This is a genomic window from Mycobacterium sp. (assembly GCF_035314905.1).
Taxonomy (GTDB): Bacteria; Actinomycetota; Actinomycetes; order Mycobacteriales; family Mycobacteriaceae; genus Mycobacterium.
In genome coordinates this window covers 1-105,182 of sequence record NZ_DATFYW010000205.1, presented here as the reverse complement: position 1 = coordinate 105,182, position 105,182 = coordinate 1, and the positions used below count along the sequence as shown (strand labels likewise).

At 68.5% G+C, this 105,182-nt stretch carries 94 protein-coding genes and 1 pseudogene; 28 read left to right on the top strand and 67 right to left on the bottom strand.

What is annotated here, in order from left to right; genetic code table 11:
- Nucleotides 1-14: 14 nt before the first annotated feature.
- The 6 genes from lgt to VKG81_RS18465 form a co-directional block, all read right to left on the bottom strand.
- Nucleotides 15-2,372, bottom strand: a complete 2,358-nt coding sequence (lgt, locus tag VKG81_RS21590) for a prolipoprotein diacylglyceryl transferase (RefSeq protein ID WP_414685320.1) — start codon at nt 2,370-2,372, stop codon at nt 15-17.
- Nucleotides 2,369-3,169, bottom strand: coding sequence for a tryptophan synthase subunit alpha (trpA, locus tag VKG81_RS18485; protein ID WP_414685319.1), 801 nt, complete (start codon nt 3,167-3,169; stop codon nt 2,369-2,371). Before trpA ends, lgt begins: the two co-directional genes overlap by 4 nt.
- Nucleotides 3,162-4,433 (bottom strand): tryptophan synthase subunit beta, encoded by a 1,272-nt coding sequence (trpB, locus tag VKG81_RS18480; RefSeq protein WP_324398024.1) that lies wholly within the window; start codon nt 4,431-4,433, stop codon nt 3,162-3,164. Before trpB ends, trpA begins: the two co-directional genes overlap by 8 nt.
- Nucleotide 4,434: 1 nt before the next feature.
- Complete coding sequence (gene trpC / locus VKG81_RS18475; protein WP_324398023.1) at nt 4,435-5,256, bottom strand: indole-3-glycerol phosphate synthase TrpC; 822 nt, start codon at nt 5,254-5,256, stop codon at nt 4,435-4,437.
- A gap of 85 nt (nt 5,257-5,341) precedes the next feature.
- The gene (locus tag VKG81_RS18470) at nt 5,342-5,938 is read right to left on the bottom strand and encodes a TIGR02234 family membrane protein (RefSeq protein ID WP_324398022.1); all 597 of its coding nucleotides are present in this window, start codon (nt 5,936-5,938) and stop codon (nt 5,342-5,344) included.
- On the bottom strand, nt 5,935-7,467 hold the full coding sequence (locus VKG81_RS18465) for an anthranilate synthase component I (RefSeq protein WP_324398020.1): 1,533 nt from the start codon (nt 7,465-7,467) through the stop codon (nt 5,935-5,937). Before VKG81_RS18465 ends, VKG81_RS18470 begins: the two co-directional genes overlap by 4 nt.
- A 57-nt stretch (nt 7,468-7,524) precedes the next feature.
- Here VKG81_RS18465 and VKG81_RS18460 point away from each other — a divergent pair, with 57 nt between their 5' ends.
- A complete protein-coding gene (locus VKG81_RS18460; RefSeq protein WP_324398019.1) occupies nt 7,525-7,989 on the top strand; it encodes a peroxiredoxin in 465 nt (154 codons plus the stop codon).
- Here the strand turns inward: VKG81_RS18460 and hisI are convergent.
- The 8 genes from hisI to hisD are packed head-to-tail and all read right to left on the bottom strand — an operon-like array spanning nt 7,986 to nt 14,405.
- On the bottom strand, nt 7,986-8,330 hold the full coding sequence (hisI, locus tag VKG81_RS18455; RefSeq protein WP_324398018.1) for a phosphoribosyl-AMP cyclohydrolase: 345 nt from the start codon (nt 8,328-8,330) through the stop codon (nt 7,986-7,988). The two genes, VKG81_RS18460 and hisI, sit on opposite strands and share 4 nt — an antisense overlap.
- Nucleotides 8,327-9,115: an imidazole glycerol phosphate synthase subunit HisF gene (hisF, locus tag VKG81_RS18450; protein ID WP_324398017.1), complete on the bottom strand. Its 789-nt coding sequence runs from the start codon at nt 9,113-9,115 to the stop codon at nt 8,327-8,329. Before hisF ends, hisI begins: the two co-directional genes overlap by 4 nt.
- Nucleotides 9,115-9,930, bottom strand: coding sequence for an inositol monophosphatase (locus VKG81_RS18445; RefSeq protein ID WP_324398016.1), 816 nt, complete (start codon nt 9,928-9,930; stop codon nt 9,115-9,117). Before VKG81_RS18445 ends, hisF begins: the two co-directional genes overlap by 1 nt.
- Nucleotides 9,920-10,669, bottom strand: coding sequence for a bifunctional 1-(5-phosphoribosyl)-5-((5-phosphoribosylamino)methylideneamino)imidazole-4-carboxamide isomerase/phosphoribosylanthranilate isomerase PriA (gene priA, locus VKG81_RS18440; protein ID WP_324398014.1), 750 nt, complete (start codon nt 10,667-10,669; stop codon nt 9,920-9,922). Before priA ends, VKG81_RS18445 begins: the two co-directional genes overlap by 11 nt.
- A gap of 10 nt (nt 10,670-10,679) precedes the next feature.
- Nucleotides 10,680-11,303, bottom strand: a complete 624-nt coding sequence (gene hisH, locus VKG81_RS18435; protein WP_324398012.1) for an imidazole glycerol phosphate synthase subunit HisH — start codon at nt 11,301-11,303, stop codon at nt 10,680-10,682.
- Nucleotides 11,300-11,917, bottom strand: a complete 618-nt coding sequence (hisB, locus tag VKG81_RS18430) for an imidazoleglycerol-phosphate dehydratase HisB (protein WP_324398033.1) — start codon at nt 11,915-11,917, stop codon at nt 11,300-11,302. Before hisB ends, hisH begins: the two co-directional genes overlap by 4 nt.
- Nucleotides 11,911-13,062, bottom strand: coding sequence for a histidinol-phosphate transaminase (locus VKG81_RS18425; RefSeq protein ID WP_324398011.1), 1,152 nt, complete (start codon nt 13,060-13,062; stop codon nt 11,911-11,913). Before VKG81_RS18425 ends, hisB begins: the two co-directional genes overlap by 7 nt.
- Nucleotides 13,059-14,405 (bottom strand): histidinol dehydrogenase, encoded by a 1,347-nt coding sequence (hisD, locus tag VKG81_RS18420; RefSeq protein ID WP_414685318.1) that lies wholly within the window; start codon nt 14,403-14,405, stop codon nt 13,059-13,061. The genes VKG81_RS18425 and hisD overlap by 4 nt, the downstream gene beginning before the upstream one ends.
- Before the next feature lie 77 nt (nt 14,406-14,482).
- Between hisD and VKG81_RS18415 the strand changes: the two genes are divergently transcribed.
- Nucleotides 14,483-14,893 (top strand): nitroreductase family deazaflavin-dependent oxidoreductase, encoded by a 411-nt coding sequence (locus tag VKG81_RS18415; RefSeq protein ID WP_324398010.1) that lies wholly within the window; start codon nt 14,483-14,485, stop codon nt 14,891-14,893.
- A 2-nt stretch (nt 14,894-14,895) separates the two neighbouring features.
- On the opposite strand, the gene VKG81_RS18410 is transcribed toward VKG81_RS18415, so the two are convergent.
- The gene (locus VKG81_RS18410; RefSeq protein ID WP_324398009.1) at nt 14,896-15,924 is read right to left on the bottom strand and encodes an alcohol dehydrogenase catalytic domain-containing protein; all 1,029 of its coding nucleotides are present in this window, start codon (nt 15,922-15,924) and stop codon (nt 14,896-14,898) included.
- 40 nt (nt 15,925-15,964) lie between these two features.
- Between VKG81_RS18410 and VKG81_RS18405 the strand changes: the two genes are divergently transcribed.
- A complete protein-coding gene (locus VKG81_RS18405; RefSeq protein WP_324398008.1) occupies nt 15,965-16,531 on the top strand; it encodes a TetR/AcrR family transcriptional regulator in 567 nt (188 codons plus the stop codon).
- 89 nt (nt 16,532-16,620) lie between these two features.
- Here VKG81_RS18405 and nadC read toward each other — a convergent pair whose 3' ends face one another.
- The 3 genes from nadC to nadA are packed head-to-tail and all read right to left on the bottom strand — an operon-like array spanning nt 16,621 to nt 20,020.
- Nucleotides 16,621-17,490, bottom strand: coding sequence for a carboxylating nicotinate-nucleotide diphosphorylase (gene nadC, locus VKG81_RS18400; protein ID WP_324398031.1), 870 nt, complete (start codon nt 17,488-17,490; stop codon nt 16,621-16,623).
- The gene (locus tag VKG81_RS18395) at nt 17,490-19,022 is read right to left on the bottom strand and encodes an L-aspartate oxidase (protein ID WP_324398007.1); all 1,533 of its coding nucleotides are present in this window, start codon (nt 19,020-19,022) and stop codon (nt 17,490-17,492) included. Before VKG81_RS18395 ends, nadC begins: the two co-directional genes overlap by 1 nt.
- Nucleotides 19,019-20,020, bottom strand: a complete 1,002-nt coding sequence (gene nadA / locus VKG81_RS18390) for a quinolinate synthase NadA (protein WP_324398006.1) — start codon at nt 20,018-20,020, stop codon at nt 19,019-19,021. Before nadA ends, VKG81_RS18395 begins: the two co-directional genes overlap by 4 nt.
- Nucleotides 20,021-20,065: 45 nt before the next feature.
- Here nadA and VKG81_RS18385 point away from each other — a divergent pair, with 45 nt between their 5' ends.
- The 3 genes from VKG81_RS18385 (at nt 20,066) to VKG81_RS18375 (ending at nt 23,314) form a co-directional block, all read left to right on the top strand.
- Complete coding sequence (locus VKG81_RS18385; protein ID WP_324398005.1) at nt 20,066-20,758, top strand: NUDIX hydrolase; 693 nt, start codon at nt 20,066-20,068, stop codon at nt 20,756-20,758.
- Nucleotides 20,759-20,819: 61 nt separating this feature from the next.
- The gene (locus VKG81_RS18380) at nt 20,820-22,172 is read left to right on the top strand and encodes a lipase family protein (RefSeq protein WP_324398004.1); all 1,353 of its coding nucleotides are present in this window, start codon (nt 20,820-20,822) and stop codon (nt 22,170-22,172) included.
- Between the two features lie 20 nt (nt 22,173-22,192).
- Complete coding sequence (locus tag VKG81_RS18375) at nt 22,193-23,314, top strand: nitronate monooxygenase (protein ID WP_324398003.1); 1,122 nt, start codon at nt 22,193-22,195, stop codon at nt 23,312-23,314.
- Here the strand turns inward: VKG81_RS18375 and VKG81_RS18370 are convergent.
- The 3 genes from VKG81_RS18370 to bioB are packed head-to-tail and all read right to left on the bottom strand — an operon-like array spanning nt 23,291 to nt 25,060.
- Nucleotides 23,291-23,863 (bottom strand): DUF2567 domain-containing protein, encoded by a 573-nt coding sequence (locus VKG81_RS18370; RefSeq protein ID WP_324398001.1) that lies wholly within the window; start codon nt 23,861-23,863, stop codon nt 23,291-23,293. The two genes, VKG81_RS18375 and VKG81_RS18370, sit on opposite strands and share 24 nt — an antisense overlap.
- Nucleotides 23,860-24,051 (bottom strand): hypothetical protein, encoded by a 192-nt coding sequence (locus VKG81_RS18365; RefSeq protein ID WP_324398000.1) that lies wholly within the window; start codon nt 24,049-24,051, stop codon nt 23,860-23,862. Before VKG81_RS18365 ends, VKG81_RS18370 begins: the two co-directional genes overlap by 4 nt.
- Before the next feature lie 10 nt (nt 24,052-24,061).
- The gene (gene bioB, locus VKG81_RS18360) at nt 24,062-25,060 is read right to left on the bottom strand and encodes a biotin synthase BioB (RefSeq protein ID WP_324397999.1); all 999 of its coding nucleotides are present in this window, start codon (nt 25,058-25,060) and stop codon (nt 24,062-24,064) included.
- Nucleotides 25,061-25,111: 51 nt separating this feature from the next.
- Between bioB and VKG81_RS18355 the strand changes: the two genes are divergently transcribed.
- Nucleotides 25,112-25,696 carry a TetR family transcriptional regulator gene (locus VKG81_RS18355; RefSeq protein ID WP_324397998.1) on the top strand — a complete coding sequence of 195 codons (585 nt, stop codon included), beginning with the start codon at nt 25,112-25,114 and terminating at the stop codon, nt 25,694-25,696.
- Here VKG81_RS18355 and VKG81_RS18350 read toward each other — a convergent pair.
- Genes VKG81_RS18350 through VKG81_RS18335 form a run of 4 tightly spaced genes read right to left on the bottom strand, consistent with a single transcriptional unit; the run spans nt 25,693 to nt 29,341 of the window.
- The gene (locus VKG81_RS18350; RefSeq protein WP_324397997.1) at nt 25,693-26,202 is read right to left on the bottom strand and encodes a 2'-5' RNA ligase family protein; all 510 of its coding nucleotides are present in this window, start codon (nt 26,200-26,202) and stop codon (nt 25,693-25,695) included. The genes VKG81_RS18355 and VKG81_RS18350 overlap by 4 nt on opposite strands.
- Nucleotides 26,202-26,882 carry a dethiobiotin synthase gene (gene bioD / locus VKG81_RS18345; RefSeq protein WP_324397996.1) on the bottom strand — a complete coding sequence of 227 codons (681 nt, stop codon included), beginning with the start codon at nt 26,880-26,882 and terminating at the stop codon, nt 26,202-26,204. Before bioD ends, VKG81_RS18350 begins: the two co-directional genes overlap by 1 nt.
- Nucleotides 26,879-28,030, bottom strand: a complete 1,152-nt coding sequence (locus VKG81_RS18340; RefSeq protein ID WP_324397995.1) for an 8-amino-7-oxononanoate synthase — start codon at nt 28,028-28,030, stop codon at nt 26,879-26,881. Before VKG81_RS18340 ends, bioD begins: the two co-directional genes overlap by 4 nt.
- Before the next feature lie 6 nt (nt 28,031-28,036).
- Complete coding sequence (locus VKG81_RS18335; protein ID WP_324397994.1) at nt 28,037-29,341, bottom strand: adenosylmethionine--8-amino-7-oxononanoate transaminase; 1,305 nt, start codon at nt 29,339-29,341, stop codon at nt 28,037-28,039.
- A gap of 116 nt (nt 29,342-29,457) precedes the next feature.
- Here VKG81_RS18335 and VKG81_RS18330 point away from each other — a divergent pair, with 116 nt between their 5' ends.
- The 4 genes from VKG81_RS18330 to treZ are packed head-to-tail and all read left to right on the top strand — an operon-like array spanning nt 29,458 to nt 37,850.
- Entirely contained in the window at nt 29,458-31,626 is a 2,169-nt protein-coding gene (locus VKG81_RS18330; RefSeq protein WP_324397993.1) for an acyltransferase family protein, read from the top strand.
- A 41-nt stretch (nt 31,627-31,667) separates the two neighbouring features.
- Nucleotides 31,668-33,833, top strand: a complete 2,166-nt coding sequence (gene glgX / locus VKG81_RS18325; RefSeq protein WP_324397991.1) for a glycogen debranching protein GlgX — start codon at nt 31,668-31,670, stop codon at nt 33,831-33,833.
- The gene (treY, locus tag VKG81_RS18320) at nt 33,830-36,130 is read left to right on the top strand and encodes a malto-oligosyltrehalose synthase (protein WP_324397990.1); all 2,301 of its coding nucleotides are present in this window, start codon (nt 33,830-33,832) and stop codon (nt 36,128-36,130) included. The genes glgX and treY overlap by 4 nt, the downstream gene beginning before the upstream one ends.
- Nucleotides 36,123-37,850 carry a malto-oligosyltrehalose trehalohydrolase gene (gene treZ, locus VKG81_RS18315; protein ID WP_324397988.1) on the top strand — a complete coding sequence of 576 codons (1,728 nt, stop codon included), beginning with the start codon at nt 36,123-36,125 and terminating at the stop codon, nt 37,848-37,850. Before treY ends, treZ begins: the two co-directional genes overlap by 8 nt.
- Here the strand turns inward: treZ and ilvA are convergent.
- Genes ilvA through fadD11 form a run of 3 tightly spaced genes read right to left on the bottom strand, consistent with a single transcriptional unit; the run spans nt 37,840 to nt 41,444 of the window.
- On the bottom strand, nt 37,840-39,129 hold the full coding sequence (ilvA, locus tag VKG81_RS18310; RefSeq protein ID WP_324397987.1) for a threonine ammonia-lyase IlvA: 1,290 nt from the start codon (nt 39,127-39,129) through the stop codon (nt 37,840-37,842). The two genes, treZ and ilvA, sit on opposite strands and share 11 nt — an antisense overlap.
- 29 nt (nt 39,130-39,158) lie before the next feature.
- Entirely contained in the window at nt 39,159-39,596 is a 438-nt protein-coding gene (locus tag VKG81_RS18305) for a nitroreductase family deazaflavin-dependent oxidoreductase (protein WP_324397985.1), read from the bottom strand.
- A 33-nt stretch (nt 39,597-39,629) separates the two neighbouring features.
- Nucleotides 39,630-41,444, bottom strand: coding sequence for a fatty acid--CoA ligase FadD11 (gene fadD11 / locus VKG81_RS18300; RefSeq protein WP_324397984.1), 1,815 nt, complete (start codon nt 41,442-41,444; stop codon nt 39,630-39,632).
- A 33-nt stretch (nt 41,445-41,477) separates the two neighbouring features.
- On the opposite strand from fadD11, the gene VKG81_RS18295 reads away from it, so the two are divergent.
- Complete coding sequence (locus VKG81_RS18295; protein ID WP_324397983.1) at nt 41,478-42,230, top strand: hypothetical protein; 753 nt, start codon at nt 41,478-41,480, stop codon at nt 42,228-42,230.
- A 23-nt stretch (nt 42,231-42,253) separates the two neighbouring features.
- On the opposite strand, the gene dnaE is transcribed toward VKG81_RS18295, so the two are convergent.
- From dnaE to lspA, 5 genes are all read right to left on the bottom strand, one after another.
- Nucleotides 42,254-45,784 carry a DNA polymerase III subunit alpha gene (dnaE, locus tag VKG81_RS18290; protein WP_324397982.1) on the bottom strand — a complete coding sequence of 1,177 codons (3,531 nt, stop codon included), beginning with the start codon at nt 45,782-45,784 and terminating at the stop codon, nt 42,254-42,256.
- A 12-nt stretch (nt 45,785-45,796) separates the two neighbouring features.
- Complete coding sequence (locus tag VKG81_RS18285) at nt 45,797-47,053, bottom strand: RNA polymerase sigma factor (protein WP_324397981.1); 1,257 nt, start codon at nt 47,051-47,053, stop codon at nt 45,797-45,799.
- Nucleotides 47,038-47,418 carry a YciI family protein gene (locus tag VKG81_RS18280; protein WP_324397979.1) on the bottom strand — a complete coding sequence of 127 codons (381 nt, stop codon included), beginning with the start codon at nt 47,416-47,418 and terminating at the stop codon, nt 47,038-47,040. Before VKG81_RS18280 ends, VKG81_RS18285 begins: the two co-directional genes overlap by 16 nt.
- 97 nt (nt 47,419-47,515) lie before the next feature.
- Nucleotides 47,516-48,445 (bottom strand): RluA family pseudouridine synthase, encoded by a 930-nt coding sequence (locus VKG81_RS18275; protein ID WP_324397978.1) that lies wholly within the window; start codon nt 48,443-48,445, stop codon nt 47,516-47,518.
- Nucleotides 48,445-49,083 carry a signal peptidase II gene (lspA, locus tag VKG81_RS18270; RefSeq protein ID WP_324397976.1) on the bottom strand — a complete coding sequence of 213 codons (639 nt, stop codon included), beginning with the start codon at nt 49,081-49,083 and terminating at the stop codon, nt 48,445-48,447. The genes VKG81_RS18275 and lspA overlap by 1 nt, the downstream gene beginning before the upstream one ends.
- Between lspA and VKG81_RS18265 the strand changes: the two genes are divergently transcribed.
- Nucleotides 49,082-49,969 carry an asparaginase gene (locus VKG81_RS18265; protein ID WP_324397975.1) on the top strand — a complete coding sequence of 296 codons (888 nt, stop codon included), beginning with the start codon at nt 49,082-49,084 and terminating at the stop codon, nt 49,967-49,969. The genes lspA and VKG81_RS18265 overlap by 2 nt on opposite strands.
- Here the strand turns inward: VKG81_RS18265 and VKG81_RS18260 are convergent.
- Nucleotides 49,934-51,295, bottom strand: coding sequence for a DNA polymerase IV (locus tag VKG81_RS18260; protein WP_324398030.1), 1,362 nt, complete (start codon nt 51,293-51,295; stop codon nt 49,934-49,936). The two genes, VKG81_RS18265 and VKG81_RS18260, sit on opposite strands and share 36 nt — an antisense overlap.
- Before the next feature lie 36 nt (nt 51,296-51,331).
- Between VKG81_RS18260 and VKG81_RS18255 the strand changes: the two genes are divergently transcribed.
- The gene (locus VKG81_RS18255) at nt 51,332-51,913 is read left to right on the top strand and encodes a class I SAM-dependent methyltransferase (protein WP_324397973.1); all 582 of its coding nucleotides are present in this window, start codon (nt 51,332-51,334) and stop codon (nt 51,911-51,913) included.
- Here the strand turns inward: VKG81_RS18255 and ileS are convergent.
- The 5 genes from ileS to mutA all read right to left on the bottom strand — a co-directional run bounded on the left by ileS (nt 51,888) and on the right by mutA (nt 62,050).
- Nucleotides 51,888-54,998 (bottom strand): isoleucine--tRNA ligase, encoded by a 3,111-nt coding sequence (gene ileS / locus VKG81_RS18250; RefSeq protein ID WP_324398029.1) that lies wholly within the window; start codon nt 54,996-54,998, stop codon nt 51,888-51,890. The genes VKG81_RS18255 and ileS overlap by 26 nt on opposite strands.
- A 663-nt stretch (nt 54,999-55,661) precedes the next feature.
- Nucleotides 55,662-56,924, bottom strand: a complete 1,263-nt coding sequence (locus VKG81_RS18245) for a serine hydrolase domain-containing protein (protein WP_324397971.1) — start codon at nt 56,922-56,924, stop codon at nt 55,662-55,664.
- Nucleotides 56,925-56,966: 42 nt separating this feature from the next.
- Nucleotides 56,967-57,962 carry a methylmalonyl Co-A mutase-associated GTPase MeaB gene (gene meaB / locus VKG81_RS18240; RefSeq protein WP_324397970.1) on the bottom strand — a complete coding sequence of 332 codons (996 nt, stop codon included), beginning with the start codon at nt 57,960-57,962 and terminating at the stop codon, nt 56,967-56,969.
- The gene (gene scpA, locus VKG81_RS18235; RefSeq protein WP_324397968.1) at nt 57,962-60,190 is read right to left on the bottom strand and encodes a methylmalonyl-CoA mutase; all 2,229 of its coding nucleotides are present in this window, start codon (nt 60,188-60,190) and stop codon (nt 57,962-57,964) included. The genes meaB and scpA overlap by 1 nt, the downstream gene beginning before the upstream one ends.
- Nucleotides 60,191-60,193: 3 nt before the next feature.
- A complete protein-coding gene (gene mutA / locus VKG81_RS18230) occupies nt 60,194-62,050 on the bottom strand; it encodes a methylmalonyl-CoA mutase small subunit (protein ID WP_324397966.1) in 1,857 nt (618 codons plus the stop codon).
- Nucleotides 62,051-62,066: 16 nt separating this feature from the next.
- Between mutA and VKG81_RS18225 the strand changes: the two genes are divergently transcribed.
- Entirely contained in the window at nt 62,067-62,849 is a 783-nt protein-coding gene (locus VKG81_RS18225; RefSeq protein WP_414685317.1) for a TVP38/TMEM64 family protein, read from the top strand.
- Here VKG81_RS18225 and VKG81_RS18220 read toward each other — a convergent pair.
- From VKG81_RS18220 to VKG81_RS18210, 3 genes are read right to left on the bottom strand one after another with little or no spacing between them, the layout of a single operon-like run.
- Nucleotides 62,846-63,211 carry a DoxX family protein gene (locus tag VKG81_RS18220; protein ID WP_324397963.1) on the bottom strand — a complete coding sequence of 122 codons (366 nt, stop codon included), beginning with the start codon at nt 63,209-63,211 and terminating at the stop codon, nt 62,846-62,848. The genes VKG81_RS18225 and VKG81_RS18220 overlap by 4 nt on opposite strands.
- Nucleotides 63,212-63,215: 4 nt before the next feature.
- Nucleotides 63,216-64,355 (bottom strand): SPFH domain-containing protein, encoded by a 1,140-nt coding sequence (locus tag VKG81_RS18215; protein ID WP_324397962.1) that lies wholly within the window; start codon nt 64,353-64,355, stop codon nt 63,216-63,218.
- Nucleotides 64,356-64,387: 32 nt separating this feature from the next.
- Nucleotides 64,388-64,822: an NfeD family protein gene (locus VKG81_RS18210; RefSeq protein WP_324397961.1), complete on the bottom strand. Its 435-nt coding sequence runs from the start codon at nt 64,820-64,822 to the stop codon at nt 64,388-64,390.
- Nucleotides 64,823-64,880: 58 nt separating this feature from the next.
- Here VKG81_RS18210 and VKG81_RS18205 point away from each other — a divergent pair, with 58 nt between their 5' ends.
- Nucleotides 64,881-65,735: a hypothetical protein gene (locus VKG81_RS18205; protein ID WP_324397959.1), complete on the top strand. Its 855-nt coding sequence runs from the start codon at nt 64,881-64,883 to the stop codon at nt 65,733-65,735.
- Nucleotides 65,736-65,741: 6 nt separating this feature from the next.
- Here the strand turns inward: VKG81_RS18205 and VKG81_RS18200 are convergent, their stop codons facing one another.
- The 11 genes and pseudogenes from VKG81_RS18200 to VKG81_RS18150 all read right to left on the bottom strand — a co-directional run bounded on the left by VKG81_RS18200 (nt 65,742) and on the right by VKG81_RS18150 (nt 77,062).
- Nucleotides 65,742-68,108, bottom strand: coding sequence for a glycoside hydrolase family 65 protein (locus VKG81_RS18200; RefSeq protein WP_324397958.1), 2,367 nt, complete (start codon nt 68,106-68,108; stop codon nt 65,742-65,744).
- On the bottom strand, nt 68,105-68,857 hold the full coding sequence (locus VKG81_RS18195) for a beta-phosphoglucomutase family hydrolase (protein ID WP_324397957.1): 753 nt from the start codon (nt 68,855-68,857) through the stop codon (nt 68,105-68,107). The genes VKG81_RS18200 and VKG81_RS18195 overlap by 4 nt, the downstream gene beginning before the upstream one ends.
- Nucleotides 68,858-68,913: 56 nt before the next feature.
- Complete coding sequence (locus tag VKG81_RS18190) at nt 68,914-69,948, bottom strand: ferrochelatase (RefSeq protein ID WP_324397955.1); 1,035 nt, start codon at nt 69,946-69,948, stop codon at nt 68,914-68,916.
- A 16-nt stretch (nt 69,949-69,964) separates the two neighbouring features.
- Nucleotides 69,965-70,771: an NADH-dependent enoyl-ACP reductase InhA gene (inhA, locus tag VKG81_RS18185; protein WP_324397954.1), complete on the bottom strand. Its 807-nt coding sequence runs from the start codon at nt 70,769-70,771 to the stop codon at nt 69,965-69,967.
- Nucleotides 70,772-70,797: 26 nt separating this feature from the next.
- Nucleotides 70,798-71,571, bottom strand: a complete 774-nt coding sequence (fabG1, locus tag VKG81_RS18180; RefSeq protein WP_324397952.1) for a 3-oxoacyl-ACP reductase FabG1 — start codon at nt 71,569-71,571, stop codon at nt 70,798-70,800.
- 53 nt (nt 71,572-71,624) lie between these two features.
- Nucleotides 71,625-71,920, bottom strand: a pseudogene (locus VKG81_RS18175) (hypothetical protein); the annotation flags it as partial.
- A 95-nt stretch (nt 71,921-72,015) separates the two neighbouring features.
- Nucleotides 72,016-72,966 (bottom strand): DUF58 domain-containing protein, encoded by a 951-nt coding sequence (locus VKG81_RS18170; protein ID WP_324397951.1) that lies wholly within the window; start codon nt 72,964-72,966, stop codon nt 72,016-72,018.
- The gene (locus VKG81_RS18165) at nt 72,963-74,111 is read right to left on the bottom strand and encodes a MoxR family ATPase (protein ID WP_324397949.1); all 1,149 of its coding nucleotides are present in this window, start codon (nt 74,109-74,111) and stop codon (nt 72,963-72,965) included. The genes VKG81_RS18170 and VKG81_RS18165 overlap by 4 nt, the downstream gene beginning before the upstream one ends.
- Nucleotides 74,112-74,218: 107 nt before the next feature.
- Nucleotides 74,219-74,911 (bottom strand): NlpC/P60 family peptidoglycan endopeptidase RipB, encoded by a 693-nt coding sequence (ripB, locus tag VKG81_RS18160; RefSeq protein ID WP_414685321.1) that lies wholly within the window; start codon nt 74,909-74,911, stop codon nt 74,219-74,221.
- 17 nt (nt 74,912-74,928) lie between these two features.
- Nucleotides 74,929-76,317: an NlpC/P60 family peptidoglycan endopeptidase RipA gene (gene ripA / locus VKG81_RS18155; protein ID WP_324397945.1), complete on the bottom strand. Its 1,389-nt coding sequence runs from the start codon at nt 76,315-76,317 to the stop codon at nt 74,929-74,931.
- A 205-nt stretch (nt 76,318-76,522) separates the two neighbouring features.
- On the bottom strand, nt 76,523-77,062 hold the full coding sequence (locus VKG81_RS18150) for a DUF6676 family protein (RefSeq protein WP_324397944.1): 540 nt from the start codon (nt 77,060-77,062) through the stop codon (nt 76,523-76,525).
- Nucleotides 77,063-77,245: 183 nt separating this feature from the next.
- Between VKG81_RS18150 and acnA the strand changes: the two genes are divergently transcribed.
- Nucleotides 77,246-80,068: an aconitate hydratase AcnA gene (acnA, locus tag VKG81_RS18145; protein WP_324397942.1), complete on the top strand. Its 2,823-nt coding sequence runs from the start codon at nt 77,246-77,248 to the stop codon at nt 80,066-80,068.
- An 18-nt stretch (nt 80,069-80,086) separates the two neighbouring features.
- The gene (locus VKG81_RS18140) at nt 80,087-80,653 is read left to right on the top strand and encodes a helix-turn-helix domain-containing protein (RefSeq protein ID WP_324397941.1); all 567 of its coding nucleotides are present in this window, start codon (nt 80,087-80,089) and stop codon (nt 80,651-80,653) included.
- Here the strand turns inward: VKG81_RS18140 and VKG81_RS18135 are convergent.
- The 12 genes from VKG81_RS18135 to VKG81_RS18080 all read right to left on the bottom strand — a co-directional run bounded on the left by VKG81_RS18135 (nt 80,650) and on the right by VKG81_RS18080 (nt 91,318).
- Complete coding sequence (locus tag VKG81_RS18135) at nt 80,650-80,847, bottom strand: helix-turn-helix domain-containing protein (protein WP_324397939.1); 198 nt, start codon at nt 80,845-80,847, stop codon at nt 80,650-80,652. The two genes, VKG81_RS18140 and VKG81_RS18135, sit on opposite strands and share 4 nt — an antisense overlap.
- A 96-nt stretch (nt 80,848-80,943) precedes the next feature.
- Nucleotides 80,944-82,572: an ABC-F family ATP-binding cassette domain-containing protein gene (locus tag VKG81_RS18130; RefSeq protein WP_324397937.1), complete on the bottom strand. Its 1,629-nt coding sequence runs from the start codon at nt 82,570-82,572 to the stop codon at nt 80,944-80,946.
- 11 nt (nt 82,573-82,583) lie between these two features.
- On the bottom strand, nt 82,584-83,411 hold the full coding sequence (locus tag VKG81_RS18125; protein WP_414685316.1) for an enoyl-CoA hydratase: 828 nt from the start codon (nt 83,409-83,411) through the stop codon (nt 82,584-82,586).
- Between the two features lie 28 nt (nt 83,412-83,439).
- A complete protein-coding gene (gene trxA, locus VKG81_RS18120) occupies nt 83,440-83,805 on the bottom strand; it encodes a thioredoxin (RefSeq protein WP_324397935.1) in 366 nt (121 codons plus the stop codon).
- A gap of 91 nt (nt 83,806-83,896) precedes the next feature.
- Nucleotides 83,897-84,748 carry a CHRD domain-containing protein gene (locus VKG81_RS18115; protein ID WP_324397934.1) on the bottom strand — a complete coding sequence of 284 codons (852 nt, stop codon included), beginning with the start codon at nt 84,746-84,748 and terminating at the stop codon, nt 83,897-83,899.
- A gap of 320 nt (nt 84,749-85,068) precedes the next feature.
- On the bottom strand, nt 85,069-85,416 hold the full coding sequence (locus VKG81_RS18110; RefSeq protein WP_324397933.1) for a metal-sulfur cluster assembly factor: 348 nt from the start codon (nt 85,414-85,416) through the stop codon (nt 85,069-85,071).
- On the bottom strand, nt 85,391-85,870 hold the full coding sequence (gene sufU, locus VKG81_RS18105; RefSeq protein WP_324397932.1) for a Fe-S cluster assembly sulfur transfer protein SufU: 480 nt from the start codon (nt 85,868-85,870) through the stop codon (nt 85,391-85,393). Before sufU ends, VKG81_RS18110 begins: the two co-directional genes overlap by 26 nt.
- A 7-nt stretch (nt 85,871-85,877) precedes the next feature.
- Entirely contained in the window at nt 85,878-87,140 is a 1,263-nt protein-coding gene (locus tag VKG81_RS18100; RefSeq protein ID WP_324397931.1) for a cysteine desulfurase, read from the bottom strand.
- Between the two features lie 2 nt (nt 87,141-87,142).
- On the bottom strand, nt 87,143-87,919 hold the full coding sequence (sufC, locus tag VKG81_RS18095) for a Fe-S cluster assembly ATPase SufC (protein ID WP_324397930.1): 777 nt from the start codon (nt 87,917-87,919) through the stop codon (nt 87,143-87,145).
- The gene (gene sufD / locus VKG81_RS18090) at nt 87,919-89,091 is read right to left on the bottom strand and encodes a Fe-S cluster assembly protein SufD (RefSeq protein ID WP_324397929.1); all 1,173 of its coding nucleotides are present in this window, start codon (nt 89,089-89,091) and stop codon (nt 87,919-87,921) included. The genes sufC and sufD overlap by 1 nt, the downstream gene beginning before the upstream one ends.
- Complete coding sequence (gene sufB / locus VKG81_RS18085) at nt 89,088-90,536, bottom strand: Fe-S cluster assembly protein SufB (RefSeq protein WP_324397928.1); 1,449 nt, start codon at nt 90,534-90,536, stop codon at nt 89,088-89,090. The genes sufD and sufB overlap by 4 nt, the downstream gene beginning before the upstream one ends.
- Nucleotides 90,533-91,318 carry a metalloregulator ArsR/SmtB family transcription factor gene (locus VKG81_RS18080; RefSeq protein ID WP_324397927.1) on the bottom strand — a complete coding sequence of 262 codons (786 nt, stop codon included), beginning with the start codon at nt 91,316-91,318 and terminating at the stop codon, nt 90,533-90,535. Before VKG81_RS18080 ends, sufB begins: the two co-directional genes overlap by 4 nt.
- On the opposite strand from VKG81_RS18080, the gene mptB reads away from it, so the two are divergent.
- The 4 genes from mptB to VKG81_RS18060 all read left to right on the top strand — a co-directional run bounded on the left by mptB (nt 91,304) and on the right by VKG81_RS18060 (nt 95,748).
- Nucleotides 91,304-93,037 (top strand): polyprenol phosphomannose-dependent alpha 1,6 mannosyltransferase MptB, encoded by a 1,734-nt coding sequence (mptB, locus tag VKG81_RS18075; RefSeq protein ID WP_324397926.1) that lies wholly within the window; start codon nt 91,304-91,306, stop codon nt 93,035-93,037. The genes VKG81_RS18080 and mptB overlap by 15 nt on opposite strands.
- Nucleotides 93,034-93,966, top strand: coding sequence for an ABC transporter ATP-binding protein (locus VKG81_RS18070; RefSeq protein ID WP_324397925.1), 933 nt, complete (start codon nt 93,034-93,036; stop codon nt 93,964-93,966). The genes mptB and VKG81_RS18070 overlap by 4 nt, the downstream gene beginning before the upstream one ends.
- Nucleotides 93,963-94,736, top strand: a complete 774-nt coding sequence (locus VKG81_RS18065; protein ID WP_324397924.1) for an ABC transporter permease — start codon at nt 93,963-93,965, stop codon at nt 94,734-94,736. Before VKG81_RS18070 ends, VKG81_RS18065 begins: the two co-directional genes overlap by 4 nt.
- A gap of 85 nt (nt 94,737-94,821) precedes the next feature.
- Nucleotides 94,822-95,748, top strand: coding sequence for a heme A synthase (locus tag VKG81_RS18060; protein WP_324398027.1), 927 nt, complete (start codon nt 94,822-94,824; stop codon nt 95,746-95,748).
- On the opposite strand, the gene VKG81_RS18055 is transcribed toward VKG81_RS18060, so the two are convergent.
- The gene (locus VKG81_RS18055; protein ID WP_324397923.1) at nt 95,698-96,642 is read right to left on the bottom strand and encodes a hypothetical protein; all 945 of its coding nucleotides are present in this window, start codon (nt 96,640-96,642) and stop codon (nt 95,698-95,700) included. The genes VKG81_RS18060 and VKG81_RS18055 overlap by 51 nt on opposite strands.
- A gap of 19 nt (nt 96,643-96,661) precedes the next feature.
- On the opposite strand from VKG81_RS18055, the gene VKG81_RS18050 reads away from it, so the two are divergent.
- Entirely contained in the window at nt 96,662-97,633 is a 972-nt protein-coding gene (locus VKG81_RS18050) for a quinone oxidoreductase (protein WP_324397922.1), read from the top strand.
- Here VKG81_RS18050 and VKG81_RS18045 read toward each other — a convergent pair.
- On the bottom strand, nt 97,622-98,542 hold the full coding sequence (locus VKG81_RS18045) for a heme o synthase (RefSeq protein ID WP_324397921.1): 921 nt from the start codon (nt 98,540-98,542) through the stop codon (nt 97,622-97,624). The genes VKG81_RS18050 and VKG81_RS18045 overlap by 12 nt on opposite strands.
- 249 nt (nt 98,543-98,791) lie before the next feature.
- Here VKG81_RS18045 and tkt point away from each other — a divergent pair, with 249 nt between their 5' ends.
- The 5 genes from tkt to pgl all read left to right on the top strand — a co-directional run.
- On the top strand, nt 98,792-100,882 hold the full coding sequence (tkt, locus tag VKG81_RS18040; protein ID WP_324397920.1) for a transketolase: 2,091 nt from the start codon (nt 98,792-98,794) through the stop codon (nt 100,880-100,882).
- A 19-nt stretch (nt 100,883-100,901) separates the two neighbouring features.
- Nucleotides 100,902-102,020 (top strand): transaldolase, encoded by a 1,119-nt coding sequence (gene tal / locus VKG81_RS18035; RefSeq protein ID WP_324397919.1) that lies wholly within the window; start codon nt 100,902-100,904, stop codon nt 102,018-102,020.
- Entirely contained in the window at nt 102,017-103,567 is a 1,551-nt protein-coding gene (gene zwf, locus VKG81_RS18030; RefSeq protein ID WP_324397918.1) for a glucose-6-phosphate dehydrogenase, read from the top strand. Before tal ends, zwf begins: the two co-directional genes overlap by 4 nt.
- Nucleotides 103,567-104,478 (top strand): glucose-6-phosphate dehydrogenase assembly protein OpcA, encoded by a 912-nt coding sequence (opcA, locus tag VKG81_RS18025; RefSeq protein WP_324397917.1) that lies wholly within the window; start codon nt 103,567-103,569, stop codon nt 104,476-104,478. Before zwf ends, opcA begins: the two co-directional genes overlap by 1 nt.
- A partial coding sequence (gene pgl, locus VKG81_RS18020) for a 6-phosphogluconolactonase (protein WP_324397916.1) occupies nt 104,475-105,182 on the top strand: 708 nt, incomplete at its 3' end. The genes opcA and pgl, both read left to right, overlap by 4 nt.

The window sequence follows — 105,182 nt, the reverse complement described above, 5'->3', positions numbered from 1 at the left end:
GGGCGGCTCCTTAGCTACCCGCGGCGGCGAACGGTTCTCAAGTTTCGCAGCCAGCGCGCGGCGCGACTCCCTGACTCCTCAGGCTGTTTCGCCGCGGCTCCGTCAAACGCCTGGACGGCTATCGGTGGAAGTTCCGCGACGGCCGGTTGCGGGGCCTTTTCGCCCTCCACAGCCTCGCCAGCACCCGGCTCCTGCCCTTCGGCCGGCTCCTCACCAGCAGCCGCCTCCGCAACGTCCGGCTCTACCCGCTCAGCCCCCGCCGGCTCCCCCGGCTCGCCGCCCTCCACAGCCTCACCAGCACCCGGCTCCTGCCCTTCGGCCGACGCCTCACCAGCAGCCGCCTCCGCCACGTCCGGCGCTACCCGCTCGGCGCCCGCCGGCTCCCCAGGCTCGCCGCCCTCCACAGCCTCACCAGCACCCGGCGCCTCCCCTTCGGCCGGCTCCTCACCAGCAGCCGCCTCCGCAACGTCCGGCTCTACCGGCTCGGCGCCCGCCGGCTCCCCAGGCTCGCCGCCCTCCAGAGCCTCACCAGCACCCGGCTCCTCCGCACCACCCGACGCCTCACCAGCAGCCGCCTCCGCCACGTCCGGCTCTACCGGCTCAGCCCCCGCCGGCTCCCCGGTCTCCACCCGCTCCCCGGCTTCTGCCACGTCTGGCTCAACCGGCTCAACCTCGGCCGACTCCTCGGCGACACCAGGCCCCTCAGCTTCTCCGGCCTCCTCACCAGCAGCCGCCTCCGCAACTTCCGGCTCTACCAGCTCAGCCTCCACAGGCTCGGCGGCCTCCCCAACTTCCGCCTCTACCGACTCGGCCTCCGCCTGCTCCCCGGCCTCCGCCTGCTCCCCGGCCTCTGCCACTTCCGGCTCAACCGGCTCAACCTCGGCCGACTCCTCGACCTCACCCTCCACAGGCTCGACAGCCGCACCCTCCACAGGCTCGACAGCCGCACCCTCCACAGGCTCGACAACCGCACCCTCCACAGGCTCGACAGCCGCCTCCACGACCGCCGCGCCAACGGGTTCCTGACCTTCACCCGGCTCTTCGGCCTTGACCGCCTCCTCGCCCTCGGCGGCTTCACCCTCGGCGGCTTCGGGCTCAACGTCAACGGGCTTGGCCGCAGCCTCAGCGGACTCGACCGGCTCCTCGGCAGCCTCACGTTCGGACTTCTCCTCGCCGGCCTCCGGTTCTTCAACGGCCTTCAGCGGCTTGTCCCCGCCACCCGCGCCGTCCCCGCCACCCGCGCCGTCGCCGCCACCCGCGTCAACCCCGCCGCCCGCGCCGTCGCCGCCACCCGCGTCAACCCCGCCACCCGCGTCGACCGCGCCACCCGCGCCGTCCCCGCCACCGCCCTTTTCGCCGGCAACCTCGTTCTCGTCGGCGACGACCGTCGCGGCCGCGACTACCCCACTGGTCGCAGCAACCGCGGTGAGTTCCTTGGCGACCTCGGTGACCAGCGATTCCTCTTCTTCGGGTTCTCCGGGCTCACCTTCTTCGGGCTTACCGCGGGGCTTACCGCGCAGCGTCGCGGGATCCTCGCGTCCCTTCGGTGCCACCATGATGTACACCATTGCGCCGATGAACACGAACGTCGATGTGAACGAGTTGATGCGAATGCCCGCAATGTGGGTGGCCGCGTCGCTGCGCATCAACTCGACCCAGAACCGACCGACGCAATATCCCGCCACGTAGAGCGCGAACAGTCGGCCATGTCCGATTTTGAACCGCCGGTCGATATAGATCAGCGCCACGAAAACAAGTACGTCCCAAAGCAATTCATACAGAAAAGTCGGATGAACCACCGCGGCCACCTGGCCGGTGGAAACCCCGTCAAGTGAGTGCACGTCGATCACGCCGGACGGATCGCGCCGATAGAAGATCTCCAGGCCCCACGGAAGGGTGGTGGGCCGGCCGTAGAGCTCCTGGTTGAAGTAGTTGCCGAGCCGCCCGATCGCCTGCGCCAAGACGATCCCCGGCGCTATCGCGTCACCGAACGCCGGAAGCGGTATGCCGAGCCGTCGGCACGCGATCCAGGCACCTACCCCACCGAGCGCCACGGCACCCCAAATCCCGAGGCCACCATCCCAAATCTTCAGCGCAGCAACGAACCCCGCGCCACCTTCGCCGAAGTAGGTCCGCCAGTCGGTCATGACGTGATACAGCCGACCGCCAATCAAGCCGAACGGCACGGCCCACAAGGCGATGTCGTAGATGACGCCGGGTTCTCCGCCCCGGGCGACCCAACGCCGGTCGCCGACCATCAACGCCACGATGATGCCGGTAATGATGAACAACGCGTATGCGCGGATCGGCAACGGGCCGAGGTGCCAGACCCCCTGGGGCGGACTCGGTATGTAAGCCAGCGTCGTCGTCACGCGGGGATCCTCTGCCGCACCCCGTCCGCCAATTCCCGTGTCAGCGTGCGCACCTGCGCGACACCCCCGTCCCCCAGCGCCGACACCAGCGCCGACCCCACGATCACCCCGTCGGCGTAGGTGGCGATCTCCGCGGCCTGCTCGCCGGACCGCACCCCCAGACCCACGCCGACCGGGATGTCCGACACCTGCTTGACCCGGCTCACCAGTGCTGGAGCCGCATGCGATACGACGTTGCGCGCACCCGTGACACCCATCGTGGACGCCGCATAGACGAAGCCACGCGACGCGTTGACGGTCGCCGCCAGCCGCTGCTGCGTCGACGATGGTGCAACCAGGAAGATCCGGTCGAGGTTATGCCGGTCGGAGGCCGCCAGCCATTCGTCGGCCTCGTCGGGAATGAGGTCCGGAGTAATCATGCCCAGACCACCGGCGGCGGCCAGATCGCGGGCGAACGCGTCGACCCCGTAGCGCAGCACCGGATTCCAATATGTCATCACGACGGCACGCCCGCCGGCGTTGCTGATCGCTTCGACGGCGACCAGCGAATCGCGCACCCGCACTCCGCCATGCAACGCCGCGTCCGTCGCTCGCGCAATCGTGGGCCCGTCCATACCGGGATCTGAGTACGGCACACCCACCTCGATGACGTCGCCGCCGGATTCGACTAGAGCGGTCATCGCCTCGATCGATTTCGGCACGTCCGGATACCCGGTGGGCAGGTACCCGATCAATGCGGAACGGTCATGCTGGCGGCACGACGCGAAAAGCTCGGCCAGCCGTGCAGGTTCAGCCACGTGCATCGCCCTCGTCGTCGAGCAGACCGAACCACTGCGCGGCGGTCGCGACGTCTTTGTCGCCACGTCCGGAGAGGTTCACCACGATGATGCTGCCAGGACCCAGCTCGGGGCCGAGCTGCAACGTGCCGGCGACGGCGTGCGCTGACTCGATCGCCGGGATGATCCCTTCTGTCCGGCACAACAGCCGAAACGCGTCCATGGCCTCCGTGTCGGTGATGGGCCGGTATTCCGCCCGTCCGACATCCTTCAGCAGGGCGTGTTCAGGACCGACACCCGGATAGTCCAATCCGGCTGAGATGGAATGGGATTCGATGGTCTGACCATCCTCGTCCTGCAGCAGGTATGAATAGGAGCCCTGGAAAGCACCCGGTGACCCGCCGGTAAATGTCGCTGCGTGCCTTCCTGTTTCGACACCATCGCCGGCGGCCTCGAAGCCGACCAGCCGCACGCCCGGCTCGTCGATGAAGGCGTGGAAGATGCCGATCGCATTGGAGCCTCCGCCGACACATGCCGTTATCGCGTCGGGAAGTCGGCCGGCCTGCGCCAGAATCTGCGCGCGTGTTTCCAGTCCGATCACGCGCTGGAAGTCGCGGACCATCATCGGGAACGGATGCGGACCGGCCGCTGTGCCGAAGCAGTAATACGTGCGATCGGCGTTGGTCACCCAGTCGCGGAACGCTTCGTTGATTGCGTCCTTGAGCGTCTGCGACCCGGACTTCACGGGCACCACGTCGGCGCCCAGCAGCCGCATCCGCGCGACGTTCAGCGCCTGACGCGCGGTGTCGACCGCGCCCATGTAGATCACACACTCCAACCCGAGCAGCGCGCAGGCGGTCGCCGTGGCCACCCCGTGCTGGCCGGCTCCGGTCTCGGCGATGACCCGCGTCTTGCCCATCTGCTTGGCCAGCAGCGCCTGTCCGAGCACGTTGTTGATCTTGTGAGAACCGGTGTGGTTGAGGTCTTCTCGCTTGAGAAAGATCCGCGCGCCTCCTGCGTGCTCACTGAGCCGTATGGCCTCGTAGAGCGGCGACGGCCGACCGCTGTAGTGGGTCTGCAAGCGATCCAGGGTGTCGAGAAATTCCTGATCGCTGCGGGCCTTTTCGTAGGCCGCAGTGACTTCTTCGATGACCGCCATCAGCGCTTCGGCGACATACCGTCCGCCGTACACACCGAAATGACCCCTGCTGTCGGGATCGTGTTTCGTGGGTTCGGCGATGGCCGCGCTCGAACGCGGGAGTTCGGTGCCGGCGAGCTCAGGCACGTTACTGGCGCGTGGTTTTCGGGCAGGACGGATGCGTGCCGGCGGTGACGAGGTCGGCCACGGCGCTCCGGGGATCGCGGCTGGTGACCAGCCCCTCGCCGACCAGCACGGCGTCGGCACCCGCACCCGCGTAGGCCAGCAGATCGGCAGTGCCCCGAACGCCCGACTCCGCGATGCGGATGACGTTGGTGGGCAAGCCCGGAGCGATCCGCGCAAAGCAATCGCGGTCCACCGTCAGCGTCTTCAGGTCGCGGGCGTTGACGCCGATGACGCTGGCGCCGGCTTGCAACGCACGATCGGCCTCTTCTTCGGTGTGCACCTCGACGAGAGCCGTCATACCCAACGACTCGGTGCGGTCGAGCATCGAGACCAACGCGGACTGCTCCAGCGCGGCGACGATCAGTAGCAGCATGTCGGCGCCATGCGCACGGGCCTCGTGAATCTGATAGGGCCGAACGATAAAGTCCTTGCGCAGCACCGGCACCGACACCGCCGCGCGGACCGAGTCCAGGTCGGACAGCGAGCCGTTGAATCGGCGCTCTTCGGTGAGCACGCTAATGATGCGCGCGCCGCCATCCTCGTAGGCGCGGGCCAATTCCGTGGGATCCGAAATGGTCGCCATCTCACCGCGTGACGGGCTCGCGCGCTTCACCTCGGCGATCACGCCGATGCCCGGTGCGCGCAATGCCGCCATGACGTTTTGCGGCGGCGGAGCGTCTCTGGCGGCGGCCTTGACGTCGGCCAACGGCACGACGGCCTCGCGAGCGGCAACGTCGGCACGCACTCCTTCGATGATGGAGTCGAGCACGGTTGCCGAACTCATCGCCTTTCGGCTCCTTCCTGAAACCCCGCCGCAGGCACGCGGTCGAACGTCACCGAAAGGGTAGCCGCCGCGGGCGGGCAGCCCGTCACCGACCCTCGGTGTCCGGATCCCGAGTCGGGTCACGGCCCTCGTCGATGGCATCCCACATCATCCGTTCTGTCATCGTGCCCCTTGAATCACCACGTACCGCCGCGGCACGCCGTTCAGCAGGTGACGCATATCTCGTCGCGGCGCGTGCGCCATGGACCGCGCCGCGCATCAGCAGGACCGCCGCGACGAGCGCCGTCACCCCGGCCGCCAGTGTCACCGCCGCGCCCGCGTAATGCCGCTCGCCGCCAAGCAGCGACGCGACGGGAACCTGCGCCAGGTCGGCGCCGCGCACCGAGACGTCGCGGCCCACCCACAGGCTGATGGCCAGGTAGCCGGCGCCGGCACTGGCGGCAGCGACGAGCACCGCAAGGAGCCGCAGTAACCAGCCCCGCAATGCCAGGGCGGCGACCGCCGCAGCCAGCAGCAGCACCGCCAGCGGAATCAACGCCGTCGACCAGGACGACCCGGACAGCGTCGCCGTGCGGGGCCGGCCCAGCCCGTCGAAGGATTGCACGATGACCCACGGCAGTCGCGACGCCACCCACAGCCCCAACGCGGCGACGACCAGCAGCAGCTGGGCGAAGCGGATCATTGCGCCGGCGGGGTCAGCGTTTCGGCGGCGGCGATCGCGTTGAGCACGGCCTTCGCCTTGTTTGCCGCCTCGGTGTACTCGTAGGGGCCGTTGGAGTCGGCCACCACACCACCCCCGGCCTGCACGTATGCGGTGCCGTCGCGCATCAGCGCGGTGCGGATCGCGATCGCGAAGTCTGCGTTGCCCGCGAAGTCCAAATACCCGACCACCCCGCCGTAGAGGCCGCGCCGGGTCTTCTCGACCTCTTCGATCAGCTCCATCGCCCGCACCTTCGGCGCGCCGGACAGCGTCCCGGCCGGGAAACAGGCGGTCACAGCGTCGAGGGCGGAGCGACCCTCGGCGAGCTGGCCGGTGACCGTCGAGACCAGATGCATGACGTGGCTGTAGCGCTCGATGTGGCTGTAATCGTCGACGCGGACGGTGCCCGGCCGGCAGACCCGACCGAGGTCGTTGCGGCCCAGGTCCACCAGCATCAGGTGCTCGGCGCGCTCCTTCTCGTCGGCCAGCAGTTCCTTCTCCAGCAGCAGGTCCTCTTCGTCGGTGTCGCCCCGCCAGCGGGTGCCGGCGATCGGGTGGGTCGTCGCCCACCCGTCCTTCACGGTCACCAGCGCTTCGGGGCTCGAACCGACGATTGAAAAGTCCAGGCCCCCTTCGTTGTTCGGCACGTGTAGCAGATACATGTACGGGCTGGGGTTGGACACCCGCAACATCCGGTACACGTCGATCGGGTCGGCGTCGGTGTCCATCTCGAACCGCTGCGACGGCACGACCTGGAAGGCCTCCCCCGCCTCGATGTCGGCGACGAGGCGCTCCACGATCGCCCCGTACTCCTCTATGGTGCGCTGGGCGCGGGGCATGGGTGCGGGCCGGTCGAAGATTGCGACGGTCGACGGCAGGGGCTGGCCCAGCGCCTTGGTCATCACGTCGAGCCGGGCCACCGCGTCGTCGTAGGCCCAGTCCACACGCTCGTCGGTGCCGTTCCAGTTCACCGCGTTGGCGATCAGCGTGATGGTGCCCTCGTGGTGGTCGACGGCGGCGACGTCGGTAGCCAGCAACAGCACCATGTCGGGCAGTTTCAAGTCGTCCACCGCCAGTTCGGGCAGCCGTTCGAGGCGCCGCACCATGTCATAGGCGAAAAACCCGACCAGGCCGCCCGACAGCGGGGGCAGCCCCGGCACCTCCCCGGTGGCCAGCAGGTTCATCGTCGCCTGCAGGGCCTGCAACGGGTCGCCGCCGCGGGGCGCGTCCTGCGGCGTCACACCGAGCCACGCCGCCTCGCCGTTTCGGACGGTCAGCGCGGAGGGGGCACCCGCGCCGATGAATGACCACCGCGACCACGACCTGCCATTCTCGGCGGATTCGAGCAGGAACGTGCCCGGACGATTGGCCGCAAGCTTGCGGTACGCCGAGAGCGGGGTCTCGCTGTCGGCGAGCACCTTGCGGGTGACGGGCACGAACCGGTGCTCGGCTGCCAGCGCGTGGAACTCCTCGCGACTGGTCGTCGTGGCGAGATCGGCGGTCGACGGCACGTGTTCATCTTCCCATCCCGTGTTTCGTCGCGTGGACCGCGCGTAGCGTAGTGCTGCATGAAACGCGGTGACATCGTCGACGAATTCGTCCTCCCCGACCAGACCGGCAAGCCACGTGAGTTCAGCGAATTCCTGGCCGACGGGCCCGTGGTGCTGTTCTTCTATCCCGCCGCGGGCACACCCGGGTGCACCCGCGAGGCGTGCCACTTCCGGGATCTGGCGAAGGAATTCGCCGACGTCGGCGCGTCCCGCGTGGGGATCAGCCGCGATCCGGTGAGCAAGCAGGCCAAATTCGCGCAAGACCACGGATTCGATTTTCCGGTGCTGTCGGACGCCGACGGCAGCATCGCAGCGGAGTTCGGGGTCAAGCGCGGACTGCTCGGCATGCTCATGCCGGTGCAGCGCAAGACGTTCGTCATCGACACCGACCGCAAGATCCTCGAGGTCATCGGCAGCGAGGTGAACATGAACGTGCATGCCGACAAGGCGCTGGAGGTGCTGCGGGCGCGCCAGTCTGCCTAGTCGTCGCCCAGCAGCACGTCGGCGTCGAAGCAGCTGTGGTCGCCGGTGTGGCACGCCGCGCCGACCTGGTCGACCTCCAGCAGCACGGTGTCGCCGTCGCAGTCCAACCGCACCGAGTGGACGTGCTGGGTATGTCCCGACGTCGCACCCTTGACCCACTGCTCCCGCCGAGAGCGCGAGTAATACGTCGCCTCCCGTGTCTCCAGCGTGCGGGCCAGCGCGTCGTCGTCCATCCACGCCACCATGAGCACCTTTCCGGTGCCGCGCTCCTGGGCGATCGCCGTGATCAGCCCGCTGGCGTCGCGCTTGAGCCGCGACGCGATCGTGGCGTCCAGCGTCATCGCACGACGATCCCTTCTGCCGCCATCGCCGCCTTGACCTCCTTGATCCTGAGCTCCCGGAAATGGAACACGCTGGCGGCGAGCACGGCGTCGGCACCTGCGACAACCGCAGGGGCGAAGTGTTCCACCGTGCCTGCGCCGCCGCTGGCGATGACCGGCACGGTCACCGCCGCGCGCACCGCCCTCAGCATCGGCAGATCGAAGCCGGCCTTGGTGCCGTCGAAGTCCATCGAGTTCAGCAGGATCTCCCCGACCCCGAGTTCGGCGCCGCGCGCTGCCCACCCGACCGCGTCGATGCCGGTGCCCCGCCGGCCTCCGTGCGTGGTCACCTCCCAGCCCGACGGCGTCGGCGCCGAGCCCTCGGGGACGGTGCGGGCGTCGACTGACAGCACGATGCACTGCGACCCGAACTGGCGGGCCAGATCGGCGAGCAGCTCCGGGCGCGCGATCGCCGCGGTGTTGATCGACACCTTGTCCGCGCCCGCACGCAGCAACATGTCGACGTCTTCGACCGAGCGCACCCCGCCGCCCACCGTCAGCGGAATGAACACCTGCTCGGCGGTGCGACGCACCACGTCCAGCATCGTGGCACGCCCCGACGACGAGGCGGTGACGTCGAGGAACGTCAGCTCGTCGGCGCCCTCGGCGTCGTAGGCGGCGGCCAGCTCGACCGGGTCCCCGGCATCGCGCAGGTTCTCGAAGTTCACGCCCTTGACCACCCGGCCTGCGTCGACGTCCAGGCATGGGATTACGCGAACCGCCAGAGTGTCTTGTTTCGAACCCATCAGTACGACTCCGGCGGGCCGACTTCGTTGAGGATCTCGAGGATCTGGCCGTGGCAGTGCGGCACACCCGCGAGTGCCGAACTGGCCGACAAGCTCCAGTCGTTGCCCGCCAGGTCGGTGACGACGCCGCCCGCCGCCCGCACCAGCGCCACCCCGGCGGCATGGTCCCAGATGTGGTCGCCGAAGCTGATCGCACCACCGAGGATCCCGGCTGCGGTGTAGGCCAGGTCGACACCGGTGGCGCCGTGGATCCGCACCCGCGACGACACCCTGCTCAGGTGTTCGAGCACCGCGAGCCGGTACCGGCCCGGAAACCGGCCGCGCCAGTCGACGTTGAACGTGCCGACCCCGACGATCGCGTCGACGAGCTCGGCGGGCCGCAGTGGCTGTTGCTCGGCGCCGTTGCAGCGCAGCGGTCCGCCGAGAACGCCGGTGAAGTGTTCGTTGGTGAATGGCAGCCACGTCAGGCCCGCGACCGGCTCGCCCTCACGCATCAGGCCGAGCAGGATCCCGGCCAGCGGCAGACCCGCGGCGTAGTTGAAGGTGCCGTCGATGGGGTCGAGCACCCACACCAGCGGCGAGTCGACGTCGGCGCCGCCGAACTCCTCGCCGTGCACGTCGATTCCCGTGGCCGACACCAGCGCGTCGACCACCTGTCGTTCGATTGCCAGGTCGATCTCGGTGGCGAAGTCGTTGCCCTTCTTGCGCACCGCGGAGTCGGCGCCGCGCCCCTCGATGAACCGCACGGCGGCCTTGTCGAGGATCACGGCCGCCTCGGCGACCAGGGCATCCAGGTCCGCGACGTCAAGCGCCATTGCGGGCCCTTGCGACCGCGGCCAGCGCCTGCGGCAGCGTGAACCGGCCGGCGTAGAGGGCTTTTCCGACGATCGCGCCCTCGACGCCGATGTCGGTGAGCGTCGCGATCGCGCGCAAGTCCTCGAGGCTGGAGACACCGCCTGACGCGATCACTGGTGCGTCGGTGCACTCCGCGACGGTGGACAGCAGGTCGATGTTGGGTCCGGTCAGCGTGCCGTCTTTGGTCACGTCGGTCACCACGAACCGCGAACACCCCTGGCTGTCAAGGCGTTCCAGCACGTACCACAGATCGCCGCCATCGGTTTCCCAGCCGCGCCCGCGCAGCCGGTGGTCGCCGTCGACGATCCGCACGTCAAGGCCGACCGCGACTTTGTCGCCGTGCTCGGCGATCACCTGGGCGCACCAGTCCGGGTTCTCCAACGCGGCGGTGCCGAGATTCACGCGCGCGCAACCGGTTGCCAGCGCAGCCTTGAGCGACTCGTCGTCGCGGATGCCACCGGAAAGCTCGACGTTGACGTCCAGGCGGCCGATCACCTCGGCCAGCAGTTCACGATTCGAGCCGCGGCCGAACGCCGCGTCGAGGTCGACCAGGTGGATCCACTCGGCGCCGTCGTTCTGCCAGCCGAGCGCCGCGTCCACAGCCGACCCGTATTCGGTTTCGCTGCCGGCCTGGCCCTGCACCAGGCGCACGGCGCGGCCGTCGACCACGTCGACGGCCGGCAGCAGGATGAGAGGCACGTATGCCAACCTAGACCAGCTCCCGAACCCAGTTGCCCAGCAGCGTGGCCCCAGCGTCGCCGCTCTTCTCCGGGTGAAACTGCGTGGCCGACAGTGCCCCGTCCTCGACCGCGGCCAGAAACGGCACGTGGTGAGTGGCCCAGGTCAGCACCGCGGCGGCGTCGCCCTCCCAGCGCTGAGCGGCGTAGGAGTGCACGAAGTAGAAGCGGGCGTCGGGGTCGAGGCCGGCGAACAGCCGGCTGCCGGTGCCCGCTTCCACGACGTTCCAGCCCATGTGCGGGATGACGGGTGCATCCAGCCGTGTGACGGCGCCGGGCCACTGCCCGCAGCCGCTCGATTCGACGCCGAATTCGACGCCGCGGGCGAACAGGATCTGCATGCCCACGCAGACGCCCAGCACCGGACGGCCGCGTGACAGCCGTTCGGCGATGATCTTCTCGCCGCCGATGCCGCGCAGGCCCGACATGCACGCCTCGAACGCGCCCACCCCGGGCACCACAAGCCCGTCGGCAGCGCCGGCCACCGCCGGATCTGCGGTGACCTCGACGTCGGCTCCGACCCGCTGCAGGGCCCGTTGGGCCGAGCGCAGGTTGCCGAAACCGTAGTCCAGGACGACCACGGATTTTTTTGTCACAGAGTGCCTTTCGTGGACGGCACCCCGGACACCCGCGGATCGCGCTCGACGGCCTGGCGCAACGCGCGGGCGACGGCCTTGTACTGCGCCTCGGTGATGTGGTGTGGGTCGCGCCCGTAGAGCGTGCGCACGTGCAGCGCGATCCGGGCGTTCATCGCAAGCGTTTCGAACACGTGCCGGTTGATCACGGTGTGGTAGGGCACGCTGGATCCGGCGATCATGGTGTGGCGCAGATGATCCGGTTCGCCGGTGTGCACGCAGTACGGCCGGCCGGAAACGTCGACGGCCGCGTGCGCGAGGGTCTCGTCCATCGGGATGAACGCGTCGCCGAACCGGCGGATGCCCTTCTTGTCGCCGAGCGCCTTCGCGAGCGCCTGGCCCAGCACGATCGCGGTGTCCTCGATGGTGTGGTGTCCCTCGATCTCGACGTCGCCCTCGGCCCGGACGGTCAGGTCGAAGCTGGCGTGGCTGCCCAGTGAGGTGAGCATGTGGTCGTAGAACGGCACCCCGGTGTCGACGTCGACGACGCCGGTGCCGTCCAAGTCGAGTTCGACGACGATCTTGGACTCCTTGGTGGTGCGCTCCACGCGGGCGCGGCGGTTCTCGGTCACGATGCTCCTAACGGCGTGGTGAGTTCGGTGGCCGCGAGCCGGGCGCTGACCTCCAGCAGCGCGTCGTTCTCGTGGGCCAGACCGGTGGTGGCGCGGAGGTACCCGCGCACGCCGATGTCGCGGATCAGCACCCCGGCGTCCAGGTAGCGTTGCCAGGTCGCCTGTGCATCGGCGAACTCCCCGAACAGCAGAAAATTCGCGTCGCTGTCGATGACACGAAAACCCAGGCCGCGCAACGCTTCCGTGATACGCTCGCGTTCGGCGACCAGCGCGGCGACACTGCCGAGCGTCTCGTCGGCGTGACGCAGCGCGGCTCGGGCAGCGGCCTGCGTGATCGACGACAGGTGATACGGCAGGCGCACCAGCAGCATCGCGTCGATCACGGCCGGTGCGGCGATCAGGTAGCCGAGCCGGCCGCCGGCGAACGCGAAAGCCTTGCTCATGGTGCGGGTGACGACCAGCTTGGTCGGATAGTCCTCGATAAGAGCGATCGCGCTGGGTGCCGCGGAGAATTCGCCGTAGGCCTCGTCGAGGATCAGGATGCCGTTGTTCATCGCGTCGAGCAGTCGCCGTAGGTCGGCGAGCGAAACGCTCTGTCCGGATGGGTTGTTGGGGCTGGCGACGAACACCACGTCGGGCCCGTGCTCTTCGATCGCGGCCACGGCCGCGTCCACGTCCAGGCTGAAGTCGTCGGACCGGTGCGCCTCGAGCCACCGTGTCTGGGTGCCGTCGGAGATGATCGGGTGCATCGAATACGATGGGACGAAGCCGATCGCGCTTCGGCCCGGACCGGCGAACGCCTGCAGCAGCTGCTGCAGGATCTCGTTGGAACCGTTTGCCGCCCAGAGGTTGTCCAAACCGACCGCTACACCGGCCTGGACGGTCAGGTATGCGGCCAGGTCGCGGCGCAGCGCCGTGGCATCGCGGTCGGGATAGCGGTGCAGGTCGACGGCGGCCTCGCGGACCGCCCGGGCGACATCCTCGACCAGCGCCTGCGTCGGCGGGTGCGGATTCTCGTTGGTGTTCAGCCGCACCGGCACGTCGAGTTGCGGCGCGCCGTAGGGCGATTTGCCGCGAAGGTCGTCGCGCAGCGGCAGGTCGTCGAGCGTGACTCGCCGAGCGGTGGGTTCTTCGCGCAGGGGGCTCATCGCTGCTCGAACCTCCGGCGCACCGCCTCGCCGTGCGCGGGCAGGTTCTCGGCCTCGGCCAGCGTGATGACATGTCCCGTCACGTCTTTCAGCGCGGCCTCGGAGTAATCGACGATGTGGATGCCGCGAAGAAAGGTCTGCACCGACAGACCGCTGGAGTGCCGCGCACAACCGGCGGTCGGCAGCACGTGGTTTGAGCCGGCGCAGTAGTCGCCGAGGCTGACCGGCGACCACGGGCCGACGAAAATCGCTCCGGCGGAGCGGATCCGGGCTGCCACACCGGACGCGTCTGCGGTCTGGATCTCGAGGTGTTCCGCCGCGTAGGCGTTGACCACGGACACGCCGGCGTCGATGTCGTCGACGAGGACGATCGCGGACTGGCGCCCGGTGAGCGCCGCCGTCACCCGCTCCCGGTGCACGGTGGTCTCCAGCTGGGCCGCCAGCGCGGACAGCGTCGCGTTGGCCAGGTCCTCACTTGGTGTGACCAGCACGCTGGCGGCCATCTCGTCGTGTTCGGCCTGGCTGATCAGATCGGCGGCGACATGCGCCGGGTCGGCGGTGTGGTCGGCGAGGATCGCGATCTCGGTCGGGCCGGCCTCGGCGTCGATGCCGACCACCGAGCGGCAGATCCGCTTTGCCGCGGTGACGTAGATGTTTCCTGGCCCGGTGATCATGTCGACGGCAGCCAGCTCGGCGCCGTCGGTGTCGGTGCCGCCGTAGGCGAGCAGCGCCACGGCTTGTGCGCCGCCGACGGCCCACACCTCGTCGACCCCCAGCAGCCGTGCCGCCGCGAGGATGGTCGGGTGGGGTAGTCCGCCGAACTCGGCCTGCGGCGGGGTTGCGATGACCAGTGACTCCACCCCGGCGGTCTGGGCCGGTACGACGTTCATCACCACGCTTGACGGGTACACGGCGTTGCCGCCGGGCACATACAGGCCCACGCGCTGCACGGGCACCCAGCGCTCGGTGACGGTGGCGCCCGGGGCCACTGCCGTCGTGGTGTCCGTGCGGCGCTGGTCGTCGTGCACGGCGCGGGCGCGCTGGATCGCGAGCTCGAGCGCGGAGCGCACGCTCTCGTCGAGTTCCCCGAGCGCGTGGTCGAGATCGGCCGTCGGGACGCGGACCGCGGGCGGCCGCACGCCGTCGAACGACGTGCCGTAGTCCAGCGCGGCGTCGGCGCCCCGCTGCGCGACCGCCTCGACGATCGGTCGGACCTTCGGCAGTACCGCGTCGACGTCGACACCCCCGCGCGGCAGTGTGGCCCGCAGCGCGGCCGCGCTCAGCGTGCTGTCGCGCAGGTCGACGCGGGCCATCTGGGGCGGTGGTGCATTCACGCCCACCATTGTCCCAGAGCAGGACAAATCGATATCGCCGCGCGTCGGTACAGTGACGCCAAACCGCATTGGCGAACGGAGCCGTCATGTCCACCAAGGATCATCCCAACAATGCCCCGGGCGTGCCGATGAGGTTCCCGCCCTGGCTGGAGCGCCTGCAGATCAAGTACATCAACCCTGTCTTCCTGCGTGCCGGGCGGTATTTGCCGAGCTTCGCGATCGTCAAGCATCGCGGCCGCACGTCGGGCAAGGACTATGAAACGGTCGTGTCGGCGTACCGCAAGGGGAACCAGCTGGCGATCCTGTTGGCGCACGGCAAGACGAACTGGGTCAAGAACGTGCTCGCCGCGGGTGAGGCCGACGTCCACCTTTTCCGCCGGGATGTGCACGTCACGAATCCACGTGTCTTGCCCGCAGGCACCGGCGACCCGTCCCTGCCGTGGATCGCGCGGCGGGGGGCACGCACGGTGGGTGTGTTCGTCGCGGACATCGCCTGACGCTATGCCCGGCTGAACACGGTCTTGCCGGTCATCGTCGGCCACACCGCGGCGGCGTCGTCCCACGCGACGATGCGGTCGACGGCAGGCGCCAGGTCGCATCCGCCGGCGAGGAGTTCGAGGATCTCCGGGATGGCCGCGCGGGCGTTGACGCGCCCGGTCACGAATTGCACACCGCGCGTGTACATCTGGAGAATCGGCATCTCCACCGAGCCTTGGTAGTAGATCCCGGTGTCGGTGCAGACGCCGTCCGGCCACGTCGCCCGCAACGTGGCGCTCAGCAGCGACGGGTCGGCGGAGGTGTGCACGGTGACCGGGTAGGGGTCCCACGACTTGTCCGGCTTCGGGCGCTCGTGCGCCCGCGCGCCGAGTTTCTCGGCGGCGGCGAGCCGGTGCGTGTCGGTGTCGACATAGTCGACGTGCGCGCCGAGCGCCGCGGCGAACGCCGCCGCGTACAAGCCGATCGACAGCCGGCCGGTCACGAGCACGCGGCGGTCCGCGGGATCGAGGGCCGCCAGGTCCGACCGGAAGGGGCCGACCGCGCGCCAGCCGTCGGGAATGTTGTCCGACAGCGAGGCGATCGACACCGGGTCGACTCCCGTCGGCACCGGCAGGAGCATCGCGTCGGCGTAGGGCACCAGCACCAGGTCAGACATGAAGCCCCCGCCGTCGAGACCGGCGAGCGGACCCAGTCCGTACATCGCCATGAGCGGCACCGACGCACAGGAACCGGTCACCCCTCGCCGGCACTCACGGCAGTCACCGCAGCTGATCTGGAACGGCACGACGACCTTGTCACCGGCCTTGACGGTTGTGACGGCGTCGCCGACCTCGACGACTTCGGCCAGTCCCTCGTGCCCGACGGCGTAACCGGGCGGCAGCGGTGCCAGACCGTGCGAGACCGCGACGTCCAAGTCGCAACAGGCCACCATGAGCGGCCGCACCACCGCCTGCTCCGAGGCTGTGAGCTGCGGGTCGGGAACGTCGCGCCAGGCGCAGCGCCCCGGTTCTTCGTAGGTCAGTTGCCGCATTCCAGCATTCTTGAGTGATCTTTCTAGTATTGTCAAGAGGGTGCCCCGCCCCGATCGCAGCCGCAGCGCCTTGATTGAGACCGCGGGCACCCTGTTCCGGCGGCAGGGCTACGCCGCGACCGGTCTGAACCAGATCCTCGAGGAGGCCGGAGTCAAGGCGGGGTCGCTCTATCACCACTTCCCCGGCGGCAAGCAGGAACTGGCCGCCGCCGTCGTCGAGTCCGCCGGTGGCGACATCGAGAAGCTCCTGCGCCGCGCGCTGGCCGCCGACGTGCCCGTGGAGACGGTCGTGGGCCGGTGGGTGGACCTGCTGGCCGGAGGCCTGGCCGCGGACTGCCGCGACGGCTGCCCCGTGGAGCCGATCGCGACCGAATCGGTGCATGCCAGCGAGTTGGTTCGCCGGGCGTCGGCGCGGGCGTTCAACGGTTGGTGTGCGGCGATCGCCGACCGACTGCGCGCCGATGGATGGGGCGCGGAACAGGCCGCCGACCAAGCCCTGGCCGTCGTGTCGATCATCGAGGGCGCCCTTGTCCTCTCGCGCACGACCGGCGACGTGCGCGCGCTGCGGGCGGCCAGGGCCGCGGCGCAGTCGCTATTGCGGCGCTAGGCCGTTTTCAAAGGTGTGTTTGATGATCGCCGCGGCCTTTTCCATCGCCGCGTGCAGCGGGCCGGCGAGTTCGTCTGGCAGCACACGGGCTAGATGTCGAGGCCGACGTCGAGCACCTGGACGGAGTGGGTCAGCGCGCCGACGGCCAGGTAGTCGACGCCGGTAGCGGCGTACGCGGCAGCCGTGTCCAGCGACAGCCCGCCGGACGACTCCAGCTTCACCCACGGCGCGCGCGCGTCGCGGCGCTGCACCGCGATCTGGGTCTGCCACACGGCGAAGTTGTCCAGCAGCACCAACGCACCGTGGTCGTCGAGATCTTCGCCGAGGACGTCGTCGAGCTGCTCCAGCGAGTCGACCTCGACCTCGCACGGCAGGTCGGGCGCCATGGCGCGGACCGCGCGCAACGCCGCCAGCACCGAGCCGGCGGCGGCGACGTGGTTGTCCTTGATGAGCGCGGCATCGCCGAGCCCCATCCGGTGGTTGACCCCACCGCCGACCCGCACGGCGTACTTCTGCAGCGCCCGCATCCCGGGCAGCGTCTTGCGGGTGTCGCGGATCTGGGCCTTCGTGCCGTCCACGGCGTCCACCCATCGCGCGGTCGCGGTCGCGATCCCGGACAGGTGGCAGACCAGGTTCAACATCGTGCGTTCGGCGGTGAGCAGGCCCTGCGTGCCGGCCTGCAGCCGCACCAGCGGCTCGCCGGGCTGCAGCCGGTCCCCGTCGGACACCCGGTCCAGCACGCGATAACCGTCGGGACCGATCACTTCGTCGAGCACCAGCAGCGCCACGTCGATTCCCGCGACGACGCCGGGCTGCCGGGTGACCATCGCAGCGGCCGCGGTCTCATCGGACCGCACCGTGGCCAGCGTGGTTACGTCCGGGCCGTAACGCAGGTCCTCGTCGAGGGCGCGGCGTATCACCGCGCGGGCCTCGGTGCGCTCGTGGTCGCTGAGTTCCATCAGCAGCACGCCCCGGCCGCCACCTGCGCGTCGACGCTGCGTGCCTGTCCCGGGTCGGGATCCGGGTAGTCGGCGCGGTGGTGGGAGCCGCGGGTTTCGGTGCGCGTCAAGGCCGCTGCGGCGACCGCGCGGGCGGTGGTGGTCAGCGCGATGTCCTCCGCGTCGGCACGGCAGGCCGCGCTCCGGTGCCGGGCACTGTCGAGCTTGTCGATGAGCCGCTGCAGGCCCGCGCCGTCGCGAACCACCGACGCGTGTCGGCTCATCGCTCGCTGTAGTTTGCGACGGGGCAGCGCCGAGTGGGTGACCGGCTCGGGGACCCGGGCGATCACCGCCCCCGCGGCCGCGGCGTGCTCGGCGGCGGCCCTGCCGGCGCGCCCGCCGACGACCAAGCCCTCGAGCAGGCTGTTCGACGCGAGCCGGTTCGCGCCGTGCATGCCGGTGCGCGCCACCTCGCCGGCGGCGAACAGTCCGGCGAGCGCGGTGCGACCGATCACGTCGGTGACCACGCCACCGCAGCTGTAGTGCGCCCCGGGCACCACCGGGATCGGCCTGCGGGTCGGGTCGATGCCCGCCGCCCGGCACGCGGCGGTGACCGTCGGGAATCTGCGCTCGAACCCGGCGATGCCGCGCGCGTCGAGGTACACGCACTGCTCGCCGGTCTCGGCGAGCCGCGCCTCCACCGCGGCCGCGACCACGTCACGCGGAGCAAGGTCGCCCATCGGGTGAACGCCCGCGGTCACCGAACGACCTTGAGCGTCAACGAGTATCGCACCCTCCCCGCGCAACGCCTCGCTGATCAGGGGCCGTCGCCCGTCGCCGTGGCCGTCGAACAGCATCGTCGGGTGGAACTGGATGAACTCGATGTCGGCCACGGCGACGCCGGCCCACAACGCCAGCGCGATGCCGTCGCCCGTGGATCCTTCCGGGTTCGTGGTCGCCCGGTAGAGGTGGCCGAGCCCGCCGGTGGCCAGGATCACCGCGGGCGCGTGCACCACACCCACGCCATCGTCGTTGAGCACCAGCAGCCCGGTCACGCCGTCGGAGTCGTGAAGCACCTGCAGCGCAACGTGATTTCGGCGGATGTCGAGGATGGCGGCAGCGTGGTCCAGCGCACGCTGCACCTCCGCGCCGGTGGCGTCGCCGCCGGCGTGGATGATGCGGTGTCGCGAATGCCCTCCCTCGCGGGTGAGTGACCAGCGGCCGGGCGCCGACTCGTCGAACCGGGCGCCGTCACCGACCAGGTCGGCGATCGCCGCGTAGCCGTCGGCGACGATCGAGCGCACCGCGTCGGGGTCACATAGCCCGCCGCCCGCCGCGACCGTGTCGGCGACGTGGGCGTCCACCGAGTCGTCGGTGAACGGAAGGACCACGGCGATGCCGCCCTGCGCATAGTGGGTGGCGGTCTGCCCGGCTTTGCTCAGCACCATGACCGAGCTGCCCCGTCGATGCGCGGCAAGCGCGGCGGCCAGTCCGGCGACGCCGGTTCCGATCACGACGACGTCGGCCCTGGCATGCCACGAGGGCCTGGTCATTCGCCGCCGCCGGGCTTGCCGATCTCGATCATCCGCTGCACGCTGCGCCGGGCCAGCCGTGCGGTTTCGGGGTCGACGTCGACCTCGTCGGTGCCGTCGATGAGGGAGCGCAGCAGCGCGCCGGGCGTGATCATCTTCATGTACTTGCACGACGCGCGGGCGTTGACGGCGCGGAAGTCGACTTCGGGCGCGGCCCTTCGCAACTGGTGCAGCATGCCGATCTCGGTAGCGACCAGCACCTCGCGGGCGCGGGTGGCGCGGGCGGCGTTGAGCATGCCGCCGGTCGACAGGATCTTGACCCGGTCGGCGGGCACGGCACCTTCGCCGGCCAGGTACAGCGCCGACGTAGCACAGCCGCATTCGGGATGCACGTACAGCTCGGCGTCGGGGTGTGCGCGGGCCTGCTCGGCCAGTTCGCCGCCGTTGATGGCGGCGTGCACGTGGCACTCACCGGCCCAGACGTTGATGTTCGCCCGTCCGGTCACCCGCCGCACGTGTGCGCCGAGGAATTGGTCGGGCAGGAACAGCACCTCGCGGTCGGGATCGATCGATGCCACCACGTCGACGGCGTTGGCCGACGTGCAGCAGATGTCGGTGAGTGCCTTCACCGCGGCGGTGGTGTTGACGTAGGAGACGACCACTGCGGTGGGATGCTCGGCCTTCCACGCGCGCAGCTCGTCAGCCGTGATCGACTCGGCCAGCGAGCATCCCGCCCGCTGGTCAGGAATCAGCACCGTCTTGTTGGGGCTGAGGATCTTCGCGGTCTCGGCCATGAAGTGAACCCCGCAGAACACGATCGTGTCCTCCGGTGCTTCGGCGGCGATGCGGGACAGCGCGAGCGAATCGCCTACGTGGTCGGCGACGTCCTGGATCTCAGGCAGCTGATAGTTGTGCGCGAGCAGCGTGGCGCCGCGCAGCCCGGCCAGGCGGCGCACCTCGGCGGCCCATTCGGCGTTCGGCTCGACGCCGAGCTCGTCAACCCGGTCAACGACGGTCATGGCCGCCTCCTCACGTCGCGGGGTTTTCGACTTATAATCGAAAACATGCCATATGGTAGCACCGAGCACGAAGTGCTGGCCGTCGTGTTCCAGGTTCGTCACCTGGGCACGCCGAAGCCGCAGCTCAGCGTGCTGCTGTGGGAACGGGCGATGAACCCGCAGCGCGGCGCCTGGTCCTTGCCGGGCGGGCGGCTGCGTCATGACGAGGACATGACCAGTTCAGTGCGCCGTCAACTCGCCGAGAAGGTGGACCTGCGCGAGCTCGCCCACCTCGAGCAGCTTGCCGTGTTCTCCGACCCAGCCCGCGTCCCGGGCGCCCGCACGATCGCGTCGACGTTCCTTGGCCTGGTCCCCTCCCCCGCAATTCCGGCGCTGCCGCCCGACACCCGCTGGCATCCGGTCAGCGCGCTGCCGCCGATGGCGTTCGACCACGGGACGATGATCGCCCACGCTCGCACCCGGCTCGTCGCGAAGCTGTCGTATACCAACCTCGGATTTGCCCTGGCGCCCAAGGAATTCGCGCTGTCCACCTTGCGCGACATCTACGGCGCCGCACTGGGCTATCAAGTCGACGCCACGAACCTGCAGCGGGTGCTCGTCCGCCGTGGCGTCATCACCCCGACGGGTACCACCGCCCGCTCGGGACGCAGCGGCGGGCGGCCGGCCGCGCTGTACCGGTTCACCGATTCGCTGCTGCGCGTCACCGACGAATTCGCCGCACTGCGCCCGCCCGGGTGAGTCGATTGGGTTTTAACGTCTTCTTAAGCAAGAATGGCCGCTGGGTCACGAAGGAGTGTCAATGACGGACTCTGCCAGCCTGGCCGCGGCGACCGGGGCTGACTGGATCGGCTGCGCCCCGCACCACGATCTTGCGCGAGGACGCCCGCTGCTGCCGGTGAAAGACCCGTTCTACGAGCCGCCGTCCGGCTACCACCACGCCACGCCCGGCACGGTGTTGCGGTCCCGCGACGTCGAGCTGGCCTTTCTCGGGCTGATCCCGCAGCAGTTCACCGCCGCGCAGCTGCTGTATCGCAGCACCGACATGCACGGGCGGCCCGAGGCGGCCGTCACCACCGTGCTGGTGCCGGCTGAGCGTGGGCCCGAGAAGGTCTGCCCTGTGGTGTCTTATCAGTGCGCAATCGACGCGGTGGCGTCGCGCTGTTTTCCGTCATATGCCCTGCGGCGCGGGGCCAGGGCCGTGGGCGCTCTGGCCCAGTTCGAATTCCTGCTGATCGCCGCGGCGCTGGCGGAGGGCTGGGCCGTCTCGGTACCCGACCACGAAGGCACTCACGGCGCGTGGGGCACGCCATACGAGCCCGGCTACCGCGTGCTCGACGGCGTCCGCGCCGCTCTCAGCTGCGAACGATTGGACCTGTCGGCCGGGGCGCCGGTCGGGCTGTGGGGCTATTCCGGCGGCGGGCTGGCGTCCGCGTGGGCCGCCGAGGTGGCCGCCGACTACGCCCCCGAACTGGGCGTCGTCGGGGCAGTGCTCGGCTCGCCGGTCGGCGACCTGGGGCACGCGTTCGAGCGGCTGAACGGAACGTTCTACTCGGGCTTGCCCGCCATGGTTATCGCGGCCCTCGGCCATGTCTTCCCCGAGCTCGACCGGGTGATCCAGCGGCACGCCACCGACGAGGGCCGCGCGTTGCTTGAGTCGCTGGAGAAGATGACCACCATCCGCGCGGTCATCCGCATGGCGCGACGCAACATCGACTCCTTCGTCAACAAGCCGCTGGACGAGGTCCTCGACGAGCCCGAAGTCCGGTACATCCTCGACCGCATCAGGCTCGGCAGCGCGGCCCCCAGGCTCCCCGTGCTGATTCTGCAGGCGGTGCACGACAGGATCGTGGGCGTCGACGACATCGACGACCTGGCGGAGGCCTACCGTTTCGGCGGTGCGGCGGTCACATATCACCGCGATCTGTTCAGCGAACACATGCTGCTGCACCCGATGTCGGCGCCGATGACGTTGCGATGGCTGCGGGACCGCTTCGCGGGCCGGCCGCTCGACGAACACCTGGTGCGCACCACCTGGCCCACCCTGTTTAACCCGTCGACCTACAGGGGCATGATTCGGTTGGGGCTGATCGCCGCGAAGGTCATCACCGGCCGGCGGCTCCATCGGCGTCCGCTGTCGGAGGCCGACGAGTAACGCGAGTAAGGAGGGTTCCGGTGAAGACCGCGATCTGCGACATGCTTGGCATCGACCTTCCGCTACTGGCCTTCAGTCACTGCCGCGACGTGGTCGCCGCCGTCACCAACGCGGGCGGGTTCGGGGTCCTCGGCGCGTCGACGCATACCCCGGAGCAGCTCGAGCAGGAGCTCGCGTGGGTGGACGCCGAGGTGCGCGGCAAGCCCTACGGGGTCGACATCATCGTGCCGGAGAAGTACACGGGCAAGGGCCGGAGTTTGACGTCCGAGCAGGTCGCCGACATGATCCCGGGCGAGCACCGCGACTACGTCAGCGCGCTACTCAAAGACCACGGCATCGAGCCGATGGAGCGGTCACGGCCGCCGCGGGTGGCGATCTCCGACGACGCCGGCGACGCGCTGCTGCAGGTGGCGTTTTCCCATCCGATCAAGCTGATCGCCAACGCGCTCGGCAGGCCGCCGAAGTCGATGCTCGAGGCCGGCAGGGCGCACGGCGTGCCGGTCGCCGCGCTGGTCGGGGCGCGCGAACACGCGATCAGGCAAGTCGAGGCCGGGGTCGACATTCTCGTCGCGGCGGGCACCGAGGCGGGCGGGCACTGCGGCGAGGTGACGACGATGGTGCTGGTCCCCGAAGTGATCGAAGCGATCGAGTCCATCCGGCCGGTTCCCGTGCTGGCCGCCGGCGGCATCGTCACGGGCAGGCAGATGGCCGCCGCGGTCGCGATGGGCGCCGCGGGCGCCTGGACGGGGTCGGTGTGGCTGACCACCGAGGAGGCCGAGACGGCCCCCTACACCAAGCAGCGGATGCTGGCGGCTACCTCCCGCGACACCATCCGCTCGACTTGCCGGACCGGAAAGCCGACGCGGCAGCTGAAGTCGGACTGGACCGAGGCGTGGGAGTCAGGAAAAGGACCCGATCCGCTGCCGATGCCGCTGCAGTCGATGCTCAGCGAGCCCGTCCTGCGCCGCATCGACACCCTGGCCGGCAACGGCGACGAGGGCGCCCGCGCGCTGGCCACGTACTGGGTCGGCCAGGGCGTCGGGCTGATGAACAGCGTCAAGCCGGCGCGCCAGGTTGTCTACGAGTTCGCGCAGGACTATCTGGATGCCGCCCAACGGCTAGCCAACAGCCTGGGGGACTGACGGTTCGGCGCCGTCGCCGACGCCGAGGTCGTCGTGCGCCGATGCCGCCACCATCGTTGCGTAGGCCAGGGCCCCGGCGGCGGCGGGCAGCAGCAGTGTCGTCAGCACCTGCAACAGCGCGTGGCCGAAGAACACCGTCGGAGCCTCGGTGACGTAGTGCACGCGATGTTGCGGCGACACCGGGGCGGCGGCGACGTTGACCGCGCCGTAGCGCAGCCGGGCCAGTCCCGCGCCGACGGCGGTCGCGACGGCACCGGCGGCGGCGCCCCCGAGCACCAGCGCAACCACCATGGCGGGACCGCGGCGCTTTCGCCACTGCCACACGAGGACCGCCGCGACGACCGCGACGGCGATCAGCAGGCCGACCATCATCACGGCCGAGACGAAGAAGTGGTCGGCCTCGTTGCCGAGGTAGACGTGCAACCGCTGGCCCGACTTGTTCAGCGCGACCGCGCCGTGCACGGGCGGGGCCACCAGCACCCAGACACCGCCCACCAGCGCGCCCGCGACCGCGAACCCGGCGACCACCACCGCGACTGCCCGCGTCATCGGCGCGTCTCCAGATCCTTGGAGTCCACCCGGCCGTGCCGTGAGCACTGCGCCCACCAGCCGTCGGGTCGGACCTGAACCAACATCCGTCGGCCGCACTCGGGGCAGAACCGCGGTGGCTCGAGCCCGAGCTGCGCCGCCGCGGGCACCGCGGTGCCGTCGGGTTCGCCGGTGTAGACGTTGAACATGCCTACCTGTCTACAGCGTGGCGTTCAGCGCCTTGACGGGCATCTGCAGGTCGTCGAGTAGTTCTAGGTCGGCCTCGGCCGGGCGGCCCAGCGTGGTCAGGTAGTTGCCGACGATCACGGCGTTGATTCCGCCGAGGATGCCCCGCTTCGCGCCCAGGTCGCCGAGCGTGATTTCCCGCCCGCCGGCGAACCGGAGCATCGTTCGCGGCAGCGCGAGCCGGAATGCGGCCACCGCCTTGAGCGCCTCGGAGGCCGGCAACACGTCCAGGTCCCCGAACGGCGTGCCGGGGCGCGGGTTCAGGAAGTTCAGCGGCACCTCGTCGGGATCGAGTTCGGCGAGGTTTGCCGCGAATTCGGCTCGCTGCTCGAGGGTTTCGCCCATCCCGAGGATGCCGCCGCAGCAGACCTCCATGCCGGCGTCGCGGACCATCGACAGCGTGTCCCAGCGCTCCTCCCAGGTGTGGGTGGTGACGACGTTTCCGAAGTACGACCGCGCGGTCTCCAGGTTGTGGTTGTAGCGGTGCACGCCCATCGCGGCCAGGCGGTCGACCTGTTCTTGGGTCAGCATGCCCAGCGAGCACGCGATCTGGATGTGGACCTCGTTGCGGATGGCCTCGATGCCCGCGGCGACCTGAGCCAGCAGCCGTTCGTCGGGACCGCGCACCGCGGCGACGATGCAAAACTCCGTCGCGCCGGTCTTCGCGGTCTGCTTGGCGGCTTCGACCAGGCTGGGCACGTCGAGCCACGCGCTGCGCACCGGCGACGAGAAAAGCCCGGACTGCGAGCAGAAGTGGCAGTCCTCCGGGCAGCCGCCGGTCTTGAGGCTGATGATGCCCTCGACCTCGACTTCGGGTCCGCACCAGCGCATCCGCACCTCGTGGGCGAGCGCGAGCAGCTCCTCGAGCCGGTCGTTCGCCAGCCGCAACACCTCGAGCACCTGGTCCTGGTCCAGGCCTTCGCCCCGGTCCAGCACCTGCTCGCGGGCCAGCGCGATGATGTCGTCGGTCACGCGTGATCCTCTCGACGGCGACTTGAACGGTGTTCAGGTTAGGGTAGCGGCGTGCAGCTGCACAAACGGGACGTTGTCGACGCGGCGACGGCGCTGCTGGACGAGTACGGCATCGCGGATCTGACCATGCGCCGCCTGGCCCGCGAACTCGACGTCAGCCCCGGGGCGCTGTACTGGCATTTCGCGAACAAACAGCAGCTACTCGGCGCTGTCGCCGACCGGATTCTGCAACCCGCGTGCGCGGACGTGCCGACCGCGGCCTGGCGTCAGCGCGTCGAAGTGATCGGCGCGCGGCTGCGGGACGCCCTGCTGTCGCATACCGACGGCGCCGAGTTGGTATCGGCCAGCTTCGCGGCCGGGCAGTCGCGCGCCGCCGTTCAGATCGTGTCTCGCCTGGCGGATGCGGCCGGCGCGGCCGGCGTCGCGCCCGAACAGGCGGACCTCGCGGCCCGGACGCTCGTGTACTACGTGCTCGGGTTCACCGCCGACGAGCAGTCCCGCCTGCAGTGGGACGCCGCCGGGGCGTTGGCCGACGAGCAGTCGGTGCTGTCGGCGGACGCCGGTGGCCGGTTCGGGTTCGGGCTGCGGCTGCTGGTTCACGGCATCGCGGCCCACCGCGCCGAAATCTCCCGTTAAGGGATTTCGTATTCGATGCGGTTTGTGCCGTCCCAGCGACGGAGGCCTACGACGCTGGCGATGACGTCCCGGGCAAGCTTGCGGATCGTCACGGCACGGGCCAGCTGCGGCGGGTCAACGCGGCGTGCCATCGTCAGGTGCGGGGTCCACTGCCCCGGAAGGGTGTTCGACGCCGGGCCGGGCACGAGGTAGGGCAGGCAGATGCGGTGCACCTCGGCCTGAAGTGCCAGCAGCGCCGCGGTCGGCACGACGAGCCGCACGAGCGTGAATCGCGACTCGCCGAACACCATCGGCGCGCCGATCAGGCACCGCAACGGCAACTGCCGGGTCACCGGTGACAGCAGCTCATCGACATCGGTCGAGATCTCTTCGGCGACAACCAAAGTCACGTGGGGCCGACTCGCCTGCCCCGGGCTGCGCAGGCCCGCTTCCGATAGCGCCTCCCACACGCGGCGGGTCGTCGACTCGGTATCCGGGTCGAGGAGCAGCTCGACCGAGTGAACCACTAGGCGACCAGTCCCGTCAGCCACTCGGCGTCGACTTCGGCGGCGCTCATCCGCGCGAACTCGTCGGCGCTCAACGTGCTTGCCCCCGCCGGCAGCACCGCCCGCAGCGGCGCCAGCCGACCCAGCGCCTCGCGGTTGGATTCCTCGACGACACCGGGCTGCCCGGGCCACCGGCCGATGACCAGTCCGGCACACGAAATACCCTCCCTGGCAAGGGCTTCCAGTGTCAGCGCGGTATGGTTTAGCGTGCCCAGCTCCGGCGTCGTCACCACCAGCACCGGGGCGTGAAGATCGATGGCCAACTCACGCAGTGTCGTCCCGTCGGACCCGAGCTCCACCAGAAGCCCTCCGGCGCCCTCCACGAACGTCAACTGGCGGGAGCGGTCGACAGCCCGCACGAACACGTCCAGTTCCACGCGACTGGGCAGCGGCACCGCCGAAAGCTGTGCGGCGGCCACCGGCGCCAGCGGCTCGGGATAGCGCCACGACCCGACGACGTTGTCCGCGCCGGACAACCGGCGGACCTCGGCCAGGTCGTCGTCGCCTGCAGCGGTGCCCGTCTGCACCGGCTTGCACACCGCGACATCGATGCCTGCCTGCCGCGCCCTGCTGGCCAGTGCGGCGGTGGCGACGGTCTTGCCGACCCCGGTGCCGGTGCCGGTGATCACCAGCACGCTCACGTTCGGTTCGCGGCGAGCACTTCCGTCAGCACCCGGCGCGCGGTCTGGAGTTCGTCGTCCGTCAGCGACGCCCGCGCGGTCAGCCGCAACCGCGACGTGCCCGGCGGCACCGACGGTGGCCGGAAGCACCCCACCCGCACGCCGCGGTCGAGGCACGCGGCGGCGGCGGCGACGGTCACCTCCGGCTCGCCGAGGATCACCGAAACCACGGCCGACTCGGGGGTGTCGGCCACACCGCACGTGCGGGCCAGGTCGGCGGCGTTGCGCAGCACGGCCTGCGGCAGGTCCGGCCGGTCGATCAGAATGCGCAGCGCGGCCAGCGCGGCGCCGAGCGCCGCGGGCGCAAGGCCCGTGTCGAAGATGAACGGCCGGCCGGCGTCAATCAGGTGGTCGCGCACCGCGACGGGCCCGAGGACCGCGCCGCCCTGACTGCCCAGCGCCTTCGACAGCGTCGTCGTCATCACGATGTCCGGCGCGCCGGCCAGCCCGACCTCCTGCAGGAGGCCTCGGCCGCCGCCTCGAACGCCGAGCCCGTGCGCCTCGTCGACGACCAGCAGCGCGCCGTGCTCGCGGCACGCGTCGTAGAGCCGCGGCAGCTGGGCCAACACGCCATCGGCGCTGAACACCGAGTCGGTGACGACGACCGCGCGTTCCTCGGTCCGGTCGGCGAGTGCGGCCCGGACCGCGCCGACGTCGCGGTGCGGGCTGACCACGACCCGGGCCCGCGACAGCCGGCAGGCGTCGACGAGGGACGCGTGGCTGCGCGCGTCGGAGACCAGCAGCGCGCGCGGGCCGGTCAGCCCCACCACCGCGGCCAGGTTCGCGGTGTACCCCGACGAGAAGACCAGACCCGCCTCCGCGCCGACGAAAGCGGCCAGCGCGGACTCGAACTCCTCATGCAACTCGGTGTTGCCGGTCACCAGCCGGGAGCCCGTCGACCCCGCGCCCCACGTCCGCAACGCCTGCACGCCACCGTCGATCACGGCGGGATGCTGCGACAGCCCCAGGTAATCGTTGGAGGCGAGGTCCACCTCGGCACCGACGGGCGATCGCGTCCGCAGCGACCGGCGCAGCCCGGTCCGGCGCCGCTGCTGCTCGACGTCGTCGAGCCACGCCAGCGGTGACATGTCGGTCCCGGCCCTTGTCATCTCGCTCTACCCTAAGGCTTCGCCCACCGCGGCGGCGGCCGCGACCATCGCGGAGGTGACCCGCTCGATCTCGTCGGGCGTGCAGATGTACGGCGGCATCGCGTAGATCAGGTTGCGGAACGGCCGCAGCCAGACTCCGCGATCCAGTGCCGCCGCGGTCGCCTGCGCCAGATGTACCGGCTGGCGCATCTCGACCACCCCGACTGCCCCGCGGATCCGCACGTCGGCGACGCCGGGCAGCCCCGCCGCCGGTTTCAGGCCGGACCGCAAACCGGCTTCGATCTCGCACACCCGGGTCCGCCAGTCCTGGCCGAGCAGTAGCTCGACGGAGGCCACCGACACCGCGCACGCCAGCGCGTTGGCCATGAACGTCGGCCCGTGCATCAGCGCACCGGGCTCGTGGGAGCTGATCGTGTCGGCGATCTCGCGGGTGCACAGGGTCGCGGCCAGTGTGAGGTAGCCACCGGTCAGAGCCTTTCCGACGCACATGACGTCGGGCGCGACGCCGGCGTGGTCGGCGGCGAACAGCTCACCGGTCCGGCCGAAGCCGGTCGCGATCTCGTCGAAGATCAGCAGCACGTCGTGACGGCAGCACGCTGCGCGCAGGTCGAAGAGGTAGCGCGGATCGTGAAAGCGCATCCCGCCGGCGCCCTGCACGACAGGCTCGACGATCACCGCGGCCAGCTCGTGGGCGTGCCCGGCCAGCTGCTCCTCGAACGCGGCGCTGTAGCAGGGGTCGTAGTCGGCGGGCACCTGCGGCGCGAACACCTGCGGGGTGAGCACGTCGGTCCACAGCGAGTGCATGCCGCCGTCCGGGTCGCAGACGCTCATCGGGGTGAAGGTGTCGCCGTGGTATCCGCCGCGCCAGGTCATCAGCCGGTGTTTGGCCGGCCGTCCCAGGCTCCGCCAGTACTGCAGAGCCGTCTTGATGGCGACCTCGACTGACACCGAGCCGGAGTCGGAGAAGAACACGGTGTCGAGGCCGTCGGGGGTGACCTCGACCAGCAGTTGCGCCAGCCTCGCCGCGGGCTCGTGGGTGAGCCCGCCGAACATCACGTGGTTCATTCTCGACAGCTGTGCGGTGATCGCCGCGTCGAGCACCGGGTGGCCGTGCCCGTGGATCGCGGTCCACCACGAGCTCATCCCGTCGAGGACCTCGACGCGACGCCCGTGGCGGATGACTGTGATCCGGGCACCTCGGGCGCCGACGGCGACCAGCGGCTTCCACACTCCGGCGCCGATCGGGCTGTACGGATGCCAGATGTGCGCGGCGTCGATCGCGCTGATCTCCTCGGGTGTCAACGCGGGCACGGAGAACGAGCCTAACCGAGGCCACGGCGTCCACCCGTTTGGCTTTGCTCGCCGCCGCGCGCCCTGGGACTGTGGCATGAGCGTGGGCCCCTGCTTGGGTAGATTGATCGTCGACCATGATCACCCTGTCTCCCTCCCGGCCGGTGTCGGCAACCGTCCCGGCGGCTGTGCTCACCCCCGGGACGGGCACTCGGAGGGCGGGGTTCTACCGGCACGACCTGGACGGCCTGCGGGGTGTGGCGATCGCGCTCGTCGCGATGTTCCACGTCTGGTTTGGCCGCGTCTCGGGTGGTGTAGACGTCTTTCTGGTGCTGTCCGGCTTCTTCTTCGGCGGCTCGGTGTTGCGCACTGCGCTGACGCCGAACTCGTCGCTTTCGCCGATTCCCGAGCTCAGGCGTTTGGTCCGCCGGTTGCTTCCGGCGCTCGTCGTCGTGCTTGCCGGGTCGGCCCTGCTGACCATCCTGGTCCAGCCGCAGACGCGCTGGGAGACGTTTGCTGACCAAAGCCTGGCGAGCCTCGGCTACTACCAGAACTGGGAGTTGGCGAGCACCGCGTCGAACTATCTGCGCGCCGGTGAGGCGGTCAGCCCGCTGCAGCACATCTGGTCGATGTCGGTGCAGGGTCAGTTCTACGTCGCGTTCCTGGCGCTGGTCTTCTCGTTCACTCTGGTGTTCCGCCGCGTTCTCGGCAAATACCTTCGGGTTTCGCTCGTGATCCTGCTGACGTCGCTGACGGTCGGGTCGTTCGTGTTCGCGGTCTCTGCGCACGCGGCCAACCAGTCCACCGCCTACTACAACAGCTTCGCCCGGGCGTGGGAGCTGATGTTGGGCGCGCTCGTCGGCGCGCTGGTGCCCTACGTCCGGTGGCCGATGTGGCTGCGGACCGCCGCTGCGACCGTCGCACTGGCGGCGGTCCTGTCGTGCGGCGCGCTCATCGACGGCGTCAAGGAGTTCCCCGGCCCGTGCGCGTTGGTCCCCGTCGGTGCGACGGTCTTGATGATCCTCGCCGCAGCAAACCGGCAAGCCGATCCGGCCACCCGCGACCGGATGCCGGTTCCGAACCGTGTGCTGGCGGCGGCGCCGCTGGTCACACTCGGCGCGATGGCCTATTCGCTTTACCTGTGGCACTGGCCGCTGCTGATTTTCTGGCTTGCCTACAGCGGACACCGGAGCGCAGGTTTCGTTGACGGGGCGGGCGTGCTGCTGGTGTCCGGCGCGCTGGCATACGTGACCACCAGGTACGTCGAGAACCCGCTGCGCTATCGGGCCGCCGCGGCTGACGCGCGACCCAACCCGGTGCCGCTGCGGGTGCGGTTCCGCCGCCCGACGATCGTGCTCGGCTCCGTGGTGGCGCTGCTCGGGGTGACGTTGACGGCCACGTCGTTCACCTGGCGCGAGCATGTCACGGTGCAGCGCGCCAACGGCAGGGAACTGGCCGGGCTGTCGGCCGCCGACTATCCCGGCGCGCGCGCGTTGATCAACCACGTGAGGGTGCCCAAGCTGCCGATGCGGCCGACGGTGCTCGAGGCCAAGAAGGATCTGCCCGAGACCACGATGGACGGCTGCATCAGCGACTTCCTCAACCCGGCGCTGATCAACTGCACCTACGGGGACAGGTCCGCCGTCCGGACGATCGCACTGGCAGGCGGCTCGCACGCCGAGCACTGGATCACCGCACTGGATCTGCTCGGCAGGCTGCACCACTTCCGCGTCGTGACGTACCTGAAGATGGGTTGTCCGCTGTCCACGGAGCCGGTCCCGCTGATCGTTGGCGGCAACATTCCCTACCCGCAGTGCCGCGAGTGGGTGGACAAGGTGATGGCCAAACTCGTCGCCGACCGTCCCGACTACGTCTTCACCAACAGCACCCGCCCCCGGCGCGCCGAGCACGGTGACCTGATGCCCGCGAGCTACATCGGCATCTGGCAGATCTTGTCCGACAACAACATCGGCATACTCGGTATCAGGGACACGCCATGGATGGTCAAGGAGGGCGGACCGTTCGAGCCCGCCGACTGCCTTGCCGACGGAGGGAATCCGAGCTCGTGCGGGATGAAGCGCTCCGACGTGCTCGACGAGCGCAACCCGACCCTCGACTTCGTGGCGGAGTTTCCGCTGCTCAAGCCGCTGGATATGACGGATGCGCTGTGCCGCAAGGACGTCTGCCGCGCCGTCGAGGGAAACGTGTTGGTGTATCACGACTCTCATCACCTATCGGCCACCTATGTCCGAACCATGACCGCCGAGCTGGGACGCCAGATCGGCGGGGCCACCGGCTGGTGGTGACACGCCGCGCAGCCGATCCCTGGCGCCGATAGGGTCGAATGATGTCTTCGCTCGAACCAGCCGTCGATACCGGACCGATCCTTGCGACGGTCTGGCCGGGAACGCCGTATCCGCTCGGCGCCACCTATGACGGCGCGGGCACGAACTTCTCGCTGTTCTCGGAGGTCGCGGACAAAGTCGAACTGTGCCTGATCGACCGGGACGGTTCCGAGGACCGGATTCGCCTCGACGAGGTCGACGGCTTCGTCTGGCATGCCTACCTGCCGACCGTGACGCCCGGGCAACGTTACGGCTTCCGGGTGTACGGTGCGTGGGATCCGGCTGCGGGACATCGCTGCGATCCCAGCAAGCTGCTGCTCGACCCGTATGGCAAGGCTTACTGGGGGGATTTCGACTACGGCCCCGCGCTGTACTCCTACGACACCACCAAACACGACGAGTCCGCGTCCGGACCGCCACCGGGCATCGACTCGCTCGGGCACACGATGACCAGTGTGGTGGTGAACCCGTTCTTCGACTGGGCCTCCGACCGGTCGCCGCGGACCCCGTACCACGAGACGATCCTCTACGAGGCCCACGTCAAGGGCATGACGCAGACGCATCCGGGTATTCCGGAAGAGCTGCGAGGCACCTACGCGGGGTTGTCCCACCCGGCGATCATCGACCACCTCAGGTCGCTCAACGTCACCGCGATCGAGCTGATGCCGGTGCACCAGTTCATGCACGACCACCGCCTTCTCGAGCTGGGGTTGCGCAACTACTGGGGCTACAACACGTTCGGTTACTTCGCCCCGCACAACCAGTACGCATCTGTCCGGCACGCGGGTGGCGCGGTGGCCGAGTTCAAGACGATGGTCCGCACCTTCCACGAGGCCGGTATCGAGGTGATCCTCGACGTGGTTTACAACCACACCGCAGAGGGCAATCAGCTCGGGCCCACCATCAACTTCCGCGGCATCGACAATGCCGCCTACTACCGGCTGGTCGACGGGGATTTGCGCTACTACAAGGACTACACAGGCACCGGCAACAGCCTCAACGCCCGCCACCCGCACACGCTGCAGCTGATCATGGACTCGCTGCGTTACTGGGTGCTGGAGATGCATGTCGACGGGTTCCGGTTCGACCTGGCCGCCACGCTGGCCCGCGAACTGCATGACGTCGACCGGCTGTCGGCGTTCTTCGACCTGGTGCAGCAGGACCCGGTGGTCAGCCAGGTCAAGCTGATCGCCGAGCCGTGGGACGTCGGCGAGGGCGGCTACCAGGTCGGCAACTTCCCCGGCCTGTGGACCGAATGGAACGGCAAGTTTCGCGACACCGTCCGCGACTACTGGCGAGGCGAGCCGGCAACGCTCGGCGAGTTCGCGTCGCGGCTCACCGGCTCGTCCGACCTGTACGAGGCCACCGGCCGCCGGCCGAGCGCCAGCATCAACTTCGTCACCGCCCACGACGGCTTCACCATCAACGATCTGGTCTCCTACAACGAGAAACACAATGAGGCCAACGGCGAGGGCAACCGCGACGGCGAGAGCCACAACCGCTCCTGGAACTGCGGGGTGGAGGGTCCGACCGACGACCCGGAGGTCCTCAAGCTGCGCTACCGGCAGATGCGCAACTTCATGGCCACGCTGATGCTGTCCCAGGGCACCGCGATGATCGCGCACGGCGACGAGATGGCACGCACCCAGCTCGGCAACAACAACGTCTACTGCCAGGACTCAAAGCTGTCGTGGATGGACTGGTCGCTGGCAGAGAAGAACGCCGACCTGCTCGAGTTCACCAGAAAGGTCACCCGGCTGCGCAGGGATCACCCGGTGCTGCGGCGTCGGCGCTTCTTCGCGGGCACACCGATCCGCACCGGCGCGCAGGTGCGCGACATCGCGTGGCTCGCGCCGGCGGGCCAGGAGATGACGCCGCAGGACTGGGGCAGCGGGTTCGGCAAGAGCCTCACGGTGTTCCTCAACGGTGAGGCCATCCCCGAACCCGATGCGCGCGGCTTCCCGGTCGTCGACGACTCGTTCCTGCTGTGCTTCAACGGCCACGACGAGCAGCTGGATTTCGTGGTTCCAGAGGGCATTTACGGCAAACAGTGGTCGGCGTGCCTGGACACCGCCGACCCGGTGGGCGCCACGTCGCTGGTGGTCATGGCCGGCGAGAAGATCTCGCTCGTGGGCCGTTCGGTGATCGTGCTGCGCAGAGCAGCGTGACGCCGCAACACCCGGTGGTTTCCACCTACCGGCTGCAGCTGCGGGGGGACGCGTTTACGTTTGCCGACGCCGAGAAACTGCTGGACTATCTCGATGACCTGGGCGTCTCCCACGTCTACCTGTCGCCGATTCTCACCGCGGTCTCCGGATCGACGCACGGCTACGACGTCACCGACCCGACGACGGTGTCCGGCGAACTCGGGGGCGCCGACGGGCTGGCGCGGCTCTCCGCGGCGGCCAGGGCGCGCGGCATGGGGCTGGTCGTAGACATCGTGCCCAACCACGTCGGGGTCGACGAACCCGCGCAGAACCCGTGGTGGTGGGACGTGCTGAAGCATGGCAGCGACTCGGCGTACGCGCGGTTCTTCGACATCGACTGGTCGTCTGATAATGGCGTCGGCGGCAAGCTGGCGCTGCCCGTGCTGGGATCCGACGACGACGTCGCCGACCTCACCGTCGACGGCGACCTGCTGCGGCTCGGCGATCTTGCCTTTCCGATCGCGCCGGGAACCGGCAACGGAAGCGGTCCCGACGTGCACGACCGCCAGCACTACCGCCTGATCGGCTGGCGTCGCGGTCTGTGCGGGTATCGGCGGTTCTTTGCGATCACGTCCCTGGCAGGGCTGCGTCAGGAAGATCGCGAGGTGTTCGATGTCGGCCACGCCGAGGTGCGGCGCTGGTTCACCGAAGGGCTGGTCGACGGGGTGCGGGTCGACCACCCCGACGGCTTGTCCGACCCCGTCGGGTACTTGGCGTGGCTGCGGGAGCTCACCGGCCCGCGGGCGTGGATCGTGATCGAGAAGATACTCGCCGTCGACGAGGCACTGGACCTGACGCTGCCGGTGGCCGGCACGACAGGATACGACGCGCTGCGTGAGGCGGGTGGGGTGTTCGTCGACCCTGGGGGCGAGGCGCAACTGACCGAGCTGTTCTCGTCCACGGGCATCGACTACGCGACCATGCCGGATCTGGCGCGGGACCTCAAGGCCGCTGTCGTGACCGACACGCTCGCCAGCGAACTGCGTCGGGTGCGCAGGACGATCTCGGCCGCGACAAACGCCGGGCACGCGCAGCTGGCCGAGGCCCTGGTCGCGTTGATCAGCCACATCGGGGTGTACCGCTCCGACTACCCGACGCTGTCGGCGGTGCTGCCGAGTGCACTGGCCGACACCGTGTCCGACGCGCCGGAGCTGGCCGATCCGTTGCAGATCGTTGCCGCGGCGCTTGCGCGAACAGCAGAAAGTTCCGTGCGGTTGCAACAGCTGTGCGGCGCCGCGACCGCGAAGTCGATGGAGGACTGCCTGTTCTACCGCGATGCCCGGCTGGTGTCGCTGAACGAGGTCGGCGGCGATCCGCAGCGCTTCGGGATCAGCGCGGCCGAGTACCACCACCGCGCGGCCGCGCGCGCCCGGATGTGGCCGCGTGCGATGACCACGCTGTCCACGCACGACACCAAACGCGGGGAGGACGTCCGCGCCCGCATCGGCGTGCTCTCGCAGGTGCCCGCGCTGTGGGCTCGGCTGGTCGGCGGGTGGGAACAGCGGGCGCCCTCCCCCGACCCGGTGACCGGGCTTTTCCTGTGGCAGAACATCTTCGGAATCTGGCCCGCCGACGGCGCCGTGACGCAGGAGCTGAGGGACCGGCTGCACGGCTACGCGGAGAAGGCGATCAGGGAGGCCGGCACGCACACGTCGTGGAACGATCCCGACACGAAGTTCGAGTCGGCCGTCCACGATTGGATCGACACCGTGCTCGACGGCGACGTCGCCGGGGAGCTGACCGGCCTGGTCGCCCAGCTCGACCGGCACGGCCGCAACGACGCGCTGGGTCAGAAGCTGTTGCAGCTCACCGGCCCGGGGGTGCCGGACGTCTATCAGGGCACCGAACTGTGGGAGGACAGCCTCGTCGACCCGGACAACCGCCGACCCGTCGACTATGCGGCCCGGCGGGCCGCCCTGGCATCCCTGGAGCACCCGAAGATCCGGGTGACTGCGGCAGCGCTGCGGCTACGGCGTCACCGTCCCGACGATTTCCTGTTCGGGTCTCACACGCCGGTGCTGGCCGGCGGTTCTGCACGCGAGCATGTTGTCGCGTTCACCCGCGGTGACGACGTGCTGGTCGCGGTCAGCCGCTGGACCGTGCGACTGGCCGAAACAGGATGGGGGGACACGGTTCTTGCGCTGCCTGAAGGCGTGTGGACGGACAAGTTGACCGGGCGGCGATGGACTCACGGCGTCGAGGCGATGGACTTGTTCGCCGAGCTGCCCGTGGCGTTGTTGGAGAGACGCGATGCTTGAGTTCGCGGTATGGGCGCCCAAGCCCGACCGGGTGAGGCTGGACCTCGACGGGACTCTCCATCAGATGGCACGCGGAGACGACGGGTGGTGGCGGGCCACCGTGCCGGCTCGCCCCGACAGCCGCTACGGCTTCGTGCTCGACGACGACCCGACGGTTCTGCCCGACCCGCGCTCGCCGCGCCAGCCCGACGGTGTGCACCAGCGGTCCCAGCTGTGGCAGCCCGACCCGGCGGCATGGACCGATGACGACTGGCGCGGCCGTTCGATCGAAGGCGGCGTCATCTACGAGCTGCACATCGGGACGTTCACACCGGAAGGAATCTTGGACGTCGCGATCGGCAAACTCGACTACCTTGTCGAACTCGGTGTCGACTTCGTCGAGCTGATGCCGGTCAACGCGTTCGGGGGCACCCACGGCTGGGGCTACGACGGCGTGCTGTGGTATGCCGTGCACGAACCGTACGGCGGCCCCGACGGGCTGGTTCGCTTCGTCGACGCCTGTCACCGCCGCGGCCTGGGTGTGCTGATCGACGCGGTGTTCAATCACCTTGGACCGTCAGGCAATTACCTGCCCAGATTCGGCCCGTACTTGTCGGCGGCCGGCAATCCGTGGGGCGAGGGCATCAACTTGTCCGATGCCGGGGCCGACCAGGTGCGACGCTACATCATCGAGTGCGCGTTGCGGTGGATGCGTGACTTCCACGCCGACGGGCTCCGGCTGGACGCGGTGCATGCACTCGTCGACACGACGGCGATTCACATTCTCGAAGAGCTGTCCGCCGAAACCGACGCGCTGTCAAGGCAAGTCGGTCGGCCGCTGTCGCTGATCGCCGAGAGCGATCTCAATGATCCGCGGCTGATCACGGCCCGCGACCGCGGTGGCTACGGGATGACCGCGCAGTGGGACGACGACATCCACCATGCGATCCACGCCGCGGTGTCGGGTGAGCGGCAGGGCTACTACAGCGATTTCGGGTCTCTGGAAACGCTCGCAAAGACGTTGCAGAACGGCTACTTCCACGCCGGCACATACTCGTCGTTCCGTGGCCGCCGCCACGGCAGGCCGCTGGACAAGTCGCTGATCCCGGCCACCCGGCTGATGGCCTACACGACCACACATGACCAGGTCGGTAACCGCGCTGTGGGGGATCGCCCGTCGCAGAACCTCGACTTCGGCCGGCTCGCGATCAAGGCCGCCCTGGCACTCGGTTCGCCATACACCGCGATGCTTTTCATGGGCGAGGAATGGGGCTCCTCGCAGCCGTTCCAGTTTTTCACCTCGCATCCGGAGCCGGAGCTGGCGCGTGCGACGGCCGAGGGCCGCAAGCGCGAGTTCGCCGAACACGGCTGGGACGCAGATGACATCCCAGATCCGCAAGACCCGCAGACCTTCCTGCGGTCGAAGCTCGACTGGAGCGAGGTCCACACCCCCGAGCACGCGCGCCTTCGCCGCGTGTATCAGGGGCTGATCACGCTGCGGCACAACGAGCCTGATTTGGCCGACCCGTGGCTCGGGCATCTGCGCGTCGACTACGACGAGGACAAGCGCTGGATCGCGCTGCACCGCGGCTCGCTGAGCATCGTCTGCAACATCGGGGCGGACGAGGTGGCCGTGCCCTTTACCGGCGACACGGTGCTGGCGTGGGACGAGCCACGAGGCGAGGCGAACCGGACGGTGCTGCCCGGCTACTCGTTCGCGATCCTGCGCTCTACGGGTTGATCAGATAGCGGTAGGCCGGCGAATCCGGGCTCAGCCGTTCGACGTCCATGTCCGAGGCCTCCATCCGGGCCAGGAGGCCCTCGAGATCCTCGGCCGAACCCAGCTCGATGCCGACGAGCGCCGCCCCGGTTTCGCGGTTGTTGCGCTTGACGTATTCGAACAACGTGATGTCGTCATTGGGCCCCAGCACCTGGTCGAGGAATCGGCGCAACGCACCGGGCTCCTGCGGAAAGTCGACCAGGAAGTAGTGCTTGAGGCCCAGGTGCACCAGCGAGCGCTCCAGGATCTCCCCGTAGCGGGACACGTCGTTGTTGCCGCCGGAGATCAGGCAGACCACCGTGGACCCGGGCTCCACCTGATCGGTCTCCAGCAGCGCGGTGACCGACAGGGCCCCGGCAGGTTCGGCGATGATGCCCTCGTTCTGGTACAGATCGAGCATCGCCGTGCAGACAGCGCCTTCATCGACCGTCGTCACCGACACCATGTCGCCCGCCGCGGCCAGCGCGGCATATGTCAGCGTCCCCGCCCGGTTCACCGCCGCGCCGTCGACGAACTGGTCGACGTGCTCCAACGTGACCGGCTCACCGGCCGCCAGCGCGGCGATCATCGCGGCCGCGCCGGCAGGCTCGACGCCGAGCACCGACGTCGCGGTTGTCCGCTCGGCCAGATACGTCGTGATCCCGGCGATGCAGCCGCCACCGCCGACCGGCACCACCACCAGATCGGGCTCGTCGTCGAGCTGCTCGAGGATCTCCGCGGCGATGGTGCCCTGGCCGGCGATCGTCCGCAGGTCGTCGAACGGCGGCACGAGCGTCGCGCCGGTACGCGCGACGTCCTCGAGCGCGGCGGCGGCGGCGAGGTCGTAGGTGGAACCGACCGCGATCAGCTCAATGAAGTCGCCGCCGTGAAAGCGGATCCGGTCGCGCTTCTGCTTGGGGGTCTTGTGCGGCACATACACCCGCCCGTGGATGCCCATCGACCGGCATGCGTGCGCGAAGCCCTGCGCATGATTGCCCGCCGACGAGCACACCACGCCGGCGGCCAGTTCGTCGGCCGACAACTGCATCAGCAGGTTGTAGGCCCCGCGCAGCTTGTACGAGCGGACCGACTGCAGGTCCTCGCGCTTCAGGTAGACCGTGGCACCGGTGGCCACCGAAAGCCGTTCACTGAGCTGCAACGGGGTCGGCGCGACGACCCCGGCAATTCGCTCGGCCGCCGCGTCGATGTCGGCGGCGGTCAGCGCCCCCCCGCGATGGCTCAGGCTCAGTTCGGCAGACACCGGTCAATGGTGCCATGCAACGTCGCAGGTCAGTCAACGCGGGTGAGCACGAAGACCGGGATCTGGCGATCGGTCTTCGTTTGGTAATTCGCATAGTCAGGCCACGCCTGCACCGCGCGGTCCCACCAGGTGGCCTTCTCGTCGCCGACGACCTCCCGCGCCTCGTACTCATGCGTCGCGGTGCCGTCCTGCAGTTCGACCCGTGGGTTGGCCTTGATGTTGTGGTACCAGACCGGGTGCTTCGGCGCCCCGCCCAGCGACGCGACGACCGCGTACTGGCCGTTGTGCTCGACCCGCATCAGCGGTGTCTTGCGCAGCTTGCCGGTCTTCGCGCCGACGGTCGTCAGCAAGATCACGGGCTTGCCCTGCAGGTCGGTGCCGTCGGTGCCGCCCGACTCCATGTATTTCTCGGCCTGTTCCCGGGCCCAATCGACAGGACTTGGTGCATATTCACCTGAGAGTGGCATGCCCACCACATTAGGCGCCGAACGTGTGCAGGCCTAGGCGTGCGTCGCCGCCCTCGGCTCGTGAACCGACTCCCCTGCGGCGGGCGCGTAGAGCTCCTCGATCTCGGCGGCGTACTTCTCGCCGATCTTGCGACGGCGCAGTTTCAGCGTCAGCGTCACCTCTTCGCCGCCGGGCTCCCAGAACGTCGGCAGCACGCGGAACCGCTTGATCTGCTCGACGCGAGAGAGCTTCGCATTGCCCTCGGCCACACCCGCTGCGATCTCGGCGATCAGGTTCGGGTCGGCGGCCAGCGTCCCCGGTGCCGCGTCCGGAAGGCCCCGCCGCTCGGCCTGCGGACCGGCCGCCTCGGCGTCAAGCACGATCAGCGCGGCGTTGTAGGGGCGCGCGTCGCCGATCGTCACCATCGCACCGATCAGCGGGCACGACGCCTTGATGGTGTTCTCGATGTTGGCGGGCGACATGTTCTTGCCGCCGGCGTTGATGATCAACTCCTTCTTGCGGTCGACCACCCGTAGATACCCGTCCTCGTCCATCTCGAGGATGTCGCCGGTGTGCAGCCAGCCTTCCTCATCGATGGCCTCGGCGGTCTTTTCGGGCTCTTTCCGGTAGCCCTTCATGACCAGCGGCCCCCGCACCAGGAACTCGCCGTCGTGGGCGATCTTTCCCTCCAGGCCGGGCAGCAGCTTGCCCACGGTGCCGAGCTTGGCATCCCGCGGATGGCTCAGCGTGGCGATACAGCTCAGCTCCGACATGCCCCACAGTTCGGCGATGGGGATTCCCAGCCCGGCGAAGAACGCAAGTGTCTCCTTGGGGATTGGCGCGGCACCCGACACCGCCCACCGGACTTGATCGAAGCCGAGTTTCTCCCTCAGCTTCGACAGCACCAGCTCATCGGCCTGAGCCCATTCTTGCGCGACGTCATCGGGAACCGGCTTGCCGCTCACCAGCGCGGCGGCGCGTTTCGCGGCGACGCTCGTGCCCCACTGCAACGCCTTGCGTGCTGCCTCGTCTGGTTCGTTCGCCACCACGAATTCGATTCCGGCCTTGAGCTTTTCCCACACGCGCGGCACCGCACCCCAGATGGTCGGGCGCACGTCGGGCAGTGCCGCGGCGATGGCGCGGGTATCAGAGACGACGGTGACCTGGGTGCCGAACACCTCCTGGGTGTACAGGCCGGTCATCCGGTCGGCGATGTGCGCCGACGGGAGAAATGACGTGATGCGGTCGCCGAATTCGACCCCGAGCACCGCTTCCACGGCTAACGCCTCGAACAGCAGGTTGGCGTGGGTCATCTCCACGCCCTTGGGGTTGCCCGTGGTGCCCGAGGTGTAGATGAGCGTGGCGATGTCGTCGGGTTGGACCGCGCGCCAGGCGGATTCGAAGTCGAAGTCGTCGGCGCCCGCGGCCAGCATGTCCGCCAGTGGTGTCGTGCCCTCCGGCGAGCCGTCGATGCAGACGATGTGCTCGACCTCCGCCCCGCTGGCGCGCACCCGGTCGACGTACTGGCCCTCGCAGATCAGAACCTTCGTCCCGGCATTCTCGAACAGATGGGTCAGCTGCTCTGCGGCCAGGGTGTTGTACACCGAGAACGAGGTGGCCCCGATGTGCTGCGCGCCCACATCGAGTGGATAGAACTCGATCCGGTTCGCCATCATCAGCGAGACGGTGTCGCCCCGTCGCACCCCGAGCGCGGACAGCCCGGCCGCCACCTGACGCACCTGTGCGGCGTAGTCGCGCCAGGTCAGGGTCTGGGTGTCGCCCGGTGTCCGCAGCGCGACGGCGTCCGGATCGATGGTCGCGGTTCGCTGAAAGGCTTCACACAATGTGGCCGGTCGCGGGTCGCTCATGGCCGGTTAGCCTACGTCGCTCACACTGTGCTGATGGACAACATTCACGAACCCGGGCCGCCGCACGAGGACCTGACGCACACAGCAGGACACCTGACCGGGCAAGCCGGGGCACGGCTGCCTTCATGGCTTCGGCCGGGGGATCCGGAGAGTCGCTGGCCCGTGCTGTTGGCGCTGGTCGCGGCGATCGTCCTGCAGGCGGCGATCCCTGTGCCATACACCCTGGTCCCGCGCTGGCCGCTGATCGCGATGGAAGTCGCGCTGCTCGTTGTCCTGCTGATCATCAACCCGGTGCGGCTCAACCGCGCGACCAGGGTCGGCAAGGTCGCCACCGTGGTGCTGCTGGCCGCGATCACGGTTGATAACACCGCCTCGGCCATCATTTTGGACTACAACATCTTGACGGGACAGGTCAGCAACAACGCGGCCGTGCTCCTCGGTAGCGGCGCGGCGATTTTCGGCACCAACATCATCGTCTTCGGCATCTGGTACTGGGAGCTGGACCGCGGCGGCCCGTTCACCCGCGCCGGCGTGAAGCAGACGAAAAAGCACGTCTATCCGGATTTCATGTTCCCCCAGATGGCAAATCCGGATCTGGCACCCAAGGATTGGCAGCCCACTTTCATCGACTACCTGTACACGAGTGTGACGAACGTGATGGCGTTCTCCCCGACCGACACGATGCCGTTGTCGCCCAGGGCCAAGGCGATGATGACTCTGCAGGCCATAGTCGCGGTCTCCACGCTGGCCCTGGTGATCGCCCGCGCCGTCAATGTGCTGCGCTAGCGCCCAGGAGCCAACCTCGCGATCTAACCGCCCAGGCAGCCCGGCCCGAGTAGTGCCTTCAGATCGCCCATCAGCGCCGATGACGGTGTCACCCGCAGCGACACATCGAGTTCCAGAGTGGTGATCCGGTCACCGCTGATCAACCGCAGGTGCACCTGCGAGGTGCCGGGATGGCGCGCCAGCACCTGCTTGAGCGCCGCGACCTTGTCGACGGTGCACTGTCTGGTCGGTATGCTGACCGCCAGCGGCCGGTTGAGCTGAGCCGATGAAAAGTCAGGAACCACAAGGTCGCTGGCGATCAGGCAGACGCGGTCGTCCTGTGCCCGCACCTTGCCGTTGATCACCACCACGGCGTCGTCGGCGATGTCGGCGCCGAACGTCGAGTAGGTGTGCGGGAAGAACATCACCTCGATGCCGCCGGTAAGGTCTTCCAATTGCGATGACGCCCAGGGCATTCCGTTCTTGTTGACGCGGCGGTTAACTCCGGCGAGGATGCCGCCCACCCGAACCTGCGCCTCGTTCGGCACGTCGCCGTCCAGGATCGCCGGAATCGGGGTGTCGACCTGGTTGACCAGCAGGTGCGCCACACCGTTGAGCGGATGCCCGGACACATACAGCCCCAACATTTCCCGCTCCAGGGCCAGCTTGTGCTTGTCGTCCCACTCCTCGTCGGGGACCCTGATGGTGAACACCGGCTCGGCGCCGGCGTCCTGGCCGCCGAACAGGTCGAACTGGCCCATCGCCTCGGCCTTCTTGGTTCCCAGCACCGAGTCGACCGCGTCGGTGTGCACCAGGAACAGGCCCTTGCGCGGATGTCCCAGCGAGTCGAACGCGCCGGCCTTGATCAGAGACTCGGTGACCTTCTTGTTGCACGCCCCGACGTCGACCTTGTTGAGGTAGTCGGAGAAGTCGGTGAATTTGCCTTTCTCGCTGCGGGTTTGGATGATCGAGCCAACCACGTTGGAGCCGACGTTGCGAACCGCGCCAAGGCCGTAGCGGATGTCTGCGCCGACCGAGGCGAAGTTGAGCCCTGACTCGTTGACGTCCGGCGGCAGCACGGTGATGCCCAGCTTGCGGCAGTCGGCGAGGTAGACCGCGGCTTTGTCTTTGTCGTCGCCCACCGATGTCAAGAGCCCGGCCATGTATTCCGCGGGAAAGTTCGCCTTGAGGTAGGCCGTCCAGTACGACACCATGCCGTACCCGGCGGCATGCGATTTGTTGAACGCGTAGTCGGCGAACGGCAGCACGGTATCCCACAGCGCCTTGATCGCGCCCGGCGAAAAGCCGTTGGCGCTCATGCCTTCCGCAAAACCCTCGTATTCTTTGGCAAGCACCTCGCGCTTCTTCTTGCCCATGGCCTTGCGCAAGATATCGGCCCGTGCGAGCGAGTACCCCGCCACTTTCTGCGCGATGCGCATGATCTGCTCTTGGTAGACGATCAGGCCGTACGTCTCGGCGAGTATGTCGCGCAGCGGCTCGGCCAGCTCCGGATGGATCGGCGTGATCGGCTGGCGCCCGTTCTTGCGGTCGGCGTAGTCGTTGTGGGCGTTCATACCCATCGGGCCCGGCCGGTACAGCGCAATCACCGCGACGACGTCCTCGAACCCGGTCGGCTGCATCCGGCGCAGCAGGTCGCGCATCGGGCCGCCGTCGAGCTGGAACACGCCCAACGTGTCGCCCCGGCTCAGCAGCTCGTAGGTGGCCCGGTCGTCAAGCGGCAGCGACTCCAGGTCGAGCTCAATCCCCCTGTTGGCCTTGATGTTTTCGATCGCATCACCGATGATCGTCAGGTTGCGCAGGCCGAGGAAGTCCATCTTCAGCAGGCCGATGGCCTCACACGACGGGTAGTCCCAGCCGGTGATTATCGCACCGTCCTGAGGCCTCTTCCAGAGCGGAATCGATTCGGTGAGCGGCTCGCTGCTCATGATCACCGCGCAGGCGTGGACACCGGCGTTTCGGATCAGGCCCTCCAGCCCGAGCGCGGTTTCATAGATCGTGCGCACATCGGGGTCCGTGTCGATCAGCCCGCGCACCTCTGCGGCTTCCTTGAAGCGGTCGTGCTCGGGGTCGGTGATCCCTGACAGCGGGATGTCTTTGGCCATGATCGGCGGCGGAAGGGCCTTGGTGATCCGGTCGGCGATCGCAAAGCCGGGCTGGCCGTAATGGATACGTGCCGAATCCTTCAGCGCTGCTTTGGTTTTGATGGTGCCGAACGTAATGACCTGCGCCACGCGGTCGTGGCCCCACTTGTCGGCTGCGTAGCGGACCATCTCGCCGCGGCGGCGGTCGTCGAAGTCGATGTCGATGTCGGGCATCGAGGTGCGCTCAGGGTTCAGGAACCGCTCGAACAGCAGACCGTGCGGGAGCGGGTCGACGTCGGTGATGCCGAGCGCGTAGGCGACCAGCGACCCCGCCGCGGACCCGCGGCCGGGGCCGACGCGGATGTCGACCGAGCGAGCGTAGTTGATCAGGTCGGCCACGATCAGGAAGTAGGACGGGAAGCCCTTCGCGCAGATGACGTCGATCTCGTAGTCGGCCCGCGCGCCGTATCCATCGGGCAATCCGGACGGGAACCGCCGCGCCAGCCCCGCCGCAACCTCGTGGCGCAGCCACGACGCCTGGGTGTGCCCGTCGGGCACCGGGAACTCCGGCATCCGGTTCCGCGGCGTCCACACGTCGTCGTAGGACTGCACCCGCTCGGCGATCGACAACGTCGCGTCGCACGCACCGGGAACGACGTCATCCCAGATCCGGCGCATTTCGGCCGCGGACTTCAGGTAATAGCCGTCGCCGTCGAACTTGAATCGGTTCGGGTCCGACAGCGTCTTGCCGGTCTGGACGCAGAGAAGCGCCTCGTGGTTGTGGGCGGCGTCCCGGGTGACGTAGTGGCAGTCGTTGGTGGCCAGCGGCGAAATCCCGAGCGAGCGGCTGATGTCGAGCAACCCCTCGCGGACCCTGCGTTCGATGTCGAGGCCGTGGTCCATCAACTCGAGGAAGTAGTTCTCGGGGCCGAAGATCTCGCGCCACTTGGCCGCGGCCTCCAGCGCCTCCCGGTAGTGCCCGAGCCGCAGCCGGGTCTGCACCTCCCCCGACGGACACCCCGTGGTCGCGATGATCCCCTCGGCGTGCTCCGCGATCAGCTCGGCGTCCATTCGGGACCACTTGCCGAGTTGCCCTTCGAACGAGGCCAGCGACGACAGCTTGAACAGGTTTCGCAGCCCGGCCGCCGTCTCGGCGACCATCGTCAGGTGCGTGTAGGAGCCGCTACCCGACACGTCGTCGGCCTTCTGGCTCGGGTCGCCCCAGAGAACCCGCCGGCCGTCGAACCGCGAACCGGGAGCGATGTAGGCCTCCACCCCGATGATGGGCTTGATGCCGGCGGCCGTGGCCTCGCTGTAGAACTCGCTGGCGCCGAACATGTTGCCGTGGTCGGTCATCCCGATCGCCGGCATCTCCAGCCGCATGGCCTCGGCCAGCATCGGCGCTATCTTCGCCGCACCGTCCAGCATCGAGTATTCGGTGTGGTTGTGCAGGTGCACGAAGGAACGGTTCATAGGGACGCCAGTCTATGGCGGCCCACCGACGCTTCTCGGCGTGTCGGCGTTCGTGTCCTCGCGCCGCAGCGTGGCTGATCGGCGGCTCAGGAACTCGGCGACGCGGGCGTCGCAGGTCAGCCCCAGCGCCCGGCGATAGGCGACGGCCGCCTCGCTGCTGCGCTTCGCCTTCGCCAGCAGATCTGCGCGGGTAGCCCACCCGGGCTGGAACCGCTGCACGGCTGGGTCCTCGATGGCGTCGAGCGCCGCCAGCCCGGCCTCGGGCCCGTCGATTTCGGCCTCGACCGCCGCCAGCGCGACCGCCGCGCCCAGCGACGGCGCCACCCGCAGCAACCCGCGGTGCAGCCTGCGCAGCGCGGTCCAATCGGTGCGGACGGCTGCGGCCCGGGCGCAGTGTGCCGACTGGATCGCGGCTTCCAGCTGGTAGCGGCCCGGGCGCCCGAACGCGTGGGCCCGGTTCAGCAGGGCCTCGCCGCGCGAGATCAGTGACTCATCCCATGCCAGTGGGTCCTGCTCGTCGAGCGGCACGAACCGCCCGTCAGCGGTGCGCCGGGCCGGTCGCCGCGACTCCGCCAGGCAGACCAGTGCGGCCAGGCCGAGAACCTCCGGCTCGTCGGGCAGCAGCTCGGCGAGCAGAAGCGCCAGGTGCAGCGCCTCGGCGGTCAGCGATTCGGTCCGCGAGTCGTCGGCCTGCCAGTCGATCGCATAGGCGCCGTAGACCGCGGCGAGCACGGCGGGCAGCCGGTCGGCCAGCTCGGCGCGGCCGGGTGTCACGAATGGGATTCCCGCGGCACGGATTCGGCGCTTGGCACGCACCAGCCGCTGCGCCATCGCCGCAGCGGGGACCGCGAACGCCTTCGCGATCGCGTCGGCGTCGACGCCGAGCACCGTCTGCAGCATCAGCGGCGTGCGGATCGAGGTGGCAATCGCCGGGTGCGCGCAGACCAGCATCAGTTCCAGTCGCTTCTCGGGTATCGCGTCGGCGTCCACCGGTTCGAAAGTCAGCGCGCCGCCGTCTGCTTCGCGCAGCTCGTCCGTCATCCGGTACGCGGCCGACTTCCATCGGTCGCGCAGTCTGTTACGGGCCACGGTCAGGATCCAGGCCGGGGGGTTGGCCGGGACGCCCTCGACGGGCCAGCGGGTCAGCGCCCGCTCGAACGCGTCGGCGAGGGCGTCCTCCGCGGCGGCGATGTCCCCGGTGGGGGCCGCCAGCAGCGCGAGCAGTCGACCGTAGGAATCCCGGACCACCTGCTCTACGGCGTGAACCATTCGCCGCGCTCGCTGGTGTATGTCCTGGCGACGGGGCGGATCTCGATCGAGCCCCACTGTGCGGCCGGGTTTCGCTTCGCCCAGTCCAGGGCGCCGTCGAGGTCGGGGACGTCGATGACGAAGACGCCGCCGAGCCGTTCCTTGGTTTCGGCGAACGGGCCGTCCTGGATTTCGGGTGTGCCGTTGCGCACGGTGACTGTGGTCGTCGCGACACTCGGCTCGAGCACCTGGGTGGTGAGCAGCACACCGGCCTCGTCGAGATCTCGTGCATAGGCCTCGAACGCGGCCATCGCTGGGGCCATGTCCTCCTCGGTCAGCCCGATGTCGCCGGCCTCCTGATAGTGCATGAGCAGGCAGTACCGCATGATGTTGTCCTCCGTGGTGTCGATGGTGTCGAGCCTGTCACCGCGATGACGATTCGGACGACGTCAAATCGACATTGTCGCCGGCGTCGCGTGTCGCTCACGCGTCGACTCCGCGCAGCACGTCGAGCGCGTGCTGCAGGTCCGGCGGGTAGGGCGCGGTGATCTCCATGCGGCGGCCGTCGGCGGGGTGCGAGAAGGTCAGCGACCTGGCGTGCAGCCATTGATGTTCCAGCCCGAGTTTTTTCGCCAGAGTCGGGTCGGCGCCGTAGGTCAGGTCGCCGGCACAGGGGTGGTGCAGCGCCGCGAAGTGCACGCGGATCTGGTGCGTCCGGCCGGTTTCCAGATGGACGTCGAGCAGGCTGGCCGCGGGAAACGCCTCGATCGTGTCGTAGTGGGTGACGCTGTGCCTGCCGCGCTCGGTGACGGCGAACTTCCAGTCGTGTCCGCGGTGCCTGCCGATCGGCGCGTCGATCGTGCCGCTTGACGGGTCCGGGTGCCCCTGCACCAGCGCGTGGTAGCGCTTGTCGACGGTGCGCTGCTTGAACGCGCGCTTGAGCACCGTGTAGGCCCGCTCCGAAATCGCCACCACCATCACACCCGAGGTCCCGACGTCGAGCCGCTGCACGATGCCCTGCCGCTCGTGCACCCCCGATGTGGTGATCCGGAAGCCGGCGGCGGCCAGCCCACCGAGCACCGTCGGCCCGGTCCAACCGACCGAGGCGTGCGCGGCGACTCCTGCGGGCTTGTCGACGGCGACGATGTCGTTGTCGGCGTAGAGGATCGTCATGCCCTCGACGGTTTCGGCGCGGTTCTCCGGCGCCGGGAGTTCATCAGGTAGCTGCACCTCGAGCCACGCGCCGGACGTCAACCGGTCGGACTTGCCGGCTTGCCGGCCGTCGATCTCCACGCCGCCTTCTTCGGCGAGTGCCGCGACCGCCGAACGTGACAGGCCGAGCAGCCGCGACAGCCCGGCGTCGACGCGCATTCCGGCCAGCCCCTCGGGGACCGGCATCGCCCGCTCGGCCATCAGGGCCGATCGGCCTTGCGCTGCCCCGTGGTGTCGGATTCGTCGGCGCGCCCATGACGGCCGCCGGCGCCTGGTTCGTTGCCCGCTTTACGCCGGCCAACGGTGTCGAACTCGAAACCGAACAGCGACAACGCCACCAAGAAGACCGCGCCGCCCACCACGGATGGGTCCGCGACGTTGAACACCGGCCACCAGCCGATCGACAGGAAGTCCACGACGTGGCCGCGCAGCGGTCCGGGCGACCGGAAGAACCGGTCGACGAGGTTGCCCATCGCCCCGCCCAGGATCATGCCGAGGCCGATGGCCCACCACGGCGAAACCAACCGCCGGCCCATCCAGATGATGCCGATCACCACGCCGGTCGCGATCAGGGTCAGCACCCACGTGTATCCGGTGGCCATCGAGAACGCGGCACCGGAGTTCCGCACCAGTGTCCAGGTCACGGTGTCGCCGATGATCGACACGGGCTGCCCGGGCGTGAGCAGCCGCACGGCGAGCACCTTGGTGACGATGTCGAGCACCAGGATCACCGCCGCGACCGTCAGCAGCAGCCGCACCCGTCGGTTCGGGCGCGCGTCGGATTCGTCGGTCACGGGTCCATCATCCCCCAGGGCGGATGGGGAAGGATGGTCGGCCATGAGCGGCATTGTCGTCGTCACCACCGGCGGGACGATCGCGTCGGCCGCCGACGACAGCGGTGTGCTGCGTCCCTCGCGCACCGGCGCGGAGTTGCTGGCCGGGTCCGACGCACGCGTCGTGGACCTGATGGCCAAGGACAGCTCGCAGCTGACAACGGCGGACTGGGACCGGATCTCTGCCGCGGTGTCGGACGCGGTGGCCTCGGGCGCCGACGGCGTCGTGGTCACCCACGGCACCGACACCCTTGAGGAGACCGCGCTGTGGCTGGACCTGACCTACGGCGGTGAGGCGCCGATCGTGCTGACAGGCGCCGCCAAGAGCGCCGACGCACCCGATGCCGACGGGCCGCGGAACTTGCGTGACGCGGTGGCGTTGGCGGCCAGCCCCGCCGCACGGGGCCTGGGGGTGCAGATCAGCTTCGGCGGCGCGGTGCTCGCGCCGCTGGGCACGCACAAGGTGGCGGGTGGTTTCACCGGTCCGCGGATCACCGACGCCAAGGAGCGGCCGTTTCTCGGCGAGGCGTCCGCGGCGTCGGCGCCGCGGGTCGATGTGGTGGCGTGCTATCTGGGCGCGGATGGAGTGGCGGTGGACGCCGTGGTCGCTGCCGGGGCGCGGGGCGTCGTGCTCGAGGCGATGGGCGCCGGCAACGCCGGGCCGCAGATGGTCGAAGCGGTGCGACGGCATTGCGCCGCCGGTGTCGCGGTGGCGGTGTCGACGAGGGTGCCGAACGGTCGCGTCGCCCCGAGATACGGGCCGGGCCGCGAACTGGTCGAGGCCGGCGCGGTGGTGGTGCCGCGGCTGCGGCCGCCGCAGGCCAGGGTGCTGCTGATGGCAGCGTTGGCCACCGGTTCACCGGTCGACGACGTCGTCGCCCGCTGGGGCTGAGTCGTCGAGAAGGCCGTTGACGAACTCCGGCCAGTCCAGGCTGTCGACCGGGTTGGCCCTCGTCACGCCGGGGGTGTCCGCGGCGAAGGTCCGCGCGGGCCCCGGGCCGCTGGCCCGGGTCTCGAACCGCACGGTCATCACGCCGTGGCCCGCGCCCTGGATCCACCCGTGCCCGCGCTGATCGTGGTGCACGTCGTCGCCGACGCGCCATCCCGACGGCTGGGCCACGGCCGCAGCGGCCGGGTGCGTGTCGGTCTGCTCGTCGTTCCACTGCTCCAGGTCGGGAAACAGCGACTCCTGCCGGACTTCGCTCAGGCCCGAAAAGCCCACGCCGAGAAGGCGGATGGGCCCGATATCGACAGGGTCGAGCACCAGGCGGCGGGCCGCCGCGATCAGCGTGCCCGCATCCGCGGTCGCGTACGGCAGCGTCGCCGAGCGCGTCAGCGTGCCCATGTCCGACTTCTTCAGCTTCACCGTGACGGTGCGGGCCCCGCGGCCGTCGCGCAGCAGCCGCTCATGCGCATGTTCGCCGATGGGTCCGACAGCGTCGTGCAGCTGCTCCAATGTGGTCAGGTCTTCGGGGAACGTCGACTCGGCGCTGATCTGTTTGGCCTCGGCGCGTTCGGTGACGGGGCGGTCGTCGATGCCCCGGGCGAGGCGGTGCAGCGCGGGACCGACCGTCGCGCCGAGGATGTTGGCCGCCTCGGCGTCGGTGAGCGCGGCCAGCTGGCCGATGGTTTGAATGCCGAGTCGGTGAAGTTTGTCCTCGGCGACCGGGCCTATCCCCCACAGCCGGCGTACCGGCAGTCCGTCGAGCAGCGGTCGTTCCTCGTCGCGGCGGATCACCCGGATGCCGTCGGGCTTGGCCAGTCCCGACGCGATCTTGGCGATCTGCTTCCCGGACCCGGCGCCGACCGACGCGACGAGGCCCGTCTCGGAGCGCACCCTGGCCCGCAGCTGCTGGCAGAACCGCTCGACATCCTCGGCGGGCGCGCCGGCGAGTTCGGTTGGCTCACCGAAGGCCTCGTCGTAGGACAGCTGCTCGACGACCGGCATGACACCGCGGACGGTGTCGAGGACGCGCCGGCTGGCGACCCCGTAGACGACCCCGCGCGGCGGGAGCACGACCGCGTGGATGCCGACGAGCCGTCGAGCCTGGTGCATCGGCATCGCCGAGCGGGCACCGAAGGCGCGGGCTTCGTAGCTGGCACCGGCGACGACGCCGCGACCGCCGAGACCGCCGACGAGCACGGGGCGGCCGCGCAGTGTGGGCCTGGTCAGCTGCTCGACGGAGGCGAAGAACGCGTCCATGTCGAGGTGCAGCACCCAACGATCAGCCACGCGGTCATGCTAAGGACAACTATGGCGATGAATCTGGTCCACCGGCTGTGTTGCGGTTCGGTTTACTGGGCGACGACGGTCGAGCAGAAGCTGCTCCCCTGGGTGTTGCGCGGCGTCGATCTCGGCGAGAACACCCTGGAGATCGGTCCTGGCTACGGCGCCAACCTCAGGGCGCTCGTCGACAGGACAGCGACGCTGACGGCACTGGAGATCGACCGGGGACTGGCCGAGCGGCTCGCGCGCAAGTACGGGAGCCGCGCCCGGATCATCCACGGCGACGGCACCGACACAGGGTTGGCCGGGGCCGAGTTCAGTTCGGTGGTGTGCTTCACGATGCTGCACCATGTGCCGACGCCGCCGCTGCAGGACCAGCTGTTCGCCGAGGCGTTCCGGGTGCTGCGACCGGGCGGGGTGTTCGCGGGCAGCGACGGCGTCCCGTCGCTGTCGTTCCGGCTCGCCCACATTGCCGACACCTACAACCCGGTGCCGCCGGATGGGCTGCCCGACCGGTTGCGGCGCGCCGGCTTCACCGACGTGCGGGTCGGGGTCGCCGGAGGCGAGCAGCGCTGGAAGGCGGTCAGGCCTTCGCGATCGACACCGTGACGCCGTCGCCGATCTCGATGCCGTCGGAGGGTTCGGCGAATTCGAAGCTGGTCGCGAGGATTTCGCGGGCGATCAGGTCGCGATGGGTGCGGGCCCAGCCTTCCCGCTGCGCGGGCACGTCCATCACGACGCTGATCCGGTCGGACACGTCGAGCCCGGTGTTCTTGCGTAGTTCCTGCAGCTCGCGGATCCGGTCTTTGGCCCACCCCTCCGCCTCCAGCTCGGGTGTGAGGGTGGCGTCGAGCACCACCAGACCCGCGCCGTCGGCAAGCGCCGCGGTGACCTCCGGGTCGGCGGCCACCAGCCGTGACGTGTACTCCTCTGGCCTCAGCACCGCCGGGCCTGCGGTCAGCGTGCCGTCGGGGTTGACGACGCCCTCGCCGGTCTTCACGGCCTTGATCGCGGCCTGCACGTCCTTGCCGATTCGCGGGCCGGCAACGCGGGCGTTCACGGTCAGCTCGAAGCGGCCGTATTCGGCGATGTCGTCGGTGAGCTCGACGCTCTTGACGTTGAGCTCGTCGGCGATCAGGTGGATGAACGGGGCCAGCCGCTCGGGGTGTTCGACTGCCACCGTCAGTTTGGGCAGCGGCAGCCGCACCCGCAGCTTGTGGGCCTTGCGCAGCGATGAGGCGGCCGACGCGACCTCGCGCACGAGGTCCATGTCGGCGACCAGCTGCGGCTCGTCAGGTAGATCGCCGGGTTCCGGCCAGTCGGTCAGGTGCACCGACCGCTCCCCGGTCAGGCCGCGCCAGATCACCTCGGTGGTCAGCGGCAGCAGTGGCGCCGCAAGCCTCGTAGTGACCTCCAACACCGTGTGTAGGGTGTCGATCGCGTCGGGGTCTTCCTCCCAGAACCGCGAACGTGACCGTCTCACATACCAATTCGTCAGCGCCTCGGTGAATTGTCGCAGCTCGTCGCACGCGCCGGAGATGTCGCAGACGTCGAGGGCCGCGGTGAGGTCGTCGCGGAGCTGGGCCAGCTTGGCCAGGATGTAGCGGTCCAGCACATGCGAAGAGTTGATTCGCCAGGTGCCGACCCTCGGCGCGTACAGCGCCAGGAAGCTGTAGGCGTTCCACAATGGAAGCAGCACCTGCCGGACGCCTTCGCGGATACCCTGCTCGGTGACGATCAGGTTGCCGCCCCGCAGGATCGGTGATGCCATCAGGAACCACCGCATCGCATCGGAGCCGTCGCGGTCGAAGACCTCCCCCACATCGGGATAGTTGCGCAGCGACTTGCTCATCTTCTGCCCGTCGTTGCCGAGCACGACGCCGTGCGCGACACACGTTTTGAAGGCGGGCCGGTCGAACAACGCGGTGGCCAGGACGTGCAGCGTGTAGAACCAGCCCCGGGTCTGCGCGATGTACTCGACGATGAAATCACCCGGGAAGTGCGTTTGGTACCACTGCGTGTTCTCGAACGGGTAGTGCACCTGGGCGTAAGGCATCGAGCCGGAGTCGAACCAGACGTCGAGGATGTCGGGGATGCGCCGCATCGTCGAGCGACCGGTGGGGTCGTCCGGGTTGGGCCGGGTGAATTGGTCGATGTGAGGCCGGTGCAGGTTGGTGGGCCGGACCCCGAAGTCGCGTTCGATTTCGTCCAGACTCCCGTAGACGTCGATCCGTGGGTACGCGGGGTCGTCGGACTTCCAAACCGGAATCGGCGTGCCCCAGTACCGGTTGCGGGAGATCGACCAGTCCCGCGCCCCCTCGAGCCACTTGCCGAACTGGCCGTCCTTGACGTGCTCGGGGTGCCAGGTGATCTGCTGGTTCAGTTCGACCATCCGATCGCGAAATGCCGACACTTTGACGAACCATGACGACACCGCCCGGTAGATCAACGGATTTCGGCACCGCCAGCAGTGCGGGTAGGAGTGCTCGTAGGTTTCGTGCCGCAGCAGCACGGCGCCGTTGAGCGCCGCCGAGCCGGTGCCGTTCTTCAGGTCCCGGATGATCTGGGGGTTGGCGTCGAAGACATGCTGGCCCTCGTAGTCCGGCACGGTCGCGTCGAAGCGGCCGCTTGCGTCCACCGGCGTGACCGGAACGATGCCCGCCCTGTCCGCGGCTGCCTTGTCGTCCTCGCCGTAGGCAGGCGACATGTGCACGATGCCGGTGCCGTCCTCGGTCGTGACGAATTCGCCGGGCAACACCTGAAAGCTGTTGGGAGCGTCCATGAAATACGGGAAGGGCGGCAGATAGCGCAACCCCGGCAGATCACTTCCCCGGTAGGTGGCGATGACGTCGGGTTCCTCGCCGAGCTCACGGGCATAGGCGGCAAGCCGCGCCCGGGCGAGGAGGTATCGACGGTCGCCCGATCGCACCTGGACGTATTCGACGTCGGGGTGCACAGCGACGGCCTGGTTCGACGGTAGTGTCCACGGTGTTGTCGTCCAGATGAGCAGGAAGGCGCCGGCCAGTTTGGCGTCCTCGCCGCCGACGAGTTTGAAGCCGACGGTGATCGCCGGGTCCTGCCGGCTTTGATAGACGTCGTCGTCCATCCGTAACTCGTGGTTGGACAGCGGCGTCTCGTCGCGCCAGCAGTACGGCAGCACGCGATAGCCCTCGTAGGCCAGGCCGGCGTCCCAGAGCTGCTTGAACGCCCAGATCACCGACTCCATGTAGCCGAGGTCGAGCGTCTTGTAGTCGTTGTCGAAGTCGACCCACCGGGCCTGGCGGGTGACATAGGTGCGCCATTCGCCGGTGTAGCGCAGCACCGATTCGCGGCAGGCCTCGTTGAACTCCGCGATGCCCATCGCGTCGATCTGCGACTTGTCGGTGATGCCGAGTTGGCGCTCCACCTCGAGTTCGGCAGGCAGGCCGTGAGTGTCCCAGCCGAACCGGCGCTCCACCTTGTAGCCGCGCATCGTGCGGTAGCGCGGGACGATGTCCTTGACGTAGCCGGTCAGCAGGTGCCCGTAGTGCGGCAGCCCGTTGGCGAACGGCGGCCCGTCGTAGAACACGTACTCCGGGGCGCCGTCGCGGCGGGCGATGCTGGCGCGGAAGGTGTCGTCGGCCCGCCAGTAATCCAGCACTTGCAGTTCGAGCGCCGGAAAATTCGGCGAGCCGCCGCGCTGGTCGGCGCCCAGCTCGGTGCGCGGATAGCCGGTTTCCGTCACGCCGCGTCTCCTGTGCCCATGTGTCGGTCAAGGCACGGGGACGACGACGCGCGGTTGCGCGAGCGCCGCGGTACCACCCCGCTTGCCGCGCGCTGGCGCGCGGCCACTCATGCGCGGGCTGTGACGGGCCCACCCGTTCGGGTCTACTGGGCTGTTCGGGCTGTTCTTCCGAAGGCTCCCCGGTGATGGCCGGATCGGTGCCGTTACCTCGATTCTAACGGGCCGAAGCACCGCAAACTAAAAAGCCGGTACCTCGCAAATGAGGTACCGGCCGTTATTCGTCTTTGTCAGGGCTTGAACGGGTGCGTCCAGGCCTTCGCCACCTGCCCCCGGGAAGGCGGCGTAGTTGCCCACGCCCGCCAGAATCTCACCCGGCTGCGCGGCAAGGCCGCCGATGAACTGACTCGACGTGCTCGCGTAGTTCGCGACGACTTGCGGCAGCGTGCACGCGATGACTGGGGTATCACGGGAGTCACCTCTCCTTGGTGGGTTCGCTGAGCGGGGGCGCTCCCGGTTTTGTCGGCCATGACATTAGCTCGGACTTGTTGTTCTTGCACGAGTTCGCCGACAATCAGCTCGACGACGACATGGCCATCGCGAACGTCGCCTCGAGCATGTATTCGCGTAACGCGACTACCCCGCCGCCACCCCGGGCGGTTCCGGGTACGGGGCACCGAACTCGGGCACGGTCTGTGGGCCGCGCCTGCGCGCCGCCTGGGCCCCGCGGCGCAGCAGCGCGGCGACCCCGACGAAGCTGACCTGGTCCAGGAGCATCGGCGTGAGCAGTCGGTTGTGCACGAATCCGAACGACATACCGCTCGCCGGGTCCGCCCACCCGATCGAGCCTCCCAGGCCGGCATGCCCGAAGCCTGGCATCACACCTGGGAACGGCACCGCGTGATAGCCGAGGTGCCAGGACAGCGGCACCATGATGTTGAAGTCGGGCCTGAAGCTGGGCTTGCCCGTCATGTTGCGTACCAAGTCCGTGGACAGGAACCGCATTCCGTCGATGCGCCCGCCGTTCGCGATCGCCCCGTACATCTTCGCCAGGCCGCGCGCGGTCGCAACGCCGTTGGCTGCCGGCGCCTCGCTGTCGAGGAACGGGATCTCGCCTTGCACAACGGCCTTCATGCCGGGGAAGTACATCGCGCCGAATCCGCTGGAGAACCACAGTGCGGCGATCTTGGGCGCGACGAAGTTGAACAGCGCGTTGGCCTTTGTGCTTTGCGGCGCCAGGATCTGGGCCGCTTTGGTCGACGTATGGGCGGGCGGTCGGCCCAGATGCAGCCCATCTGTGTTGAGCGGCTGCGCCACCTCCGTGCGGATCAAGTCGCGCATGCCCCTGCCCGTCACCGCGCGTGCCAAGCCGGACATCAACCAGCCGTACGTCAGCGCGTGGTAGGCCGGAATGCCGACCAGCCGGCTTGCGGGCGCGGTCGCTATGCGTTCCTCCATCAGACGGTGGTCGAGCAGTTCTTCCTTCCTGACGCCGTTCAGATGCGACAGGCCCGCCCGGTGCCGCATCGCGTCGCGAACCGTGATGCCGGCCTTGCCGTTCACCCCGAACTCCGGCCAGTACTTTGCAACGGGCGCGTCATAATCGAGCAGCCCGCGGTCGGCCAGCCGGTGAATGACGGTGGAGGCCATCCCCTTCGTCGCGGAAAACACCATCGCCCCGGTGTCGGCGTCCCAGGGCACCTCGCCGTCGCGGTCTGACCAGCCCGTCCACACGTCGACGACCGGGCGGCCGTCGAGGTACACCGCCAGCGCCCCGCCACCGAAACGGCGGCCCGGGAACAAGTTCGCGAAGCTGCGGATCGCGCACGCGAAATGCGGATCTGCGGCTCCCCGGACTCCACGCGGAAGGCCGATCTCATGGGCAGTTGCGTGCGTCACATTGTCATGATGACCGCTTAGATCCCCCAAACAAACCAATCGTTACCGTTCTGTTAACTGATTCTCTCCGGCGGCGGATAAGAGGCGCTGCGCGGCCAGCGCCGCCGTCAATCCGCCGTCGCGGACCTGCTGCTCCACCTCGGCGCGGATCCTCTTCACCGCGGGGTTGGTCAGTACCCGGTCCAGAACCGCATCGCGCACCATCGACCAGGTCCAGTCCACCTGCTGCTGGCGGCGTTTCGCGTCGAACTCGCCCGCCTCCATGAGGACGTCGCGATGCCGTCGCACCGTCTCCCAGAGCTCCTGCAGGCCCGTGCCTTCCAGCGCGCTCATCGTCAGGACGGGTGGCCGCCACAGCGTGTCCCGGGGATAGATCAGCCGGATCACCGCCGCGAGCTCCCTGGCGGCGCCCCTCGCCTCGACCGCGTGCTCGCCGTCGGCCTTGTTCACCACGACGATGTCGGCAAGCTCGAGGACGCCTTTCTTGATGCCCTGCAGCTGGTCCCCCGTCCGGGCCAGTGTCAGGAATACGAAGGTGTCGACCATGTTGGCCACCGCGACCTCGGACTGACCGACCCCGACGGTCTCGACGAGTATCACGTCGAAGCCCGCCGCCTCCAGGAGCACGATCGTTTCCCGGGTGGCCTTGGCGACCCCGCCGAGCGTGCCCGACGTCGGCGACGGCCGCACGTAGGCCTCGGGATGCACCGCAAGCCGGGCCATCCGGGTCTTGTCGCCGAGGATCGATCCCCCGGTGCGCGTCGACGAGGGGTCCACCGCGAGCACGGCCACCCGGTGGCCATGCTCGATCAGCATCATGCCCATGGCCTCGATCGCGGTCGACTTGCCTACCCCGGGCACGCCGGTAATGCCCACGCGCAGAGCGTGTCCGGACTCGGGCAGCAGCCGCAGCAGCAGCTGCTGGGCCTGCTCGCGGCGATCGGCCCGCGTCGACTCGACCAGTGTGATCGCCTTCGACAGTTCGGTGCGGTCGCCTCCGCGCACAGCCGCGGCGAGCGCCTCGACGGAATCGGCCATCAGCTCAGGTCATAACCCAGCCGCTCGGCGAGCTTGCGCAGCAGACCGATCGCGGCGTCGGCGATCACCGTCCCGGGCGGGAAGATCGCGGTCGCGCCGGCCTCGTGCAGCGCGTCGTAGTCGTCGGGTGGGATGACCCCGCCGACGACGATCATGATGTCGGGCCGGCCGACTTCGGCGAGCGCGTCCCGCAGCGCGGGTACCAGCGTCAGATGCCCTGCGGCCAAGGAGGAGACCCCGACCACGTGCACGTCGTTGTCGGCAGCCTGGCGGGCCACCTCCTCGGGGGTCGAGAAGAGCGAACCGACGTCGACGTCAAACCCGATGTCGGCGAACGCGGTTGCGATCACCTTCTGGCCGCGGTCGTGGCCGTCCTGGCCCATCTTGGCCACCAGGATGCGGGGCCGACGCCCGTCGGCCTCGGCGAACTTCTCGACAAGCTCGGTGGCGGAAGATATGTTCGTCACCTTCCCGACTTCGTCGCGATAAACCCCGGCGATGGTGCGGATCTCGGCCTGGTGGCGCCCGTAGACCCTTTCCAGCGCGTCGGAGATCTCTCCGACCGTAGCCTTGGCCCGTGCCGCGTTGATGGCAAGTTCCAGCAGGTTACCGTCACCGCCGGCGGCTCGGGTCAACTCGGCCAGCGCGGCGTCGACGGCGGCCGGGTCCCGGTCGGCGCGCAACTGCTGCAGCTTGGCCAGCTGCTCGGCGCGCACCCGGCTGTTGTCGACTTTGAGCACCTCGATTGGGTGGTCCTCGTCGACCTGATACTTGTTCACGCCGACCACGGGTTGGCGACCGGAGTCGATGCGGGCCTGGGTGCGGGCAGCGGCCTCTTCGATCCGCAGTTTCGGGATGCCCTGGCTGATGGCCTGGGCCATGCCGCCTGCCTCGGCCACCTCGCGGATGTGGTCCCGTGCCGCGCCGGCCAGTCGGTGGGTTAGCCACTCGACGTAATACGAGCCCCCCCAGGGGTCGATCGGGCGGGTCGTGCCGGATTCCTGCTGCAGGACAAGCTGGGTGTTGCGCGCGATGCGGGCCGAGAAGTCGGAAGGCAGCGCAAGCGCCTCGTCGAGTGCGTTGGTGTGCAACGACTGGGTGTGGCCCTGCGTGGCCGCCATCGCCTCGATGCAGGTGCGGGCGACGTTGTTGAACGCGTCCTGCGCGGTCAGCGACCACCCGGATGTCTGCGAATGTGCGCGCAGCGAGAGCGATTTCGGGTCCTTCGCCCCGAAGTCCGCAACCAGCTCGCTCCATAGCAGCCGGCCGGCCCGCAGTTTGGCGACCTCCATGAAGAAGTTCATTCCGATGCCCCAGAAGAACGACAGCCTGGGCGCGAACTGGTCGATGTCGAGCCCGGCGTCCAGCCCGGCCCTGATGTACTCCACCCCGTCGGCAAGGGTGTACGCCAACTCCAAATCCGCTGTCGCACCGGCCTCCTGGATGTGGTAGCCGGAGATCGAGATCGAGTTGAACTTCGGCATCTTCGCACTGGTGTAGGCGAAGATGTCAGAGATGATCCGCATCGACGGCTTGGGCGGGTAGATGTAGGTGTTGCGGACCATGAACTCCTTGAGGATGTCGTTCTGGATGGTCCCGGCCAGCTTCTGCGGCGGCACACCCTGCTCCTCGGCCGCCACCACGTACAGCGCGAGAATGGGCAGCACCGCGCCGTTCATCGTCATCGACACCGAGACCGCCGAGAGGTCGATCCCGTCAAACAGCTGGCGCATGTCGAGGATGGAATCGATCGCGACACCGGCCATTCCGACGTCGCCCTGCACCCGTGGGTGATCTGAGTCGTAGCCGCGGTGGGTGGCGAGATCGAAGGCCACCGACAGGCCCTTCTGCCCGGCGGCGAGGTTCCGTCGGTAGAACGCGTTCGATTCCGCGGCCGTGGAGAACCCGGCGTATTGCCGGATGGTCCAGGGCTGATTCACGTACATCGTCGGGTAGGGCCCACGAAGGTAGGGCGGCGCGCCGGGGAAACTGTTGAGCGGATACCCCTCGACCGCGGCCGACGCACGATCGGCGGCGGTGTACACCGGTTTGACGACAATGCCTTCGGGCGTGTGCCAGTCGAGTTGTTCGGCGGTGTAGCCGTGCGCTGCCGCCGCGGCGGCGACGTGCGCGGTGACCTCGGCGTCCGTCGGTGGGGTCGGGACTATCTCCCCGTGAAGCGGGATCTCGGCGAAGCTGCCGACGGCGGCGACATCAGGTGCGGTCATCGGTCAGGCCCCCAATCGGGTGAGCAGGTTCGCCAAGGCCTTGACCGCGTCGATCGTGGCGGTCAGGTAGTCGTCGGGCAGGTGCGACTCGTCGAGGTCGGCAACGGCCTTCTGCGGCCCGGCCAGATAGAGCTTGGTGATGCCCGCGGCATGTGCGGCCTCGACGATCGAGGCCACTTCGGTGGAGTAGCGGGCATTTGTGCCGCAGATGACCGCGGTGTCGGGGGAACCTGCCCGGGCGGCGGCCCCGGCTACCCCGTCGGGTTGAATCGGGCCGGGGTTGACGGCCTCGATCCCACCGGTCGCCAGCAGGTTCGCCGCGAAGGTGGCGCGGACGTTGTGCTCCGCGAGCGGGCCTAGGGGCAGCAGCAGCACTTGCGGTCGGGCGCCGGTGCGTTCGAGGAACTCATCGGAGCGGTCGCGAAGTGTTTCGAAGTCGGCGGCGTAGCGGCGGACCGTTTCGTGTGCGGTGCCGGGTTGCAGCGGCGGCTCGTCGAGGTTCGGGTATTCGTTGACGCCGGTGATCTTGGTGCGGCGGTGGTCGATGTCGTCGGTGCGGTGCGCACCCACCTTGGCGAGCTGCTGCGCGACGAAGCCGCGGGCATCGGCGAATCCGCCGTTGCCCTCGATCTGCTGGAAGTTCTCCCATGCCTGCTGCGCAAGGCGTTCGGTGAGGTCGTCGACGTACCACGAACCGGCGGCCGGGTCCACCACCCGGCCGATGTTGGACTCCTCGAGGAGCAGTAGCTGGGTGTTGCGTGCGATGCGCCTCGAGAAGCCGGCGGGTACGCCGGGCGCATTGCCGGGTATCGCGACGTCGAAGGGTTCCACCAGCACCGTGTCGGCGCCACCCACCCCGGCGCTGAACGCGGCGAGCGTGGTGCGCAGCATGTTCACCCACGGATCGCGCTGCGTCATCATCGGCAGCGATGTGACCGCGTGCAGCGGTGCGGCCCCGGCACCCGGCTCACCGACGACCTCGCAGACGCGGGCCCAAAGTTGGCGTGCGGCACGGAATTTCGCGATCGTCATGAATTGATCGTCGTCAGCGGCGTAGCGGAAGCTGATCTGCCGCAGCACTTTCGGCACACCGATCTCCGAGAGGAACCGCAGGTAATCGACACCCGCGGCCACGGCTCCCGCGAGTTCCCAGGACGCGTTGGCGCCGAGGTTGTGCAGCGCCGGGCCGTCGACGGTGACCGCGCGCACCCCGCCGTTGTAATCGGTCGCGCGTGATGCCATGGCTACCACATCGTCAATGCTCGGCGCGTCGCGGCCGCTCAGTGCGGCGGTCAGCGGATCGGCACCCAGATCGATGGAAAGCATCGCGCGCTTGTCGTCGTCGAAGTCGGCCACCAGCGCCAGCACCGCCTCCGCGGCGGCCACGTACCGGGCGCCCGCGTCGAGCACGACAGGCACCAGTTCGAGGAAGACGCCTTCGAGGAGGCGGTCGAGCTGACCTGTCGCGATGCCGTTGTCGCCGGCCCGGAGAACCAACGCGTTGACCCCCTCGGTCAGCGCAAGCAGGACGGCGCCGTTGCCTTCTGCGACCGTCAGTTGGCCGGCCGGCGGGAACGCCTCGGCGACCTTCCACCCGGTGTTGACGTCGCGCAGCGCGTCGCCCCCCCGCACGAATGGCCACTGACCCGGCAACGGTTGCTCGGATTGCGCGTCCAGCGGGGTGTACAGCGGGCGGATGGGGAAGCCTTCGTATGTCGGCGAGTCGAGCAGCAGTTCGGGTTCGGTGGGCAGCTCCGCGCCGGGCTCCAGCGTCTTGGCGAGCACACCGGCGACGGCCCTGCGCCACCGTTCGCGCGCTAGCTCTACCTGTGCGGGATCGACGGAGCCTTCGAGCGACACGCCATCAGGCTAAATGATGCTGGAAAGCGTTGTTCATCCACGGCCCGTACGCTCAGTAGCCGTGAAGCCGCCTGTCCTCGCCGAATCGGGCGGCCTGCGGTCCGCCCTGGTAGCGACCGCGCGCCAGGTGCCGCGGCGACGGGTCGTGATCACCGGCGCGGTAGCCGTGATCCTTGTCTCAATTGTGCTGTTGGTGCCGCTGCCGACCGCTGTCCAGTTGCGCGACTGGGCGACGTCGGTCGGGTCCTGGTTCCCGCTGGCGTTCCTCGCCGCGTATGTGGTCGTGACGGTGTTCCCGTTCCCGCGGACGGCGTTCACGCTGGCCGCCGGACTGTTGTTCGGGCCGCTGCTGGGTGCCACCCTCGCGGTGCTGGCCAGCACGATCAGCGCGTTGATCGCACTGCTGATGGTCAGGGCGGTCGGCTGGCAACTGAGCCGGCTGGTCAGCCACCCGACCATCGACAGCCTCGACGCCCGGGTGCGGCGGCGCGGCTGGCCCGCAATCGTTTCGCTGCGGCTGATACCGGCGGTGCCGTTCTCGGTGCTCAACTACGCCGCGGGTGCATCGGCGGTGCGGGTACTGCCGTACATGGCCGCGACGTTTGTTGGGCTGCTGCCGGGAACGCTGGCCGTGGTGATCCTCGGCGATGCGCTGACCGGCAGGGTGGACCCCCTTCTGGTCTTGATCTCGTTGGTCACCGCTGGTGTCGGCGTCACGGGGCTGGTGCTCGAGGCCCGCGCCGCCCGTCGGCACCGCACCGTTGGCCAAGACGCCGAAGCGGATCCGATCCCCGCCTAGTCGTGGTCGGCCGTCGCGGGCCCCTGCGCGGTCATCACGGCGAACGTCGCCAGAAACGATGCGGCCGCAGCGGCGTTGACAGGCCGGTCGTGCGCGCGAATGTGCGCGCCCACGGCGAGCACGAAATACAGCGTGAGCATCGCGGTGGTGATCCTCGCCAGCCGGGGAAACCGGCTCACCGAGAGCAGACCCACCGCGGCGGCGGCCTTCACCACCGGAAGGACCCACCGGATGCCTTGAGGCACACCAAGATCGTCGAGGTTTTTCGCGATGGGCGGTAGCGGGATCGCGCACGCCACCGCGTCGGCGGCCTGAAACGCCGCCAGTGCGTAGTAAACCCGCGGAGATGTCAGCCGACTCATCGGATCACGTCGTCAGCGACCGTGGCCCCATCGGGCCCTCAACCGGCTTGCGCGCGTCGGCTTCGGCCTTCGCCACCGCCTGGGCGATCGCGGGATCGGTCTGGGTCGAGAACCAATCCGCGACCTCGTCGGTGTCGTCCTCCGGCTTCGGCAAGTTGTCATCTGCCGGCGTCGGCTGATACCGGAACACCCCGTCGTCCCCCGGCGCGCCGAGCAGTTTCGTGAAGCCCTGCAGCGCCGAGCCGAAGTCACTCGGCACCACCCATACCTTGTTCGCCTCGCCCTTGGCCATCTGCGGCAGCGTCTGCAGGTACTGGTACGCCAGCAGTTCTGGTGTTGGCCGGCCCGCCTTGATCGCCGCGAACGTCTTCTCGATCGCCTTGGCCTGCCCCTGCGCCTGCAGGTATTGGGCCGCCCGGTCGCCCTGCGCCCGTAAGATGCGCGACTGACGATCGGCCTCAGCCGCCAGGATCGCCGCCTGCTTGGCGCCTTCGGCGGCAAGGATCTGCGCCTGCTTCTGCCCCTCGGCCTGCTTGATCGACGCCTCACGGGTGCCCTCCGCGGTGAGGATCATCGCCCGCTTCTCCCGGTCGGCCCTCATCTGCTTTTCCATCGAGTCCTGAATCGACGGCGGCGGGTCGATGCTGCGCAGCTCGACGCGGGCCACCCGCAGCCCCCACCGGCCGGTGGCCTCGTCGAGCACTCCGCGCAGCTGCGCGTTGATCTGGTCGCGCGACGTCAGCGTTTGCTCCAGCGTCATGCCCCCGACCACGTTGCGGAGCGTGGTGGTGGTCAGCTGCTCCACGCCGACGATGTAGTTGCTGATCTGGTACACCGCCGCCTGCGGGTTGGTCACCTGGAAGTACACGACGGTGTCGATGTTGACGGTCAGGTTGTCCTCCGTGATCACCGGTTGCGGCGGGAACGACACCACTCGCTCACGCAGGTCCACCCGGGCCCGGATCCGGTCGATGAACGGCAGCAGCAACGTCAGCTGCCCTGACACGGTCTTGCTGTAACGGCCGAGGCGCTCGATCACCGCGGCCTCCGCCTGGGGGATCAACGCCACCGACTTGGCGACGACGACGATCGCGAGCACCACCAGCACGGCCAGCAGGATCAGGCTGGCGAGGGCACCGTTCATGACAAGGTTTCCTTTCATCCGCCCAGGTTTCCCTAGACGTTCTTCCAGACGACCGCGGTCGCTCCGTCGATGTGCATGACGGTTACCTGCTCGCCCGGTTCGTAGACATCGTCCTCGTTGAACGGCCGCGCCGTCCACACCTCACCGTCCAGCTTGACCTGGCCCGCGTGGCGGGCGACGCGGTCGAGAACCAATGCGCTCTTGCCCTCGAGCGCCTTGACTCCGGTGGTCTCCGGCGTGTGCGGCGTCAGCCGCCTCTTCAGCGCCGGGCGCACCAGCACCAGCAGCAGCACCGACACCACCAGGAACACCGCGCCGTCGGCCCAGAGCGGCCAGTCGAACAACCAGTGCGCCCCCCCGGCGGCCAGTGCGCCGCCGCCGAGCATCAACAGGAACATGTCGCCGGTCAATACTTCGGCGGCCGCCAGAACCAAAGCGACGATCAGCCAGATCAACGCCACGGGCATGTTGCCAGAGTATCGCGTAGCCAGCCTGCGCAGCGGTGAACTACTACACTGCGGCATCATGTGGTGCCCTAGCGTCTCGCTGTCGGTGTGGGCCAACGCCTGGCTCGCCGGAACGGCAGCTCCCGACGATGTGCTGGACGCGTTATCGGCCTGGGCGCCAAAACATTCCGTCACTGCCTATGATGCGGTCGCGGCCGGTCGCACCGGCCTGCCGTGGCCGGATGTCGACGGCGCCGGGGCGGTCACTTTGCTGCAGACCCTGCGCACCGCGGCGGGACGACGGAGTGTGCCCGAACCTGCCATCGGCATCGTCCTGCCGGTGCCCGGGGACGTAAGCGGGCTCGCCGCGGGAAGCCAGTTCGAACGTGACGCGCTGAGCGCGGGCGAGGCGCTCATCGTGTCCGGTGAGCGCGGGAGCGCGATCGGTCTGGTGCCTGAATTCCACTACGACGAAGCGGAATCGGAGGCCGACGAGACTGCTGAGCCGGGCGCGCTGGCGTGGACCGTGCACTCGCTGCCGTCGGTCCCGGTATCCGTTCACGTCGACCTGGGCGAGGCCGAGTACACGCTGCGTTCGGCCGTGCGATCGGCCGCCGACGCGCTCGGCTCGATCCGGTTCGGCTACAGCGGCGCCGACGTCGCCGACCCGCGCGGTCTCGTCGAACAGGTACTCGAGTCGACCCGCCTCCACCGGGCGCCCGACGACGCCCCGCCGCGGGCGCTGCGGGTGCTGGAGAAAGCCGCGCATGTCGACGCGATCATCGCGGTGGGCTTCGGCCTCACGCCGATCGGCACGCAGTCGGCTTCGGAGGCGCAGATCGCCAGCGAAGCGCTGCGGCCGCTCAGCGCCGTGGTGCGGTCGGCCCGAATGGCCGCGATCAGCACAATCCTGCACTCGGCCTGGCGGCGGTAAGGGTTCTCAACCCTCACGCTGCGCGGATTTGCGACGATGCGCGGGTGCCCGTCCGGGCGGCTGCGAGGGTGTCGGTGGCGCCGTGATGCCCGGTATCGGCAGTTCCACGGTTTCGCCCGGAGTGATCCGGGCCGGCTGCCCGTGGTGGATGATGTCGACCGGCGGCCCGTCGGCCACGCTGTATCGCGCACGGTCGTGGCTGACCTCGACGCACACCCGCTGCCTGCGAAGGAAAAGGTTGAACGCCAGGCGGCTGATCGCCTCGGGCAGCCGTGGCCGGAACGCAAGCCGTCCGTCGTCGTGGTGGCGCAGCCCGCCGAGGCCGGCAATCAGCGCGATCCAGGTGCCAGCCAGCGAGGCGATGTGCACACCGTCGCGGGTGTTGTGCTCGAGGTTGTCGAGGTCCATCAGCGCCGCTTCACCGAGGTAGTCGTATGCCAGGCCGAGATGGCCGACCTCGGCGGCGATCACCGACTGGGTGCACGCCGACAGCGACGAGTCGCGGACGGTAATCCGTTCGTAGTAGTCGAAGTTGCGGGCCTTCTGATCGTCGGTGAAGGCGTCGGCCCGCAGGTGCATGGCCAGCACCAGGTCGGCCTGTTTGACGACCTGGCGGCGATACAGGTTGAAGTAGGGAAAATGCAGCAGCAGCGGATATTGGTCTCCCCTGGTGTGCGCGAAGTCCCACTCCTGGTGCTTGGTGAAGTTGTCCGCCTGGGGATGCACGCCCAGCGCTTCGTCGTACGGCAGGTAAAGCGCGTCGGCCGCGTCGCGCCATGCGGCGGTTTCCTCCTCGTCGACACCGAGCGCTCGGGCCCGGTCGGGGAATCGGGTGGCCACCTGGGCGGCGGCGCTCAGGTTCTGTTGCGCCATCAGGTTGGTGTAGACGTTGTTGTCTGCCAGCGCGCTGTACTCGTCGGGACCGGTGACGCCGTCGACGCGGAACCGGCCGGCGCTGTCGTGATGTCCGAGGCTGCGCCACAGCCGGGCGGTGTGCACCAGCAGGTCCATGCCGACCGTCCGCTCGAACTGGTCGTCTCCGGTCACCCGCAGATAGCGGATGACCGCGTCGGCGATGTCGGCGTTGATGTGGACCGCCGCCGTGCTGGCCGGCCAGTACCCGGAGCATTCCTGTCCGGCGATCGTTCGCCATGGGAACGCGGCGCCCTCGAACCCGAGTTGGGCGGCCCGCTGCACAGCCGCCGGCAGCGTGGAGTGGCGCCAGCGCAGTGCGTGGGCGGCCGCTTCGGGGAGGGTGTACGTGAGCACGGGCAGCACAAAGGTTTCGGTGTCCCAGAAGGTGTGCCCGTCGTACCCGGGCCCGGTGAGGCCCTTGGCGGGTATTGCCCGGCCCTCTGCCCGGGCACCGGCCTGGAGTACCTGAAACAGGGCGAACCGTACGGCCTGCTGGATCTCGGCGTCGCCGTCGAGTTCGACGTCGGAGCGATCCCAGAACCGGTCGAGGAAGTCGGCCTGTTCCTGCAACATTCCTTTCCACCCGGTCGCTCGGGCGGCTGTCAGGGCCGCGGCCGCCTGGGCGCGCAGCCCGGGCACTGAACGCGTCCCCGACCAGCCGTAGGCGACGAACTTGACCAGCGATAGCCGCTGGCGCGGCTGCAGATCTGCGGTGAAGGTCACCCGCGCCAGGTCCGGATAGCTTTCGCAGGCGCTTTGCACCGCCGGGCCCGAAACCACATGATCCATCGCGCATGCGGTGCGCAGCCCGCTGCGCTCAGTGCGATGCAGCAACTCGGCCCACAGGTCGTGACAGGAGTTCGCCTCCGAAACCAGTGCCGCGGGAAGGAAATCAGCGTCCCGGGGATCGTTGCTGGGCGCCGGCTGAGGCTCGTTGGCGACGAGCTCGGATTGCACCACCACACTCGCCGGTCCGTCGAGCGCCTCCACGTCGTAGGCGACAGCGGCCACCGCCCGCTGGACCAGCGATACCAGCCGCACCGAAGTGACCCGGACAGTACGCCCGGTGGGCGAGGTCCACTCGACGCGGCGCCGCAGCACCCCGGCGCGTAGGTCGAGCTCCTGCTCGTGGCTGTGTAGTTCTCCGTAACGGACATCGAACGGTTCGTCGTCGACGAGCAGCCGGATCAGCTTGCCGTTGGTGACGTTGATGACCGTCTGCCCGGCTTCGGGATAGCCGTAGCCCGCCTCACCGTAGGGCAGCGGGTGCTGCTCCCACACCCCGTTGAGATAGCAACCCGGCAGCCCGGTGGGTTCGCCCTCGTCGAGGTTGGCCCGCCAACCGATGTGACCATTCGACACTGCCAACACCGATTCGATCTGAGCCAGTACATCGAGGTCGAGGCTCGTGACCCGGACAGACCAGGGTTCGACGGCGAAACAGGGGTGCAGGATCATTGCGGCTCGAGCAGTTCAGAAAGGTCGTTGACCACGACGTCGGCTCCGTGCTGGCGCAGCGCGTCGGCCTGATCGGCCCGGTTCACGCCGACGACCATGCCAAATTGTCCGGCTCGCCCTGCCTCGACGCCGGCCAGCGCGTCCTCGAACACCGCGGCTTGCGACGGCTCGACACCCAACGCGCGGGCGCCCGCCAGAAACGTGTCCGGTGCGGGCTTGCCGCGCAGATGCTCAGCCTCGGCGGTCAATCCGTCGATGCGCGCGTCGAAGAGGTCCTCGATACCCGCAGCCACCAACACATCCCGGCAGTTCGAACTCGACGAGACCACGGCGCGGGGCAGACCCGCATCGCGGACCGCGCGCACGTAGCTGACAGACCCCGGAAACGCCTGGACGCCGTCGCGATGGATCGTCCGCAACACGATGTCGTTCTTTCTCGTCCCCAGACCGTGCACGGTGTCCGCCTCGGGCGGGTCGTCCGGGGAGCCTTCGGGCAACGAGATCCCGCGGGACTCCAGAAACGATCGCGTGCCGTCGGCGCGGGGCTTGCCGTCGACATAGGTGTCGTAGTCGGTCACCGGATCGAATGGCACGAACGCCGTACCGGTCTTCTGCGCGTATCGACGGAGGAAGTCGTCGAACATCTCCTTCCACGCGGCCGCGTGGACCTTGGCCGTCTCCGTCAACACGCCGTCGAGATCGAACAAACATGCCCGCACCGAAGCGCGAAGCCCGACGCCTGTGCCCATGAATCCGAGTCTTGCAGATTCGGCGGACTCGTCGACAATCGAGCCTGCCGGACGGGTCAGCGCCCTGGGCCGACGCTGCAGTCCGGCGAGCAGGGCAGCGCGTTGACACTGCAACCGTAACCCGGAACTGATTCCTGCCCAACCACTCTCGCGGGTTCGCGGCCGTGGCGCAGCTCGTCGATCAGATCGACGACCAGTCGGGCGAACCTCGGGTCGGCATTGGGTGTCGAAGCCCGCGCGAACGCGATGCCGCCCGCCTGGGCCTGCTGGCGCAGCTCCAGGTCGAGATCCCACACCACCTCGATGTGGTCGGCGACGAAGCCGATCGGGCAGACGATGACGGCGGGAACGCCCTCCGCGTTGAGCTTCCTCAGATGATCAACGACATCGGGTTCCAGCCACGGCACCTGCGGTGGTCCCGATCGTGACTGCCACACCTGGTCGTAGTCGGCATAGCCCGCCGCGTCGGCCACCAACCGCGACGCGTACCCCACCTGGCGGCTGTACAGGTCCCGCCCGCAGCGCGACGAGGCGCCCAACGGAATCGAATGCGCGGTGAAAACCAGCCGGGCGTCCGCGCGCAATTGCTCCGGCAGCGTCGCCGCCGCGGCGCCGATCGCGTCGGCGAAGATCTCGATGAACAGCGGATGGTCGAAGAACTGCCGTAACTTCACCAGCTCCGGCGCGCCTTGGCCCGCGGCCTGCCGCGCCCGCGCGATGTCTTCGAGATACTGTGTGCAGCCCGAGTAGCCGCCCCACGCCGAGGTGGTGAACACCGCCGCCCGCCGCACCCCGTCGTCACGCATCGCCGCGACGGCGTCCTCCACGTAGGGTTCCCAGTTGCGGTTACCGAAATACACCGGCAGCTCTTCACCGCGCGCACCGAGCTCGACGCGAATCTGGTCGATCAGCGCCCGGTTGATGCCGTTGATCGGCGACACCCCGCCGAAATGCATGTAATGCCCGGCGACGTCAGCGAGCCGCTCCCGTGGTACTCCGCGGCCCCGGGTGACGTTCTCCAGGAACGGCAGCACCTGCTCCGGACCTTCGGGGCCGCCGAAGGACAACAGCAGGACCGCGTCGAATTCCATGCGAGGCTGGACGAGACTAGAGCAGCTGCGTATGCGCGCCGCCATCGGCGTAGATGATCGACCCGGTGGTGGCCGGCAGCCAGTCCGACAGCAGGGCGCACACGGTCTTGGCCACCGGCTCGGCGTCCTTCATGTCCCAGCCGATCGGCGCGCGCTGGTCCCAGCCCTGTTCGAGCAGCTGCATCTGATCGCTGATGCCGGCGATCCCGGCGCCGACGATCGCGCTCATCGCCAGCGTTCGAATCGGCCCGGCCGCAACGAGATTCGACCGAACTCCGTGTGGACCGGCCTCGCGTGCCACGAACCGGTTGACGGATTCGAGCGCGCTCTTGGCCACGGTCATCCAGTTGTAGAACGGCATCGCACGTGTGGGATCAAAGTCCATCCCGACGAACGCACCGCCACGGCTCATGATCGGCAGCAGCGCCTTGGCCAGTGACGCGTAGGAGTACGCGGAGATGTGGATGCCCCTGGCCACGTCCTCGAACGGCGCGTCGAGGAAGGGGAACTCGCCCATGCCGCTGCGCGGCATGAAACCGATTGAGTGCACGACGCCGTCGAGCTTGTTGCCCTCGCCGATCACCTCCGTCACTCGCTCCGCCAGGGTGTTCAGGTGCTCGTCGTTCTGCACGTCGAGCTCCAGCAGCGGCGCCTTGGCCGGCAGCCGGTCGACGATGCGCTGGATCAGCCGCATCCGGTCGAAACCGGTGAGCACCAGCTCGGCGCCGGCCTCGTGCGCCACCCGCGCGATGTGGAACGCGATCGACGAGTCGGTGATGATCCCGGTGACCAGGATCCGTTTGCCTTCGAGCAGTCCTGTCATGTCCGTCCTTGATCTGTCGGGGCCCGTCAGTGGCCCATGCCCAGGCCGCCGTCGACCGGGATCACCGCGCCGGAGATGTATCCGGCGTCCTCGGATGCGAGGAAGCTGACCACGCCGGCCACTTCCAGGGTGGTGCCGACCCGCTGCAGCGGGATCGCCTGCAGCGCGGTTTCCTGCTGCTTGTCGGTCAGCGCGCGGGTCATGTCGGTGTCGATGAAGCCGGGCGCGACGACGTTGGCCGTGATCGACCGCGACCCGAGCTCGCGGGTCAGCGAGCGCGCCAGGCCCACCAGCCCGGCCTTGGACGCGGAGTAGTTCGCCTGGCCGGGAATGCCCGACAGACCGGCGACGGAACCCATGAAGATGAACCGGCCGAACCGCTTCTTGATCATGTTTCGCGACGCCCGCTTGGCCACCCGGAACACACCCGTGAGGTTCGCGTCGAGGACCCGGAGGAACTGTTCCTCGCTCATCCGCATGATCAGCATGTCCGCGTTGATGCCGGCGTTGGCCACCAGCACCTCGACCGGGCCGTGGTGCTCCTCGACGGCCGTGAACGCCGCGTCGACCGCGCCGTTGTCGGTGACGTCGCACTCGACGCCGAACAGCTCGTCGGGCGCGCCGGACCCGCGGTGGGTGACCGCCACCTTGTGCCCATCGGCGGCCAGGCGGCGGGCGACCGCGAGGCCGATGCCGCGGTTACCACCGGTGACCAGGACCGATCGGGACACAAACGGCGGACGGCCCCCTTCGTTCGACGGGTCGGAAATGCCGATGGGCTCGGCAACGGTGTCGGTCATGCCCGCCAACTTAACGCCTCACCTGCACGGGGACCGAATCGGCCAGCGAACGAGGACTGCGACGCGTCGACCACCCGCATCACCACCGCGCGGGTGCGCGCGATTCGCACGTCGTGGGTGCGACCGGCCATCGCAGATCGTGAAAAGCACCAGCGACGGCGCCAACAGGATCGCCGGTGGGTGCGCCCACTTGCTGGGACGCTGCGGCGCAACGCTTTCCAGCAGCTCCATGTTGGCGAACCGCAACACTCGCCGATAGCGCCAAATGGACGACGATGTAGGAAGCGATCAGGCCGGGGATGACAAGCAAGAAGACGAAGTACCACGCCTGAGCGAACCCGACAGCGATATCGGGCCTGGCTCATGCGTCTGCGAGGCGTGTCATTTCACGCGTGTGATTCGTTGATGTCATTTCAGGCATGTCATTTCACCGATGTGGTTTGCCTATCGGCGTCCCGCCAGTGCTCCGCGGCGGCGGCTGGCGACGAAGCGGACGACGTCGGCGATCCAGTCCCGGTCCGTTCGCAGCGTCAGCACCGGCGCGTCGCACCGCCGGAGGGTGCGTGCCACCTCGGCACGGTGCGCAGCCGCGGCTTTTTCGAAGTCGTCACGCAACTGCGTGTCGATGGTGAATTCCCGCACCACACCCGATTCGGCGTCCTGCAGGATCACGTCGCCGACGTCGGGCAGCTCGACGTCGCGCGGGTCGATCACCTCGATGCCCAGCACCTCGTGGCGCCCGGCAATGGCCCGCAGTGGCCGCATCCAGTTGATCGGCCCGAGGAAGTCGCTGATGATCACCGCCATGCCGCGCCGGCGCTCCGGGCGGCGCAGCGCGTCGATCGCCGTGGCCAGGTCGCCGCGCACACCCACCGGCGCCTTCGGTGATGTCGCGATCGCACGCAGCAATGTGTTCTCGTGCATCCGGCCTGACCGCGCGGGAACGCGGATGATCTTCTCCCCGTTGGCAATCAGCGCGCCAAGGCGATTGCCGCCACCGCTGTTGAGAAATGCGATCGCCGCGGCGGCCGCCACCGCTAGGTCGCGCTTCTCGCAGCCGCTGGTGCCGAAATCCAGACTGGCGGACATGTCGACCACCAGCCAGGTCTCCAGCTCCCGGTCGGCGATCATCCGCCGCACGTGCGGGGTGGCGGTGCGCGCCGTCACCGACCAATCCATGCGCCGCACATCGTCGCCGGGCTGGTAGATCCGCGACTCGCCCGGCTCCGAACCGGGTCCCGGGATCAGACCGAGGTGGTCGCCGTGCAGGACGCCGTCCAGCTTGCGCCGAACCGTCAGCTCCAGCTTGCGCAGCGCCGCCGAGAGTTCCGGGTCGCGGATCTGACCGCGCTGCAGCGACGGAAGGTCGACCGTCCGCCCCTCGGAGCGGGTCACCGACCGCTAGCCGCGGCCGCTGCGGCGGGCACCACCGGCGCCACCGAATGTCCTTGCTGCGGAGCGGCATTGACCTGCGGCAAGGCAACCGTCTGCAGGATTCGGTTGATCACGGTCTCCGGCGAGATCTCATCGGCCAGCGCGTCGTAGGTGAGCACCAGCCGGTGGCGCAGCACGTCGGGAACGACCTCGATGACGTCCTGCGGGATCACGTAGTCGCGACCGCGGACCAGGGCCAGCGCCCGGGCGGCGGCGATGATGCCCAGCGAGGCGCGCGGCGACGCACCGTAGGCGACCCAGGCGCGGACGTCGGGCATGCCGAACTGCTCCGGGCGACGGGTGGCGGTTACGGCGCGCACCACGTAGTCGACCAGCGCGTGGTGCACGAAGTTGTTGCTGGCCACGTCCTGCAACCGGAGCAGGTCGCCCGGGTCGAGGATCTGCTTGGGCTCCGGCGGCGTGACGCCCATCCGGTAGATGATCTCGCGCTCTTCCTCGGGCGTCGGGTAGTCGATGTTGATCTTGAACAGGAAGCGGTCGCGCTGGGCCTCGGGCAGCGCGTAGACGCCCTCCTGCTCGATCGGGTTCTGTGTCGCCATGACCAGGAACGGCTTCGGCATCGGGAACGTCTTGCCGCCGATCGACACGTGGCGTTCGGCCATCACCTCGAGCAGCGCCGACTGCACCTTGGCCGGGGCGCGGTTGATCTCGTCGGCGAGGATGAAGTTGGCCACCACCGGGCCGAGCTCGATGTCGAACTGCTCCTTGCCCTGCCGGTAGATCCTGGTGCCCACGATGTCGGTGGGCACCAGGTCGGGCGTGAACTGGATGCGGGCGAACGAGCCGCCGACCACCCGCGCGAACGTCTCGACGGCCAACGTCTTGGCCACGCCGGGTACCCCTTCGAGCAGCACATGCCCCCTGGCCAGCAGGCCGACGAGCATCCGCTCGACGAGCTGGTCCTGGCCCACGATGATCCGCTTGACCTCGTAGATGGCGCGCTCGAGTGTGTGCACCTCGCCGGACAGCCCGCCGTTGTTGCCCGGGGGCTGCGGCGGCGCGGCGTGGGCACCCGGGTAACCGGGTCCCCCACCTGGCCCCGAAAAGTTTCCGGCGCCCTGCGGCGGCCCACCTGCTGACGTCATCGAGGATCCTCCCACGGAGTCGTTACGACATGTCCGTCGTCAACTATTCCAGGCACTCCGGAATCCGTCGACGTAGGTTCGCTAAGCGAGCCGCTGGGCGCGGCGCGTCAGCTTTCGATGATCCGGGTCAGGTACGGCGTCATTCCCGGGGTCCGCACCGGGCTGACGGTGACTTTGCCGACCAGCGACGACGCCTCCAGCATCTGGCCGTTGCCCAGGTACATCGTGACGTGTTGGCTGCCGCCCGGCCCGTAGAAGATCAGGTCACCCCGCTGGGCCTGCGACGGCGGGATGTGCCGCCCGGCGTTGTACTGGTCACCGGAGAACCGCGGGATCAGCACTCCGACGCCGGCGAACATGTAGCGCATCAGCCCCGAACAGTCGAAGCCCACTGTGTTCGCCCCGTCGTCGATACCCGTGCTGGGGCCGGTCAGGGTGCCGCCGCCCCAGGAATAGGGGACGCCCATCTGGGAGCCGCCCCGCCGGATCACGTATTCGATGGCCTGCCTGCCGTACACCCGGTTGATGCGCCCGGGCGCAACGCTGTTGTTTTCGTTGCCGAAGAGGCCCAGACCGCCGAGGAACTTGCGGCCGAGGTCCAGCGTGGTCTGGGTGGCGATGTTGGTGGCCTGCAGTGACGCGTTGGCGATCGCGACCGGATCACCCGGCGCGCCGGCGCTGGCTGTCTTCGGCAGCGTCGGGTCCCACTGACTGTTGTCGTCGGCCATCGCCGGTGTGGCCAGTCCGAACAGCAGTGCGACGGCTACCAGCACGGCCGTCGCAATTCTGTTATTACGCAGCACAGTTCACCACCTGCTCAGTACTCGATGTAACGGACGACGTACGGCGTCATGCCGCTGGTGCGGACCGGCGAGATCTTCACGGTCGAGCCCGTGTACGGGGCCTCCAGCATCTGGCCGTCGCCGAGGTAGAGGGTCACGTGTTGGCTGCCGCCGGGGCCGTAGAAGATGACGTCGCCGCGGCGCATCTCGGCCGCCGGGATTTTGCGGCCCATGTTGTACTGCGACCCCGAGTAGTGCGGCAGCCGGATGCCGACGCCTGCGAACGCGTAGAGGATCAGCCCGGAACAGTCGAAGCCGACGGTGCCCGCGCCGTCGTCGATTCCGCGGCTCGGGCCGGCCGCGTTCCCGCCCCCCCACGAGTACGGGACGCCGATCTGGGACATCGCCCGGCCGATGACGTATTCGGAGGCCTGCCTGCCGTAGACCCGCGGAATGGCCCCGTTGTTGGTGTAGCCGGTCGGCGTGGGCAGAATGCCGACCATGCGCAGGAAATTGCGGCCCATGTTGGCGGTTACCTGCGCCGACGTGGCCGAGACGCCCAGCACGGAGTTGATGATTGCGATGGGGTCACCGGGGACGTTCGCGCTCGGCACCGCGGGCAGCGTGGGGTCCCACGGGCTGTCCCAGGCGTTGGCCGCCGGCGGCGGTGCGGGCGCGCCCGGCGCGGCTTGCGGATTACCCCAGCGGTCCGTGCTGCCCGGGACGTGTGCGGCCGACGTGGCCCACTCCGCCTTGGCGGCGGCGAGCCGGGACTGCGCGGCGTTGCGCTCGGCGGCCAACCGGTTGATCTCCGCCTGCTGAGTGCCGAACTGCTTCTGGGCGTCGACGAGCGCGGCCACCGCGTCGTCCTGGCTGTGCTGTGCGTCTGCGACGGCCTTGTCGGCCTTCTGCTGGGCGGCCCTCGCGGCCGACTCCTTGTTCGCCTGCTCGGTGCGCGCCCGCAGGAGGTCGGTCATCACCCGCTGGGAACTGATGGCCAGGGCTTGACCGGTCGACGCGGTCGAGATCATGTCATCGGGATTCTTGGCGGTCAGATATGAGGCCGACGGGCCGTTGACGTAGGTGGCGGCGGCGAAGGTGTTGAACCGCTGTTGGGCGCCGGCGATCGCGGCGTCGGCGTCCGCGACGGCGCGCTGGCTGGAGTCGACGTCTTGCCTGGCCGCATCCGCGGCATCCCGCGCGGTCTGCACGTCGGCGATGGCCTTGTTGACGCTCTCCTGGCGCATCTGTATCGCCGCGCCGATGTCCTGCAGTTTCTGATTCGCGTCGGCGACCTGTGCGATGAGCGAGGCCAGCGAGTTGGGGTCGGCCGGTTGGGGCTCACCGGCGGCCAGGCCGGGCGTACCGAGCAGCAACCCGACAGCCACCGCCACCGCACACGCTGACGCGCTGGTGCGTCTCATCCGACTCAGGACTCCTACGGCTCAAATGCGAACGTACCCAGCAGTCACTGGAGACACTTCTACAACAGAAGACGCCATAGGCACCGTACGTCACATCTGACACTAAAGAAACTTTAGTCACAAACTACAGCGCTGTAATTAAATAGAGCGTGACCGAATAGTGACCCGGTCGGTATTAACGCGCGCTTGGGGTCCGGAAAAAGACTTAGCTGTCGGCGCCAACGCCCGCTTCTGAGGCGCTGGCGCGTTTGCCACGCACCTGCAGTAAACGCATTGCGACCGCCGCCGCGCCAACAACGACGACCAGCACGATGGTCAATGCGGTCCACGGGAAATGCGGCGTCGTCAACTCGCCGAGGAAATTCTGTGCCGACTGCACCGGATTGCCGGTTTTCGCGATGTCCTGGCCGGCTTCGAGGGTGACCCGGTCGAACACCGGGCTGTAGGTGCCCGCGAAGGACGGAGAGATCGCCAGCACGGTAGAGCCGGGGTAGGCATGCCCGACTTCGGTGGCGATGTCGCGCAGCGGGGTGTCGATCGGGGGGTTCGCGTCGATCACGACGATCTTGAGGTTGATGCCCTTCTTCTTCGCGTCGGCCACCACCTGGCGCAACGCGGGCACCTCTGCGGCGGGCGCGCTGACACCGTCTTCACCGACATCGGCGTTGACCTTGTTGATGTCGACGTCGGGAGGAATGTAGGCGGGCAGGAAAGGAATCGTCTGCGGCCCGGCCAACCCGTGCATGTTGCTGCCCTCCGGTCTGAAGCTTCTCGAGGCCTTCTAGAGGCACTGTCAGGGGCACGGTACGCGATCCCGTGGACTCAGCCTCGGAACGGCACCCCGCGTGATAAAGGACAACCGTACTGTTAGAATGGAAGGGCCGGCGGCACCACCTGTCGCCGATGGACAACTTAACGGGGAGCAGATGTGACCAGCACGGAATCGGTGAATTCGTTCGGAGCCCGCGACATCCTGCAAGTCGGGGACGACAGCTATCAGATCTATCGCCTCGATGCGGTCCCCGGAACCGAGAAACTCCCCTACAGCCTCAAGGTGCTGGCTGAAAACCTGCTGCGCAACGAGGACGGCTCCAACATCACCCGGGAGCACATCGAGGCCATCGCGAAGTGGGACCCGTCGGCCGATCCGAGCACCGAGATCCAGTTCACACCCGCACGGGTGATCATGCAGGACTTCACCGGCGTGCCGTGCATCGTCGACCTGGCGACGATGCGCGAGGCGGTTGGTGACCTCGGCGGCGATCCCGACAAGGTGAACCCACTGGCACCGGCCGACCTGGTGATCGACCACTCGGTGATCGCCGACATTTTCGGCCGTGCCGACGCGTTTGAGCGCAACGTCGAGCTCGAGTACCAGCGCAACGGCGAGCGCTATCAGTTCCTGCGCTGGGGCCAGGGCGCCTTCGACGACTTCAAGGTGGTGCCGCCCGGCACCGGCATCGTCCACCAGGTCAACATCGAGTACCTGGCCCGCGTCGTGATGGGCCGTGGCGGCTCCGGAATGAGAACTGCCTACCCGGACACCTGTGTCGGCACCGATTCGCACACCACGATGGTCAACGGGCTGGGCGTTCTGGGTTGGGGCGTCGGCGGCATCGAGGCCGAGGCCGCGATGCTCGGCCAGCCGGTGTCCATGCTGATCCCCCGTGTTGTCGGCTTCAGGCTTACCGGGGAGATCCGGCCCGGCGTGACCGCCACAGACGTGGTGCTCACGGTCACCGAGAGGCTGCGCAAGCACGGTGTGGTCGGCAAGTTCGTGGAGTTCTACGGCGAAGGCGTTGCCGAGGTGCCGCTGGCCAACCGCGCCACGCTGGGCAACATGAGTCCCGAATTCGGTTCCACTGCGGCGATTTTCCCGGTCGACGAGGTCACCCTCGATTACCTGCGGATGACCGGCCGCAGCGAAGAGCAGGTGGCCCTTGTGGAGGCCTACACCAAGGCGCAGGGGATGTGGCACGACCCGCAGCACGAGCCCAAGTTCTCCGAATACCTCGAGCTCGACCTGTCCGACGTGGTCCCCTCGATCGCCGGCCCGAAGCGCCCGCAAGACCGGATCGCGCTCAGCGATGCAAAGCCAGCCTTCCGCAAGGACATCCACAACTATGTCGAGGAGCACATGCCGGCGGAGTGCACCAAACTCGACGAAGCGGTCGACGAGTCGTTCCCGGCCAGCGACGCGGTTTCGCTGTCTTTCGCGGACGACGATGCCGTCGATGTCCGCTCGGCGGCCAATCACGCTGAGGGCCGGCCGAGCCAGCCGGTCACAGTGAAGTCCGACGACCGTGGCGAGTTCGTGCTCGACCACGGCGCCGTGGTGATCGCGGCGGTCACGTCGTGCACGAACACCTCCAACCCGGAAGTGATGCTTGGTGCTGCGCTGCTGGCCAAGAACGCGGTCGAAAAGGGCCTGAGCTCCAAGCCCTGGGTCAAGACGTCGATGGCGCCCGGATCTCAGGTCGTCAGCGACTACTACGACAAGGCGGGGCTGGGGCCCTATCTGGAGAAACTCGGCTTCTACCTCGTGGGCTATGGCTGCACGACGTGCATCGGCAACTCCGGTCCGCTGCCCGATGAGGTCTCGGAGGCGGTCAACGACAACGACCTTTCGGTCACCGCCGTGCTGTCCGGCAACCGTAACTTCGAGGGCCGCATCAACCCGGACGTGAAGATGAACTACCTCGCGTCCCCGCCGCTGGTGATCGCCTACGCGTTGGCCGGCACGATGGACTTCGATTTCGAGCTCGACTCCCTCGGCACCGACAAGGATGGCAACGACGTCTTCCTGCGCGACATCTGGCCGTCCCAGCGGGATATCGCCGACACCATCGCGTCGTCGATCAACAAGGAGATGTTCGTCGATAACTACGCCGATGTGTTCAAGGGCGATGACCGCTGGCGCAACCTGCCGACCCCGAGCGGCAAGACGTTCGAGTGGGATCCGGCCTCGACGTACGTTCGCAAGCCACCCTACTTCGACGGGATGCCCGCGGAGCCTGAGCCGGTTCGCGACATCACCGGGGCGCGGGTGCTGGCGCTGCTCGGCGATTCGGTGACCACCGACCATATTTCGCCGGCCGGCAGCATCAAGCCGGGCACCCCGGCCGCGAGGTACCTCGACGCGCACGGCGTGGACCGCAAGGACTACAACTCCTACGGTTCGCGCCGCGGCAACCACGAGGTGATGATCCGCGGGACCTTCGCCAACATCCGGCTGCGCAATCTGCTGCTCGATGATGTCGCTGGCGGTTACACCCGCGACTTCACCCAGGAGGGCGGCCCGCAGGCCTTCATCTACGACGCTGCGCAAAACTATGCCGCGCAGGACATCCCACTCGTTGTGTTGGGTGGAAAAGAATACGGTTCGGGGTCCTCGAGGGACTGGGCCGCGAAGGGCACCCGGTTGCTGGGCGTGCGCGCTGTGATCGCCGAGTCGTTCGAGCGCATCCACCGGTCCAACCTGATCGGCATGGGCGTGATCCCGCTGCAGTTCCCCGAAGGCGAGTCGGCGGCGACGCTCAAACTGGACGGCACCGAGGTGTACGACGTCACCGGTATCGAGCAACTCAATGACGGCAGGACGCCGAAGACGGTGCATGTCAAGGCGACGAAGGAAGACGGCAGCGCGGTGGAATTCGACGCGAAGGTGCGCATCGACACCCCCGGCGAGGCCGACTACTACCGCAACGGCGGGATCCTGCAGTACGTGCTTCGCAACACGCTGATGTCCTGACCGGGCCGGACACCGACCATGCCGCGAGTCAGCGAGGACCATCTGGCGGCTCGTCGCCGCCAGATCCTCGACGGCGCCAGGCGGTGCTTCGCCGAGTACGGCTACGACCGTGCGACGGTGCGCCGCCTGGAGCAGACGATCGGGCTGTCGCGGGGTGCGATCTTTCACCACTTCCGCGACAAGGACACGCTGTTCTTCGAGTTGGCGCACGAAGACGCCGAGCGGATGGCAGACGTCGCGTCGCGCGAGGGCCTGATTCAGGTGATGCGCGACATGCTCGCGGCGCCGGATCAGTTCGACTGGCTGGCAACCCGGTTGGAGATCGCCCGTAAGCTGCGCAACGACCCGGCGTTTCACCGCGGCTGGGCGGAGCGGTCGGCCGAGCTGTCGGACGCGACGGCCGATCGGCTGCGCAGGCAGAAGGAAGCGGGGCGGTTGCGCGACGACGTGCCGGCCGACGTGCTGCAGACCTATCTCGATCTCGTGCTCGACGGCCTGGTGGCGCGGTTGGCCTCCGGCGACGATCCGGCACGCCTGTCTGCGGTACTGGATCTGGTCGAGGCCTCGGTACGCCAGCGGCGCTAGCCGACGCGTCGGTGCCCGGTATGGTTCGGGCCGCCGCGGCTGCGCATCGTCGTGCCCGACTCTCGCAGCAGGCTGTGGACCGATCCGTAGGAACGGCCCGTGGAAGCGACCAGCGTCCTGATGCTGGCGCCCGACTCGTAAGCGCTTCGCAGCTCGTGCAACAACTCGTCGCGAGCCTTGTCCGGCTTCCTCATCGACATCTCCCCGCTGTAGATGACCCCCGCTATTCGAGGGTAGAGAAAATCGCGGAGTCTGCGCTGGGAAATGGCCGAAATCTCTTGGGACAGCGATCAGGCGAGCTCGATCAGGTCGCGGTATTCCTCGGACCAGTAGTCCTCGGTGCCGTCGGGCAGCAGCACCACCCGCTCGGGGTTGAGCGCTTCGGCGGCGCCCGGGTCGTGGGTGACCAGCACCACGGCCCCGACGTAGCTGCGCAGCGCGTCGAGCACCTGCTCGCGTGATGCGGGGTCGAGGTTGTTGGTCGGCTCATCCAGCAGCAGGACGTTGGCCCTCGACGCGACGAGCCCCGCCAGCGCAAGCCGGGTCTTCTCGCCACCCGACAACGTTCCTGCGGGCTGATCGAGCTGCGGGCCGCTGAACATGAACGCGCCCAGTAGCCCGCGCAGGTCTTGCTCGCCGCTGTCAGGCGCCGCGTGGCGGATGTTCTGCCACACCGTCGCCGCGTCGTCGAGTGTGTCGTGCTCCTGGGCGAAGTAGCCGATCTTGCAACCGTGTCCGGGGTCGAGCACGCCGCCGTCGGCCGTTTCGACCCCGGCCAGCAACCTGAGCAGCGTGGTCTTGCCCGCGCCGTTGAGGCCGAGCACCACCACCCGCGAGCCGCGGTCGATGGCCAAGTCGACGCCGGTGAAGACCTCCAGTGAGCCGTAGGTCTTGGTCAGCCCCTTGGCGACAAGCGGCGTGCGTCCGCACGGCGCCGGAGTCGGGAACTTGATCCGCGCCACCTTGTCGGCCACGCGTTCCTCTTCCAAGGCCGCCATCATCCGGTCGGCTCGGCGCAACATATTCTGCGCTGCAACGGCTTTCGTAGCCTTCGCGCCCAGCTTGGCGGCCTGCGACCGCAACGCCGCCGCCTTGCGTTCGGCGTTGGCACGCTCCCGGCGGCGACGCTGCTCGTCGGTGGCGCGTGCGTCGAGGTACTTTCGCCAGGTCATGTTGTAGACGTCGACCTCGCCGCGCACCGCATCGAGGAACCACACGCGGTTGACGACGTCCGTGAGCAGGTCGACATTGTGGCTGATCACGACGAGTCCCCCGGTGTGTGCGTGCAGGAAATCGCGCAGCCAGCCCAGAGAATCGGCGTCGAGGTGGTTGGTCGGTTCGTCGAGGAGCAGCGTTGTCGCGGAGCCGGCGCCCGTGTCGGATGCGGCGAACAGGATGCGGGCCAGCTCGACTCGGCGCCGCTGGCCGCCGGACAGCGTCCGCAGCCGCTGCGTCAGTACCCGCTCGGGCAGCCCCAGGCTGGCGCAGATGCGGGCCGCCTCGCTTTCGGCGACGTAGCCGCCGAGCGCGGCGAACCGCTCCTCCAACTGGCCGTAGCGGCGCACCGCGCGATCGCGCTCGGTGTCGTCGACGACCTCGGCCATCCGCGCCTGCTGCTTCTCCAGGTCGGAGAGCAACGTGTCGAGGCCGCGCGCCGACAGCACCCGTTCCCGCGCCGGCACGTCGAGATCACCCTCTTTGGGATCCTGTGGCAGGTAGCCGATCTCACCGCTGCGGACCACGCTGCCGGCGTAGGGCTCAGCCTCGCCGGCGAGGATGCGCATCGTGGTGGTTTTACCTGCGCCGTTACGGCCGACCAGGCCGATCCGGTCACCGGGCTGGACCCGCAACGCGGGCCCCGGCGCGGACAGCAGGGTGCGCGCGCCGGCGCGGACCTCGAGGTCCGTGGCGGTGATCACGGTCTGGCTCCTTAGGTTTGGCGGTCGTCGGTGAATACCGGCGGACGCTTGTCGGCGCGTGCGGCGACGGCCTCTTCGAAGTTCTGGGTGAGCAGGCGAACGAAGAGCTGCCCGAGACCCTCGGCCTGCATGTGCCCTTCGAGGGTACCGGCGTCCAGGCCGCTCCACAGTGTGCGCTTGGTCAACTCCACCCCTGGACGGGAGAACGCCGCGATGCGTTCGGCCATTGCATAGCACGTGTCGAGCAGGTCTTCGCCGGGCACTTGCGCTGACACGAGGCCGATTCGTTCGGCTTCTCCCGCGTCGACGTCGCGGCCGGTGAGCATCAGCTCGAACGCTCGTGATGTGCCGATCGCGCGCGGCAGCAGGTAGCTGAGCCCGAGTTCGCTGGCGGTGAGGCCGTTGTTGATGCCGGCCGCGCGGAAGTAGGCCGCCGACGACGCCACGCGGATGTCGCACGCCAGCGCCAGGCACAAGCCGCCGCCGATGGCGGCGCCGTTCACGGCGGCGATCACGGGCTGATGCACGCGGCGCAGCCCCAGTATCACGTCGTCGAGAACCTCCATCGACCGCAGCGCATAGCTGGGCCGGGTCAGTCCCTCGACGTGGGGTACCGCGCCGGCGGATTTGTGGTCGGCGCCGGACGAGAAACCGCGGCCGGCCCCGGTCAGCACGACGACACGGACGTCGTTGTCGTGGTTCACCTCATCGAGGACCCGCTTGAGCGGCACCATCACGTCGAAGGCCATCGAGTTCATCCGCTCGGGCCGGTTCAGCGTGATCAGGGCGACGTTGGCGCGGGGACGGTCGACCAGGACGAATTCAGTTTCACGGCTCACGGTCCTGCACGCTATCGCGTGCCGCCCGTCAGGCCTGGTCGGAGTTGGACTGCGCCGCGATCGCCGCCTCGACGTCGTACGCCTCGACCTGGGCAATGAGGTCCTCCAGCATGGCCGGCGGCAGCGCCCCGGCCTGGTTGAACAGCAGTTTGCCCTTCTTGAACGCCATCAGCGTCGGGATGGAGCGGATGTCGGCGGCCGCGGCCAGCTGCTGTTCAGCCTCGGTGTCTACCTTGGCGTGCACGACATCGGGGTGCTTCTCTGAGGACGCCTCGAAGGTCGGCGCGAACTGCCGACACGGGCCGCACCACGAAGCCCAGAAGTCCACCAGCACGATCTCGTTGTCGTTGATGGTCTCGTTGAACGATTCGGCGGTGATGTTGCGGGTTGCCATGACCTTGTCAACGACCCCGGGCGCGCCGATGTTCCCTCTACGCAGGACCTGGCCGATGGGTCCGGTGGGCGGCGCGTCGGCAGATCGACGCTTATTTGCCGACGTTGCCGCAGATGATCGGCTGGAAGTAGAGGGTCGGCTGACCGTTTTGTTCGATCTGGCCCGACGATCCGAGGTGGATGTTCAGATACCAGCCGGAGGCCGGCGGCGCCTCGGCATTCTGAATGACCGTGGTCGTTTCCGCGCTGCCGCTGGGCGAGGCGACCAGATCGTTGAGTGGGTACTTGACCGCTCCCTGAGCGTTGCACGTGCCCAGATGGATGTGCTGGGCGTGGCTGCTCCCCGGGGCGAGGCCGCTGGCCGTCGTCGTGACGGTCAACGTCTTCTTCCCCGAGTCATAGGTCAAACTGGCCGAACCCTGCGGCTTCTCGCCGACCGGCGCCATGGTCAAGGTCGTGGTTGGGGCAGCGACAATGTCCGCGCATGCGATGGGCGTGTAGCCCAGTGCGCCCGGCCCGCCGAGTTGCGCGCCCGAAGCCAGGTGCATGTTCAGCGCCGTGCCGGTGGCCAGCCCGCCGGGGGCCGGCTGGGAGCTGGTGACAGTGGTGTTGATCGCCCCGCCCGCGTCGGCGGTCACGTCCGGGAACGGCACGATGACATCCCCCGTCGCGGCGCAGCTGCCCTGGTGGATGTGCATGGCGTGGGTGCTGCCCGGGGTGAAGCCGGCCATTTGCAGCTTTGCGGTGACGTTCTTGGTCTGTGGATCCCAGGTGAGCGTCGACGTGCCGGCCGGCTGGAAGGCGAGAGCGACATTGACCGGCGCCCCCGCGCCCGGGCTGGTTGACGTCGACGGTTGCGTCGAGTTCGAGCCACAGGCGGCGACCAGTGCGGCGATCGCGACGGCGGCCGTTACCAGCCGCCCGGAGCTCAACCTGTGGGACACACCACTCATTGTTACCCACGACACTACAAGCGCTCAATCCCCCGCCCTTTCCTGCACACAGCTCCCACCGGGTCGACTCCCCGCACACCGACGGGTATCGTGGCGGACTGCCTTACCAAAAAGGCTGCTGTCGCAATGTTTGGTCGACCCAAAGACATTGTGGCGCAATTGTTTAGGTGGAGTTGTCCAAGCAGGCGAGATGGGTTTTCACGGGGAGCCCGCTGACGCAACAGGTGAGATGACGACGACAGACTACCTTGCGACTTCGGTGCACAGCCATCGCGATGATGCCGAGGCCCTTCCGGAGGTCGGCCGCCCGGTCAGACGGTGAAGCCGAGGGCACGCAGCTGCTCCCGGCCGTCCTCGGTGATCTTGTCCGGCCCCCACGGGGGGTTCCAGACCCAGTTGATCCTCAGGTCGTTCACAAGGCCGGCCCCGACGAGGGCGGTTCGGGACTGGTCCTCGATCACGTCGGTAAGGGGGCATGCGGCCGATGTGAGCGTCATGTCGATCAGCGCAACGGTGCCTTGCTCGCCGCGTTGCAGGCTGAGGTCGTAGACGAGCCCCAGGTCTACCACGTTGATGCCGAGCTCCGGGTCGACGACGTCACGCATCGCCTCCTCGAGGTCGGCGAGTAGCTCGTCATCCGGCACGGCTGTTTCGCTCATCCTCCACCTCCAAGTCGTCGCTGGCTTGTGCCAGAGCGTCTTTGAAAGCCATCCAGCCCAGCAGAGCGCATTTCACGCGTGCCGGGTACTTCGCGACACCGGCGAATGCGATGCCGTCACCGAGCACATTTTCGTCCCCCTCGACACTTCCACGCGAGGACACCATTTCGGTGAACGCCGCGACGGTGTCGAGAGCCTGCTGCACATTTTGGCCGATCACTTGGTCGGTGAGCACCGACGTCGACGCCTGGCTGATCGAGCAGCCCTGACCGTCGTAGCTGACGTCGGCGACGCGCTCACCGTCTTCGGACAGCGCCACCCGCAGAGTGACCTCGTCGCCGCACGTCGGATTGACGTGGTGCACCTCGGCGCCGAAGGGCGCGCGCAGCCCGCGGTGGTGCGGGTGCTTGTAGTGATCGAGGATTACTTCCTGATAGATCTGGTCGAGCCGCACGGCCTGTTCACGCCCTGCCGAAGAAATCGACGGCCCGCCGCACCCCCGCAACGAGGCGGTCGACCTCGTCGGAGGTGTTGTAGACCGCGAACGACGCGCGCGCGGTGGCCGCGATGCCGAAGCGCCGGTGCAGCGGCCAGGCGCAGTGGTGCCCCACCCGTACCGCCACGCCCTCGTCGTCGAGCACCTGGCCGACGTCGTGAGCGTGAATGCCGTCGACGATGAACGAGACCGGCGAACCGCGGCCGTCGAGCGTCGTCGGCCCGATGACATGGACGCCGTCGATGGCGGCAAGCCCGTCCAGCGCGGCCGCGACCAGCTCCCGCTCGTGCGCTTCCGCCGTGTCCATGCCGATGTGGCCGAGGTAGCGCGCCGCCGCGGCGAGCCCGACGACCTGTGATGTCATCGGCGTGCCGGCCTCGAAACGCTGCGGCGCGGGCGCATATGTGGTGGCCTCCATCGTCACGGTCTCGATCATCGAACCCCCGGTGATGAACGGTGGCATCGCGTTCAGCAATTCCCGTCGCCCGTACAGCACGCCGATGCCGTTGGGGCCCAGCATCTTATGGCCGGAGAATGCGGCGTAGTCGACTCCGAGCGCGTGCAGGTCGACCGGTTGGTGCGGCACCGACTGGCAGGCGTCGAGCACGGTCAGCGCACCCACTGCGTGTGCCCGGACCACCAGTTCGTCGACTGGGGCGATCGCGCCGGTGACATTGGAGTGGTGACTGAACGCGAGAACCTTGACCCGCTCGTCGAGCCGCAATGAGTCCAGGTCTATGCGGCCGTCATCGGTGACGCCGTACCAGCGCAGGGTCGCGCCGGTGCGCCGGGCCAGCTCCTGCCACGGTACGAGGTTCGCGTGGTGTTCCAACTCCGTGGTCACGATGACGTCACCGGCACCGACGTGGTGCCCGAAGCGGTTGTCCCCCAGCACGTAGGACACCAAATTCAGCGATTCCGTGGCGTTCTTGGTGAACACCAGCTCGTCGGTATCGGCGCCGACGAACGCGGCGATGTCGGCGCGGCCCTCCTCGTAGGCGTCGGTGGACTCCTCCATCAGCTGGTGTGCGCCGCGATGCACCGCGCCGTTCGACGTGGTGAGGAAGTCCCGCTCGGCGTCGAGAACCTGCAGCGGCCGCTGCGACGTCGCGCCGGAATCCAGATAGGCCAACCGCTTTCCGCCGCGCATCACCCGGCTCAGGATCGGAAAGTCCGCCCTGATGGCGTCCAGGTCGACCGCCGCCGGCCGGCTCACCGAGATGGTCATCGCTATCCTCCCGTCGGTGCGCCCTGCTGGGTGAAGCGCTCGTAGCCGTTCTGGTCGAGCTCGTCGGCCAGCTCGGGGCCGCCGGATTCGACGATGCGCCCGCCGACGAACACATGGACGAAGTCGGGATGGATGTAGCGCAGGATCCGGGTGTAGTGGGTGATCAGCAGGATGCCGCCATGGACCTCCTCGGCGTAACGGTTGACGCCCTCGCTGACCACCCGCAGGGCGTCGACATCCAGCCCCGAGTCGGTCTCGTCGAGGATCGCGATCTTCGGCTTGAGCACGGCGAGCTGAAGGATTTCGTGCCGCTTTTTCTCACCGCCGGAAAAGCCTTCGTTGACGCTGCGTTCGGCGAACTGCGGGTCGATGTCGAGCGACTCCATCGCGGCCTTGACTTCCTTGATCCAGTGCCGCAGCTTCGGCGCCTCGCCGCGCACGGCGGTGGCGGCGGTCCGCAGGAAGTTCGACATCGACACGCCCGGCACCTCGACGGGGTACTGCATGGCCAGGAACAGCCCGGCGCGGGCCCGCTCGTCGACCGTCATCGCGAGCACGTCTTGTCCGTCGAGGGTGATCGATCCGGACGTCACCTTGTATTTCGGGTGTCCGGCGATCGCGTAGGACAGCGTCGACTTGCCGGATCCGTTGGGCCCCATCAGCGCATGGGTCTCCCCTGACTTCACGGTCAGATTGACACCCTTGAGGATCGGGATGTCGTCGGCCTCGTCGGTGGCCGCGACGCTGACATGCAGGTCCTTGATTTCCAGTGTGGTCATCAGTGTGTGATTCCTTGGATGCTCTCGGTGAGTTCCAGCTCGTGTTCGATGGCTGCGGTGAGCCGGTCGCGGACAGCGGGCACGGCGATCTTGTTGATGATCTCGCCGAAGAAGCCGCGCACGATCAGCCGGCGGGCCTGGTCTTCGGGGATGCCACGGGCACGCAGGTAGAACAGCTGCTCGTCGTCGAATCGTCCGGTGGCGCTGGCGTGTCCGGCGCCCACGATTTCGCCGGTCTCGATCTCGAGGTTGGGCATCGAATCCGCGCGGGCGCCGTCGGTGAGCACCAGGTTGCGGTTCGTCTCGAACGTGTTGGTACCGGTGGCCTCCGCCCGGATCAGCGCGTCGCCCACCCATACGGTGTGGGCGTCGGGCCGTGACGAGTCCGGATCGCCTTGCAATGCGCCCTTGTACAGCACATGGGAGCGACAGTTGGGCTGGGCGTGGTCGATCAGCAGCCGCGACTCCAGATGCTGACCGTCGTCGGCGAAGTACAGGCCGAGCAGCTCGGCGTCACCGCCGGGCGCGCAAAAGCGCACCCGGACGGTGGTCCGGACCAGGTCGCCACCGAGCATGACCGCGACGTGACGCAGCACCGCGTCCTTGCCCATCGCGGCGTGGTGGGTGCTGACATTCACGGCATCGTCGGCCCAGTCGGCGATCGACACCACGGTCAGCCGGGCCGCGTCGCCGACGACGAATTCGACGTTGTCGGCGTAGGTTCCGCTGCCGCGCTGGTCGATCACGGCGACCGCCTCGGCCAGCTCGCCGACGCGGACCTGCAGGTGCCCGTAGGCCGTGGCGCCCTCGCCGGGGCCGGTGATCGCGATGTCGATCGGCCCGTCCGGCGTTGCACCCTTGTCGACGCCCACAATCGTCGCCCGGTTGAACGACGAAAAGGCCTGGGCCGCAACCCGGTCGGCGGGGACGCCCGCCTGGCCCAGCCGCTCGTCGCCGCGGCGCACCGTCTCGACGGTGACACCGGGGCGTTCGCCGACCTCGATTCGGGCAGAGCCAGTGGCCGGGGCCGACCCGTTGTGCAGGCCGCGCAGCCGACGCAGCGGCGTGAACCGCCAGATTTCGTCCCGGCCACCGGGTACCTCGAATGCATTGACGTCGAACGACGTGAAGATCTCACCCTTGTTGGCGGTCGCCAGCGTTGCCCCGGTCACCCGACCGCGCCCTCCATCTGCAGCTCGATCAGGCGGTTGAGCTCCAGCGCATACTCCATCGGGAGCTCCTTGGCGATCGGCTCCACGAAGCCGCGCACCACCATCGCCATCGCCTCGTCCTCGGTCATCCCGCGGCTCATCAGGTAGAAGAGCTGGTCCTCACTGACCTTGGACACGGTGGCCTCGTGGCCCATCGTGACATCGTCCTCGCGGATGTCGACGTACGGATAGGTGTCGCTGCGACTGATCGTATCGACCAGCAGCGCATCGCATTTCACGCTCGAGCGCGATCCGTGCGCGCCCTTGTTGACCTGGACCAGGCCGCGGTAGGACGCGCGCCCGCCGCCTCGGGCCACCGACTTGGAGACGATGTTGCTCGAGGTGTTCGGCGCCAGGTGCAGCATCTTGGCGCCGGTGTCCTGGTGCTGGCCCTCGCCGGCGAACGCGACCGACAGCACCTCGCCCTTGGCGTGCTCGCCGGTCATCCAGACGGCCGGGTACTTCATCGTGACCTTGGAGCCGATGTTCCCGTCGATCCACTCCATGGTGGCGCCGGCCTCCGCGCGGGCCCGCTTGGTCACCAGGTTGTAGACGTTGTTCGACCAGTTCTGGATCGTCGTGTAGCGGCATCGCCCGCCCGGCTTGACGATGATCTCCACCACGGCTGAGTGCAGCGAGTCCGACTTGTAGATCGGCGCCGTGCAGCCCTCGACGTAGTGCACGTAAGCACCCTCGTCGACGATGATCAGGGTCCGCTCGAACTGGCCCATGTTCTCGGTGTTGATCCGGAAGTAGGCCTGCAGCGGGATGTCGACGTGCACACCGGGCGGGACGTAGATGAACGAGCCGCCCGACCACACCGCGGTGTTCAGCGCCGAGAACTTGTTGTCCCCGGCCGGGATCACGGTGCCGAAGTACCGCCTGAAGATGTCCGGGTGCTCGCGCAGCGCGGTGTCGGTGTCCAAGAAGATGACACCCTGGGCCTCCAGGTCCTCGCGGATCTGGTGGTAGACGACCTCCGACTCGTACTGGGCGGCGACACCCGACACCAGGCGCTGCTTCTCCGCCTCCGGGATGCCGAGCCTGTCGTAGGTGTTCTTGATGTCCTCGGGCAGCTCATCCCAGCTCGCGGCCTGCTTCTCGGTGGAGCGCACGAAGTACTTGATGTTGTCGAAGTCGATGCCTTCCAGGTTGGAGCCCCAATTCGGCATCGGCTTGCGCTCGAAGATGCGCAGCGCCTTCAGCCGGTTCTGCAGCATCCACTCGGGCTCGTTCTTCTTGGCCGAGATGTCGCGCACCACGGCGTCGGACAGCCCGCGCGCTGCGCTGGCTCCCGCGACATCGGAGTCAGCCCAGCCGTAGCCGTACCGGCCCAGCGAGGCGATCGCCTCTTCCTGGGTCAGGGGCTCGGGCCTGGCGGCCGCGGTTTCCGGCGTGAGGGTCATAGCGACACTCCTTCAAGGGTGGTATCGGCTTCGACGCGGGCTGCGCGCCGAAGGGGAACGTGTGTGGTACAGGCGCAGTCGCCGTTGACGATCGTCGCGAGCCTCTGCACGTGGGTCCCCAGGACTTCGGCCATGGCCTCCCGCTCGGTCTCGCACAGCTCGGGAAATTCCTCGGCCACGTGCGACACCGGGCAGTGGTGTTGGCAGATCTGGATGCCGTGGATCGGGCTGTCGACGTGGCTGGTGGTGGCCGCGTACCCGGCCCTGGTCAACGCGGCGGCAACACGCTCTGCGGTGGCCTCCACGCCGCTTGTGTCGCCGTCGTCGACGTCGCACAGGATCTTGTCGATGCGCTGCCGGGCGAACGAGCGGACCGCGGCGTCGCCACCGATCTCGCGCAGCTGGCGCATGGCGGCGGCGGCCAGATCGTCGTAGGTGTGGCCCAGCTTGGCACGGCCGGCGGCCGTCAGCCGGTAGCGTTTGGCGGGCCGGCCCCTGCCGCTCTGCTGCCATGCGGCGGCGGCGTTGGCCTGCGCTTCGCCCGCCTCGATCAGCGCGTCGAGGTGCCGCCGCACGCCGGCGGCGGACAGGCCGAGCCGCTCTCCGATCTCGCCCGCTGTGATGGGTCCGGCCTCCAGCAGTAGCTCGATGATCGCCCCACGGGTGCGGCGGTCACTTTCCGGACGTATTTTCACAACACCATTGTGACGGAATTCGGCGAACAGGTCCAGCAAGGCCACCCTTCGCTGCGCGGTTACTCTGCTCTGATGGCATCCGGCCATTGGTCCCTGAGCACGTCGATCGCCCGCTGGCACGGCGACGAGCGGACCGTTGGTTCCCCGTTGAACGATGCCGAGGTCGTCGCGCTGCGTCGGACCCGCCTTCTCGGCGCCACCGGGACGGTCTTGATGGCCATCGGCGCGCTCGGTGCGGGTGCCCGGCCCGTCGTGCAGGACCCGACGTTCGGGGTCCGCCTGCTCAACCTGCCGTCGCGCATCCAGACCGTCTCCCTGACCATGACGACCACGGGCGCGGTGATGATGGCGCTGGCCTGGCTGATGCTGGGCCGGTTCGCGCTCGGCGACAGGCGCATGTCGCGCAGCCAGCTTGACCGCACCCTGCTTCTGTGGATGCTGCCGCTGCTGATCGCACCGCCGATGTACAGCAAGGACGTCTACTCGTACCTGGCGCAAAGCCAGATCGCGCGGATCGGGCTCGACCCGTATCGGGTCGGCCCGGCCCCGGGGCTGGGCCTGGATCACGTGTTCACGCTCTCGGTTCCCAGCCTGTGGCGCGAGACCCCGGCGCCGTACGGTCCGCTGTTCTTGTGGATCGGGCGCGGCATTTCGGAGCTGACCGGCGAGAACATCGTGGCCGCCGTGCTGTGTCACCGCGTGGTGGTGCTGGTCGGCGTCGGGCTGATCGTCTGGGCGACGCCGCGGCTGGCCCGCCGCTGCGGGGTGGCCGAGGTGAGTGCGCTGTGGCTGGGCGCGGCCAATCCCCTGCTGCTGATGCACCTGGTGGCCGGCATCCACAACGAGGCGCTGATGCTGGGCCTGATGCTGACCGGCACCGAGTTCGCGCTGCGCGGCACCGATTCGGACCGGCCGTTGGTGCCACGCCCGTTGCTCCGGCCGCGCGGGCGCGCCGAGTGGTCGCAATGGACACCGCTGGCCATGCTGATGGCCGGGACAGCGCTGATCACCATGTCGTCGCAGGTGAAGTTGCCGTCGCTGCTGGCGCTCGGGTTCGTTGCCGTGGCGCTGGGGCGGCGTTGGGGCGGCAACGTAAGGGGATTCCTCGCCGCCAGCGGGTTGCTGATGACGTTGTCGCTGGCCGTGATGGCGATCATCGGATGGGCCAGTGGCCTGGGCTTCGGCTGGATCTACACGCTCGGCACCGCGAACGTCGTGCGGAGTTGGATGTCGCCGCCGACGCTGCTCGCGCTCGGCACCGGTCAGGTTGGGATATTGCTCGGTCTCGGCGACCACACGACCGCGGTGCTGTCGCTGACCCGCGCGATCGGTGTGGTGATCATCGCGGTGACGGTCACGTGGCTGCTGCTGGCAGTGCTGCGCGGGCGCCTGCACCCGGTCGGCGGCCTGGGCGTTGCGCTCGGCGCGACCGTGTTGCTGTTCCCGGTGGTGCAGCCGTGGTACCTGCTGTGGGCGATAATCCCGCTCGCGGCCTGGGCGACGCGGCCGGGCTTCCGCACAGCGACGATCATCGTCACGCTTGTTGTGGGAATCTTCGGTCCGACAGCCAACGGCGACCGGTTCGCGCTGTTCCAGATCATCGACGCGACGGTGGCCAGCACCATCGTCGTGCTGCTGCTGATCGCGCTGACCTACACCCGACTGCCGTGGCGCAGCGTGCCTCACCCGGTGTCCGCGATCGCCGACGACATTCCCGAGCGGACGCCGGCTCGCGTGCCGGTGAGCCGGCCGCTACCGGGGCCGCCGCCGGCCCAGCTGCCCGGCGCTTACGCTGAATCTCCGTGAGCGCAGGTAAGACAACCCCCGTTCGGCTGCGCGGGGTGTCCAGGCGCTACGGCTCCACGACAGCGGTGTCGGGGCTCGACCTCGACGTTCAGACCGCTGAGGTGCTCGCGTTACTGGGACCCAACGGCGCAGGCAAAACGACGACGGTCGAGATGTGCGAGGGCTTCGTCCGGCCCGACTCCGGCACCATCGAGGTACTCGGCCTGGATCCGATCGCCGACAACGCGCGCCTTCGGCCGCGCATCGGTGTGATGCTGCAGGGCGGCGGCGGCTATCCCGCTGCACGGGCCGGCGAGATGCTGAACCTCGTCGCGGCCTATTCCGCCAATCCTCTCGATCCACAATGGCTTTTGGAGACACTCGGCCTGACCGAGGCGGTCCGCACCACCTACCGCCGGCTCTCCGGCGGTCAGCAGCAGCGGCTCGCGTTGGCATGCGCGCTGGTCGGGCGCCCCGAGCTGGTGTTCCTCGACGAGCCGACCGCGGGCATGGACGCGCACGCGCGGATCCTCGTGTGGGAGCTGATCGACGGACTGCGTCGCGACGGGGTGACCGTCGTGCTGACCACCCACCAGCTGACCGAGGCCGAGGAGCTGGCTGACCGCATCGTGATTATCGACGAAGGCGTGGCGGTCGCGTCGGGAACTCCGGCCGAGCTGATGCGCACCGGCGCCGAGAATCAGCTGCGGTTCACCGCGGCCCGGATGCTCGACCTGACGCTGCTCGAGTCTGCGCTGCCGGAGGGGTATCGCGTCAGCGAGGTGTCGGCGGGCCAATACCTGGTGGAAGGCCGGATCGATCCGCAGGTGCTGGCCACGGTGACCGCCTGGTGTGCGCGGCTCGACGTGCTGGCCACCGACATGCGGGTGGAGCAGCGCAGCCTCGAGGACGTGTTCCTGGACCTGACCGGACGGGACGTGCGGCCGTGACCCCTCACTTCGCGCCCGGGACGTTCACTCCGGACCCGCGACCGAATTCCGTGGTGCGGATGCTGTCTGCGCAGTACGGCCTCGAGCTGAAGCTGCTGCTGCGCAACGGCGAGCAGCTGCTGCTGACGCTGTTCATTCCGGTCACGCTGTTGGTCGGCTTGACGCTGCTGCCGCTCGGCTCGTTCGGCGCGAACCGTGCTGCGACGTTCGTGCCCGCGATCATGGCGCTGGCGGTCATCTCCACCGCGTTCACCGGGCAGGCGATCGCGGTCGCGTTCGACCGCCGCTACGGCGCGTTGAAGCGACTCGGCGCGACGGCGTTGCCCGTCTGGGGCATCATCGTGGGCAAGTCGCTGGCCGTGGTGACCGTCGTGTTCCTGCAGGCAATCATCCTGGGCGCCATAGGCTTTGCGCTCGGATGGCGGCCGGATGCCGTGGGTTTGGCGCTCGGCGCGGTGATCATAGCCCTTGGCACCGCCGGGTTCGCGGCGCTGGGCCTGCTGCTCGGCGGAACGCTGAAGGCCGAGGTGGTGCTGGCCATTGCGAACCTGCTGTGGTTCGTGTTCGCCGGCTTCGGTGCGCTGACCCTGGGCGGCGCCGTCGTGGCTGGCGGTGTGAAGTGGGCAGCCCGGCTCACCCCGTCGGGCGCGCTGACCGAGGCGCTGTCGCAGGCGATGAGGCTGTCGGTGGACTGGTTCGGTGTGGGTGTGCTCGTCGTCTGGGGCGCCTTGGCGGCATCGGCCGCGCTGCGCTGGTTCCGGTTCACCTGACGGCCGACCGACGACCTACTACGAGGCGTAGTGGGCTGTCCTCTACCATCGGGCCGTGCCCGTCGGACGGTTTTTGCTGCGGCTTGTGGACCTGCTGCCCGTGCCCGGCCTGCGCGCCCAGCGCGCGATCGCCGCGTTGGTGATCCTCACCCAGGGCGGCATCGCAGTCACCGGAGCGATCGTCCGCGTCACCGCCTCCGGACTGGGCTGCCCGACGTGGCCCCAGTGTTTCCCCGGCAGCTTCACCCCGGTCGCGGTGTCCGAAGTGCCGCGCATCCACCAGGCTGTCGAGTTCGGCAACCGCATGATCACGCTGGGTGTGGTGCTGACCGCCGTGCTCGCCGTCCTGGCCGTGACACGGGCGCGACGTCGCCGCGAGGTGCTGGTCTACGCGTGGCTGATACCGGCATCGACCGTGGTGCAGGCCGTGCTGGGCGGTATCACGGTGCTCACCGGCCTGCTCTGGTGGACCGTCGCGACGCACCTTCTGGCCTCGATGACGATGGTTTGGCTCGCCGTGCTGCTGTACGTCAAGATCGGCGAACCAGACACTGGCGTTCCACGCCTGGTGGTACCAAAGCCGTTGCGCTGGTTGACATTTCTCAGCGCGGTCATACTGGCCGCGGTCCTGGTGGCCGGCACCCTGGTCACCGCAGCGGGTCCGCACGCTGGCGACAGGAGCCCCACCCGCACGGTGCCGCGGCTGCAGGTCGAGATCACCGCCCTGGTGCACGTTCACTCGTCGTTGCTGATCGCCTATCTCGCGTTGCTCGTCGGCCTGGGCTTCGGGCTGCTCGCCGTACACGCGCCGCGGCGGGTGCGGCTCCGGCTGGCGGTGCTGCTGGTATTGGTGTGCGCCCAGGCGCTCGTGGGTGTCGTGCAGTACTACACCGGTGTGCCGGCGGCCTTGGTCGCGGTGCACGTCGCCGGTGCGGCCGCGTGCACGGCGGCCACCGCGGCGCTATGGGCGTCGATGCGAGAGCGGGCCGAGCCCGAGCCGCTCCAGCGCTGACTCGACCGACAACGCGAACTCGCGCAGCTGACGCTCGCGGGTGTCGGCGTCCAATCGACGCCAGCCCAGCGACGGCTCGATCAGCTCCAACTCGATCAGCCGGGGGTCATCGATGCCTCCGATCACATCCGCCCTGGCGTAGAGCAGCTCGCCCGGGTGGATGCCGAGCTGCGCCGCGGCCGCGTGCAGCGCGTCGAATCCCACGTCCCACAGCTCGAAATCCGGCTCGGCTGCTGTGAGCGTCTCCGCCGCATAGCTGCCCGTCGCGTCCAGTTCGGGCGGGCGACCCGCCGGCGGCAGGATCGCCGCCTTGGTGAACGCGTGAGATGCCTTACCGCCCAGAAACACCAGCGCCGTTTCGCCGTCGCGTTCGACCCGGGCGTCATACGGTTGCACCAGCACCGACCGGCCCTGCCGGTGCAGGGTCGCCGCGTGGCGCAGCGCCGCAGCGGGATCGGTGAAGCGCTCAGAGCCGATCGACCCAACCCCGACGCTGGGCTTGACGACCACCTCACCCCCCGGAGGCAGCTGCACCTCCTCGCCCGGCGCGAACACCGCGGTGGGCACGATCGGCACACCGCGGCGGGCCAGGTCGAGCAGGTAGCGCTTGTCGGTGTTCCACGCGACCACCGCGGCCGGGTTGAGCAGGTGGCGCACGGTCGTCGTCCAGGCCAGGAACTCGTCGAGCCGCTCGGCGTAGTCCCACGTCGCCCGCAGGATCACCACGTCGGCGCGGACGGTCTCGGGGTCATCCCACGACAGCCAGCGGGCGAAAAGTCCGCGGCGGCGCAGCGCGCCCACCAGGCCGTCGTCGTCGCCGTCACCGGCAACCAGTTGCGGGCAGCCGGCCAGCACGACGCGGGGATGGAACACATCCGGCCGCGCGAGCTTCATGCCCCGGCATGATAGCCATATGCACGCAATCGAAATCGCCGAGCACGGCGGCCCGGAGGTTCTGCGCTACGTCGAACGGCCGGAGCCCTCCCCCGGACCGGGTGAGCTGCTGATCAAGGCCGAGGCGATCGGGGTCAACTACATCGACACCTATTTCCGGACCGGGGCCTATCCCCGCGAGACGCCGTTCATTTCCGGCACCGAGGTGTGCGGCACACTGGCTGCCCTTGGCGATGGCGTCGAGGGGTTCAGCGTCGGCGAGCGCGTCGTCACCGCTAACGCTGATGGCGCGTATGCCGAGTTCTCGACGGCACCCGCCGACAGGACCGCCAAGGTGCCTGAGCACGTCAGCCCCGAGGTCGCGGCGGCGTCGTTGCTCAAGGGCATGACCGCGCACTACCTGCTGAAGTCGGTGTATCCGGTCGAGGGCGGCGACGCGCTGTTGGTGCACGCGGGCGCGGGCGGCGTCGGGCTGCTCTTGACGCAATGGGCCACCCATTTCGGCGCGCGGGTGATCACGACCGTGTCCACGCCGGCGAAGGCGGAGGTGTCCCGCACGGCCGGTGCCTCTGACGTGCTCGACTATCCCGACGACCCCGGGCAGTTCGGTTCGAAGATCAAGGAGCTCACCCACGGCGGGGCCGCGGTGGTGTACGACGGGGTCGGCAGGACGACCTTCGACGCGAGCTTGGCCAGCCTGGCCGTGCGCGGCACGCTGGCGCTGTTCGGAGCGTCCAGCGGCCCGGTCCCGCCGGTGGACCCGCAGCGGCTCAACGCCGCGGGCTCCGTTTATCTGACCCGGCCATCGCTGGTGCACTTCACCCGCACGCGAGACGAATTTGCATGGCGGGCAGGCGAACTGCTCGACGTCATCGAAAAGGGAGTGCTCCGGATCAGCATCGGGGGCACCTATCGCCTGGCCGAGGCGGCCCGCGCGCACACCGACCTGCAGAGCCGCAGGACGACCGGCGCGATCGTGCTACTTCCCTAGCAGCGTGGGCAGCGCGAGCGCCGAATCCACGGCGAGCGCGCAGAACACCACGGCCAGATAATTGTTGGACTGCAGGAACAGCCGCAGCGGCTTGACCGGCTCACCGCGCCGCACGCCGGCGTAGAGCTGATGGGCCATCACCAGAAACCAGCCGCCGGCCACCAGCGCGGCCGCCGCGTACAGCCAGCCCGCGGCGAGCGTCAGCACCAGCGTGGAAAGCACCGTCAGCCACGTGTAGGCCAGTATCTGCTTGGTCACCTGCCGCTCGGTGGCTATCGTCGGCAGCATCGGCACCCCGGCGGCCCGGTAGTCCTCCTTGTACCGCATCGCAAGGGCCCAGGTATGTGGCGGTGTCCAGAAGAAGATGACCGCGAACATCACCAGCGCCGGCCAGCCGATGGTGCCCGTGACTGCGGACCAGCCGATCATCACGGGCATGCAGCCCGCGGCCCCGCCCCACACCACGTTCTGCCAGGTGCGGCGCTTGAGCAGCAGCGTGTAGACGAACACGTAGAACGCGATCGTCGCGACCGCCAGCAGGCCCGACAACAGGTTGGTCGTCCACCACAGCCAGAAGAACGACCCGACCGACAGCACGACCCCGAAGACCAGTGCGTTGCGCCTTGGCACCGCGGCCCGCGGCAGCGGCCGGCGAGCGGTGCGGCTCATGACCTTGTCGATGTCGGCGTCGGCCACGCAATTCAGCGTGTTGGCGCCCGCGGCGGCCAGCATTCCGCCGATCAGCGTGTTGGCGATCAGCAGCGGTGCGACGCTGCCGCGGTGGGCGAGCAGCATGGCGGGTATGGCGGTGACAAGAAGCAACTCGATCACGCGAGGTTTGGTCAGCGCCAGATAACCCAGCAGCGTGGTGCGGATCCGGCCGGGCGCTACGCCCTCGCGAATGCTCACGCAGGTGACTCCTTGGGCTATGGGCGTCGGCTCTTCGCGGGCTCGCTGCGCGAGCGCTCAACGCGGGGCCGCCGCTTCTACTACAGGCGATGGTAGACCTCGGCGGGCGCGGCCCGTTACCTCAGGGTGGATTCACAGCAATTCCGCCGGGTATAGCGATAGTGAAATCGAATCTGCACCGATCGACCATCCCGGCCACCGGCACTAGGGTTGACTCTGGGCCTGCCTGCCGACGTGAGGAGCACTTACGTGACCACGCTAGAGGAGATCTCCGCCCTTACCCGCCCGAACCACCCGGATGACTGGACCGACCTGGATTCCGCCGCGGTCGACACCATCCGCGTGCTGGCGGCCGACGCGGTACAGAAGGTGGGCAACGGCCATCCGGGCACCGCGATGAGCCTGGCGCCGCTGGCCTACACATTGTTCCAGCGGACGATGCGCCATGACCCCGGCGATACCCACTGGCTGGGCCGGGACCGGTTCGTGCTGTCGGCCGGGCATAGCAGCCTGACCCTTTACCTGCAGCTCTACCTCGGCGGCTTCGGCCTGGAGCTCTCAGACATCGAGTCGCTGCGCACGTGGGGGTCGAAGACGCCCGGACACCCGGAGTTCCGTCACACCGAAGGTGTGGAGATCACCACCGGACCGCTCGGCCAGGGCCTCGCATCGGCGGTCGGGATGGCGATGGCGTCGCGCTACGAGCGGGGGCTGTTCGACCCGGACGCGGCAGCCGGGACCAGCCCCTTCGATCACCACATTTACGTGATCGCCAGCGACGGCGACATCGAGGAGGGCATCACCAGCGAGGCGTCGTCGCTGGCCGGCACCCAGCAGCTGGGCAATCTGGTCGTCTTCTACGACCGCAACCAGATTTCGATCGAGGACGACACGAACATCGCGCTGAGCGAGGACACCCCAGCCCGCTACCGGGCCTACGGCTGGCACGTGCAGGAGGTCGAGGGCGGCGAGAACGTGGTCGGCATCCAACGGGCCATCGCCGAGGCCAAGTCGGTCACCGACAGGCCGTCGTTCATCGCGCTGCGAACGGTGATCGGCTATCCCGCACCGAATCTGATGAACACCGGCAAGGCCCACGGGGCCGCGCTCGGCGACGAGGAAGTCGCCGCGGTCAAACGGGTCCTCGGCTTTGACCCGGACAAGAGCTTCCAGGTGCGCGACGACGTCCTGGCCCACACCCGCAAGCTCGTGGAGCGGGGAAGGGAGGCTCATGCGAAGTGGCAGAGCGAGTTCGACGCGTGGGCCGAGCGCGAGCCCGAGCGCAAGGCGCTGCTCGACCGGTTGCTCGCCCACAGGTTGCCCGACGGCTGGGATGCCGACCTGCCGTACTGGGAGCCGGGCTCGAAGCCCCTGGCGACCCGCGCCGCGTCGGGCGCCGTGATCAACGCGGTGGCGCCGAAGCTTCCCGAGCTGTGGGGCGGGTCGGCGGACCTGGCGGGCAGCAATGACACCACGATCAAGGGGGTGCTGTCCTTCGGACCGCCGTCGATTTCGACGAAGGAGTACCAGGCGGACTGGTACGGCCGGGTGTTGCATTTCGGTGTGCGGGAGCATGCGATGGGTGCGATCCTGTCGGGCATCGTTCTGCACGGGCCCACCCGGGCCTTCGGCGGCACGTTCCTGCAGTTCTCCGATTACATGCGTCCGGCGGTGCGGCTGGCCTCACTGATGGACATCGACACGATCTATGTCTGGACGCATGATTCGATCGGGCTGGGCGAGGACGGCCCGACCCATCAGCCCATCGAGCACCTGGCGGCGTTGCGGGCGATCCCGAATCTGTCGGTGGTGCGGCCGGGTGACCCGAACGAGACCGCCTACGTGTGGCACACCATCCTGCAGCGCGGAGCCAGCAGCGGTCCGGTCGGCCTGATCCTTACCCGTCAAGGCATTCCGGTGCTTCAGGGCACCAGCCGTGAAGGCGTGGCCAAGGGCGGGTACGTGCTGGGTGGTATCCCCGACGAGACGCCCGACGTGCTGATCATGGCCACCGGATCGGAGCTGCAGTTGGCCGTCGAGGCGCAAAAGATCCTGGCGGGCAAGGACATCGCGGCCAGCGTGATTTCGATGCCATGTGTGGAATGGTTCGAATCACAGCCGGAGGAATACCGCAATCAGGTGCTGCCGCCGGCAGTGTCGGCGCGGGTTGCGGTCGAGGCCGCGGTCGCGCAGAGTTGGTACAAGCTGGTCGGCGACACCGGCGAAATCGTCTCGATCGAGCACTACGGCGAGTCAGCCGATGCGAAGACACTGTTCCGCGAGTTCGGGTTTACCCCCGAAGCCGTTGTGGCCGCGGCGGAACGATCATTGGACAACTAGCAGAAAAGGACCAGAACCGATGACCCGGAACCCGAATCTCGCCGCGTTGTCCGCGGCCGGTGTGGCTGTATGGCTCGACGACCTGTCCCGCGACCGGCTCCGGACTGGCAACCTGCAGGAGCTGATCGACACCATGTGCGTCGTCGGGGTTACCACGAATCCGACGATCTTCCAGCAGGCGCTGTCCAAGGGACATGCCTACGACGAGCAGATCGGCGAACTCGCCGAGCGCGGCGCGGACGTCGAGGCGGCCATCCGCACCGTCACCACCGACGACGTCCGTGAGGCCTGCGACGTGCTGCGTCCGCAGTGGGAGGCTTCGGACGGCGTCGACGGCCGGGTGTCGATCGAGGTCGACCCGCGGCTCGCGCACGACGCCGACAAGACGGCCCTGCAGGCCATCGAGTTGTGGAAGATCGTCGACCGCCCGAACCTGCTGATCAAGATCCCGGCCACGCAGGCCGGCCTGCCCGCCATCACCTCGACGCTGGCAGAAGGCATCTCGGTGAACGTCACGCTGATCTTCTCCGTCGAGCGGCACCGCGCAGTGATGGATGCCTACCTGGCGGGGCTGGAAGCCGCCAAGGCCGGCGGCCACGACATCTCGAAGATCCACTCGGTCGCGTCGTTCTTCGTGTCCCGTGTCGACACCGAGATTGACAAGCGGCTGGAGAAGATCGGCACCGACGAGGCGCTCGCGCTACGCGGCCAGGCGGGTATCGCCAACGCGCGCCTGGCGTACGCGGCCTACCAGGAGGTGTTCGTCGGCGGCGAGCGGTATCAGGCACTGAAGTCCGACGGTGCGCGGGTGCAGCGCCCGCTGTGGGCCTCGACCGGCGTGAAGAACCCCGACTACCCCGACACGATGTACGTCACCGAGTTGGTCGCGCCCAACACGGTGAACACGATGCCGGAGAAAACCCTTCGCGCCGTCGCGGATCACGGCGTCGTCACCGGGGACACCGTGTCCGGCAGGGCCGCGGAGGCGCAGCAGCTCTTCGACGAGCTGGAGGCGGTCGGCGTCGACCTGCGCGACGTGTTCCTGGTGCTGGAGAACGAAGGCGTCGAGAAGTTCGAGGCCTCTTGGCACGAGCTGCTGGAAGCCACCAAGGCCGAGCTCGACGCCGCGGCGAAATGACCGACACCCACGCGCTGTCCTCGTGGAAGTGGCGAAATCCACTGCGCGACAAGCGAGATAAACGCCTTCCCCGGATCGCCGGGCCGTGCGGGATGGTGATCTTCGGCGTCACCGGAGACTTGGCGCGAAAGAAGCTGATGCCCGCTATCTACGACCTGGCGAATCGCGGCCTGCTCTCGCCGTCGTTCGCTCTTGTCGGGTTCGCCCGCCGCGACTGGGCGGACGAGGACTTCGGCGAGGTCGTCTACGACGCGGTCAAGCAATACGCTCGCACACCGTTCCGCCAGGAGGTCTGGGACCGGCTGGCCGAGGGGCTGCGGTTTGTGCACGGGTCATTCGACGAAGATGCGGCGTTCGTGCGGCTGGCCGAGACACTGGACAAGCTGGACGTTGAGCGCGGCACGGCCGGCAACCACGCGTTCTATCTGGCGATCCCGCCGAAGGCCTTTCCCCAGGTGTGCGAGCAGCTGAAGAAGTCGGGCCTCGCACGCCAGCAGGAGGGCAGGTGGAGCCGCGTGGTGATCGAGAAGCCGTTCGGCCACGACCTTGAAAGCGCCCGCGAGCTCAACGCGGTTGTCAACAGCGTCTTCCCGGAGGAGTCGGTGTTTCGCATCGACCACTACCTCGGCAAGGAGACCGTCCAGAACATCCTGGCGCTGCGGTTCGCCAATGAGCTCTACGAGCCGATCTGGAACGCCTTCTACGTTGACAGCGTGCAGATCACGATGGCCGAGGACATCGGCCTGGGCGGCCGCGCGGGCTACTACGATGGCATCGGTGCGGCCCGCGACGTGATCCAGAACCACTTGCTGCAGTTGCTGGCGCTGACGACGATGGAAGAGCCGATCACGTTCAATGCGCGTGAGCTGAAAGAGGAGAAGGTCAAGATCCTGTCGGCTGTCCGGCTGGCCGAGCCGCTGGATCAGACGACGGCCCGGGGCCAGTACACCGCCGGCTGGCAGGGCGGCCAGAAGGTTGTCGGACTCCTGGACGAGGAGGGGTTCTCGGAGGACTCCAAGACCGAGACCTTCGCCGCGATCACGCTGGAGATCGACACCCGTCGGTGGGCGGGCGTGCCGTTCTTCCTGCGAACCGGAAAGCGCCTGCCCCGCAGGGTGACCGAGATCGCGCTGATCTTCAAACGCGCACCGCACCTTCCGTTCGACCAGACGATGACCGAGGAACTCAGCCACAACGCGTTGGTGATCCGCATCCAGCCGGACGAGGGCATCACGTTGCGGTTCGGCTCCAAGGTCCCCGGCACCGCGATGGAGGTCCGCGATGTCAACATGGACTTCTCCTACGGCTCGGCCTTCGCCGAGGACTCGCCCGAAGCTTACGAGCGGTTGATCCTGGACGTGCTGCTCGGCGAGCCGTCGCTGTTCCCGGTCAACGAAGAGGTCGAATTGTCCTGGGAGATCCTCGATCCGGTACTCGATTACTGGGCGACGCACGGTCGGCCCGAGCCGTACGAAGCCGGCACCTGGGGCCCGCCGTCGGCCTTCGAGATGCTGCACCGTATGGGCCGGGAATGGAGGCGGCCCTGATGATTGTCGATCTTCCGAACACGACGACCAACGAGATCAACAAGCGCATCACGACGCTCCGCGAGGAGGGCGGCGCCATCACGCTGGGCCGGGTGTTGACCCTGGTCATCGCACCCGACGGCGACGACCAGATCGAGGATTCGATCGGCGCGGCCGCGTGGGCCAGCCGCGAGCACCCGTGCCGCATCATCGTGGTCGTGCCCGGCGATCGACTGGTCGACGACCCCCGGCTGGACGCGCAGCTGCGCGTTGGCGGCGATGCCGGGGCGGGCGAGGTTGTCGTGCTGCGCGTTTCGGGGCCGCTGGCCCAGCACTGCAGCAGTGTCGTGCTGCCGTTTCTGCTGCCGGACACCCCCGTGGTCACGTGGTGGCCCGGCAGTGCGCCCGCCGTGCCGGCGCGAGACCAGCTGGGACAGTTGGCCAATCGGCGCCTCACCGACGCCACTGACGCTCCCGACCCGCTGGCGTGCATCAAGAGCAGGCTGGCCGGCTACACTCCCGGCGATACCGACCTCGCGTGGAGTCGCATCACGTACTGGCGCGCGCTGCTCGCCGCGGCAGTGGATCAGCCGCCGTTCGAGCCGATCAGATCCGCTTTGGTGTCCGGGCTGAAGACCGAACCCGCGCTCGACATCTTGGCCGGTTGGCTGGCCAGCCGCATCGACGGACCGGTGCAGCGCGCGGTCGGTGAGCTGAAGGTGGAACTGGTCCGCACCAGCGAGACGATAACGCTGAGCCGCCCGCAGACGGGAACGACGGCCACGCTCACCCGCACTGGCCGGCCGAACGCGCTGCTGCCGTTGCCGCGCAGGGAAACTCGCGAATGCCTCGCCGAGGATCTCCGCCGGCTGGATCCCGACGAGATCTACTCCGAAGCCCTCGAGGGCATCGACAAGGTGGCCTACGTGTGAGCGCAACCATCCAAACCTATCCGGACGCCGAGGCGTTGGTGGCCGCGGCCGGCGACCGCCTGGTCGACGCGATGATCGGCGCCATTGCCGCCCGCGGCAAAGCGATGATCGTGCTGACCGGTGGCGGCACCGGCATCGCGATGCTCAGGCGCGTCGGCAGGCATGCCGATCGGATCGACTGGTCCAGGGTTCACCTGTTCTGGGGCGACGAACGCTACGTGCCCACCGACGATGACGAACGCAACGAAAAGCAGGCAACCGAAGCGCTGATCGAGCGGATCGACATCCCGCCGGGCAACGTGCATCCCATGCCGGCCAGCGACGGCGAGTTCGGCGACGACATCGACGCCGCCGCCCTCGCATACGGCCATGTCCTGGCGGCCAACGCCGGGCCCGGTGAGCCCGCACCTGATTTCGACGTTCACCTGCTCGGGATGGGTCCCGAGGGTCACATCAACTCCCTTTTCCCGCACAGCGCCGCCGTGCGGGAGACCAGCCGACCGGTGGTGGGCGTCGAAAACTCCCCCAAGCCACCGCCGCGGCGGATCACGTTGACACTGCCCGCGATTCAACGGTCGCGGGAGGTATGGCTGATCGTCTCCGGAGAGAACAAGGCCGAAGCGGTGGCGGCGGCTCTGGGCGGGGCGGATCCCGACGAGGTGCCGGCCGCCGGCGCCGTCGGCCGTGAGGCGACGATCTGGCTG

Coding starts and splice junctions, on each gene's coding strand:
- trpC (WP_324398023.1), bottom strand. CDS start 5,256: ATGAGTTCGGCAACCGTGCTCGACTCCATCATCGAAGGAGTGCGTGCC.
- VKG81_RS18470 (WP_324398022.1), bottom strand. CDS start 5,938: ATGATCCGCTTCGCCCAGCTGCTGCTGGTCGTCGCCGCGTTGGGGCTG.
- VKG81_RS18460 (WP_324398019.1), top strand. CDS start 7,525: ATGAAACGCGGTGACATCGTCGACGAATTCGTCCTCCCCGACCAGACC.
- hisI (WP_324398018.1), bottom strand. CDS start 8,330: ATGACGCTGGACGCCACGATCGCGTCGCGGCTCAAGCGCGACGCCAGC.
- hisF (WP_324398017.1), bottom strand. CDS start 9,115: ATGGGTTCGAAACAAGACACTCTGGCGGTTCGCGTAATCCCATGCCTG.
- VKG81_RS18445 (WP_324398016.1), bottom strand. CDS start 9,930: ATGGCGCTTGACGTCGCGGACCTGGATGCCCTGGTCGCCGAGGCGGCC.
- VKG81_RS18425 (WP_324398011.1), bottom strand. CDS start 13,062: ATGAGCCCCCTGCGCGAAGAACCCACCGCTCGGCGAGTCACGCTCGAC.
- hisD (WP_414685318.1), bottom strand. CDS start 14,405: ATGGTGGGCGTGAATGCACCACCGCCCCAGATGGCCCGCGTCGACCTG.
- VKG81_RS18415 (WP_324398010.1), top strand. CDS start 14,483: ATGTCCACCAAGGATCATCCCAACAATGCCCCGGGCGTGCCGATGAGG.
- VKG81_RS18410 (WP_324398009.1), bottom strand. CDS start 15,924: ATGCGGCAACTGACCTACGAAGAACCGGGGCGCTGCGCCTGGCGCGAC.
- nadC (WP_324398031.1), bottom strand. CDS start 17,490: ATGGAACTCAGCGACCACGAGCGCACCGAGGCCCGCGCGGTGATACGC.
- VKG81_RS18395 (WP_324398007.1), bottom strand. CDS start 19,022: ATGACCAGGCCCTCGTGGCATGCCAGGGCCGACGTCGTCGTGATCGGA.
- nadA (WP_324398006.1), bottom strand. CDS start 20,020: ATGACCGTCGTTGACCGGGTTGACGAGCTCGGCGTCGAGCCGAACGCC.
- VKG81_RS18385 (WP_324398005.1), top strand. CDS start 20,066: ATGCCATATGGTAGCACCGAGCACGAAGTGCTGGCCGTCGTGTTCCAG.
- VKG81_RS18380 (WP_324398004.1), top strand. CDS start 20,820: ATGACGGACTCTGCCAGCCTGGCCGCGGCGACCGGGGCTGACTGGATC.
- VKG81_RS18370 (WP_324398001.1), bottom strand. CDS start 23,863: ATGACGCGGGCAGTCGCGGTGGTGGTCGCCGGGTTCGCGGTCGCGGGC.
- VKG81_RS18365 (WP_324398000.1), bottom strand. CDS start 24,051: ATGTTCAACGTCTACACCGGCGAACCCGACGGCACCGCGGTGCCCGCG.
- VKG81_RS18340 (WP_324397995.1), bottom strand. CDS start 28,030: ATGACAAGGGCCGGGACCGACATGTCACCGCTGGCGTGGCTCGACGAC.
- VKG81_RS18330 (WP_324397993.1), top strand. CDS start 29,458: ATGATCACCCTGTCTCCCTCCCGGCCGGTGTCGGCAACCGTCCCGGCG.
- glgX (WP_324397991.1), top strand. CDS start 31,668: ATGTCTTCGCTCGAACCAGCCGTCGATACCGGACCGATCCTTGCGACG.
- treZ (WP_324397988.1), top strand. CDS start 36,123: ATGCTTGAGTTCGCGGTATGGGCGCCCAAGCCCGACCGGGTGAGGCTG.
- VKG81_RS18305 (WP_324397985.1), bottom strand. CDS start 39,596: ATGCCACTCTCAGGTGAATATGCACCAAGTCCTGTCGATTGGGCCCGG.
- fadD11 (WP_324397984.1), bottom strand. CDS start 41,444: ATGAGCGACCCGCGACCGGCCACATTGTGTGAAGCCTTTCAGCGAACC.
- VKG81_RS18295 (WP_324397983.1), top strand. CDS start 41,478: ATGGACAACATTCACGAACCCGGGCCGCCGCACGAGGACCTGACGCAC.
- dnaE (WP_324397982.1), bottom strand. CDS start 45,784: ATGAACCGTTCCTTCGTGCACCTGCACAACCACACCGAATACTCGATG.
- VKG81_RS18285 (WP_324397981.1), bottom strand. CDS start 47,053: ATGGTTCACGCCGTAGAGCAGGTGGTCCGGGATTCCTACGGTCGACTG.
- VKG81_RS18280 (WP_324397979.1), bottom strand. CDS start 47,418: ATGCGGTACTGCCTGCTCATGCACTATCAGGAGGCCGGCGACATCGGG.
- VKG81_RS18275 (WP_324397978.1), bottom strand. CDS start 48,445: ATGGCCGAGCGGGCGATGCCGGTCCCCGAGGGGCTGGCCGGAATGCGC.
- VKG81_RS18265 (WP_324397975.1), top strand. CDS start 49,082: ATGAGCGGCATTGTCGTCGTCACCACCGGCGGGACGATCGCGTCGGCC.
- lspA (WP_324397976.1), bottom strand. CDS start 49,083: ATGGCCGACCATCCTTCCCCATCCGCCCTGGGGGATGATGGACCCGTG.
- VKG81_RS18255 (WP_324397973.1), top strand. CDS start 51,332: ATGGCGATGAATCTGGTCCACCGGCTGTGTTGCGGTTCGGTTTACTGG.
- meaB (WP_324397970.1), bottom strand. CDS start 57,962: ATGGCCGATTCCGTCGAGGCGCTCGCCGCGGCTGTGCGCGGAGGCGAC.
- scpA (WP_324397968.1), bottom strand. CDS start 60,190: ATGACCGCACCTGATGTCGCCGCCGTCGGCAGCTTCGCCGAGATCCCG.
- VKG81_RS18225 (WP_414685317.1), top strand. CDS start 62,067: ATGCTGGAAAGCGTTGTTCATCCACGGCCCGTACGCTCAGTAGCCGTG.
- VKG81_RS18220 (WP_324397963.1), bottom strand. CDS start 63,211: ATGAGTCGGCTGACATCTCCGCGGGTTTACTACGCACTGGCGGCGTTT.
- VKG81_RS18215 (WP_324397962.1), bottom strand. CDS start 64,355: ATGAACGGTGCCCTCGCCAGCCTGATCCTGCTGGCCGTGCTGGTGGTG.
- VKG81_RS18210 (WP_324397961.1), bottom strand. CDS start 64,822: ATGCCCGTGGCGTTGATCTGGCTGATCGTCGCTTTGGTTCTGGCGGCC.
- VKG81_RS18205 (WP_324397959.1), top strand. CDS start 64,881: ATGTGGTGCCCTAGCGTCTCGCTGTCGGTGTGGGCCAACGCCTGGCTC.
- VKG81_RS18200 (WP_324397958.1), bottom strand. CDS start 68,108: ATGATCCTGCACCCCTGTTTCGCCGTCGAACCCTGGTCTGTCCGGGTC.
- VKG81_RS18195 (WP_324397957.1), bottom strand. CDS start 68,857: ATGGGCACAGGCGTCGGGCTTCGCGCTTCGGTGCGGGCATGTTTGTTC.
- VKG81_RS18190 (WP_324397955.1), bottom strand. CDS start 69,948: ATGGAATTCGACGCGGTCCTGCTGTTGTCCTTCGGCGGCCCCGAAGGT.
- inhA (WP_324397954.1), bottom strand. CDS start 70,771: ATGACAGGACTGCTCGAAGGCAAACGGATCCTGGTCACCGGGATCATC.
- fabG1 (WP_324397952.1), bottom strand. CDS start 71,571: ATGACCGACACCGTTGCCGAGCCCATCGGCATTTCCGACCCGTCGAAC.
- VKG81_RS18165 (WP_324397949.1), bottom strand. CDS start 74,111: ATGACGTCAGCAGGTGGGCCGCCGCAGGGCGCCGGAAACTTTTCGGGG.
- ripA (WP_324397945.1), bottom strand. CDS start 76,317: ATGAGACGCACCAGCGCGTCAGCGTGTGCGGTGGCGGTGGCTGTCGGG.
- VKG81_RS18150 (WP_324397944.1), bottom strand. CDS start 77,062: ATGCACGGGTTGGCCGGGCCGCAGACGATTCCTTTCCTGCCCGCCTAC.
- VKG81_RS18140 (WP_324397941.1), top strand. CDS start 80,087: ATGCCGCGAGTCAGCGAGGACCATCTGGCGGCTCGTCGCCGCCAGATC.
- VKG81_RS18135 (WP_324397939.1), bottom strand. CDS start 80,847: ATGAGGAAGCCGGACAAGGCTCGCGACGAGTTGTTGCACGAGCTGCGA.
- trxA (WP_324397935.1), bottom strand. CDS start 83,805: ATGGCAACCCGCAACATCACCGCCGAATCGTTCAACGAGACCATCAAC.
- VKG81_RS18110 (WP_324397933.1), bottom strand. CDS start 85,416: ATGAGCGAAACAGCCGTGCCGGATGACGAGCTACTCGCCGACCTCGAG.
- VKG81_RS18100 (WP_324397931.1), bottom strand. CDS start 87,140: ATGACCATCTCGGTGAGCCGGCCGGCGGCGGTCGACCTGGACGCCATC.
- sufC (WP_324397930.1), bottom strand. CDS start 87,919: ATGACCACACTGGAAATCAAGGACCTGCATGTCAGCGTCGCGGCCACC.
- sufB (WP_324397928.1), bottom strand. CDS start 90,536: ATGACCCTCACGCCGGAAACCGCGGCCGCCAGGCCCGAGCCCCTGACC.
- mptB (WP_324397926.1), top strand. CDS start 91,304: ATGGCATCCGGCCATTGGTCCCTGAGCACGTCGATCGCCCGCTGGCAC.
- VKG81_RS18080 (WP_324397927.1), bottom strand. CDS start 91,318: ATGGCCGGATGCCATCAGAGCAGAGTAACCGCGCAGCGAAGGGTGGCC.
- VKG81_RS18055 (WP_324397923.1), bottom strand. CDS start 96,642: ATGAAGCTCGCGCGGCCGGATGTGTTCCATCCCCGCGTCGTGCTGGCC.
- VKG81_RS18050 (WP_324397922.1), top strand. CDS start 96,662: ATGCACGCAATCGAAATCGCCGAGCACGGCGGCCCGGAGGTTCTGCGC.
- tal (WP_324397919.1), top strand. CDS start 100,902: ATGACCCGGAACCCGAATCTCGCCGCGTTGTCCGCGGCCGGTGTGGCT.
- zwf (WP_324397918.1), top strand. CDS start 102,017: ATGACCGACACCCACGCGCTGTCCTCGTGGAAGTGGCGAAATCCACTG.
- opcA (WP_324397917.1), top strand. CDS start 103,567: ATGATTGTCGATCTTCCGAACACGACGACCAACGAGATCAACAAGCGC.